This window comes from Cryobacterium sp. N21 (assembly GCF_002929575.1).
GTDB lineage: Bacteria > Actinomycetota > Actinomycetes > Actinomycetales > Microbacteriaceae > Cryobacterium > Cryobacterium flavum.
Map to the genome: position 1 here is coordinate 172,191 of NZ_PJJQ01000031.1, position 115,343 is coordinate 287,533.

A 115,343-nucleotide genomic window follows, 5' to 3' on the forward strand; every position below is an offset into this window, starting at 1 on the left:
GGCGCCGGCACGCTGCGCGACATCTCGCTCGCGCTGCTCATCGGAATTCTGGTCGGAACCTACTCGACCATCTTCATCGCATCACCGCTGTACGCCCAGCTGCGCAACAACGAGGACGCTATTCGCAAGCACGACAAGAAGGCCCTCGCTGCGCGCGCCAAGGCCTCGGCCCCGGCCGCGGCCAGCGTCACCGCCTAGTCAGCTCAGTTGGCACGACCGGAACGGCCAGTCCCTGCGGACTGGCCGTTTCTGCAGATGACTGGGTAGGCCCCGCACAGAGCGTTATGCCGGAGGCGTACGGACTGCGCCCGCAGAACCGGCATAATTGATGGAACGCAACCCCGCGTCTTTCGGCGGGCGTGACGCACGAGGTGAGACTATGACGGACACAACGACCCCCTCCCCGGCCTCGCTGCGCCGTCTGGTTCCTCGCATCTTCTCTCGGGCCCAGCCCGCCGGTGCTGTTGACCGCCTGATCAAGACGGTGCGGTTGAACCACCCGAAGGTCGACCTGTCGATCATCGAACGCGCGTATACCGCCGCCGAGCGAGCGCACGACGGACAGCTGCGTCGCAGCGGCGAGCCGTACATCACCCACCCAGTCGCCGTGGCGCAGATTCTGGCCGACCTGGGCATCGGTACCAAAACCATTGCGGCCGCCCTGCTGCACGACACCGTCGAAGACACCGATTACACCCTCGACGCCCTGCGGGCCGACTTCGGCGATGAAATCGCCATGCTCGTCGATGGTGTCACCAAGCTCGACAAGGTGAAGTACGGCGACTCGACCCAGGCCGAAACCGTGCGCAAGATGATCGTCGCGATGTCCAAGGACATTCGCGTCCTCATTATCAAACTTGCCGACCGGCTACACAACGCCCGCACCTGGGGCTTCGTTCCCAACGAATCCGCCGTGCGCAAGGCCACCGAGACCCTGGAGATCTACGCCCCTCTCGCGCACCGCCTGGGGATCCAGACGATCAAGTGGGAACTCGAGGACCTCTCCTTTGCGGTGCTGTACCCCAAGCTCTACGCCGAAATTGAAAGCCTGGTCAAGCAGCGTACTCCGCAGCGCGAAGAGTTCGTGCAACAGATCATCGACACCATCAACGACGATCTCAAATCGGCGCGCATTCGCGGCAAGGTTGCCGGTCGCCCCAAGCAGTACTACTCGATCTACCAGAAAATGGTCGTGCGCGGCCGCGATTTCGACGAGATCTACGACCTCGTCGGTATTCGCGTGCTTGTGAACTCGGTGCGGGACTGCTACGCGGTGCTGGGATCCATGCATGCCCGCTGGACGCCGCTGCCCGGCCGGTTCAAGGACTATATTGCCACCCCGAAGTTCAACCTGTACCAGTCCCTGCACACCACCGTGCTCGGGCCGAGCGGTCGCGCGGTAGAAATTCAGATTCGCACGACCGAAATGCACCAGCGTGCCGAATTCGGTGTCGCCGCGCACTGGAAGTACAAGGAGCAGGTCAACGGCAAGAGCGCTGGCGGCCCCGGCCCGCAGAGCGATACCGATATGGCTTGGCTCGCCCATATTTCTGACTGGCAGGCCGAAACGGCCGACCCAGGCGAGTTCCTGGACTCCCTGCGGTACGAGATCGGTGCCAAAGAGGTTTACGTCTTCACGCCGAAGGGCCGGGTCATTGGCCTCCCGTCCGGCGCGACCCCGGTCGACTTTGCCTATGCGGTGCACACCGAGGTGGGACACCGCACCATGGGAGCCAAGGTCAACGGCCGGTTGGTGCCGTTGGAGAGCGAGCTGATCACCGGTGACGTGGTCGAGGTGTTCACCTCGAAAAACCCCGACTCCGGCCCGAGCAAAGACTGGCTGAACTTCGTCAAGAGCCCCAGGGCCCGCAACAAGATTCGGCAATGGTTCACAAAGGAACGCCGCGACGAGGCCATCGAGCAGGGCCGGGACGCGATCGCCCGCGCCATGCGCAAGCAGAACCTTCCGCTGCAGAAGCTGATGAACCAGGACTCGTTCGCGGAGGTCGCGGCTCAGCTTAAGTACGAAGATGTGTCGGCGCTTTATGCTGCCGTCGGTGAAGGTCACGTTTCAACCCAGTCAGTGCTCGAGAAGGTCGTCTCTTCGGTACAGAGCATCGAAGACAACGACAGCAACGACTTTCCGGTCGCCGCGCGCGGACGGCCGCAGACCACCCGCAACGGAGATTCCGGAGTGCTGGTGCGCGGTGCACCGGACATTCTGGTCAAACTGGCCCGCTGCTGCACCCCGGTGCCCGGCGACAAAATCGTCGGATTCGTCACGCGCGGCGCAGGCGTCTCTGTGCATCAGGCCGCCTGCCACAATGTGCAGTCGTTGCTCAAAGAACCCGAGCGCATGATCGAGGTCGAGTGGGCGCCAACCTCGAAGAGTCTGTTCCTCGTGCACATCCAAATCGAAGCCCTTGACCGCTCCGGCCTGCTCTCCGACGTCACCCGGGTCTTGTCGGAGCACCACGTGAACATTCTTTCTGCCACCGTCAACACGTCGAGCGATCGCCTCGCGCTCAGCCGCTTCGTTTTTGAGATGGGGGACACCACCCACCTCGACCGCGTACTCAATGCCGTGCGTCGTATCGATGCCGTGTACGACGTGTACCGGGTTAGCGACGGCTAACCTGCGGTCCTGCGCGCGCAGCCCTGCTGGCGCAGCGCAAACAGTGGTGTGCTGACGGCCGTGAAGCGCGCGACAGCGAGAGCGCTGTGAGCGGGGCTGCCTCGCTTGCAGAGGCGGATGGCGGCCGACACGTCGGGGTACTGGCCGTAGTGCAGGAGGCGGGCCAGGAGGGCACTCAGCTCTGACGTGGTCGATGGTGACATCGCCGGCGGTGAAACCGCATAGCGGGCGAGATCGACGGCGGTGCGCAGGGGAGTGGTGACCCGCACCCCCGAGATGGTGCGCACGTCATCGGGCGTTCGCACAATTTCACGCACCGATGCCCGAGCCGACCACACGGTGGTGGCACGCGCGCCGATCAATACACAGAACTGGTGGCGCCGCGGCTCCGGCGTGACGCCGTAGATCCACGCGGCGGTGAGCTGCTCGGCGATGGCGCGGGGCGGGACCAGCTGGCCGGCGGCGATCGCGCGGGTATCGCATCCGTCTATTTCATCGATCACGCACCAGGAGTCCGCGATCTGAAAGACCTGGCCGTCGAGGCGGGCGGCGTAGAGCTCGGCCAGTGGCAGGTCGTTGAGGGTGAGCGGGCGCCCCGGTGGATTCGTCATGCCACCAGAGTGACGCTTAACCAGGTCCAGGCCCCCGAAGGAGCCTGGATCTGTGGAGAAGCTGGTTGCGTGCGCCGAGTGTGGATAACTAAGTGCCTGCGTGCAAGTGCCTGCCGGTTACTGGCCGATCGCCTTGAGCCAGGCCTTACGGGCCTCGAGCGCTTCGGTGGCGTCCTTGATGGCCCGGGCGTTCTGGCCCTCCTGCGCGGTAGCCAGCTCGGCCTCGAGCTTGGCGATCGCGTCGTTCAGCTGCCCGGCCAGACCCTCGGTGCGAGCCTTGGTCTCCGGGTTGTTGCGCTTCCAGTGATCGTCATCGAGCTTGCGCACGACTGCTTCCACCTTGCGCAGGCGATCCTCGATCGGCTTGACCTGATCCCGCGGGACCTTGCCGATGTCATCCCACTTGCGCTGGATCAAGGTGAGCGTGTCGCGAGCGGCGTTGCGGTCGGTGGTAGTGAGCAGGGTCTCGGCCTGCGTGAGCAATTCGAGTTTGACTACCAGGTTCGCCGAGAACTCCTCGTTGTCCTGGGCTTCAACTTCACTCTTAACGGAGTAGAGCACGTCGCCGGCAGCTTTGAACTTGGCCCACATGGCGTCGTCCTGCTTCTTGCCGCTGCGGCCAGCCTTCTTCCACTCATCGAGCAGGTTGCGATACGACGAAACCCCATCGGCACCCTGGGGGGCGAGGGCCTCAGCCTGTTCGATCAGGTGCTGCTTCTTGGTGCGCACGTCTTTGTGGGCGCTGTCGAGCTCGGCGAAGAACGCCTTACGGTTCTGCTCGATCGTGGTGCGTGCGGCCCGGAAGCGCTTCCACAGGTCGTTGGCCTCGCCCTTGGGAATGCGCGGGGCGTCGTGCTGGTGTGCCTGCCACTTGGCGAACAGGGCGTCGAGAGCGGCGCTGGTCTGCTTCCACTGCGTCTTGGCCGGATCTTCGGCGGCGAGACGCTCGGCCTCGGTCACGATCTCGGCCCGCTCAGCGACGGCGGCAGCGGATGCGGCCTTGGTCTCGATGCTCTGCTGCTCGGTGAGCTCACTGACAGCACCGCCGAGAGCGCCGAGGCGCTCGGCCAGGGCGGCGAGGTTTCCGACCGCGTTGGCATTGGCGACGGCAACTTTGAGGTTGGCGACCGACTTGGCGATGTCTGCGGCCGGAGCGCCACCCTTCGCACGTTGCTCGAGCAGGGTGACCTGCCCGTTGAGCTCAACGTACTTACGCTCGAAGTAGGCCAGGGCCTCTTCCGGAGTGGCATCCGGGTACTGACCGACGGCGCGTTCGCCGTCTGCCTCGCGCACGTAAACCGTGCCGGTTTCGTCTACGCGACCCCATGGTTGCTGATCTGTCGTAGTCAAGAGCCTCACCTTTGCTGAGTTGTTGTGTGTGGATCCGCGGGAGTGAAGAGTGCGGAACCTAAGAAATACCCTGATAAGCCTATTGCAATAGCGCAGGGGTGACGATCGATCCTACTGAAGTGTTAAGCCCGTGATCGTCGTTGGCACCGTCGGGGCGCCGTCGCCGGAGCCGTCCGCGGTGCCGGCATCCGTGATCTGGGCCTTGAGCTCGTCCAGTCCGCTCGTGACGTGACCGAGCACGGTGTAGCCGCCGCCCGCGTCGGAGGAGATAGTCGTGTCGTCGTAGACCACGAAGAATTGGCTTCCCATGCTGTATCCGTTGCCGCCCTGGCGAGCCATGGCGAGGGTACCGGCCGGGTAGACGTTATCGGCCGGAGCGTTTTCGACCGGACCATAGCTGTAACCGGGACCGCCGGATCCGTCGCCGGCGGGATCGCCGCACTGCAGTACGAAGAAGCCGCCGTCGGTTAGGCGGTGGCAGCTCACGCCGGTATAGAACCCGCTCTGGGCGAGGCTGACCGTGGACGAGACGCCCTGGGGGGCGCGCGCGCCGTCCAGCTCGATGCCGAGGTTGACATCGTTGAGGCTCAGGGTGCCGGTCCAGGTGCGCCCCTCGGCGATAGTGCTTGCGGGCACGTCGCCGGTGTTGGCACCGGCCGCTGCCGTGGGCGTCGGCGTTGGACTGGACGTTGTAGCTGCCGTCGGCGCCGGGGTACCCGGGCCGCCAGCGAAGTAGAACACCTGGGCGATCACGATCAAGGTCAGCACCACGAGGAGTCCGCCACCGGCGATCAGGTTGTCCCGCACGCGCCGCTTCGTCTGGTGCTCGTGCACCGCCCGTCGGGCCTGGTAGGAACGAACACGTCCGCGCTCTTCACGTGCCGCACGCTCGAGCTTGTAATTCGAAGCCACTTGGAACCCCTCCAGGGCCGTCGGGGTTGGCGACGACCGGACAAAACGTGACCGTACGCCAACGCGGCCGACCTCGTAGAACTCTCTCACAAACTACGCTGGAGGAATGTCGGATGCTCAACAGGGTCTGCGGAGTGGCCAGGCCCCCCTCGCCGTACGAATGCGCCCGAAAACCCTGGACGAGGTGGCCGGCCAGCGTCATCTGCTCACCCCGGGGTCGCCCCTGGTTAGTCTAGCCAGCGACAAGACCGGGGAGCGCGGCAGCGTATCGGTCATTCTCTGGGGACCGCCCGGAACCGGCAAGACCACGCTCGCGCAGGCGATCGCGCACAGTTCCGGACGTCGTTTCGTCGAACTCTCTGCCGTGACGGCCGGCGTGCGCGACGTGCGACAGGTGATGGAAGACGCCCGAACCAACCGCGACCTCTACGGTCTCGCGACGGTGCTGTTTCTCGATGAGATCCACCGCTTCTCCAAGGCCCAGCAAGACACCCTGCTGCCAGGGGTCGAGAACGGCGTCGTCATCCTGGTCGCCGCGACGACCGAAAATCCGTCGTTTTCGATCATTTCGCCCCTGCTGTCTCGTTCTCTGCTGCTCACCCTCGAAGTTCTCAGCGACGACGACCTTGGCATCGTCGTCGATCGTGCCGTCACGGATGCGCGCGGGTTGGCCGACCGGTTCGAACTCGAGTCAGAGGCCCGCGGCGCGATCATTCGCCTGGCCTCCGGGGATGCGCGGCGGGCGCTGACGGCGCTGGAGGCGGCATCCGTTTCGGCGGAATCGACGCTCGAACCCGGCGCGACCGGCAAGCCCGTCATCACGACCGACATCGTCTCGCTCGCCGTTGATCGTGCGCTGCTGCGCTATGACCGCAATGGCGACGAGCACTACGACGTGATCAGCGCGTTCATCAAATCGGTGCGCGGCAGTGACGTCGACGCCGCGCTGCACTATCTGGCGCGCATGATCGAGGCCGGCGAAGACCCGCGCTACATCTGTCGCCGCATCATCGTCCTCGCCTCCGAAGACATCGGCATGGCCGACCCGCAATCGCTCCTCATCGCCGTCGCCGCCGCCGATGCCGTCGCGCTGATCGGCATGCCCGAAGGTCGTATTCCGCTCGCCCAGGCCGTTGTGCACCTCGCGACGGCCCCCAAGTCGAACGCGGCCTACATGGCGCTCGATGCTGCCATAGCGGATGTCCGCGCCGGCAAGATGGGCCGCGTGCCCAAGGGCATGCGCGACGCGCACTACCCGGGCGCCAAACGCCTCGGCCACGGCAAAGGCTACGTCTATCCGCACAACGACCCCCTCGGTGTCGTCGCTCAGCAATACCCGCCGACCGAACTGAAAACCACCCAGTATTACGTGCCGACCGAGCACGGGCACGAGCGCGACATCCACGCTCGTCTCCTGAAAATCCGCCGCATAGTCCGCAACGAATAGATTCGTGACTCAGCTCTGAACTTGCGGCGGCGGGGGATTCTCCGCGGGGTTGCGAGTTTCGCGGAGTGTCCTGCGCACCCGCGATGTTTGAGCGAGGAGCGGATGATCCCTCGACGACGCCCGCCTCGGGAACGCGAGGCGAAGCATCCGCTCTGTGCTAATCTTGACTCTGCCTACAACTGGTTTCGGCATGCGGCTGCGTCCGTTTCCAGTTTGGAGGGGTTTCGTTCTGTAGCCGAACGTCCCATGGCACCCAATCCTCTGATCTCCCATGACGTTTGTGCTGTAGAAACACGCACTCGCCCTGGTATCCCTGTTATTGAGTCCGATTGAAAGGAAACCGTGTCTACCAAGTCACGTACCCGCAGTAAAACTCGCCTCTCGCGCGCCCTGGGCATTGCCCTCACGCCGAAGGCAGCCCGCTTCCTTGAGAAGCGCCCCTATGCACCCGGTGAGCACGGCCGCACCAAGCGCAAGACCGATTCGGACTATGCCGTTCGTCTGCGCGAAAAGCAGCGCTTACGCGCCCAGTACGGCATCCGCGAAGCCCAGCTCAAGATTGCCTTCGAGCAGGCTCGTCGTCGTCAGGGACTGACCGGTGAGAACCTCGTCGAGATCCTCGAGACGCGTCTCGACGCCCTCCTCGTGCGTTCGGCCATCGCCCGCACCACCGCTCAGGCGCGCCAGATGATCGTGCACCGTCACATCCTCGTCGACGGAGAGCTCGTCGACCGGCCCTCCTTCCGCGTGAAGCCGGGCCAGCTCATGCACGTCAAGGCTCGCAGCGAGGGCATGGAGCCCTTCCAGGTTGCAGCAGCCGGCGGCCACGTCGACCTGCTTCCCAAGCTCCCGCCGTACCTCGAGGTAGAGCTCGACAAGCTGCAGGCACGCCTCGTGCGCGCCCCGAAGCGCATCGAGATCCCCGTGACCTGTGAAGTTCAGCTCGTCGTGGAGTACTACGCAGCTCGCTAGTCCAACCGGTACGCTGAAGGGCGGATCACCTCAGGGTGATCCGCCCTTTTTGTATACCCGGGCTCCGCAGGGGCCCCTCGAACTGAGTGGAGTCACCGTGTCAGGTGGAGATATTGCCGGCCTCATCGCTGCCGGCGTGTTCGCGATTCTGGTCGCTGTCATCGCTATTCCCTTGGTCAAACTGGGCCGCGTGTTCGATGAGACCACCGCCGCCATCCATGAACTCAGCGAGGGAATCACCCCGATGCTGACCGAGACGACCGAGACCATCCGTTCTACCAACCAGCAACTGGCCAGGGTCGACACCATCACGAGCAACGTAGCGGATGTCACCGGCAACGTCTCGGCGCTGGTCGCGTTGTTCGCGGCCACGGTCGGCGGGCCGTTGATCAAGCTCGCCGGTTTCTCAGCCGGCGTCCGGGCGGCCTTTCGCGCCGGGCGGCCGCGGCCTCGGCGTAATCGGGGTTGACCGGCTACTCTGGAGACGGCGCTGATATTCTCGCGCCCGACTTATCGATAGCTACGGCTAGACCAGATTCAGGGAGAAGTGCCATGAAGAACGTCATCTGGTTGGTCATCGGCGTGGCCGCGGGCTTCGTGGTGGCCCACGAGGTCAACAAGACCCAGCAGGGCAAGCAGTTCTTCACGGAACTTGATACCAAGGCCCGCGAGTTCGGCGAGGCCATCTCGGAGGGCTACCGCCAGCGCGAGGCCGAGCTGCACGCCGCGCTCGGCGACGTCGCCGCTGATGCCGCGGGTGACGCACCGGCGGCCAGCGCGCCGTAGGCATCCGCTCGACTCAGGCATACCGTTTCACCGCACCACCACATTCATGCACGACAAAAGCTACGGACACCATGCAGACTGCTGACATTCGCGGGCGCTGGCTCGACTTCTTCGCCGATCGTGGACACACCGTTGTGCCGTCCGCGTCACTGGTGAGCGACGACCCCACCCTTCTCTTCACCGTGGCCGGCATGGTGCCGTTTGTGCCGTACCTCACCGGGCTCGTTCCGGCGCCGTACCCGCGCGCCACGAGTGTGCAAAAATGTATCCGTACCAACGACATCGAAGAGGTCGGAAAGACCCCGCGGCACGGCACTTTCTTTCAGATGAACGGCAACTTCAGCTTTGGCGATTACTTCAAGGAAGAAGCCATCGGCTTCGCCTGGGAGCTGCTGACCACGCCGGAGAACCAGGGCGGTTACGGCTTTCGCGAAAGCGACCTGTGGGTCACCATCTACCTCGACGACGACGAGGCCTACCGCTACTGGCGGGCCATTGGCGTGCCGGACAATCGCATCCAGCGCCTCGGTATGGAATCCAACTACTGGTCCACGGGCCAGCCAGGCCCGGCCGGCCCCTGTTCGGAGATCTTCTTCGACCGCGGCCCCGCCTACGGCGCCGACGGCGGCCCGGCCACCGACGACGACCGGTACGTCGAAATCTGGAACCTCGTCTTTATGCAGTACCTGCGCGGCGAAAGCACCGGCAAGAGCGATTTCAAGATTCTCGGCGACCTGCCGAAGAAGAACATCGACACCGGCATGGGCTTGGAGCGCGTTGCGTTCCTCAAACAGGGCGTCGAGAACATGTATGAGATCGACCAGGTTCGCCCGGTGCTCGATCGTGCCGCCGCCCTGTCTGGCCGCCGTTACGGCGCCGACCACGACGACGACGTGCGCATGCGCATCGTCGCCGACCACGTACGCTCCTCCCTCATGCTGATGAGCGACGGCGTCATGCCGTCCAACGAGGGCCGCGGCTATATCCTCCGCCGCCTGCTGCGTCGCAGCGTGCGCGCCATGCGCCTGCTCGGCGTCGACACGGTGAGCCTGCCCGAACTGCTGCCTGCCTCCCGCGACGCGATGAGCGCAGCCTACCCCGAGGTCAAAAGCGACTTCGGGCGCATCAGCCAGGCCGCGTTTGCCGAGGAAGAAACCTTCTTGCGCACCCTCGCGAGCGGTAGCGCCGTGCTCGACCTGGCCGTGGCGAAGACTAAGAAGGCCAACAAGACTGAGCTCGCCGGCCCGACTGCGTTCCTGCTGCACGACACCTACGGGTTCCCGATCGAGATCACCCTCGAGATCGCCGAAGAAGCCGGCCTCAGCGTCAATCGGGACGCCTTCGACGTGCTCATGACCAAGCAGCGCACCATGGCCAAGGCCGACGCGAAGTCCAAGAAGACAACTCTGGCCGACCTGGGTGTTTATAGCGCCTTCCGCGCCCTCGGTGAGACGGTTTTCACCGGGTATGACGACCTGCAGAATGAGTCGAGCGTGCTCGGCCTCATCGTGGACGGTGAGTCCGTCACGAGCGCGGTTGCCGGTGAAACCGCCGAAGTCATCCTCGCCGAGACGGCCCTCTGGGCCGAATCCGGCGGGCAGGAAGCGGATGCCGGCCTCATCGTTGGTCCCGGCTACGAGCTCAAGGTGCTCGACGTGCAAAAGCCGGTCAAGGGTCTGATCAGCCACAAGGTGCTCGTGCAGTCCGGCGAGGTCGGTGTCGGCGACAGCGCCACAAGCGTGGTCGACGAGAGTTGGCGTCGCGGCGCCCGCCAGGCGCACTCCGGTACCCACGTTCTGCATGCCGCCCTGCGCCAGGTTCTCGGCCCGAACGCGCACCAGTCCGGCTCGTACAACAAAGCCGGGTTCTTTCGCCTCGACTTCTCCTGGAACCAGGCGTTGTCACTGGCGACCCGAACCGAGATCGAAGAAATCTCCAACAACGCCATCCGCGACAACCTGCCGGTGACCACGCGAGAATTGCCCCTCGCCGAGGCGAAGGCGCTCGGTGCCATGGCACTGTTCGGCGAAAAGTACGGCGATGTCGTGCGCGTCGTCGACATCGGCGGCCCCTGGTCGCGCGAACTCTGCGCCGGCACCCACGTCTCCAGCAGTGCCGAGATCGGCATGATCAACCTGATCAGCGAGGCCTCGGTCGGTTCGGCGAACCGCCGCGTCGAATCCCTCGTCGGACTCGAAGCGTTCCGTGATCTCGCCGCCGAACGCACCCTCGTGTCGCAGCTCACTTCGAGCCTGAAGACGCCGCGCGACCAGCTGCCCGAGCGCATCAGCGACCTCGTGACGAGCCTCAGGGCGGCCGAGAAGAAGATCGCCGCCTTCGAAGCCCGCGCGCTGACCGACCGAGTGCCCGCACTGTTGGCAACGGCTCGCCGGGTCGGCGCAGTGACCGTTGTCGCCGAAGACCTCGGTGTGCTCGGTTCTCCCGACGACGTTCGGATGCTGGCCCTAGCCACGCGGGAACGTCTCGGTACCGACGCGGTCGTCGTGGCGCTCTCGGCGATCGCCGCCGACAAGCCCGTCGTGATCGTCGCCACCAACCAGGCCGCTCGCGATGCCGGGCACAAGGCCGGTGCCCTCGCCAAGACTGTTGCCGGAATTCTCGGCGGTGGTGGTGGTGGCAAGGACGACCTCGCCCAGGGCGGTGGCCCCAACGGCGACGCCATCCCGGCTGCGCTGCAGGCCGTCGTCGCCGCGATCAGCCGCTAACGATGCGCTCCGGAGTTCGGGTCGGCGTCGACGTCGGGAAGGTGCGGATCGGGCTGGCCCGCAGTGATAACCACGGCATGCTCGCCACACCGGTCGAAACCGTTGCCCGCGACCAGGCCGGTCTGACCGATCTCGCGCGCATTCGCGCCGTAGTGCAGGAGTTTGACGCCGTCGAGGTCATCGTGGGCCTGCCGCTGGCCCTGTCGGGAAACGTGACCGCTTCAACCGACGACGCGATCGATTTCGCCGACCGGCTCGCCCGAACCTTCAAGGTGCCGGTGCGCCTGGTCGACGAGCGACTCTCTACCGTGTCAGCACAGTCGGCGCTACGGGCATCCGGTCGCTCAGCCAAAACACAAAGGCCAGTGATTGATCAGGTGGCCGCGACTATCATTCTGCAACACGCGCTCGACAGTGAGCGTGCCTCGGGGCGGCCGCCAGGGTCGCCCGTCGAACTGACCGAGAGGCCGTAACCGTGCCGAGTTCCACCCCGGAAGAGCCGCTACCGAGCCGCCGTCAGTTGCGCGCGCAACAGGCCGCGGCGGAGCAGGCAGCCGCGCAGCAGCCAGCAACCGAACAGGCGGCCACTGGCGAGATCCAGGCCGTACCGCCCCGTTCCGCCGTCGCCCCGGAGGCACCGCTACTCTCGCGACTTTCCCGCGAAGCAGTTGTGCCCGCGGGCGCCGCCACCGACTTCCTGACGGCGAACGAGAGCAATGATTCCGGCCGCGATCGTGCCAAGCGTCGTTCGCTGCTCGCTGACGAACCGCCGCGAGAAAAGCGCAGCCATAAGGGTGCCTGGGGCTGCCTGATCGTCTTCGTTGTGCTGGCAGCCCTCGTGGTCGGAGCGTACCTCTTTCTCCAGGGGCCCATCTCGCAAATCATCGCGGCCACGCAGGGGCCCGCCGATTTCACCGCCGAGGAAGCCGCCACCGGTAAGGACATTATCGTGATGATCCACGACGGTGACGGCGGCTCGGAGATTACCAATACCCTCGTCGACCAGGGCGTGGTGAAAAGCTTCGACGCGTTCTACGCGATTCTGCTGCAGACCAAACCCGAACCCGTCTTCCAGCCCGGCGCCTACCAGCTGAAAACGAAAATGGTGGCGAGCACGGCCCTCGACGCCCTGCTCGACGACGGCACGAGGCTGAGCGAGACCGTGGTGGTGCCCGAGGGCACCGCAACCGTCGACGTCTTGCAGTCGATCTCCGAGGGAACCGATATTCCCCTCGCCGATCTGCAAGCCGCAGCAGCGAACGTCGCCTCGTTCGGGCTCCCCCCCGAGGCAACCATCCTCGAAGGATTCCTCTTTCCCGCCACGTACACGTTCTCGCCGGGCGACACCGCACAGGTGGCCCTTCAGGCGATGGTGAACCGGCAGTTCGAGGCCCTCGACACAGCTGGGGTCGCGGTCGCAGACCGTTGGTCGACCATCGTGTTCGCCTCACTCATTCAGCGAGAGGCGGGCCTGCGCGACGACTACTACAAGGTGTCGCGGGTCTTCCTCAACCGGCTGGACCCGACCCAGTGGGAAAGCGGCCTGCTGCAGTCCGACGCGACCGTCGCCTACGGCACCGGAAACACCCATCTCGTCACCACGACCAACGCCGAACGCGCGGATGCCGGCAATCTCTACAACACGTACGTGCATCCCGGCATGGTCGTCGGCCCCATCTCGAACCCGGGCGACCTCGCCATTGACGCCGCCCTGCACCCGGTTGACGGTCCCTGGTTGTTCTTCGTGACCGTCAACCTCGATACCGGCGAGACGGTGTTCTCCACCACCGTGGCAGAACACGACGCCGCGGTCGTCGTTTGGCAGAACTGGATGAGGGAGCACCCCGAATATGGATAGCCTCAGCTCGAACCGCCTCGCGGTGCTTGGCTCGCCGATCAAGCATTCCCGTTCGCCGCTGCTGCACCGGGCCGCCTACCGTCAGTTGGGCCTCGATTGGTCTTACGATGCGGTCGAGGTGAAGGCCGGCTCCCTGGCCATGTTCCTGAGCGAAGTCGGGCCGGAATGGCGCGGTCTGTCACTGACTATGCCGCTCAAGCAGGAGGTTCTGCCGTTCATCGACGACTGCGATCGGGTGGCCCAGCTGACCGGATCGGTCAACACCGTGCTGCTGCGCCGGGTCGAGGGACGCGGCACGCTGAGTGGCTACAACACGGACGTTGCGGGGCTGGTGCGTGCCCTTGCCGAGAGTGGAGTCACCCGCGCGGCGCACGTGACCCTGCTCGGAGCCGGCGCGACAGCGGCATCCGCTCTGATGGCGGCAGCCGAACTCGGCGCTGAATTCGTCACGGTCCTCATGCGGGATGCGGTCAAGGCGCAGCCGCTGATCGAGCTCGGCCGGACACTTGGCGTGGTCGTTGACCTGCAGGATTTCGGCGGCGTCACCCGGGTCGACAGCGACGTCGTGATCAGCACCCTGCCCGGGGGGACCGTGCTCCCGACGCCACTGCCGCTCGAACTGCGTGAACGGGCCGTCTTGTTCGACGTCGCCTATTCACCGTGGCCGAGCGGAGTCGCCTCGTCCTGGCAGGCCGCTGGGGGCACGGTGCTGAACGGGCTCGGGATGCTTCTGCACCAGGCCCTCATCCAGGTACGGGTGTTCGTCACCGCCGACCCGTTTGAACCGTTACCCGACGAGCCGGCAGTGCTGGCGGCCATGCGCGGCGCGCTGACCCGCGACCCTGGTCCCAGCGACGCCGGCCCCCACCTTGCTGTGGAAAGATAGGAAGCATGCTTCGTTGGCTCACTGCCGGAGAATCTCACGGCCCCGAACTCATCGCCATTGTCGAGGGTTTGCCCGCTGGAATCCCGGTCACCCTTGATTCGATCCGTCTCGATCTGGCGCGCCGCAAGCTCGGCTACGGCCGCGGCGCCCGCATGAAATTTGAAGAGGACGAGCTCACCCTCTCGGGTGGCGTGCGCCACGGCGTCACCCTCGGCGGACCGGTCGCGCTGCGCATCGGCAACTCGGAATGGCCCAAATGGGTCGATGTGATGAGCGCCGCACCGGTAGATCCGGCCACGCTCGCCCGCGGCCGCGGCGCGCCCCTGACCCGACCCCGGCCCGGACATGCTGACCTGGCCGGCATGCAGAAGTACGGCTTCGATGAAGCCCGCCCGGTGCTGGAGCGCGCGAGCGCCCGCGAGACCGCCGCTCGGGTGGCGCTCGGCGCCGTCGCGCGGTCGTTCTTGAACGAGCTAGGAATCCAGCTGGTCAGCCATACCATCGCCATCGGCCCGGTGCGGGTGCCCGACGGCACGCCGCTGCCGCAGCCGGGCGACGTCGATGCCCTCGACGCCGACCCGCTGCGCTGTTTCGACGCCGCGACATCCGCTTTGATGGTGGCTGAAGTGGATGCCGCGCATCAGGACGGCGACACCCTCGGCGGCGTGGTCGAGGTGCTCGCCTACAACCTTCCCCCCGGCCTCGGCTCCTTCGTGCACTGGGATCGACGCTTGGATTCCCAGCTCGCCGCTGCCCTCATGGGCATTCAGGCGATCAAGGGCGTCGAGGTCGGCGACGGCTTCGAAACCACCCGCCGCCGCGGCTCGGCCGCCCACGACGAACTCGTGCAGGCGGATGGTGCCATTCAGCGCGTTAGCGACAAGGCTGGTGGCACAGAGGGCGGCATGAGCACCGGCACGGTGCTGCGCGTTCGCGCCGGCATGAAGCCGATCGCCACGATTCCCCGGGCACTGCGCACGGTCGACGTCGCCACGGGCGAACCGGCACCGGCTCATCATCAACGCTCCGACGTCTGTGCGGTCCCGGCAGCCGGCGTTGTCGCCGAGGCCATGGTGGCGCTCGTGCTCGCGAACTCGGTTCTGGAGAAGTTCGGCGGTGACTCGATCGGCGAGACCCGGCGCAACCTCGAGTCCTACCTGGCCAACATTCCGGCCAACCTGCGCACGGGCGCGTCGAGCGACGCAACGCTGTGACGACTCTTCGGCTGTTTCGATGCTGACCCAGCGCAACTCGTTGCTGCCGATCGTTTTCATCGGGCCGATGGCCGCCGGAAAAACCAAGATCGGTCGCCGGGTTGCCCGCGGCCTGAACGTACCCTTCATCGACACCGATAAACGCATCGTGGAGAGCTACGGTCCGATTCCGGAGATTTTCGCTCGCGAGGGCGAAGAGTATTTTCGCATCATCGAGCGTGAAGCTGTGGACTGGGCGCTCGGCGAGCCGGCCATCGTGTCGCTCGGCGGGGGAGCAGTGCTGAACGTCGACACCCAGGCGGATCTCGACGACGCGACTGTCGTCTACCTGAGCGTTACCCGTGCTGCCGTGCAGGCACGTCTCGGCGGTAGCAAAAGGCCGCTCCTGACCGGTGGTATCGCCGACTGGGAACGCATCTACAACCTGCGCCGCCCCACCTATGAGGCCCTCGCGACGATTCACCTGGACACCTCCAACCGACCGATCAGCGGCATTGCCGACGAAATCGTGAATTGGGTACAAGAAAGAAATGATGAGTGAGATTTCAATGATGACCGAACAGAGCCGCACCACAGTGATCACCGTAACCGGCGTTGACAGCTATCCGGTCAGTGTGGGGCGTGGCCTCGTCACTACCGTCGCCGATCAGCTGGGCAGCGGCGTCAACAAGGTTCTCATCGTGCACACCTCCACCGTCGGAGCCCGGGCTGTCGCCCTGCGCGACAACCTGCTCGAGACCTATTCCGAAGTGCTGCTCGCTGAGATTCCCGACGCCGAGGCCGCCAAGCGGGTCGAGGTCGCCGCGTTCTGCTGGGGCGTCATGGGCCAATCCGACTTCAGCCGCACCGATGCCGTAATCGGCCTCGGCGGCGGCGCCGTCACTGACCTCGCCGGGTTCGTCGCGGCCACCTGGCTGCGCGGCGTGAAACTCGTTCAGATTCCCACGAGCGTGCTCGGGATGGTCGACGCGGCCGTCGGCGGCAAGAACGGCATCAACACCGCCGAGGGCAAGAACCTCGTCGGCACCTTCTATGCGCCCGCCGCCGTGCTCTGCGACCTCGACCTGCTCGATGCCCTGCCGAAGAATGAGATCCTCGCCGGCTTCGCCGAGATCGTGAAGGCCGGGTTCATTCAGGTTCCCGAGATTCTCGACATCATCGAAGCGGATGTCGACCGCGCCACCGACCCGACCACCCCCGAATTTCGCCGCCTGATCGAACTGTCGATCGCCATGAAGGCACGAATCGTGGGGGAGGACTTCAAGGAGGCCGGCCTGCGCGAGATCCTCAACTACGGGCACACTCTCGGGCACGCGGTCGAGCACGCCGAACGGTACGGCTGGCGCCACGGTGCTGCCGTCGCGGTCGGCATGATGTTCGCGGCCGAGCTCGCCGCTCTGAGTGGCCGTCTCTCGGTCGAGATCGTCGACCGGCACCGCAACATCCTCGAATCTCTGACCCTGCCGACCGTCTACCCGGTGGGCCGCTGGCCCACCCTGCTCGCCACGATGCAGCGCGACAAAAAGACCCGCAGCGGCATGCTGCGCTTTGTCGTGCTCGACGACGTGGGCAAGCCCACCATTCTCGAGGGCCCCGACGCGTCGCTGCTGTTCAGCGCGTACCAGGCCATAGGTCAGTAGATACCGCGTCAGGCGGGACTGCGGGCCGGGGCGAGCGGGACTACGGCATCCGCTTCGACCGTCTCGGCGGAGTCAGCCGGAGCGGCGAATGGGGTCATCGTGGTCATCAGCTTGGAGCGGATGAGAAAGCGCACGCCGCGCGGAGCCTCGGCACTGAACCCGCTGCCACGGCCCGGCACGACGTCGACGGTGAGGAAGGTGTGGCTCCAATAGTTGAACTGCTCGGCCGACATCCAGAAGTCGAGCGGCTGAGCGGGCCCACCGGCCGGGGCCAGGTCGAACTGGCCGAGGCGTACGTCCTGGTCGCTGGTGATGAACTCCCCGGCCATGAACAGCATGGGCGAACTGCCGTCGCAGCATCCGCCGGACTGGTGGAACATGAGCGGACCGTGCTCCTCCCACAGGCTGCGGAGCAGATCGACCGCGACCGGGGTGAGCTCGACGCGGGGGACGGTTTCGCCGGCGATCGTGACCGACGCGGTTATCGTAGGTGTCGACATTGACGGACCTTTCTACAGAAGAAACGATGAAAAAGGGGCTGCCTACGACGTTACGTCGTTGGCAGCCCCCGGGCCAGACCTACAGTGAACTCATCCGCTGGTACCGAGGTGCGGTTTAGAAGAAGCCGAGCTTGTTCTCTGAGTAGGACACCAGCAGATTCTTGGTCTGCTGGTAGTGCCCGAGCGCGAGCTTGTTGTTCTCGCGGCCGATTCCCGAGCTCTTGTAACCGCCGAACGCGGCGCCAGCCGGGTAGGCGTGATAGTTGTTCACCCAGACACGGCCGGCCTGGATGTCGCGACCCGCCCGGTACGCGACGTTGCCGTTGCGCGACCAGACACCGGCGCCGAGACCATAGATGGTGTCGTTGGCGATCGAGATGGCGTCGTCGTAGTCGGTGAAGCTCGTCACGGCAAGCACCGGTCCGAAGATCTCCTCCTGGAACAGACGCATCTTGTTGTGGCCCTCGAAGATGGTCGGCTGCACGTAGTAGCCGTCGGTGAGGTCGCCGCCGAGGTCGGCACGTTCGCCGCCGAGGGCGAGCTTGGCACCCTCCTTGGTGCCGATGTCGATGTAGGAGAGGATCTTCTCGAGCTGGTCGTTGCTGGCCTGCGCGCCCATCTGGGTGTCGGTGTCGAGCGGGTTGCCCTGGATGATCTTCTTGGCCCGGGTGACGGCGTCGCCGAGGAAGCTGTCGTAGATCGGCTTCTGCAACAGCGCGCGGCTCGGGGCCGTGCAGACCTCGCCCTGATTGAAGGCGAAGAGCACGAAGCCTTCCTGCGCCTTGTCGTAGAAGGCGTCCTTCTCCTGGGCTACGTCGCTGAAGAAGATATTCGGGCTCTTGCCGCCCAACTCAACGGTCGAGGGGATGATGTTGGCCGACGCGTACTGCAAAATGAGGCGGCCGGTCGTGGTCTCACCGGTGAAGGCGATCTTGCGGATGCGGTTGCTCGAGGCGAGCGGCTTGCCCGCTTCGAGGCCGAAGCCGTTGACGACGTTGACCACCCCAGGGGGGAGGATATCGCCGATGAGCTCCATCAGCACCAGGATCGAGACCGGGGTCTGCTCGGCGGGCTTCAGCACGATCGCGTTGCCGGCGGCGAGGGCCGGGGCGAGCTTCCAGACGGCCATCAGAATGGGGAAGTTCCACGGGATTATCTGGCCGACGACGCCGAGCGGCTCGTGGAACTGGTACGAGACGGTGTCGCCGTCGAGCTGGGCGTGGTCGCCGTCCTGGGCGCGGATCGCCGAGGCGAAGTAGCGGAAGTGGTCGGCGGCGAGGGGAATATCGGCGTTGATCGTCTCGCGGACGGCCTTGCCGTTGTCCCAGGTCTCCGCGACGGCGAGCATTTCGGTGTTGGCGTCGATCAGGTCGGCGATCTTGTTGAGCACGGCAGCGCGCTCGGTGGGGCTGGTCTTGCCCCAGGCCGGTGCGGCCTTGTGGGCGGCGTCGAGGGCCAGTTCGATGTCTTCAGCGGTGCCGCGAGCGACTTCGGCGAACGGCTTGCCGGTGACGGGGGTGATGTCCTCGAAGTACTGACCCTTGACCGGGGCGACCCATTCGCCGCCGATCCAGTTCTCGTACCGAGACTTGAAAGTAACTTTGGAGCCGGGTGTTCCTGGGACTGAATAGACGGTCATGTCACTCCTATTTCGACGACGATGTCGGTCCGCGTTCTGCGGTGTTTCCAGAGTAGGAGTGCCAACGTTGCAAAAGGTTGCGAGGCTTCGACGGTCGCGGCCACACGCAAACGCGCGATGAAGCGACCAGCGGATGCCCGGCATCCGCTCTAGAAGAAGCCCAGCGCGTTCTCGTAGTACGACACGAGCGATCCAGTTCTCGTAGCGTGGCTTGAAGGTGACGTGGCTTCCGGGTGTTCCGGGCGCTGCGTAAATGGTCATGTGACTCCTTGGGCGATAGATCTGGCGACTGCATCGTCGACTGCTGTGCGACGACCGTGTCAGATGAGGCCGCGTGAACACGTCAGAGTGACGGGCCGCGACTCGTGCCTTCAACGCTAAAAGCGAGCGCGTTGCGTTACCGTTGCGAAGTATTGCGCAGGGCGCCCAGCTCGTCGTCGATGCGCTTCAACCGGGCGACGACCGTGGCGCGTTTGGGGGAGCGGGCCGGCAGCAGCTCCAGGCAGGCACGCCAGACCTCGGAGTCGTAGGTGGTTTCCTCTGACCGGGCATATTCGAGGAGCAGGTCGACCGAGGCATCGGTCAGCATCGCCTCACGCAGGCGGGCGCTGACCTCGGTGCGAATGTCGATGATCCCGGGGGAGAGCGAGTTGGGCAGAACCGGTCCGCGGTAGGCGGCGAGGGCCACCCGGTGGGCGCCGCGTTCCAGGAATGCCAGCACCCGTTGGGCGTCCAGCTCCACCGGGAACTGCATCCGGTAGGGACGAGATCCGATGACGACCGGCGGGCTGACCTGCTCCAAGACCTTGCGTACCCGCACCATCTCGGCGCGCAGGGTATCGACGCTGTTGTTCTGGCCGCTGCCGGTCTGGTCGCTGAGCAGAAAAGCCAGTCGGTCGGCGGAGAGTCCTTCGCGGTGCCAGGCGAGCAGGGTGAGAATTTCGGCGTGCCGCGGGCTGACATCGATGGCCATTCCGCCGCTCTCGAGGTGGCCGTAGTCGCTGCCGAGCACGCCGAACCCCACGGGCACCAGGTTGCGGCCCGGGGCCGGGAGCAGGGCGATGCTGGAGCGGCGGGGCGCGCGCGCATCCGTTCGGTCGGACGCAATCGTGCGGTGGCCGTCGAGGCGCTGGATGCGTAGTTCCGCCTCCATGGCGGCGACGGCCGCCTCGACGAGGGGGAGTGTCTGCGGCGCGACCGCCTGGTCGCCGCCCGTGATGTCGATCACGCCCAGGATCTTGCCGGTGTCCGGGTCGTGAATGGGCACGGCGGTGCAACTCCACGGGTGGGCGAGGGCGTTGAAGTGTTCGGCCCGCCGAATCTGAATGCCCCGGTCGAGGGCGAGGGCGGTGCCGGGGGCGCTGGTTCCGACCCGTTGCTCCGACCAGTCGGCCCCCTCGACGAACAGCATTTCCTCGACCTGGCGGCGCAGCACCCGGTCCCCGTCGATCCAGAGCAGTCGGCCGGACTCATCGCCGATCGCCACCAGCAACTCGGCGTCGAGGGCGTGGCGAATGAGCAGGTTGTGCACGACCGGCAACACCGCGGCAAGCGGATGCTGGTTGCGGAGGTCCCGTAGTTCGACGTCGGTCAGTGCCCGCTCGGGTGCCACGCTGCCGGGGTCGAGGCTGAGCGAGAGCGAACGTTGCCAGGAATCCTGCACGAGCTTGCGAACGCCGGTCTGGAAGACCCGGTCTGTGACGGCAGATTCGTGGGCCCGTTCCAGGGCGACCAGGCTTTCCCGCGCGGGGCCGGAGGGAACCGACGACGTACTCTTCAAGCCGTGTCCCATCAGCGTTCCTTCCGATCAGCATTGGTCGGGCGACGAGGCCGCGGCCACCGTAGGAATTTCAGTCTAGGGGTACCGTCCCGGCGATCGGCCAGAGTGCGGGGCATCCTCTCATCATTCGTAGAGCTTCTGCTGCCCGATGTAGTCACCAAAGTCTCCGTAAAACCGTACAAAAGCCGAACAGTTGCACGAGGAGGCAAAATATTCGCCGAACTTCCGCGGTTAATCGTTCGGTGACCGACCGGAGATACCGCGTCACTAAACTGGCCGCCGAGTTCGACCTGACAACATTCGATTGCGGCGAGCCGGCTTACAACCAGTGGCTGAGCGAGCATGCCCGCACGGCCGTCGAATCAGGTTCCAGCATGGTCTATCTGCTGCTGGAACGGATGCGCGCTGGCATCGGTGAGCGCGTCGTCCGCTACTACGCGATCTGTCCCACCATGGTGGTGCGGTCTGACCTGCCCAGGCCGTTTCAGCGAGGTGTTCTGCGTTGGGCGCCCGCGTGGCTGCTCGCCCAGCAGGCCATGGACCAGTCCCTTCGCGGGGATGTAACCGGTAAGTGGGGAGCCCAGCTTCTGCGCGAGGCGCTCCGGAGCATCATCGACAGCCCACGACGGTGGTGGTCAGATAATCGTGGTCGATGCCGACAACGCGGGTCTGGTCCGTTGGTACTCGCGCCAGGCACGGCCCAGCGGGGTTGGCCGGCCGCCTCCTTGCAAGACACGAAGAAGCTCTGACGCTTGCACTGTGCCTGTGGCCAGGCTTCCCGCGACACGCAGCAGATCATCCCAGTGGGTGGTGATCAGGTCGGTGTTTTTCTGATTTCGGGCAGGGCCATTCAAGGGACCGTAGTTCGCAGTTCGGTCGGTGCGCCAGAAGCGGGCCGAACCGATGTCGGCAAGGAGCGGGCTGAATTGGTATCCGAGGAGACGGAAGAGGCCGAACTCTTGGTCGGAGTAGCCGGCAGTGTCGGTCATCAACTCGGTGGGTTGGAGCGTTGTTTGCTGCTCGAGGAGACCGTCGAGGACGTAGAGCCTGTCGCGGGGCGTACCGGGGACGACGATGGCGTGGAAGCCGGCAAATTGTTCGGAGACGAAGTTGAGGAGGTGATTCCTCTGCCGGCGCCGAAATATCGAGGGTTGGACCCGGCGTTGAGGGTTCGGACGGGGACGACAAACCGGAGCCCGTCGGCTGAGGCAACGTCCCCAGTACCCCGAGCCTTGGCAAGCGGTACCCGGCTTTGTGCGTCCACGAACCGGGCGTGCAACATCGTCTCGAGCCCGTTACCCGGCCAAGCGTTGCGGCACTGAACCGCGCCCGATTGTCCTGGGCAGATCAGAACTACATCCGAAGCGACACGTTCACCGCGTTCACCGCGGTCAACGCCTCAGCGAGCAGAACGGCGCAGATGCTCACATCAAGATCATCGGCACGTGCTCGCCTTCAGAGCTGTGGGTAAATTCGGTGAGGAAACTGGATCAGCCGGCGACGTCGAGGAGTAGTTCGGGCAGATCTATGCGAGGCAGACGTTCTTGGATGAGGGTGTGAAGTGTTGTCAGGCTGGGTGGTTCGTCGAGCTTGTCGAGCGCAGTCAAAATGGGGCGGTCTCGCCGCCCGTAGACACCGTCTTTATCGGCTTTGTTGCGAGTCATCCGGGTTGTGAGCGTCGACGAGTTCTTGTGCCATGGTGCTCGCTTCGCGGACGAGAACAGCGTCGCGTCCGACTTTCGCTGCTGTGATGGCGGCGTCGTAGAGCAAGACCAGTCGGGATACTGCTGTGGACGTAGTGTCTGCACCGATGAGGTTGGCCAGGTGTGTGCGAACGACGGCGCGGTAGCGTTTGGCGACTGTGCGTACTGCCGCGCATTCCGGTAGTTCAATCACGGCGTTGGTGAATGGGCAGCCGTGGAACGTGTTCAATTCAACTGAGCGGGCGAGGGCCTCAAATAGTGCTGAGATCCGCTCCCGGCGTGGCGAAAGCGGATTGTCCAGAGCGTGAGCGTTTCCAATCCAGCCGTCTAGTTCCTGTTCCAGGTAGGCCACGACAAGAGCTTCTTTGTTGGCGAAGTTGTTATAGAGACTGGCTTTGGCGACGCCCGCGTTACGCACAACGAGATCGATTCCCGTTGCATTGATGCCGTGTTCGTGGAATAGGTGGCCTGCCGACGCGAGTAGGCGCGCCTTGGCGCTTACTATCGGGGTGATGGTCGACGAATGCATGCCTTGATATTACCAGACTGATCGGTATACTCAGTAGTAGCCAGATCGGTCTAACTAGGAGGTAAATATTTATGTCTGATTCCAAGATCGCCGTCGTCATTTATGAGCCCATCGGCTCCGACAGTTCACGCGTCTATCGCGGTCTCAAGACTGCCCTAGAATTTAAGGACGCCGGTGATGACGTCGTCGTCGTTTTTGACGGGTCGGGCGTTGAATCCCTCGCCGCCATCTCAGACCCCAAGCACAAGATGAATCCCCTCGCCGTCGCCCTGCACGACAACATCCGGGGCGCCTGTGCATTCTGCGTCGCATCCCACGGGGTTACCGACGCTGTCGACGCTGGCGGGTGGCCGCTGTTGGCTGAGTACAAGGGCGAAGCAAGTATCCGTTCTCTCGTGGTCGAGGGCTACCAGATCCTCAACTTCTAAGCACCACGTCCGACCTTTCACTTTTATATGAATTGGAGTTTTCATGGCCCTGACAGTTCTTCTTGACCTTCGCCTGAAATCGGAAGCCGTTCTCGCTGCGCCGGCCATGCTGCGAGACATCCTTACTGGGACCCGAGCATTTAAGGGGTGTCTGGGTGTTGACGTGTTGCTTGATTGCGACGATCCCGCCCACATGATTTTGCTGGAGCGGTGGGCGTCGGCCGACGCTGACGCGGCCTATCGTCAGTGGCGCGGGGGCGCGGGTGCGACCGAACTGGGCTCATTGCTAGCCAGCGCCCCGCAGGTCTCAGTGTTTGAGACTGCCAGCGACATCTGACTGAGCACTACGGCGCGCACCCGAGGTCATGTTCACGTCCTCGGGTGCGCGCTGTGGGTGTGTTCCCGGTTATAGAACCGCGCCGGGTAAGCCGCCTGCACTTGGTGCTATTGCGGGTCAGCCCCACACACAACATGCAGGGAGCAGGCCATGTATCAAGCAGTCTGAAATGAGGTCGCGCTGGCAGAGTTGGATGAAACCATCCTGGTTGATACCACCGTTATATCGGTAGTTCCAACCACCACGTGAACCGCCTTGGGCCAACGTACAGGTATATCCGTTTCGTGAGCTGGTCCCGGGGCCGGCGCCAGGTATTTTAGGCTGCGAGCTTTTTGAGGTACCGTGCCAGGGCTCGTGGAGCCGAACGAGGGGCCTCGGCCTCGACGAGCGCGTTGTAGTTCGTGTTGGTATTCACGTCGTAAGTGAGCACTCGACCGTCTTCGGCCTCGATGAACTCGATACCGCAGACTTCCAACCCGTTCCGCCGCGCAAACTCGAGGTATTTGTCGATGATTGAGTGGTCGAAGTCATCGCGCACACTGAAGAGTTGCTGACCGGCTACGGGTGCGATGGTGGCGCCGGGAGGCATGATCAACTCGCGCGTGATCGGGTCGATGGCGCAGGCATCCGCTGGGCAGAGCTGGAAGCCGCCCCGCGCGGTATCAGCCTTGACCGCGTAGATGAACTCGCCGCCGACGATCTCGACCCGGGTGATGAAGGGTTCCTTGGCCTGGATGTATTCCTGAATGAGTGTGATGCCGTCCTGCGGCTCCTCGAACTCGTCGGAGGCAACATACTCGGCGAGCTCGTCCTGGCTGTCGAACTTGCGCACCCCCAAGCCCTTGCCGCCTTGATTGTGCTTGGTCATGAACGGGGCGGCAAAGCCCTGCGCCGCGGCGAGAATTTGCTCACGGCCCACCGCCGCTACGGTGCGCGGGGTGTCAATTCCGGCGGCCTTGAGCGCGACCAACTGCTCGACCTTACTCATCTCAAGCTCGAGCACGCGCCGGCCATTCACCGTGCGGCGGCCGTGGGCCTCGAGCCAGGCCAGTACGGCGCGCGCGTAGTCTTTCGACATTCCGTGGTCGCGGGTGTGAGCGGATGCGCTGATGCGCGACCAGAAGATTCCCTCCGGCGGCACCGAATCCAGGTCGAGAACCCCGTCGGTGAGCAGCCATTCCTTTACCTCCATACCCTCTGCTTCAAACGCCCGGGCGAACGGTGGAAACCACTCGGGGTTCTCGTGCAGGGCATAGATCGTGGGCAGGCTGGAAGTCATGAAAATCCTTTCGGTTGCACTGGAGATAAGAGGGTGATGTCGCGCACTATTCCGCGCGGCCTAACGGCGACTTCCATTAGGGAATGAGGATCCCGTTGCCGGGACCCATCGGCAGGTCGAAGAAGTAGAACACACTCAGCACCCCCACCCAGGCGAGTCAGAACGTAACCGCGAAGGGCAGCATGCGGGCGATCATAGTGCCGAGCCCCGCCCGCGGCTCGTACTTGCGCAGCATCGTGAGTAGCACGATCATGTACGGGTTGAGCGGTGTCAGCACCTGGGTGGCCGAATCTCCCACCCGGAAGGCGCCCTGGATAAACGCGGGTTCGTAGCCAAGGAGCACGAACAGCGGAACGAAAACGGCGGCCATCAGCGTCCACATCGCCGAGCCTGAAATGATGAAGAGGTTCAGTAGCGAGGCGAGCAGCACGAAGCTGACCACGGCCGGAAATCCGGTGAGACCGATGGACTCAAGGCCGCTGGCCCCCGTCACGGCGAGCCAACTCCCGATTCCGGAAAAATTGAACAGGGCAATGAACTGGCCGAGGATGAACGCGAGCACGAGGAATCCGCTCATGTCCTTGATAGCTTGCCCCATCACGCGGGGCACGTCACTGCCCCTGGCGATGGTACCGGTGATCTTGCCGTATACCAGACCCGGAATCACGAACATGGCGAAGACGATGAACACGATCGAACTCAGCAGGGGCGAGCGCGGCAGAAACTCGCCGTCTTCGTTGCGCCACGGAGATTCCGGCAGGAGCACGCCGACCAGAATCACCGCAGCGACCACGGCACCAGCCACGAACGACCAGAACAGGCCACGGTTCTCGGCGTCCGTGAGCCGGGCGTTCATCGCGGCGGGAACCAACACGGCGTCGTCGTCGTCGTCGACGATCTCCTGGCGCGCAATCCCCTGCCGACCCAGACGCGGTTCCAGGATCTTGTCGATAATGAAGCCGGCGACGGCGATGAGCACGAGCGAGGAAACCACATTGAAGAAATAGTTCGACACCGGGGTAACGGCGGAACCGGCGTTGGGCAGGTTCTGCGTGACAGACGTGGTGATTCCGGCGAACAGCGCGTCGAGGCTCGTCACGAACAGCGAGGTCGAATAGCCGGCGCCCACGGCGGCGAACCCGCCGAGCAGCCCAGCCACCGGGTGCCGCCCGGCTGCCTTGAATACCAGGGCGGCCAGCGGGGGGATGACCACGAAGGCCGCATCAGACATGATCGATCCAACGACCCCCACGAACGCCACGGCATAGGGCAGTGACCAGCGCGGCGCCGATCCGAAGGTCTTGCGGATCAGCGCCGCGAGCAGGCCCGACTTCTCGGCCACACCGACCGCGAGCAGGATGGGCAGCACCGTCGCGAGCGGCGGGAAGCCCAGGTAGTTGACCCCGATATTCTGGGTGAACCAGGTGAGCCCCTCCGCAGTGAAGAAGCCCTTGACCACCGTGACTTCGTCGGTTCCGGGCAGTTGCACCGTGACATTCGCCCACGCCATCGCGGTCGACGCGACCGCCGTGATGCCAAAGAGCAGGAGGAAGAGCATGAACGGGTCTGGCAGTTTGTTGCCGACGCGTTCGATTCCGCCGAGAAAACGATCGATTAGGGCGCTACGCCGGGTTAGGGACGGTTGTGAAGACATGGGGCCTACCTTGCTTCGGGTCGATCGGTGAATGAGGAATCAGTCGAAGAAGTGCGGCACGTCGATCGCGCCGCCCTGCTCCGCGAACTCCTCGGCCACGCTCTGGCGCAGCTCGGCGTCGCAGAGAAAATCGAGGGCGGTGAGCGCGAGCCCGCAGGCTCCGTCAAGGGCACCGACCTCGGCGGTATCCGTTGCTGAGGCCGCCGCGAATTCTCGGGTGTGCAGGGCAACGTCTGGTGCCGCGATCTTGATCAGTGGGTGGATACCGGGGATGCGATGGCTGACATTGCCGAAGTCGGTCGACGCTGCGATGGTTTCCGACACCACGCCGAGCGGCAGCGGCTGGCGGCCGCGGCGCTGTTGGGCGGCGACCCACCGTTCGGTGAGCGCGTCGTTTGTTCGCACCGGCAGGGTGGGGGCGTGTTCGTCCCAGTCGACCTCGACGCTGGTTCCGGTCATCAAGGCCGCGCCTCGGGCGATGCCGTTCAACCGTTCGCTGAGGTCCTTGAGGGTCTCGGCGAATTTAGAGCGGGCGTAGAGCTCGAGCACCGCCCGCTCAGGAATTATGCTCGGCCGAGTTCCCCCCTCGCTGATCACGGCGTGCACGCGGTCCACCGGCGGCAGCTGCTGACGCAGCAGGCCAACGGCCTGATACGCCAGGGTTGCCGCGTCGAGGGCGTTGCGTCCCATAAAAGGTTGAGCGGATGCGTGCGCCGCGACGCCCGTAAACGTCACGGTGAGCACCCGCCGGCCGAGCCACACCTGGTCGGCGAGGTCGTAGCCGTAGGGGTGCACCATGATCGCGGCGTCGAGGCCGTCGAAGGCACCGTGCCTGGCCATGACCTCCTTGCCGGAGAAGCCTTCCTCAGCTGGGGTGCCGAGCAATACCACCCGGCCCGTGAATGCGTCGGGATTCTCAGCGAGTGTGTTCGACAGCGCGAGGAAAGCACCGACTCCGGCCGCGGCGATCACATTGTGGCCGCAGCCGTGCCCGACGTCAGGCAAAGCATCGTACTCGCTGAGAATCGCGATGGCCGGGCCGTCGCCCGACCCGATCTCGGCGCGAATTGCGGTATCAACCCCGTTCACGCCGAGCTGTGCGGCTATCCCGTGGCGACCGAGCAGCTCCACCAAATAGGCGGCGCTTCGATGCTCCTGAAAGGCGGTCTCCGGGTCGGCGTGCAGACTGTGAACGACGTCTCTCAGATCCTCGGCAAGCGCCTCGGCGTGGGCTTCGACGACCCGTACCAGTTCTTCCGGGGCCCCGGCGAACCGCGACGGCACCGCCACAGAGGTCTGCATCCTCCGCGCAGTGTCGGCCTGAAGCTTCTGAAGATACGTGGTCGTCGGCACTATCGAATGACTCATACATCCACACTAGACAGGGTGATTATCTCGTGGCGCCGTCCTGACCAACGCCGTCATCTAGAACGGGTGCTGGGTCAGCATCGCACGTGGTGGAAGCACAGACAGCATGAAGGAATAAGGACGAGCGGCCCAGTCACGACTGGGCCTGGTCTTCTGCATCGGTGGAGACCTCGACGATCCGCTTGATCGCGGCGAGAGTTTTGGGGATGCCATCGAGGGCCTGCTGGGTGCGGTCGGCGATCTGAGCGTTCGCCTCGTCGCCGAACTTCTCCTCGAACATGGCGATCCCGTCCGGCAGGAACTCCCAAGACTCGGTGAGCCTCGTCCCGGTCTCCGCAGCGGCGAAGCTGAAGCCCCAGCGCACGAAGCTGCCGCCCACCACCCAGGCGAACTCGCGACCGCGCTCTGCCGTCACCACCTCGGACCGGGTCTGCCAGGTCCGCTGCGGGAGCTCGTTGCGCCCGGTAAACCAGGCACCAACCCGACCAGCCTCGGCCTCGTCGTCCCACCAGCACGACTTACAGACCGGACTCCACTCGCCGGTGCGGGTGATGTCGGAGAGAAGGTCGTAGAGAAACGTAGCCGATGCGTCGACGAGGATCGATTCTTGGTGGCTGAGGGTGCTTGTCTCACTCATGCGTTTACCCTAACGACGGGGGTCACTTCTGCCGCCGGCTGCCGCCGTGCCAGTCTTCTTGTTTTCCGACTGTGTCTGCGTCGATTCCGAACACGGCTAGCTGTGGCCGTTCGCGTAGGCTCCGTTTAAGTTCGGCAAAACCCGGGAAGCGGGCCAGAGCGACTACGTGGTCCCACAACTCGACCGCCGAGTCCTCGTGTGGCAGTCGGCTGATCACCGGCCCGAAGAAGGCCACACCGGCGGGCGGCTCGAAGTGGATGATGGGCGTGCCCGCGTCTTTTCCCGTCAGCGAGAGTGCCTCGTCCGTCTCCTGCTGAATCTCCCCGTCCCATGATTCGTCGTCGAGAGCGTCCGCCAGCTCGAGTGGCAGGCCCGCCTCGGCGAGGATCGGTTCCGCGAACTCACGCGTCCCGCGGAGCTCACGCAGGTCGACCTCGGCCTGGTGGTTGGCCGGGCTGGGGGCGGTGTCGAAGATGTGGGTCCCGAAGGCGGCGTACAGCGGTGCCATCGCCTCGCGGCCGTGCTCCGCTCGAGCCCGGGCGGCTACCCGCAGGAGCCGGAGTCCGGCGGTGTGGCCAGCTTCGTACTCGGGAGGGAAGTGCGCGTCGTAGTCGACCTTGGCGTTGATCAGGCGCAACGAGATGAACCGCCAGTCCACGGTGTAGTCGCGCTGCGCCTGCACCTGGCGCACCCATTTGCTGGTCATCCAGGCGAAGGGGCAGACCGGGTCGAAGTAGAAGTTAATGTCGGCGTCCATGCGTCCACCCTAGGTCAGTGCCACAAACACGACCGAGATCGACCGGGCGAGGTGGGCTCGACGAGCGCCCTCGCACTGATCAGAGCTTGCGCCGGATCAGGACGGCGGCGAGCTGTTACGGCGTGCCCACGGCGCCCCGCACACCCTTCACAATCCTTAGCGGACGTTTTCGTTCCGTTACTACGCAGACCCCTAGTCCTGTGGCTCGCGCGAAAGACCGATCCTCGCCCGATGCCTTTATCGCCCGATACGGTCGAGCAGATTCAGCGATTGGCCAAGCTTGGCGATGAGGGGCTCCTCTCCGAAGCAGAATACGAAGCAAAAACGCGCCGAACTTCTCGGCCGAATCTGACCGCCGGCACAGGTACGTCCATGTGCGGCGCCTGTCCCTGAGGTGAGAACCTCACGGACACGGTGGTGTGGGCCGCTCACCGGCTCGAGGCGTACTGACCTGCGGCGGGAGTCGAGCCCCTGCTGACACCGTCGCCGGAAGATATTCACAGCCCAGTGAGTTCAGCAATTTTCTGGGGATAACCTTTCGCCCCCGGCAACTGTAATTCATTCTGGACCCATGACACTGTCAATGAAAATTGAAGACTCCCCGCCCGTGTTCACCCTGGAGCAGGCCAGAGCCCGGGTTTTCGATCTGATCGGCCACGCGATCCAGCCGCAGATCTGGCTCATGGTGCTCGACGTCCACGGGCAGCAGCTCTCGCTGCTGATTCCGATCGACGGAATTCCGGTACGTCCGGAACCGGGTTCCGTTCGCCCATTCGCCGTGCGGATCAACGAGATCGTGGCACGGGACGCTCCGGGAGGCAGCCTGATCGTGACGCTGGAACGGCCGGGATCGGCGGCCCTCACCGCCCCCGACCAGGCCTGGGCGATGGAACTGACCGAGTCCTTCGGCAAGCTCATGCGCATCTCCGGCCTGTTCGTGGCACACGATGACGGCATCGCAATTCTTGCTCCCTGAGGGCGGCCCGCTGGCACGGGTACCACGGCCTAGGCTGAGTGAATGAGTACAGTGCTGGTTCTGAACGGTCCGAACCTCGGGCGCCTCGGCAGTCGCGAGCCCGATGTCTACGGGTCGGCGAACCTGGACGACCTGCGCGAGCTGCTCGTCGCATCCGCTCGCGAAGGCGTGAGCATCGATCTGCGGCAGACCGACGACGAGGCCGAACTCATTCACTGGCTGTACGAAGCCGTCGACGAGCGGATGCCGGTGATCCTGAATCCGGCAGCGTTCACGCACTACAGCTATGCGCTGCGGGATGCTGCGTCCCTGGTTACCAAGGCGGGCCTGCTGCTGATCGAGGTGCACATCTCCAACCCGCACGCTCGCGAGACGTTTCGCCACACGAGCGTCGTGAGCGCCATTGCGACCGGTGTCATCGCCGGTCTCGGCTTCGACTCCTACCGGCTGGCACTGGACTTCGTCACCGCACCGTGACGCTCCGGCACCGGATTGCCTTTGGAGCCTGAGGCTAGGGCACGTAGACTCGACAAGGTGCCATTTGCACCCGCGCACCTTATCAATTGAACGGAACACCCCTCCCATGGCTTCTACCGCTGATATCAGAAACGGCGTCGTACTCAACATGGATGGCCAGCTTTGGGCCGTCGTCGAGTTTCAGCACGTCAAGCCGGGCAAGGGTGGCGCCTTCGTTCGCACCAAGATGAAGAACGTCGTCTCCGGTAAAACCGTTGACCGTACCTTCAACGCCGGCGCCAAGATCGAGACCGAAAACGTCGATCGTCGCGACTTTCAGTACCTTTACAACGATGGCGACGCCTACGTTTTCATGGACGTCGCCGACTACGACCAGATCACCGTGTCCGCCGCTGTTGTCGGCGATGCGAGCAACTTCATGCTCGAAAACCAGGCGGTGACCGTGGCGCTGCACAACGGCAACCCGCTGTATGTCGAGCTGCCAGCATCCGTCACCCTGGAAATCACCTACACCGAGCCGGGCCTGCAGGGCGACCGCTCGACCGGCGGCACCAAGCCCGCCACCGTCGAGACCGGCTACCAGATTCAGGTTCCGCTGTTCCTCGAACAGGGCACCAAAGTCAAGGTCGACACCCGCACCGGCGACTACCTTGGTCGCGTCAACGAATGAGCGCACGTACCAAGGCTCGCAAGCGGGCCATCGACATTCTGTACGCGGCCGATGTGCGTCAGATCAGCATTCCGGAGTCGCTGGCAACGGAGGCTGAGCGCGCAGCGAGCGAGCCGGCTCGACTGACCTCGTGGCTCTACGCCCGTGAGCTCGTCGACGGCGTCGTCGACCACCGGGAAGAGATCGACGAACTGATCGAGACCTACTCGCAAGGCTGGTCGCTTGCGCGCATGCCCAACATCGATCGCGCCATTCTGCGCATCGGCATCTGGGAGATTCTCTACAACGATGCCGTACCGCACGCCGTCGCCATCGATGAAGCCGTCGAAGCCGCCAAGATTCTCTCAACGGATGACTCGGCCGGCTTTGTGAACGGACTGCTCGGCAAGATCGCCCAAACCGCACCGTCGGCCTGACGACCCAACAGACTCGGCTCCTGCCGGGTTCGACTTGAAGCCAGCGAAGGACACGCACATGGATAACACCGGAACAGACGCTCCCCGCGATCAGCCGAATCCGACGAATCCGTATCAACCCGTGCCGCCGACGGGCGTGCCAGCCGGGCCGTTCGTGCCCCCGCCGTTCGTGAGTGCACCGAAGACCAACACCCTGGCCATCGTGTCGTTCGTGTCGTCGTTCTTCATCGGCCTTGTGGCCATCATCACGGGACACATTGCGCTCGGGCAGATTCGCGCACGGGGCGAGCTGGGCCGTGGCTTCGCCCTGGCCGGTCTCATCATCGGATACTTCATGGTCGCCGTGACAAGCGTTCTGCTGGTGTTGTTGATCGTCTTTGCCTCCGCTATCGGGGCGTTCCTGGTCGCCATTGACTCCAATTCCAGCTCCTTCGATGGGGGCTCGCCCACGTCGTCGGCGGCTCCCGAGTCGCCCGCGCCGCTGCCGACCGGTCAGCTCGGCGCCGCAAACTTCGACGCTGGCTATCTCGAATTCGGCACCGGCGCGGTCATCATCGACGAGTACGTCGACCCCATGTGCCCGTTCTGTGCCCAGTTCGAGCAGACCAACGGGGAACTTCTCGCTGCTGGAGTGGCGAGCGGCGACATCACGCTTCGAGTGCACTCACTCACCTTTCTCGACTCGCGGTCACAGGGCACGAACTACTCCAGCCGCGCCTCAGCGGCACTGACCTGCCAGGCCACTCTGAACCCCGACGAGACCCTCGCCTTTCTGTCGGCTCTGTTCGCGAACCAGCCCTCCGAACAGACCGCCGGGCTCAGCAATAGCCAACTCGCCGACCTCGCGCCAGGCTCGATCAGCATCGCTGACTGCCTCGAATCCGGGGATTACGAGGGCTGGTCCCAGCAGAACACCGAGGCCGCGCTGACCAAGATCGATGGAGCCGACATTCCGTCGGTTGCCGGCACGCCCACCGTGCTCGTCGACGGCGTGCACTACACCGGCAGCAACACCGACCTGGCCGAATTCCAGGCCTTCGTCGCCGCTGCCTTCTAGCGCGGTGCACCGGAAGTCGTTGGTGCGCCCACAGGGGCGTGCCAACGACTAAGCTGAATCTATTCAGACATCCTTTAATGATCCGTCCTGTGAGACGGGGAAGGAGGTCGGCATTTGGCGCACATTGTGCTCACTCAGGCTGACATCACCCGCGCGTTGACTCGAATTTCCCACGAGATTCTGGAGTCCAATCGGGGCCCGGAAAACCTCATCATCCTCGGTATCCCGACACGCGGGGTCATTCTCGCTCGCCGCATTGCCGAGATCATCCAGAGCATCGAACCCGCGGCAACGGCCGTGCGAGTCGGATCGCTTGATGTCACGCTCTACCGCGACGACCTCGCCCACGGCCGCACCCGCACGCCGTCCCGAACCGAAGTGCCCGGCAGCATCAACGGTGCCACCGTCGTCCTCGTCGACGATGTGCTGTACTCGGGCCGCACCATCCGCAGCGCCCTCGACGCGCTCGGTGATCACGGCCGCCCCACCATCGTGCGTCTGGCGGTTCTCGTCGATCGTGGCCACCGCGAGCTGCCGATTCGGGCCGACTTCGTGGGTCGCAACCTGCCGACGGCCACCGACGAGCGCATCAACGTGCACCTCGAAGAGATCGACGGCGACGAGTTCGTCTCGATCGACGGCGGGAGCAACCGATGAGGCACCTGCTGTCTACCAAGGACCTTTCCCGGGACGAAGCGATCAACCTGCTCGACATTGCCGAAGACATGGCGGATGTCGCTCAGCGGGAGGTCAAGAAACTCCCGACTCTGCGTGGCAAGACCGTCGTCAACCTGTTCTTCGAGGACTCCACCCGCACCCGCATCTCCTTTGAAGCCGCCGCAAAGCGCCTGAGCGCCGACGTGATCAACTTCAGCGCCAAGGGATCGAGCGTGTCGAAGGGTGAAAGCCTGAAGGACACCGCGCAGACCCTCGCCGCGATCGGTGCCGACGGAGTCGTCATCCGCCACCCGGCCTCCGGTGGCCCGGCGGTACTCGCCGCGAGCGGCTGGATCGACGCTGGCATCATCAACGCCGGCGACGGCACCCACGAGCATCCCACCCAGGCCCTGCTCGACGCGTTCACCATTCGCCGCCGCAATCATGGCCCGGCCTCGCGCGGCAAGGGCCTCGACGGCGTGACTGTCACCATCGTCGGCGACGTGCTGCACTCCCGGGTCGCCCGATCCAACCTGTGGCTCCTCACCACCCTCGGCGCCGAGGTCACCTTCGTGGCCCCGCCCACCCTCCTGCCGAGCGACACCTCGCTCTGGCCGGCCCGGTTCAGCTTCGACCTCGACGACGCGATCGATGCCGGCCCCGACGTGGTCATGATGCTGCGCATCCAGACCGAACGGATGAGCGCGGCCTTCTTCCCAAGCAGCCGCGAGTACTCCCGGGTGTGGGGCCTCGACGACGCGCGATTCGGTCGGCTCGGTCCGGCTAGCATTGTTATGCACCCGGGCCCGATGAATCGTGGTTTGGAGATCTCTTCGGCGGCGGCCGACTCCGCTAATTCCACCGTGCTCGAACAGGTCACGAACGGTGTCTCCGTGCGGATGGCCGCACTCTACTTGCTCTTATCCGGTGACCGGAAGGAATCAAAGAATGTCGATTGACGGTTTGCAACAGCGCTGGCTGATTCGCGGGGCGACCCTGCCGGACGGCACGGGCACGGATATCCGTCTTGATGGTGCACGCATCGTCGAGCTGGGGTCCGGCCTCTCCCCGAGCGGCGCGAGCGTGATCGACGCCGACGGGCTCATCGCGCTGCCCGGTCTGGTCGACCTGCACGCCCACCTGCGCGAACCCGGCTACGAGCACAGCGAAACCGTGCTGAGCGGCAGCCGCGCTGCCGCCCGCGGCGGCTTCACGAGCGTGTTCGCCATGGCCAACACCCTGCCGGCACAGGACACCGCTGGGGTGGTCGAGCAGGTGCTCGCCCTCGGCGAAACCGCCGGCTACGTCGACGTGCAGCCGATCGGCGCCGTCACCGTGGGCCTGGCCGGCAAACAACTCGCCGAACTCGGCGCCATGGCCTCCAGTCGCGCCCGCGTGCGGGTGTTCTCCGACGACGGCTTCTGCGTCTCTGACCCGCTGCTCATGCGTCGCGCCCTCGAATACGTGAAGGCGTTCGACGGCGTCATCGCCCAGCACTCGCAGGAACCGCGCCTCACCGAAAAAGCCCAGATGAACGAGGGCGCCCTCTCCGGCGAACTCGGCCTGGTCGGCTGGCCGGCCGTCGCCGAAGAGTCGATCATCGCCCGCGACGTTCTGCTGGCCGAACACGTCGGGTCACGCCTGCACGTCTGCCACGTCTCCACGGCCGGCTCTGTCGACGTGATCCGCTGGGCCAAGGCCCGCGGCATCAACGTGAGCGCCGAGGTCACGCCGCACCACCTGCTGCTCACCGAAGATCTCGTGCGCGGCTACGACGCCCGGTTCAAGGTGAACCCTCCGCTGCGCAGCCGCGAAGACGTCGAAGCCCTGCGCGCCGGACTCGCCGACGGCACCATCGACATCGTCGCCACCGACCACGCCCCGCACCCCGCCGAAAGCAAGGACTGCGAGTGGGACGCCGCCGCCAACGGCATGATCGGGCTGGAATCAGCGCTGTCGGTCGTGCACGCCGCGGTCGTCGCGACCGGGCTGCTCGACTGGGTCGACATCGAACGTGTGCTCTCCCGTGCGCCCGCTCACATCGGGCGTGTCACTGGTCAGGGCAACCCGATCGCGGTCGGGTCGCCGGCCGAACTGACCCTGTACGACGCTGCGGCCACCCGAGTGTTCGGCCGCGCCGACCTCGCCGGCACGAGTACAAACTCCCCGTACCTGTCAATGACCCTGCCGGGCGAGGTGCGCGCAACGTTCCACCGGGGCTACGCCACGGTGCTCGATGGTGCAGTGCGCAGCAGCCTCGAGATAGCCGGTCACGCGAGCGGAGTACTCACTCATGGATAGGTCCATCCCCGCCATCATCACAGCGCTCGTCCTGCTCGGCGTCCTCGTGCTCATGTGGCGCAGCTGGCGAAAGCGCAGCCGGCGAGACGCCGGGCTCAGTGCCGGCTACCCGATGCCAGGCAGCGCCGCAGTCGAGCTGGCCAGGGCCGAGGCCTACTACGTGGCGACCACGCCCCGCGACGCACCGCTCGAGCGCCTCGCCATCCGTGGCCTGGGCTTTCGCGCCCGCGCCGCCCTGACCGTGTCCGAGACCGGCGTGGTGCTGGATCTCGACGGCAACCAGCCGGTGTTCGTCTCGGCCGCAGCCATCGACGCGATCGGCGCCGCCCAGGTCGCCATCGACCGTGCCGTCGAAACCGACGGACTCGTTCGTCTGAGCTGGCGACTGAACTCGGCCGCCAGCACCGACGACCGCCGTGCCGTCGACAGCTTCTTTCGCATCATCGATCCCAATGATCGCGCTCGCCTCGTCGACTCGATCCGAACCATTATCGCCGCGCGCACAGATCCGGCCCATCAAGACGAAAGTGAGGCCTGACGTGCCCGACTCCACCGCACCAGACCAGGCAGATTCCACCGAATCAGCCGAACAGGCAACCCCCGAGCAGTCCGTCTCGGGCGTGGCCGGATCGGGCCAGCCCGCAGCATCCGTTGCGCTGAACGCCACCTTCTCCGTGACGGACAAGCCCGGCCCAGCCGTACTCGTGCTCGAAGACGGTCGCCGCTTCGTAGGCCGCAGCTACGGCAGTGAGGGGCAGACCCTCGGCGAGATCGTCTTCGCCACCGGCATGACCGGCTACCAGGAGACCCTGACCGACCCGTCCTACGCCGGGCAGATCGTGCTCATGACCGCCCCGCACATCGGCAACACCGGCATGAATGATGAGGACATGGAGTCCCGTCAGATCTGGGTGGCCGGCTTCATCGTGCGGGAACCCGCGCGTATCGCCTCCAACTTTCGCGCCACCCGCACCCTCGACGATGATCTCGAAGAGCAGGGCGTGGTCGGGATCAGCGGTATCGACACCCGGGCGATCACCCGTCACATCCGCTCTGCGGGTGCCATGAGGAGCGGTATCTTTTCCGGTGATCTGTTCGGCCTGTCCGAGAGCGAACAGCTCGAACGGGTGCGCTCGGGCGCGGCCATGCGCGGCCGCAACCTGTCGCTCGAGGTCTCGACCGTCGAACCCTTCTCCATCCCCGCCGTCGGAGAACGCATCGGCTCCGTCGCGGTGCTCGATCTCGGTGTGAAGACCAGCACGCTCACCTACCTGGCCGAGCGGGGCTTCGAAGTGCTCGTGCTGCCGCAGTCGGTGACCGCAGAGCACGTTTTGTCGCTGAAGCCCTCAGCCCTGTTCTTCTCGAACGGACCCGGCGACCCGGCCGCCTCCGACGCCCACGTCACCCTGCTGCAGGAGGTGCTGCGCGCGGGCGTCCCATACTTCGGCATCTGCTTCGGCAACCAGCTGCTCGGCCGGGCGCTCGGCTTTCGCACCTACAAGTTGCCGTTCGGCCACCGGGGAATCAACCAGCCGGTGCTCGACAAGACCACCGGGCGGGTCGAGATCACCTCGCAGAACCACGGTTTCGCCGTCGACATGCCCATCGAGGGCATCCACGACTCCCGCGCCGGCTTCGGACGGGTTGAAGTGAGCCACTACAGCCTCAACGACCAGGTCGTCGAAGGCATCCGCTGCCTCGACATCAACGCCTTCTCGGTGCAGTACCACCCGGAGGCCGCCGCCGGCCCGCACGACGCCAACCACCTTTTCGATCGATTCAGAGACGTTGTGCTGGCTTCGCAGAGCGCCAATGCAGGAGAAACCAAATAATGCCCAAGCGCGACGATATCAACAGCGTTCTTGTCATCGGCAGCGGCCCGATCGTCATCGGCCAGGCCTGCGAGTTCGACTACTCCGGCACCCAGGCCTGCCGCGTTCTGCGCGAGGAGGGCGTACGCGTCATCCTGGTCAACTCGAACCCGGCCACCATCATGACCGACCCCGATTTTGCCGATGCCACCTACATCGAACCGATCACCGCCGAGATTCTTGAGACGATCATCGCGAAGGAACGACCGGATGCGATTTTGCCCACCCTGGGTGGGCAGACCGCCCTCAACGCGGCCATCCAGCTGCACGAGCGCGGAATCCTTCAGAAGTACAACGTGGAGCTGATCGGCGCGAGCTTCGACGCCATCAACAAGGGCGAAGACCGCATGATCTTCAAGCAGCTCGTGCTCGACGCTGGCGCCGACGTGGCCCGCTCGTACATTGCCCGCACCGTCGAGGAAGCGATCGGCTACGCCGATGACCTCGGCTACCCGCTCGTTGTACGCCCCTCCTTCACCATGGGCGGCCTCGGAAGCGGCTTCGCTTACACCGAGGTGGAACTGCGCCGCATCGTCACTGACGGCCTGCACCACAGCCCGACCACCGAGGTGCTGCTCGAAGAATCCATCTTGGGCTGGAAAGAGTACGAACTCGAGATGATGCGCGACACGGCCGACAACACGGTCGTCGTTTGTTCCATCGAAAACGTCGACCCGGTCGGCGTGCACACCGGCGACTCGATCACCGTCGCCCCGGCGCTCACCCTGACCGACCGTGAATTCCAGCACCTGCGCGACATCTCGATCGACATCATCCGCGCCGTCGGCGTCGACACCGGCGGCTGCAACATCCAGTTCGCGATCAACCCGGTCGATGGCCGCGTCATCGTGATCGAGATGAACCCGCGGGTGTCGCGTTCCTCCGCCCTGGCCAGTAAGGCGACCGGCTTCCCGATCGCCAAGATCGCCGCCAAACTCGCCATCGGCTACCGCCTGGATGAGATCCCCAACGACATCACCGGAGTCACCCCGGCGAGCTTCGAACCCACGCTCGACTACGTCGTGGTGAAGGTTCCGCGGTTTGCGTTCGAGAAGTTCCCGGCCGCTGACCAGCGGCTGACCACGACCATGAAGTCGGTCGGCGAGGCGATGGCCATCGGTCGCAGCTTCGCCTCCGCCCTGCAGAAGGCACTGCGCTCGCTCGAAAAGCGCGGCTCGAGCTTTCACTGGGGCGCGGAGACCCGCTCTGTCGAGGAACTGCTCGCCGCCGCCGAGATTCCCACCGACGGCCGCATCGTCACCGTGCAGCAGGCCCTGCGCCGCGGCGCGACAATCGACGAGGTCTTTGCTGCGACCAAGATCGACCCGTGGTTCATCGACCAGATCGTGCTGATCAACGAGATCGCCGAGCAGGTCAAAGCCGCCGACCGACTCGACCGCGACGTCATGATCCTCGCCAAGGACCACGGCTTCTCCGACGCGCAGATCGGCGAACTGCGCGGCTTTGGCGAAGCGGATGTGCGCACGGTGCGGCACATTCTCGGTGTGCGCCCCGTGTTCAAAACCGTCGACACCTGCGCGGGGGAGTTCCCGGCCCTCACGCCGTACCACTACTCGAGCTATGACACCGAGACCGAGGTTGTCGCCAGCGACCGCCGCAAGGTCGTTATCCTCGGGTCCGGACCGAACCGCATCGGGCAGGGCGTCGAATTCGACTACTCCTGTGTACACGCCTCCTTCGCCCTGTCGGACGCCGGATATGAGACCATCATGATCAACTGCAACCCGGAGACGGTCTCCACCGACTACGACACCAGCGACCGACTGTACTTCGAACCGCTCACCCTTGAAGACGTGCTCGAGGTCATCTACGCTGAAAGCCAGAGCGGCGAACTCGTCGGCGTGGTCGTGCAGCTCGGCGGCCAGACCGCGCTGAGCCTGGCCCGCGGACTCGAAGCGGCCGGCATCCCCATTCTTGGCACCACGCCCGACGCCATCGACCTGGCTGAAGAGCGCGGCCTGTTCTCGAAGATCCTCGACGACGCCGGCCTGCTCGCCCCCCGCAACGGAACAGCGATCGACTTTGCCGGCGCCGTGGTGGTGGCCGAAGAAATCGGCTACCCGGTGCTCGTTCGCCCGAGCTACGTGCTCGGCGGACGCGGCATGGAGATCGTCTACGATTCCCCATCGCTGGCCGACTACTTTCAGCGCATGGCCGGACAGGGAATCATCGGGGCGGGGCATCCGCTTCTGGTCGACCGTTTTCTCGACGATGCCATCGAGATCGACGTCGACGCCATCTACGACGGCCACGAACTGTACATCGGCGGCGTCATGGAGCACATCGAAGAAGCCGGCATCCACTCCGGCGACTCGAGCTGCACCCTGCCGCCGGTCACCCTCGGGCGCGCCGAAATCGACCGTGTGCGCGAAGCGACTGTCGGCATCGCCCGCGGTATCGGCGTGAAAGGCCTGCTCAACGTGCAGTTCGCCATCGGCGCCGGAGTGCTCTACGTGCTGGAAGCCAACCCGCGCGCCTCGCGCACGGTGCCTTTCGTCGCGAAGGCACTGGGCATCACCCTCGCCAAGGCAGCCGCGCTCATCATGGTCGGCACGACCATCGCCGAGCTGAAGGCGGAGGGCAAGCTGCCGCTCATCGACGGCTCCCGCGTGCCGATCGAAGCGCCGGTCGCCGTGAAGGAAGCCGTACTGCCGTTCAACCGGTTCCGCACCCCCGAGGGCCTCGTGGTCGACTCCATCCTCGGCCCGGAGATGCGTTCCACCGGCGAGGTCATGGGCATCGACCGCGACTTCCCGCGGGCGTTCGCCAAAAGCCAGCTCGCCGCCTACGGCGGAATCCCGCTTTCCGGCACCGTGTTCGTGTCGGTCTCCGACCGCGACAAGCGAGCGATCATCCTGCCGATGCTGCGCCTGCAGCAGCTTGGCTACGAGATCACCGCAACCATCGGCACCGCCGAGGTGTTGCAGCGAAACGGCATCCGCGCCCGCGTCGTGACCAAGTTCAGTGAGAAAACCGACGAGGACGACGTCTCCATCGTCGAGCTCATTCGCCGCGAAGAGATCCAGATCGTCATCAACACCCCCGGCGGCAGCACGGCACGCGCCGACGGCTACGAGATTCGTGCCGCCGCAGTGGCCGGCGACCTGCCGCTGTTCACCACGATCGCCGAACTCAGCGCCGCAGTAGCCTCGATCGACTCGATTCGCGACGGGTTCGAGGTGACCTCGCTTCAGGAATACGCCACGGCCCGAACCGCTCTGCTGTGAACAGCGGCCGTGCTGTGAGCCCGGTTTCCTTTGGTGACCGGCTCGAGCGGATGTTTGCCACTTACGGCCAGCTCTGCGTGGGCATCGACCCGCATTCCTGGTTGCTTGGTGAGTGGAACCTGCCCGACACCGCGGCCGGCGTCGAATCGTTCGGTCGTGCCGTCGTCGCGGCTGCGGCCGGCCGGGTGGGTATCGTCAAACCGCAGGTCGCCTTCTTCGAACGCTTTGGTTCGGCGGGCTTCCTGGCGCTCGAACGCGTGCTGGCCGACGCCCGGTCGGCCGGCCTGCTCGTGATCGGCGACGCCAAACGCGGCGACCTCGGCACGAGCGTCGAAGCCTACGCGCAGGCCTGGTTCACGCCCGGTTCCCCGCTCGAAGTGGATGCCCTCACCCTCGCCGCGTACATGGGTGTCGGTTCGCTCGACTCACCACTCACCCTCGCCGCATCGAACGGCAAGGGTGTGTTTCTGCTGGCCGCGACCTCCAACCCCGAGGCCGCGGACGTTCAGCGGGCCATCGTGGCCGACGGTCCGTTCCAGGGATCGAGCGTCGCCCGGGCCATTCTCGACGACGTGGGAGCGCGGAACGCGCGGGCCGGCCCTAGTGCGGCATCCGCTGGTTTGGCGACCGGTCTCGGGTCGATCGGCGTCGTGCTCGGAGCCACTCTCGACCTGGCCGCCTTCGGCATCGACGTGCTGCGGGCGCCGACCGAATTTCGAACTCCCGTGCTCGCACCCGGTTTTGGTCACCAGGGAGGGAATATTATGGATCTGACCTTGATATATGGTGAATACGCCGGAGGAGTTATCGTGAGTGAATCGCGCAGTGTGCTCTCGGCCGGACCCCACCGGATCGAAGAAGCCATTGAGCGCCGAATAACCGAAGTAGGTGCCGTTCGTGGCTGAAAACCGTCCCACCCCGCCCGAAGTCGACCGGGTGGCTGCGTCGCGCGCCGCCGTCGCTGCCAGGCGAGCCCGCGCCAAGGTCAAAGCCGAGGTTGCTTCGGGCGAACGAACCGCCCTCGAGGTGCTCGCCACCGCGATCAAGGACCCGATCGGGGTCGAGGGGCGGCTGCGAGTGACCGAGCTGCTCGTGAGCATTCCGGCCATCGGTGTGACCAAGATGCAGCGCATCATCCATCGGCTCGAAATCTCGCCGTCTAAGCGGCTCGGCGGCCTGGGCCGGCACCAGCGCGACCGGCTGCGGGACTTTCTCTCCGAACGGCCCACGCTCCGGCACGGCGTAGCCGACTCCAAACTCATCGTTCTCGCCGGCCCCACCGCGGTCGGCAAGGGCACCGTCGCCGGCTATATCCGGGAGAACTACCCCGACGTGCTGCTCTCCGTCTCGGCCACGACGCGCGCACCGCGCCCGGGGGAGACCGAGGGGGTCAGCTACTACTTCGTCTCCGACGACGAATTCGACCGCATGGTCGCGGGCGGCGAACTGCTCGAGTGGGCCAAGGTGCACAACGCCTACCGCTACGGCACCCCCCGCGGCCCGGTTGATACGGCCATCGCAGCCGGCAACAGCGTGCTGCTCGAGATCGACCTGCAGGGGGCTCGCGCCGTGCGCCGTGCCATGCCCGAAGCCCGGCTGGTGTTCCTGCTGCCGCCGAGCTGGGACGAATTGGTGCGCCGCCTGATCGGCCGCGGCACCGAAGATGCCGCCGAACAGGCCCGTCGACTCGAGACCGCCAAGCTGGAATTGGCGGCCCAGGGCGAGTTCGATTACCGCGTGATCAACCACGATGTCGGCGACGCCGCCCGTGAGGTCGTAGACTTGATGGAGATCCGCGCTGCATCCAGCACGTCGTAGCGCCCGTTTCTGCTGAATTCTTGCGTGTCTCCGGGCACGTATACCGCTCATGTTTTCGTTTAACAACAGATTCGCACTGGCCTCAGGCCGTGCTCTATTAGGAGTGTGACACCAATGGCGAACAAGCCCACTGGCATCATTGACCCGCCCATCGACGACCTGCTCTCCAAGGTCGACTCGAAGTATGCCCTCGTGATTTTCGCGTCCAAGCGTGCGCGTCAGATCAACGACTACTACGCCGACCTGCACGAAGGCAGCCTGTTCGACAACGTCGGACCGCTCGTCGACTCGACCGTCGAAGACAAGCCGCTCTCGGTGGCCCTGCGCGAGATCAACGACGACAAGCTCGTTTCCCGCCCGATCGTCGAGGCCTAGAGCACTAACCACTAAGCGCGCAGGATGAAGACACCTCGCACGATTGTCGTCGGTATCACCGGCGGCATCGCAGCGTACAAGGCCGTCAACATTGTGCGCGCTTTTGTGTTGAACGGCGACTCGGTGCACGTGGTCGCCACCCCGGCGGCACTGCGCTTCGTCGGCAAGCCCACCCTCGAGGCCATCTCGCGTAACCCGGTGCACACGGACCTCTATGAGGGCGTCGCCGAGGTACGCCACGTGGCCATCGGCCAGAGCGCCGCCCTCATCGTCGTCGCACCGGCAACGGCCAACAGCATCGCCAAACTCGCCGCCGGCCTCGCCGACGACCTGCTCGGTAACACCATTCTGGCCAGCACCGCACCGCTCGTGATCGCACCGGCTATGCACACCGAGATGTGGAACAACCCCGCTACGGTCGCCAATGTGGCCGTGCTGCGCTCGCGCGGTATAACCATCGTTGGCCCCGGCGTCGGTCGGCTCACCGGCACCGACTCCGGCGCCGGCCGCATGGAAGAGCCGGACACCATCGTCGCGGTGGCGCTGGCCGTGCTCGACCGGGCGATGCCTGCTGGTGAGGCTGCGGCATCCGCTGTGGCGGATCTCGCCGGTCGCCGAGTACTGATCAGCGCCGGCGGCACGCGGGAACCGCTCGACCCGGTGCGGTTCCTCGGCAACCGCTCGAGCGGTAAGCAGGGCGTCGCGCTCGCCCAGGCGGCCCTGGCCCGCGGGGCCTTGGTCACCCTGGTCGCCGCCAACCTCGAGGTGGCCGTTCCGACCAGCATCACGACCGTTCTCGTGGGCAGTGCCCTTGAGATGCACGAGGCCATGACGCGCGCCGCCGGAACGGCCGACGTCATCATCATGGCCGCCGCGGTCGCCGATTATCGGCCCCGGTCCGTGCAGGTCGGCAAGATCAAAAAGGAAGACGTGGGGGACACCCTCACGCTGGAACTGGTCAAGAACCCCGACATTCTGGCCGAGCTCTCTACTGCCAGCCGGCCGGGTCAACTGATCATCGGCTTTGCCGCCGAAACCGAAACGGATGCCGACCGGCTGCTGGCCCTCGGTCGCGACAAAATCACCCGCAAGGGCTGCGACTACCTGGTCGTGAACCGGGTGGGGCAGGACGCCGGTTTCGGCACGGAACGTAACACCGTGACGGTGCTCGATCGCCACGGAGTTATAGTGAATGAGGTCTCCGGCAGCAAGATGTCGGTGGCCAATTGCATACTTGACCTGATCGGTTAGCCTCAGCTGCGACCGGCATTCAACTTCTACAGAGACGGGCCAGATGAGCGATCTTCGCCTCTTCACCTCGGAATCAGTCACCGAGGGTCACCCCGACAAGATCTGCGACCAGATCTCCGACAGTATCCTCGATGCCCTCCTCACGGACGACCCGCACAGCCGCGTCGCTGTTGAGACCCTCGTCACCACCGGCCTCGTGCACGTAGCCGGCGAGGTCAGCACTGAGGCGTACGTCGAGATTCCGTCGATCGTGCGCAAGTGCATCACCGACATCGGCTACGATTCCTCCGACGTCTGGTTTGACGGCCGATCCTGCGGCGTCGAAATCTCCATCGGCGGCCAGTCGCCCGACATCGCTCAGGGCGTCGACAACGCCTTCGAAACGCGTGAGCAGTCCAGCCTCGACGACTTCGACCGGCAGGGCGCGGGCGACCAGGGCATCATGTTCGGGTACGCCACCCGCGAGACGCCCGAACTCATGCCGATCCCGATCTGGATCGCGCACCGCCTGGCCGAGCGCCTCGCCTTCGTGCGCAAGAGCGGCGAACTCGACTATCTACGCCCCGACGGCAAGACCCAGGTCACCATCGGCTACGACGGCATCATTCCCCGCACCGTCGAAACCGTCGTGGTATCGACGCAGCACGCGCCGTCCGTGACCACGGAGCGGCTGCGCGCCGAGGTTGAAGAACTTGTTATTCGCCCGGTGCTCGAGCGCATCGACCTTGACTCCTCCGCGCTGGCAACGCTCATCAACCCCACCGGCCGCTTTGAAATCGGGGGCCCGCAGGGTGACGCCGGCCTCACCGGGCGCAAGATCATCATTGACACCTACGGCGGATCGAGCCGCCACGGCGGCGGTGCGTTCAGCGGCAAGGACCCGTCCAAGGTCGACCGTTCGGCCGCGTACGCCATGCGCTGGGTTGCCAAGAACGCTGTTGCGGCGGGCCTGGCCGAACGCCTCGAGGTGCAGGTCGCGTACGCGATCGGCAAGGCGTCCCCGGTCGGTCTGTACGTGGAGACTTTCGGCACCGGGGTGCTGCCCGACCGGGAGATCACGGCGGCGATCCGGGACGTGTTCGACCTGCGTCCGGCAGCGATCATCCACTCACTCGACCTGCTGCGGCCCATCTACGCGCAGACCGCCACCTACGGTCACTTCGGCCGGGAGCTGCCCGACTTCACCTGGGAGCGGCTCGACAAGGTCGACGACCTGCGAAGCGCCGCCGGCCTCTGAAACCGGCACAGTCATGACGCACACCGGCCTCGTCGCACGGGTGCTGATCGATTCCCCCCTGCCGCAACTGGACCACCTTTTCGACTACGGCATACCCGCCGAACTGGTCGGGCAGGTGGCCGCTGGCGTGCGCGTGAAGGTGCCGTTTCGTTCCGGCGGTCGCGTCGTCGACGCCTACGTGATCGAGGTGTTCGATCCGCGCGCCCCGCGAGGGGTTGTCGATTTTGAAGCGGATGGCGCCTACCGCGGCGCCCTCAGTGAGCTCGACTCGGTCGTGTCCACGGCCGTCGTGCTCACGCCTGACGTCTGGAAACTGGCCCGCCGCCTAGCGGATCGGGCGGCGGGGAACGCGAGCGACATCATCCGTCTCGCTGTTCCGCCCCGCCAGGTGCGAGTCGAAAAGGCCTGGTTGGCCGCGATGTCTGAGCCCGTCGAGACCGCCATTCCGGCACCGTCACCCGTCCTTATCGCCCTGGCCACCCCGGCTTTCGTCGGCTACCCGACCGGCCGCCTCGACACCGCCATCGTGGAGCACCACCGGGTCGCCGTCGCTGCGATCCCCGAACTCACCCAGCTCGAGGACGGCACTTCCATCGGACGCTGGGCGAAAACTCTCGCCGAACTCGCCGTCGCCACCCTTGGCACCGGGCAGAGCGCCATTCTGTGCGTTCCCGACTTTCGCGACCAGGACCAGGTGCAGGCCGCCCTCGCCCAGCTTGCCCCCGACCTTCCGCTGAGCCGGGTCGACGCCCGCCAGCCCAACCCCGACCGGTACCGTGCCTTCCTGGCCTGCCTCGAATCCGCGCCGCGAATCATCCTCGGCAACCGGTCTGCCGTGTATGCCCCGGCGCACGACCTCGGCCTGATCGCTCTCTGGGACGACGGCGACCCGCTCTACACCGAGCAGCTCAGCCCCTACGTCAACACCCGCGACGCCGCCCTCGTGCGCCAGCAGGACGCCGACTGCGCCCTCGTGCTGCTCGGCCACTCCCGCAGTGTCGAGACCCAGCGCCTGGTCGAGCTCGGCTACGTCAGCGAGGTGAGTCCCGCCGTCGACCGGCACCCGCGCATCATTCCGACCGATTTTCAGTCCGAGCCCGATCAGCAGGCTCGTGCGGCCCGCATCCCCTCGGCCGCCTGGCAGGCCGCCCGCGAAGCGCTCCAACACGGCCCCGTGCTGGTGCAGGTCGCCAGCCCCGGATACGCGCCCATGCTCGCGTGCCAGAGCTGCAAGAAGGCCGCCCGCTGCACGCACTGCCAGGGACCGCTCGGCCTCAAATCGGCTTCGTCCGTGCCGTCCTGCCGGTGGTGCGGCGCCCTGGCCGCCGGCTGGACCTGCCTGCACTGCGAGGGCACCAAACTGCGCGTCGTCACGCTCGGCACCGGCCGCACCGCCGAAGAACTCGGCCGCGCCTTCCCGGGGGCGCGAGTGATCGTCGCCGACGGCGAGCACACCGTGCAGACCATCGGCCCGCAGCCGGCCCTCATCATCGCCACCCGCGGCGCCGAACCGCTGCCGACCGGCGGCTACCGGGCCATCCTCATTCTCGACGGCGAACGCATGCTGGCCCGCGAATCCCTTCGCGTCGGTGAAGACTGCCTGCGCTGGTGGGCCAACGCCGCCGCCCTCGCTGCACCCGGCGCGCCCGTACTGCTCACCGGAGTCGGCGGCGCCCTGGCCCGGGCACTCAACTCCTGGCGGCCCGACACGTTCGCCGCGAGCGAGCTGGCCGACCGTCGTCAGCTGCGCTTTCCGCCGGCCGTGCGGGTTGCGTCCGTGACGGGAACCGCCGCTGACGTCGACGCTGCCCTGGCCGATCTGGCTGCGGTCGCCGGCCTCGACGTGCTCGGTCCGGTGGACACCGAGCCGCCCCTGGTGCGTGCGGTCGTGCGGTTCGGTTACGCCCGAGGCGATGAGGTCGCCCACGCGCTCAAGGCGGCGGTCGTGCGCAACGCGGCCAGGCGTCGCAAGCCGAAGTCCGGCTCGTTCCAACCGGCACCTACACTTAAAGTTCGATTCGACGACCCGGAGCTGCTCTAAATGAAACTCGTCTTTGCTGGCACGCCGGAGGTCGCCGTCCCCAGCCTCACTGCCCTGGCCGGGACCGATCATGAGATCGTCTCCGTGATCACCCGAGCGGATGCCCCCCTCGGCCGCAAACGCACCCTTACCCCGTCGCCGGTCGCGCAGGCTGCGACCGAACGAGGCTACCCGGTGCTGAAGACCAACCGGCTCGATGCGGAGGCGACCGATATCATCAGCGCCCTGCAGCCCGACCTCGGCGTCATCGTCGCCTACGGCGGAATCGTGCGCGAGCCGCTGCTCTCCGTTCCCCGCCTCGGCTGGATCAATCTGCACTTCTCAATCCTGCCGCGCTGGCGCGGTGCATCGCCGGTGCAGCGTGCCGTCCTGGCCGGCGATGAACTCACCGGTGCTGCCGTGTTCCAGCTCGTGCCCGAACTCGACGCCGGTGCCGTGTTCGGCAGCTTCTCCCGCCCCGTCGGAGCACATTCCACATCGGGAATACTTCTGGAGGAACTGAGCCATAGCGGAGCGGACCTGCTGCTGCGAGTCGTCGACGAGCTCGCCGCCGGCACCGCCGTTGCCGTCCCGCAGACCGGTGAGGTGACTCTCGCGCCCAAACTGGTGCGGGAGGACGCGCGTATCGATTTCGGCCGGCCGGCAGCGTCCGTCTACAGTCACATTCGTGGCGTGACACCCGAACCGGGCGCGTTCACCACCGTGAACGGCGCCGTTCTGAAACTCCTCGAGGTCGCGCCGAGCGCCCTCGAACCCCATCTGCCTGCCGGAACCATTCTGCAGCTCGATAAAGCAGTGCTCGTGGGCACGCAGACCGAACCGCTGGTTCTGCTGCGCGTGCAACCGGCCGGAAAGACAGCAATGACAGCAAACGACTGGTGGCGCGGAGTGGGAGCAGAATCGGTGACGGCTTCATGAGCGATGATCGCGCGCGTATGGATCGTGCCGGCACGACGCCGGCCCGCTCTCGCCAGGCCCCGGCCGACTACGTGCAGCCGGCCCGCCGCATCGCCTACGAGGTGATCGCCGCCGTTCGCGAGTCCGACGCCTACGCCAACCTGCTACTGCCGACCCGCATTCAGCGCGCCGCCCTGGGCACAGCGGATGCCGCCCTCGCGACCGAGCTCACCTACGGCACCCTGCGCATGCAGGGGTTCTACGATCGCGTCATTGCCCTTGCCGCGAACCGGCCGGTGAGCGCCATCGACCCCGCCATTCTCGATGTACTGCGTCTCGGCGCCCACCAGCTGCTCGCCACCCGCGTCGCGACCCACGCCGCGGTCAACGAATCCGTCTCGCTCGCCAAACAGGTCGGCTCTCGCTCCGCGACCGGCTTCACCAACGGGGTGCTGCGCACCATCGCCCGGTCGAGCGTCGAGGAATGGCGCGAGCGCGTGCTCGAAGGGGCGGTCAACGTCGACGACCGGCTCGCCGCCGAATACTCGCACCCGGCCTGGATCGTGCGCGCCTTCCGCCAGGCGCTCAAAGCTGAAGGCCACGAAGACGAGCTCGCCGACCTGCTCGCTGCCGACAACATGGCCGCCAAGGTCAACATGGTCGCACTGCCCGGCCTCGCCACCGACGCCGACCGTGAACGACTGGGCCTCGCCGACGAATTCTCCCCGGTCGGTTTCGTGCTGGATTCCGGAGACCCGTACCACTTGGTGACCGCCACGGAGGGTCGCGTTCGGGTGCAAGATGAAGGATCGCAGATCGCTGCCTTGGCGCTCAGCCGGGCCAAGCCGATCGTTGCGGGGGAGCGTTGGCTCGACCTGTGCGCCGGCCCCGGTGGTAAGGCCGCCCTGCTCGCCTCCGAGGCGCGCGCCGGGGGAGCCGAACTCGTGGCGAACGAGCTCGTTCCCGCGCGGGCAACGCTCGTGCGCACTGCCCTGCAGGCTCTGCCGGAGACCGTTCCGGTCTGGGAGATCGACGGCACCACCATCGGTCAGACTCATGCCGACACCTTCGATCGCATCCTGCTCGATGCCCCCTGCACCGGCCTCGGTGCACTGCGCCGCCGACCGGAGGCCCGCTGGCGCAAGCAGCCCCAAGACGTCGCCGACTTGGCCGGCCTGCAGTCCGGGCTCCTCGACGCGGCTCTGCTCGCGCTCAAGCCCGGCGGCATCCTGGCCTATGTCACCTGCTCGCCGCACACCGCCGAGACCCGGGCGATCGTTGCCCTCGCCGTGCGCAAGGCCGGCGGCAGCGTGACCGCGCTCGACACCGCGGCCGTCGTGCAGTCCTTCAGCGCCGCCAACCTCGACCTACCCGCCGATACCGGCAGCGTGCAGCTCTGGCCGCATCGCCACGGCACCGACGCGATGTTCATCACCCTGCTGCAGCGCGCCCCCTAGCCCCACGTCTTTTGGGCTCGTTGCGTCCAGCGGATGAGCACCCCCGAAACGGGTGCGCGCTAGGCCCGTTACCGTAGCGGCCACTCAGATCGTGCGCGGTCACGCCCGTGGGTGCGCCCCCAGCCGTCGGGCGCCGCGATTGCCGCACAGTCCTAGCCCGATCGCACACTCGATAAGCTGAGCGGATGGCTACCCGCATCAATCCGAGCATCCTCGCCGCCGACTTCGCCAATTTCGAGAGCGAGCTGGGTCGCATCCGCTCGGCCGATCTGGTGCACGTCGACATCATGGACAACCACTTCGTGCCGAACCTCACCTTCGGACTCGGTATGGTGCAACGGCTGCAGCAGGTCTCGCCGCTGCCGCTCGACATCCACCTGATGATCGACGACCCCGAGCGTTGGGCGCCCGGCTACGCCGAGGCCGGCGCCTACTCGGTCACCTTTCATGCCGAGGCCACGACAGAACCGGTCGCGCTGGCGAGAAAATTGCGCGAGATCGGCGCCCGCGCCGGTCTCGCGCTGAAGCCCGGCACCGATGTGACGCCCTACCTCGACCTTCTCCCCGAATTCGACCAGGTGCTCGTCATGACCGTCGAGCCCGGTTTCGGTGGCCAGAGGTTCATGCACGAAACCATGCCGAAGCTTGCCCAGCTGCGAACAACGGTGCAGAACAGCGGCCTCGACGTCTGGCTGCAGGTCGACGGCGGCATCACCGCGCAGACCATCGAGATCGCAGCCGCGGCCGGCGCCGACACCTTCGTGGCCGGTTCCAGCGTGTTCGGGGCCGAGAATCCGGCCGCCCAGATCGCCCTGCTGCGCCAGAGCGCGGCCAGCCACCGTCACGGTGCGGGTAACCTAGAGTCGTGAAAACATTTGATGACCTTTTCGTAGAACTGAGCGACAAGGCCGCCACCCGTCCAGAGGGCTCCGGTACCGTACGCGAACTCGACGCCGGCGTGCACGCCATTGGCAAGAAAATTGTTGAGGAAGCCGCCGAAGTCTGGATGGCGGCCGAGTTTCAGAGCGACGACGAAACCTCCGCTGAGATCTCCCAGTTGCTGTACCACCTGCAGGTCATGATGATCGCCAAAGGGCTCTCTCCGGCCGACATCTACCGACATCTGTGACCCGCGCCAGCGCACCAGCTGGCTCGAAATCAGTGAATAGTCGCGTGATCCAAAACCGAGAAAGTACCCCCATGCTGAGAATTGCCGTGCCCAACAAGGGCTCGTTGTCTGAAACCGCCGCGCAGATGCTCACCGAAGCCGGCTACACCGGCCGTCGCGACCCGCGCGACCTCGTTACCGCCGACCCCCGCAACGGGGTCGAGTTTTTCTACCTGCGCCCCCGTGACATCGCCACCTACGTGGGATCCGGCGCCCTCGACGTCGGTATCACCGGCCGCGACCTGCTGCTCGACTCGCACTCCAAAGCCGTGGAGATCGCCAGTCTCGACTTCGGCGATTCCACCTTTCGTTTCGCCGGTCCGGCTGGCCGCTTCACCGAGCTGAAGCACCTCCACGGTCTGCGTGTCGCCACGAGCTACCCCGGCCTGGTTGAACGCTTCCTCGCCACCCACTCAGTGACCGTCGACCTCGTGGAACTCGACGGCGCCGTCGAATCGGCCGTTCAGCTCGGCGTAGCGGATGCCGTCGCCGACGTCGTCTCCACCGGCACGACCCTCCGCAAGGCGGGCCTCGAAATCTTCGGACCGGTCATTCTCGAGTCCACCGCTGTCTTGATCAGCTCCACCAACGACAAGGCCGGCATCGATACCCTGTTGCGCCGCCTGCAGGGCGTACTCGTGGCCCGCCAGTATGTGCTGCTGGACTACGACATTCCGGTCGCCCTGCTCGACGCTGCGGCAGCGCTTGCTCCGGGCATCGAATCGCCGACGGTGTCCTCGCTGCACGACCCGGAGTGGGCCGCCGTGCGCGTCATGATCGCCCGCCTCGACATGAACAACGTGATGGATGCCCTCTACGCCCTCGGCGCCCGGGCCATTCTGGTCACCACCATTCACAACGCCCGCCTCTAAGAACCCCGCGAGAGGATAAACAGCATGACCCTGAGTGTGCGCGTCATTCCCTGCCTCGACGTGGCCAACGGTCGTGTCGTCAAGGGTGTTAACTTTCAGAACCTGCGCGATGCCGGCGACCCGGTCGAACTTGCGCGCCGGTACTACGAGCAGGGCGCTGACGAGCTCACCTTCCTCGATGTCACGGCCACGGTCGACAACCGCGCGACCACCTACGACGTGGTGCGAGCCACGGCCGAGCAGGTGTTTATTCCGCTCACCGTCGGCGGCGGTATTCGCAGCGTCGAAGACGTCTCGCGCCTGCAGGCGAGCGGTGCCGATAAGGTCGGCGTCAACAGCGCCGCGATCGCCCGACCGGCCCTGATCAATGAGATCGCCGACCGGTTCGGCGCCCAGGTACTCGTGTTGAGCCTCGATGTGAAGCGCTCCCATCGCACCGAGAGCGGCTTCATCGTCACCACCCACGGCGGTCGCACCGAGACCGACCTGGATGCCGTGGCCTGGGCTCGGCAGGCGATCGAGCTGGGCGCGGGGGAGCTCCTGGTCAACTCGATCGACGCCGACGGCACCAAGGCCGGCTTCGACACCGAACTGATCGCGCTCATGCGGGCCAACAGTCGGGTTCCGGTGATCGCCTCCGGTGGCGCCGGCCGGGTCGAAGACTTTCCCCCCGCTATCCGCGCCGGCGCGGACGCCGTGCTGGCGGCATCCGTTTTTCACAATGCACAACTGACCGTAGGCGACGTGAAGCGCGAGCTGTCCGACGCCGGAATGCTGGTGCGCTGATGAGCGCCGAACTCACTACCCAGCTTGACGCCGCCGTCTTCAACGAATCCGGCCTGCTGCCCGCCGTCATTCAGCAGTGGGACACCCACGAGGTGCTCATGCTCGGCTGGATGAACCGCGAGGCGCTGCGCCGCACCCTCACCGAAGGGCGCGTCACCTTCTGGTCGCGCAGCCGGCAGGAATTCTGGCGAAAGGGCGACACGTCGGGCCACGCCCAGTACGTACACTCGGCCGCCTTCGATTGCGACAATGACACCCTGCTCGTGCAGGTCGACCAGGTTGGGGCGGCCTGCCACACCGGCTCGCGCACCTGTTTCGACGGGCGCGACCTCGGTGCCGGCTCCATGGAAAGGCCCACGGAATGACAGCCACCACCCCGGCCGTAACGGGCGCCCGCACCGCCGGCTCCACAACCCGGGGCCAGTTCGATGCCCTCCGTGACGCGCATCGGGTCATTCCGGTCATTCGGGAGCTCTTCGCCGACGGTGAGACCCCGGTCGGCATATACCGCAAGCTGGCCAACGGTTTGCCGGGCAGTTTTCTGCTCGAGTCCGCCGAACAGGGCGGCATCTGGTCGCGCTTCTCCTTCGTGGGGGTGTCGTCGTTCGGCGTGCTCACCCAGGAGGGCGACAACACCCGGTGGATCGACTACGGTCTCTCCGCCGACCGGGCCTTGGGCTCCGCCGCAGAGCTGGGCCCGCTGGCAGCCCTGGCCTATCTGTTCGACCGCTGGCAGACGCCGCGGTTGCCCGAACACCCGCCGCTGACCGGTGGCCTCGTCGGTTTCATCGGGTGGGAGGCGATCCGTCAGATTGAACGCCTGCCGCATCAGCCGCCGGCCGACTACGACGTACCCGGTCAGTCCTTCAGCTTCGTCGCCGACCTCGTCGTACTCGACCACAAGTACGGCACCGTGCAGCTCATCGCCAACGTCCTGAACGACGGCACCGACACGCCAGACACACTGTGGGCGGATGCGACGGCTCGCCTGGATTCCCTGCAAAAGCGCCTCGCCGCGCCCGGGGAATCCTGGCTAGCCGAGGTCGACCTGCAGGCACCGAGCGCGCCGAGCAATCGCACCACGCGCGAAGACTTTCTCGCCGCCGTCAACATCGGCAAGCAGCACATCGTCGATGGCGATGTTTTTCAGGTCGTCATCTCCCAGCGCTTCGACCAGGTCTGCACCGCGCACCCAATCGACGTCTACCGGGTGCTGCGCAGCCTCAATCCGAGCCCGTACATGTACCTGCTGAGCCTGGAAACACCGAGCGGAGACCCGTACTGGATCGTCGGGTCCTCACCCGAAGCCCTCGTCAAGGTTCAAGACCAACGTGTCTTCACCCATCCGATCGCCGGCTCGAAGCCGCGCGGCACCACACCGGATGCCGACGCCGACTACGCGATCGAACTAGCCGGTGACCCCAAGGAACGTGCAGAGCACCTCATGCTCGTCGACCTGGCCCGCAACGACCTGCTCAAGGTCTGCACGGCCGGATCCGTTGAAGTGACCGAGTTCATGCGCATCGAACGCTTCAGTCACATCATGCACCTGGTCTCCTCGGTCGAGGGCAACCTGGTGCCCGGCAAAACCGCGATCGACGTCTTCCGCGCCACGTTCCCGGCTGGAACCTTGTCGGGCGCTCCGAAACCGCGGGCTCTGGAGATCATCGACGCCCTCGAACCGGCCCAGCGCGGCGTGTATGGGGGAGTGGTCGGCTACTTCGGCTTTGCTGGTGACGCCGACCTCGCCATCGCCATTCGCACCGCGACGATCAAGGACGGCATCGCCCGCGTGCAGGCGGGTGGCGGCGTCGTCACCGATTCCGACCCGGCCTCCGAGTACCAGGAATCCCAGAACAAGGCCGCCGCACCATTGCGTGCGGTCGCCGTGGCCAACGCGATGCGGAGGGTTTTCTAATGGTGCCCGATACCCCGACAGAAACAGCCAAACGGATGTCGCCCCGTCGGCTCAAACTCATTCTCATCCTCACCATTCTGGGTGCGAGCGCACTGGCATTGCTGGCCTGGACCCAGGTCTGGGTCCACGCGGAAGTGGGACTTCCCGACGCTGGCACCCAGGTGCTGCAGATCGACGGAGCCATCGCCGCGCCGGCGCTGACGGCACTCGCGCTCTGCGGTTTCGCCCTGGCGGGTGCCCTCACCATTGCCGGTCGGCTCATTCGCATCGTGCTCGGCGCCCTCGAGGTATTGCTCGGGGTGTCGGTGTTTCTCGCCGCGTTCCTCGCGGTCGACGACCCATCGCGAGCCAGTGCCGCTGCGGTCACCGCAGCGACGGGCATCGCCGGACATGAATCCATTCAGCTGAGCGTGCTCGGCACAGTTGTCACGCCGTGGCCATACGTCGCCATGGCGGCGGCGGTACTCATGGCCGCCACCGGGGTGATGGTGATCCTGACCAGCGCGCGCTGGCCTGGCCCGACCCGCAAGTACCAGGCCGTGCGTTTTGAATCGGTCGCCTCAGCCGACGGTTCCGTGCCGGCTGCGCCCTTCGTCGGCGACTCGCCGCCCGCACCGACCGCCGCGAGCGACTCGGTCGGCGACTGGGACGATCTCAGTCGCGGTGAAGACCCGACCGCTCGCTGAAGGCGGGCCGTCGCTCCGCTAGACTTGACCCGCTGGTCAACGCACGCAGTGTTAACGTATTTACGAGGAGAACCATGAGCATCGATCTGTCAGATCCCGGACACGGCCACTCCCCGGCGGCCTGGACCGCGGTCATCATCATGCTGGCCGCTTTCACCATCGGCACCACAGCCTTCTTCTTCGAGCTGGTCTGGCTCGTCTGGGCGTCCTTCGGACTGCTCATCGCCGGCGTCATCGTCGGCTACGTACTCAGCAAGGTCGGCTACGGCGTCAATGCCACGTCGCCCGGCCACTGACCGGCTGCAAAGAGACCTTGTGCTTCAAGAACTTCTCGCCGGCTCGGTATCCGATGCCGAACAACGCCTCCTGACTCGCCCGCTGGCGACCGTCGAGACGGCGGCGCGCGCCCACGCGCCCGCACTCGACGCGCTGGCGGCCTTGGCCCCGGCTGATCGCGTCAAGATTCTCGCGGAAATCAAGCGGGCCAGCCCCAGCCGCGGTTCCCTGGCGGCCATCACCGACCCGGCAGCACTTGCTGTCTCCTATGAGACCGGCGGGGCGAGCGCTATCAGCGTGCTAACCGAGGGTCGCCGCTTTCACGGCTCACTGACCGACCTCGAACAGGTGCGGGCTGCGGTGGGCATTCCTATCCTCCGCAAGGACTTCATCGGAACCCCGTATCAGGTGTTCGAAGCGCGCGCAGCCGGCGCCGACCTCGTGCTGCTGATCGTGGCCGCGCTCGATCAGGCCACCCTCGTCTCCCTCCACGATCTCATTCGTGAGCTCGGCATGACCGCCCTGGTCGAAACGCACAGCGGCGACGAAGTGAGCCGCGCACTCGACATCGGTGCGAGCCTGGTCGGGGTCAACGCCCGCAACCTGTCCACTTTTGAACTCGACCAGAACCTCTTCGAGACTCTGGCCGACAAAATTCCGTCCGGCGTCATCCGAGTCGCCGAATCCGCCGTCAAGACTGCCGCCGACGTCGCGCACTACCGTGCAGCCGGCGCCGACGTCGTCTTGGTCGGCGAAGCGCTCGTCACGAGCGACCCCATCCGAACCCTCTCCGAGTTTTTGGCGGTTTAAATGTCTTTGCGAAAAGAATCCTTGCGTGCGCAGTCCGGCCCGTATTTCGGCGGCTTCGGCGGCCGGTTCGTGCCCGAATCCCTCGTGGCGGCGCTCGATGAACTCACGGCGGAATACGAACTCGCCAAGAACGATCCCGCCTTCGCCGCGGCCCTGATGGAGTTGAACGTCAACTACGCCGGTCGCCCCTCGATCATCACCGAGGTTCCGCGCTTCGCCGAGTACGCCGGCGGCGCCCGCATCATCCTCAAACGCGAAGATCTCAATCACACCGGCTCGCACAAGATCAACAACGCCCTGGGCCAGGCCCTGCTCACCAAGCGCATCGGCAAGACCCGCGTCATCGCGGAAACCGGAGCCGGCCAGCACGGCGTGGCCACGGCCACCGTCGCCGCCCTCTTCGGGCTGGAGTGCGTCGTCTACATGGGCGAGGTCGACACCGAACGCCAGGCCCTCAACGTGGCCCGGATGCGCCTGCTCGGTGCCGAGGTCGTTCCGGTCAAGACCGGCTCGCGCACCCTGAAGGATGCCATCAACGACGCCATGCGCGACTGGGTCACCAACGTTGAGACCACCAACTATATTTTCGGAACCGTGGCCGGCCCGCATCCGTTCCCCGCCATGGTGCGTGACTTTCAGAAGATCATCGGTGAAGAAGCCCGTCAGCAGGTGCTCGACCTGACCGGCAGCCTGCCGGATGCTGTCACAGCCTGTGTCGGCGGCGGCTCCAACGCCATGGGCATCTTTCATGCCTTCCTCGACGACCCGGATGTCGCCCTGTTCGGCTATGAGGCGGCCGGCGACGGCATTGACACGCCGCGGCACGCTGCCACCATCACCAAGGGGCGTCCCGGAGTACTGCACGGCGCCCGCAGCATGCTGCTGCAGGACGAAGACGGCCAAACCATCGATTCCCACTCCATCTCGGCCGGCCTCGACTATCCGGGGGTCGGACCGGAGCACGCCTGGCTCGCGAGCATCGGCCGGGCCACCTACCTGCCGATCAGCGACGACGAGGCGATGAGCGCCCTGCGCCTGCTCAGCCGCACCGAGGGCATCATCCCCGCGATCGAGTCGTCGCACGCCCTCGCCGGCACCCTCGAACTCGGCCGTGCGCTCGGCCCTGAAGCGACCATCCTGGTCAACCTCAGCGGTCGCGGCGACAAAGACATGGAAACAGCGGGCCGGTACTTCGACCTCCTCGACGAAGGCGCTGACCAGTCATGACCACCCCCGTTTTTCGACATGGAACGACGAGCGGCATGGTGAGCTCGGTCGAACAGACCATTGCCCGCCGCCGGACCGAGGGCGGGGGAGCCCTCATCGGCTACCTGCCGGTTGGTTTCCCCACCCTGAACGAGAGCATCGACGCGGCGGTGGCCCTCGTCGCCAACGGCGTCGACATCATCGAACTCGGCCTGCCCTACTCCGACCCCGTGATGGATGGCCCGGTCATTCAGGCGGCAACCCAGCAGGCACTGGCCAACGGGTTCAAACTCCGCCACGGTTTTGAAGCGATCAGGGCCATCACCGAGCAGGTCGACGCGCCCGTTCTGGTGATGACCTACTGGAACCCGGTCGTTCAGTACGGAGCTGAGCGTTTCGCCGATGACCTCCGGGCCGCCGGGGGCGCGGGTCTGATCACCCCCGACCTCATTCCCGATGAAGCCGCCGACTGGATGGCCGCGAGCGAGCGCACCGGACTCGACCGGGTGTTCCTGGCCGCGCCGTCCTCGTCCGATGCCCGCCTGGTGCAGGCGATCGAAGCCAGCCGCGGATTTGTCTATACCGTCTCAACGATGGGTACCACCGGTGCTCGCGCGGGCGTCGATGCCGCCGCTCGTACCCTGGTGGAACGCCTGCGCGCCGCCGGCTGCACGAGCGCCTGCGTCGGCCTCGGCATCTCCACCCCCGAGCAGGTCCGTGAGATTCTCGGCTACGCCGACGGCGCCATCGTCGGCTCTGCGCTCGTGAAAGCGCTCACCGACGGGGGAGTACCCGCCGTTGCCCGCCTGGCGCTCGAACTTGCCGCCGGCGCGAACGATATTCGCCCGCCGTCGCCGCCCCGGTAAATTGTCACTTCGGTAGATCCAGGCGCGTTCTACGCTAAATTGTTCGAGGCGATCGATTCGCCCCAGGTGGCGTGAGTCACGATGAAAGGTAGTACCCAGGTGTCTTTGAGTCTTCTGAGCACGAGCATCCCGAGCCCCGCGTGGAGCTTCTTTGACCTCGGTCCGTTCCGCATTCACGCCTACGCGCTGTGCATCCTTGCCGGAATCATCCTCGCGACGATCATCACGTCGCGCCGCCTCACCAAGCGCGGCGCCGAGCCGGGAGTCGTACTCGACATCATCCTCTGGGCCGTGCCGCTCGGCATCGTCGGTGCGCGTATCTACCACGTGCTCACCCACCCGGGCGACTACTTCTTCGAGGGAGCCGATCTGCTCCGCACCCTGTATATCTGGGAGGGCGGCAACGCGATCTTCGGCTCCCTGATCGGTGGTGCCGTCGGTGCCTGGATCGGCTGCCGCCTGGCCGGTATCCGCTTTTGGACCTTCGCCGACGCCGTCGCACCCGCGCTGCTCGTCGCCCAGGCGACCGGCCGGCTCGGCAACTGGTTCAACCACGAACTTTTCGGGCTGCCGACGAGCCTGCCGTGGGGCCTGGAAATTGACCCAAGCAACCCGGCATTCCCGGTGGGGCTGCCGGACGGCACGCTGTTCCACCCGACTTTTCTCTACGAAATCATCTGGAACCTGCTTGGTGTTGCCGTCATCCTCTATCTGGAACGCAAGTTTCGCCTGCGTTTCGGGCAAACCCTGGGCGCCTACCTCATCTGGTACGGACTGGGTCGCAGCTTTTTTGAATCGATTCGCATTGACCCGAGCGAGATTTACTTCGGAATCCGCACTAACGTCTGGGCGGCCATGGCGGCCATTGCCGTCGGTCTGATCATTATTCTGGTGCAGCGTCACCGTCACCCCGGCCTCGAGCCCAGCGCCTATGTGCCCGGTCGGGAATGGATTGGTCCGGACGCTGGGGTAGAATTTGAGGACAGCGATTCGGATGATCTTGATCAAAGCTCCGCGGATCAGAGCGATGATGCCGATGAACGCACCGAATCACCCGAGGCTCCAGCCACAAGCACGAGCGCTTCGCGTCTGTAGAGTTCGTTCGCTGACATCCAGCCAACACACACGTAGCGCCGCCCGAATGCGGGCCTGACCCGAACCGGGCAAGCGTTATATTCCGCACACATCTCCTTCGGGCCAGCGTCGTCCCTTACTGCCAGTCATTTCGTGAGGACGGTCTCAATGGCGCAGAAACCTCTCTACTCCCGCTTCAGCAGCATGCCCGAAGCATCCGGTTTGTACGATCCGGCGGCCGAACGCGACGCGTGCGGCCTGGCCATGGTGGCGACCCTGCGAGGAACCGCCGGGCACGACATCATCACGCAGGCCCTCGACGCCCTGCGTAACCTGGAACACCGCGGGGCCGTCGGCTCCGACGCCGGAACCGGTGACGGTGCCGGAATCATCACCCAGATACCGGATGCCTTCCTGCGCGCCGTCACGGATATAGCGCTTCCCCCGGTGGGGCAGTACGCCGTCGGCAACGTTTTTCTGCCAACCGATCCGACCGCTCGCACCGCCATCAAGCGCGCCATCAGCGTGATCGCGGACGAGGAAAGCCTCAGCATCCTCGGGTGGCGTGAGGTTCCGGTACACCCGGAAGACCTCGGCAGCCAGGCCCGCGCGAACATGCCCGCCATCCAACAGCTGTTCGTGCAGAGCACTCGCACCACCGAAGCCGGCGCTCCGTTCTCCGACATCGCGCTGGATCGGCAGACCTTTCGGCTGCGGAAGCGCGCCGAACGCGAGCTCGAGATCTACTTCGTGTCGCTGTCCTGCCGCACCCTGGTCTACAAAGGCATGGTCACGACCCTGCAGCTCGAACCGTTCTACCCCGATCTGTCCGACGAACGTTTCGTCTCAACGCTCGCCCTCGTGCACTCGCGTTACTCCACGAACACGTTCCCGTCCTGGCCGCTCGCCCAGCCGTTCCGCATGATCGCCCACAACGGTGAGATCAACACGGTGCAGGGAAACCGCAACTGGATGCGCGCGCGTCAGTCCCAGCTCGAGTCCGAGCTGCTCGGCGACCTCGCCCCCCTGCTGCCGATTGTCACCCCTGGAGCCAGCGACTCTGCCTCGTTCGATGAGGTCGTCGAACTGCTCAGCCTGTCCGGGCGGTCGCTGCCCCACGCCATCATGATGATGGTGCCGGAGGCCTGGGAAAACCAGACCGACCTCGACGACGAACGTCGCGACTTCTACGAGTACCACTCTATGCTCATGGAACCGTGGGACGGCCCCGCCGCGATCGTCTTCACCGACGGATCCCTCGTCGGAGCAACGCTCGACCGCAACGGCCTGCGCCCCGGCCGCTATCTCATTACCGACGACGGTCTCGTCGTGCTCGCGAGCGAGATCGGCGTGCTCGGCATCGACCCGGCCCGCGTCGTGCGTAAGGGCCGCCTGCGCCCCGGCCAGATGTTCCTGGTGGACACCAAGGCCGGCCGCATCATCGACGACCGTGAGATCAAGGCGGAGCTGTCGGCGAGCGAGCCGTGGGGCCAGTGGCTGCAAAAGGGCCGCATCAACCTCAAGGACCTTCCGGAACGGGAGCACATCGTGCACCCGCCGGCATCCGTTGTGCGTCGCCAGCGCACCTTCGGCTACACCGAAGAAGAAGTGCGCATCCTGCTCGCCCCGATGGCCCGCACCGGCGCCGAACCGCTCGGCGCTATGGGCAGCGACACACCCATCGCCGTGCTCAGCGACCGCCCGCGGCTCATGTTCGACTACTTCACCCAGCAGTTCGCGCAGGTCACCAACCCGCCGCTCGACTCCATCCGTGAAGAAGTCGTCACGAGCCTCAAGCTCGGCCTCGGCCCGGAACGCAACCTGCTGACCGCAGGCCCAGAGCATGCCCGCCAGGTCATTTTGGACTTCCCGGTCATTGACAACGACGAACTGGCCAAGATCCAGCACATCGACCCCGTCGTCGGCAGCCGCACCACCACGACCATTCGCGGCCTGTACCGCTTCGAAGAGGGTCCCGAGGCGCTATCCAAGCGCCTCGCCGCCATCTGCGCCCTGGTCGACGAAGCCATCGAGGCCGGCGCCCTGTTCATCGTGCTGAGCGATCGGGATTCCAACAAGGACCTTGCACCGATCCCGTCGCTGCTCATGATCGCTGCCGTGCACCACCACCTGATCCGCACCGAGAACCGCATGAAGGTCGGCATCGTGGTCGAGGCTGGCGACGTGCGCGAGGTGCACCATGTGGCCCTGCTCATGGGCTATGGCGCCTCCGCCGTCAACCCCTACCTCGCCATGGAAACCTGCGAAGACCTCGTGCGCAGCGGCATCATCACCAACGTCACGCCCGAGAAGGCGGTCCGCAACGTGATCAAGGCGCTCGGCAAGGGCGTGCTCAAGATCATGTCCAAGATGGGCATCTCCACCGTGTCCTCCTACGCCGGCGCCCAGACCTTCGAAGCCGTCGGCCTGGCCCAGTCCTTCGTCGACCAGTACTTCACCGGTACCACGAGCAAGCTCGGCGGCGTCGGCATCGACGTGATCGGTGTCGAAAACCTGTCGCGTCACGCCTCCGCGTACCCAATGGATGCTGCGGTGACCGCACACGAGCGCCTCGCGACCGGCGGCGAATACCAATGGCGCCGCGATGGTGCCCCGCACCTGTTCAACCCGGAGACCATCTTCCGGCTGCAGCACGCCACTCGCACCAAGCGCTACGACATCTTTCGCGAGTACACGAAAATGGTCGACGACCAGGCCGAATCGCTCATGACCCTGCGCGGCATGTTCACGCTCAGCCCGGGCCAGCGCACTCCGGTGCCGCTCGACGAGGTCGAATCGGTGTCGCAGATCGTCAAACGGTTCTCGACCGGCGCGATGAGCTATGGTTCCATTTCGCAGGAGGCGCACGAGACTCTCGCGATCGCCATGAACCGTCTGGGCGGCAAGTCCAATACCGGTGAGGGCGGCGAAGACCTCGATCGGCTGCTCGACCCGGCCCGGCGCAGCGCCGTCAAGCAGGTCGCCTCGGGCCGGTTCGGTGTGACGAGCATGTACCTGACCCACGCCGACGACATCCAGATCAAACTTGCCCAGGGTGCCAAGCCCGGCGAGGGCGGTCAGCTGCCTCCCACCAAGGTGTACCCGTGGATCGCCCGCACCCGGCACGCCACGGCCGGCGTCGGCCTCATCTCGCCGCCGCCGCACCACGACATCTACTCGATCGAAGACTTGAAGCAGCTCATCTTCGACCTGAAACGCGCCAACCCCAAGGCACGCATCCACACCAAACTGGTCAGCCAGTCCGGTATCGGTGCCGTCGCGGCCGGTGTTGCCAAAGCCCTCTCCGACGTGATCTTGATCAGCGGCCACGACGGCGGAACGGGTGCCAGCCCGGTCAACTCGCTCAAGCACGCCGGAACCCCGTGGGAACTCGGCCTCGCCGAAACCCAGCAGACGCTCATGCTCAACGGCATGCGTGACCGCGTGGTGGTGCAGGTGGATGGCCAGCTGAAGACCGGCCGTGACGTACTCATCGGTGCCCTGCTCGGTGCTGAGGAATTCGGCTTCGCCTCCGCTCCGCTTGTTGTGTCGGGCTGCATCATGATGCGCGTCTGCCACCTCGACACCTGCCCGGTCGGCGTTGCCACTCAGAACCCGGAACTGCGCAAACGTTTCGCCGGCCAGGCCGACCACGTCGTGAACTTCTTCGAGTTCATCGCCCAGGAGGTGCGTGAGTACCTCGCCGAGCTCGGCTTCCGCAGCCTCGATGAGGCCATCGGCCACCGCGAGGTGCTGAACGTGAACCGTGCACTCACTCACTGGAAGGCGCAGGGGCTTGACCTCTCTCCCATCCTGAGCGGCCCGGACTTCTCGGAGGCAGAACCGCGCAAGTGGGCGCGCGCTCAGGAGCACGAACTTGACAAGCACTTCGACAACGAACTGATTCGGCGCAGCCAGAGCGTGCTCGAACACGGCGGGACGATCAGGATCGACCTGCCGATTCGCAACACCGAACGCGCCGTTGGTACCATGCTCGGCAACCAGGTTACCCTGCGCCACGGCGAGAATGGTCTGCCGGCCGGCTCGATCGAGGTCACTCTAACCGGCTCAGCCGGACAGTCCTTCGGGGCATTCCTGCCGAGCGGAATCACCCTGCGCCTCGAGGGCGAATCCAACGACTACGTCGGCAAGGGCCTGTCGGGCGGGCAGATCATCGTGCGCCCCGACCGGGCCAGCCAGTTCCCGGCCGAAGACAACGTCATCGCCGGAAACGTCATCGGCTACGGCGCCACGCAGGGCAGCATGTTCATTCGCGGCATTGTCGGCGAACGATTCCTCGTGCGCAACTCCGGAGCGATCGCCGTCGTCGAGGGCGTGGGTGACCACGCGCTCGAATACATGACCGGCGGCCTCGCCCTCATCCTCGGCGAGACCGGACGCAACCTCGGCGCCGGCATGAGTGGCGGCACGGCTTACGTCTACGGGTTGACCGCCGAACGGGTCAACCGTGACGCGCTGACCTCGGGGGAGCTCAGGTTGCTCGCCCTCGAGAGCGTCGACCGCGAGATCGTGCGCGACCTGCTCGAACAACACCGGGACCAGACCGATTCAGCACTCGCCAAGCGCATGCTGTCGAAGTTGGAAGAAACCATGAACGCATTTGTCAAGGTACTGCCGCGCGACTACGCGGCCGTACTGGAGACCAGGCAGACGGCCGTCGACGAGGGACTCGATCCCGACGGACTCGTTGTCTGGAATCGAATTCTGGAGGTAACCAATGGCTGATCCGAAGGGATTCCTGAAGACCACCGACCGCGAGCTGCCTGCCCGCCGTCCGGTGGCAATCCGTTTGATGGACTGGAAAGAGGTCTACGAGCAGGGTGACGCCGCTGTACTCAAACGTCAGGCCGGCCGCTGCATGGACTGCGGAGTGCCGTTCTGTCACCAGGGCTGCCCGCTCGGCAACCTCATTCCGGAGTGGAACGACCTGGTCTGGCGCGATGAGGGCCGTGCGGCCATCGAGCGCCTGCACGCCACGAACAACTTTCCCGAGTTCACTGGTCGGCTCTGCCCGGCCCCGTGTGAGTCGTCGTGCGTGCTCGGCATCAACCAGCCCGCCGTCACCATCAAGCAGGTCGAGGTGTCGATCATCGACCAGGCCTTCGCCAAGGGCTGGGTGCAACCGCAGCCGCCCGGACGCCTGACCGGCAAGACCGTCGCCGTCGTCGGATCCGGTCCTGCCGGACTGGCCGCAGCCCAGCAGCTGACCCGCGCCGGCCACACCGTTGCCGTGTTCGAACGCGACGACCGCATCGGCGGCCTGCTCCGCTACGGCATCCCCGACTTCAAGATGGAGAAGAAGCACCTCGAACTGCGTCTGGCGCAGATGACGGCGGAGGGAACCCGGTTCCGCGCCAACGTCAACATCGGCGTGGACATCACCTGGGATGACCTGCGCGCCCGCTACGACGCCGTCGTGGTGGCGACCGGTGCCATGGTTCCCCGCGACCTGCCCATTCCGGGGCGCGACCTGCCCGGCGTGCACTTCGCCATGGAATACCTGGTGCAGCAGAACAAGATCGGCGCCGGCGGAGCCATCGAAGCGCAGATCACCGCCGAGGGTAAGCACGTCGTCGTGCTCGGTGGTGGTGACACCGGGGCCGACTGCATCGGGACCGCACACCGTCAGCTGGCAGCATCCGTCACCAACTTGGCGATCGGCAAGCAGCCGGGCACCACTCGGCCGGAAAACCAGCCGTGGCCGATGTCCCCGACCCTGTTCGAGGTCTCCAGCGCCCACGAAGAGGGTGGCACCCGCCAGTACCTCGCGTCGACGGTTGAATTTCTGGCCAACGAATTCGGTGAGGTACGTGCCATTCGCATCGCCGAGACCGAATACCTCGACGGACGCCGCGTTCCCAAGGCCGGCACCGAGATGGAGATTCCGGCCGATCTCGTGCTGCTCGCGATGGGCTTCACTGGCCCGGAGCCGGACGACCTCAGCCACCAGCTAAAGCTTCCGTTCGACGGTCGCGGCAACGTCGAACGCGACGGCAACTACCAGACCAGCCACGAGGGCGTCTTCGTCGCCGGCGATGCCGGTCGCGGCCAGTCACTCATCGTCTGGGCTATCGCCGAAGGACGCGCTGCGGCCGCTGCGGTCGACCAGTTCTTGGAAGGCCAGACCCAACTGCCATCTCCCGTTAAGCCCACGGACCGCTCCTTCGCCCTCTAAACCCTTACTCTTCCTGCACCACGTCGTAATGCGCTCACAAAGCGCGGAAATCGGAGATTCACCAGAATGAGACGCGCAAAAATTGTCGCCACCCTCGGGCCGGCGGCTGCCAGCTACGAGCAGATCAGAGCGCTCATCGACGCGGGCGTTGACGTCTGCCGCATGAACCTGAGCCACGGCAACTACCAGGTGCACGAGAGCGTCTACGCCAACGTGCGTAAGGCTGCCAACGACTCCGGGCGTGCCGTCGCCGTCATGGTCGACCTGCAGGGCCCCAAGATTCGCCTCGGCAAGTTCGAGGGCGGCCCGTACGAGCTCGCCGTCGGTGACATTTTCAAGATCACCACCGAAGACGTGCTCGGCACCAAAGAGCTCTCCGGCACCACCTTCAAGGGTCTGCCGCACGACGTGCACCCCGGCGACTTTCTGCTCATCGACGATGGCAAGGTGAAGGTGCAGGTCGTCGAAACGGATGGCGTCGTCGTCACCACCCGCGTGATCGTCGCCGGCCCGGTCTCCAACAACAAGGGCATCAACCTGCCCGGCGTAGCAGTGAACGTGCCGGCCCTGTCGGAGAAGGACGAAGCCGACCTGCGCTGGGGCCTCCGTCTCGGAGCCGACCTCATCGCCCTTTCTTTTGTGCGCAGCGCCGATGACATCACCCGCGTGCACGAGATCATGGCCGAAGAGGGCCGCCGCGTTCCGGTGATCGCCAAGATCGAGAAGCCGCAGGCCGTCGACAACCTCGAAGAGATCGTCGACGCCTTCGACGCGATCATGGTCGCCCGCGGCGACCTCGGCGTCGAGCTTCCGCTCGAGGCCGTGCCGATCGTGCAGAAGCAGGCCGTGGAGATCGCTCGCCGCATGGCCAAGCCGGTCATCGTCGCCACGCAGATGCTCGAATCCATGATCCTGAGCCCGGTGCCCACCCGCGCCGAGACCAGCGACGTCGCCAACGCCGTGCTCGACGGTGCTGATGCCGTCATGCTCAGCGGTGAGACCAGCGTCGGAGAATACCCCGTTGTCACGGTGCAGACCATGGCCCGCATCGTGGAATCCACCGAGGTGCACGGCCTCGAGCGCATCGGCAAGCTGACCAACCGTCCGCGCACCCAGGGCGGTGCGATCACCCTCGCCGCCATCGAGGTGGCCGAGTTCGTCGATGCCAAGTTCCTCTGCATCTTCACCGAGTCCGGCGACTCGGCCCGCCGCATGTCCCGCCTGCGGTCGAAGATCCCGATGCTGGCCTTCACGCCGGAGCCGGGCATCCGTCGGCGTCTGGCCCTCACCTGGGGCGTTCAGACGTACCTGGTGGAGCCGGTGACCCACACCGACGCGATGTTCGGTCAGGTCGATGATATTCTCATCGGTCAGGGTCTCGCCGAAATCGGTGACAAGGTCGTCGTCATCTCCGGTTCCCCTCCCGGAATCGTCGGCTCGACGAACGACATTCGCGTGCACCGCGTGGGCGACGCCCACAACGAGGTCGCACCGGCGTACGTCAAGAAGTAGCGGTTAACACGAGAAGCCCCGCCCGTACGTTTCGGGCGGGGCTTCTTGTGTCTAGACAAACTGGCCGGTGTCATCTGCCCGCGCATCGACCTAATTCTGCACGAACGTGCAGGGCACGCTTCAACACAGCAAAAAACCCCCGCTGATCGGGCATTTTGCTGTGAGAATTTGGTACCGGTGGTGGGACTCGAACCCACACGTCCTTGCGAACAAAGCATTTTGAGTGCTCCGCGTCTGCCATTCCGCCACACCGGCTTACAACTACTCGTTCAGAATACCGTAGGCTTTTGGTCGTGACCGACCAAGACAGCACCCCCACCCCTCCGCGCCGCGTTGTCGTCGCTGAGGATGAATCCCTCATCCGCCTCGACATCGTCGAGATTCTGCGCGACAACGGCTTTGAAGTCGTCGGCGAAGCCGGTGACGGAGAAACAGCGGTCGCCTTGGCACGGGAGCTTCGCCCCGACCTGGTCATCATGGACGTCAAGATGCCCCAGCTCGACGGCATCAGCGCTGCTGAACGCTTGTCCAAAGAGCACATCGCACCGGTCGTGCTGCTGACCGCGTTCAGCCAGAAGGAACTGGTCGAGCGTGCCACCGAAGCCGGCGCACTGGCCTACGTCGTCAAGCCGTTCACCCCGAACGACCTGCTTCCCGCGATCGAGATCGCCCTCTCGCGCTACAGCCAGATCATCACCCTCGAAGCCGAGGTCGCCGACCTGGTCGAACGGTTCGAAACCCGCAAGCTCGTCGACCGGGCCAAGGGCCTGCTCAACGAGAAGATGGGCCTGACCGAGCCCGAAGCCTTCCGTTGGATCCAGAAGGCCTCGATGGATCGTCGACTCACCATGCACGACGTGTCGCAGGCGATTATCGAGCAGCTCAGCGTCAAGAAGTAGAAACGTCTCAGAGAACGGCGCGGCAGAACCTGCCGGGCCGTTTTTTGTACCCGGGCATCTGATCGGCTGGCGTGTCGGAGGTGTCCGATACGCTCGAACAGACGGAGGACGGGCGCATGTTCCTATTGGACGGCAGCGTGGTGACGAGCGCGAGTGACCTGAGCGCGGCATCCGTCTGCGAGTTTGCGTTTCTGCGCCGCATCGACGCGAAGCTCGGCCGCATCGACGCTGTGGTCGACCCGGTCGACGCGATGTTGGACCGCACCTCGCGGCTGGGCGACGAGCATGAGCACCGGGTGCTCGAGCGGTACCGGCTGGGCCAGTCTGTGGTCGAAATTTGCCGTCCAGAGCGGATGGCTCGCCCCGCTCTGGAGATTGCCGCCGACCAAACGCGGCTGGCTTTCGGCACGACCGCCGAGGTCATCTTTCAGGCCACGTTCTTCGATCCACACTTCGGCTCACCTACCGCAGACATCGCCTTTCTCGGACTCGCTGACTTCATCGTGCGCCAGGATGACGGCACCTGGCTGCTACAAGACACCAAACTGGCCCGGCACGCCCGAGTGACCGCGCTGCTGCAGCTCGCCGCCTACGCCGACCAGCTCGACCGCATTGGCGTACCAACGGCCGACTCTGTCGAACTGTTGCTCGGTGACGGGTCCGTGAGCGGGCATCCGCTCGCTGATATTCGCCCGGTGTACCGTAAACGCAGGCAGCGCCTGCTGCAGATCATCACGGAACGACTCGCCGACACCCAGCCGGTAGCGTGGGGAGACCCGCGATACACGGTCTGCGGACGCTGCACCACCTGTGAGGCCGAGGTGCAGGCGCACCGCGATCCCTTGCTGGTCGCCGGGCTGCGCCTGTCGCAGCGGGCGCGGCTTGCGGCCGGCGGCATTGGCACAATCGACGATCTCGCGGCGTTTACCCAAGACATCGACGGCGTGTCGGACTCGACGCTCACCGCCCTGCGTACACAGGCGCGGCTACAGCTTCAGGCGGTCCCCGGTACAGCTCCGCCGGTCGATCTGTACAACCCAGGGGCGCTGTCAGTGCTGCCCGAACCGAACCCGGGCGACATCTTCTTCGACTTCGAGGGCGACCCGCTCTATTCAGAGGGAAACGCGACCGAAGGCGACGACGCCCCTGACGGCTCGACCACGCAGTGGGGCCTGGACTACCTGTTCGGCCTGGTGCAGACCGACGAATCCTTTCACGCTTTCTGGGCGCACACCTGGGCCGAGGAGAAGGTCGCGCTCACCGACTTTCTGGCCTACCTCGGGAGGCGTCGAGCCCAGTTTCCTGGCCTCCACGTGTACCACTACGCCGCCTACGAGCGCACCCACCTGCTCAGCCTCGCCGCCCGGCACAGCGTCGGCGAAGACCAGATCGACCGGCTGCTGCGCGAGAATGTGCTCGTCGATCTGTACCCGCTCGTGCGCAAAACCATGCGCGTCGGGTCGCGCTCGTACTCGATCAAAAAGCTCGAACCGCTCTACATGGGCGCGGAACTGCGCGGCGGCGAGGTCACCAACGCGGCGGACTCCATCACTGAATACGCCGCAGCCCGCGACCTGCACGCTCACGGCGACCAGGTCGAGGCGCAACGCATGCTCGCCTCCATCGCCGACTACAACCGCTACGACTGCGTCTCAACGCTGCGCTTGCGCGACTGGTTGCTCACGCTGGCGCGCGGAGCGGGCATCCGCTCGGCCGGTGGCACGGCCGAAGCGGATGCCGTCCCGCTGGAGCCGTCACCGGTGCGCGACGCCCTGCTCGCCCGCGCTGCGCCAACGACACCGCACACCCCGCGCAGCATCGACCAGACCGCGGCCGCCTTTGCCGCCGCCGCAATGGACTACCACCGGCGAGAGCAGAAGAGCTTCTGGTGGGCGCACTATTTTCGGCTCGAGTACCCGATCGATGAATGGCAGGACACCCGCGACGTCCTCGTCGTCGAAGGCGTCGACGTAGAGCGCGACTGGTTCCGAGAAGGTATGCAGCGCGTCGACCGTCGCCACCTCTGGTTGCGCGGTCGCCTGGCACCGGGCAGCAGCATTAAACCGGGCGACCAGGCTGGCCCGTACCTGCTCTACGAATACCCCGGACCGTTCGTCAACCCCGACAGTTCGGACGGCGCACGCGCCCACCGCACCGTCAAAGTGCTGGACGTCAGCGATGACGGCATCCTGATTGAAGAGACACTGCTCAAGGACACGGCTCGCTATAGCGACCGGCCGAGTGCCCTGGCACCGGCCGCACCGCCACGGCCCCTGCAGCAGAAACCCGCTATCGACGAGTGGGCCAAAGCTATCGTCGATGCCCAGCCCGGCTGGCCGCGCGACTCGATGGTCGATATTCTGCGTCGCACCCCGCCGCGCACCGAAAGCGGGCACCTGGCACTCGCCCGGGCCGGCGGCAGCACCATCGATGCCGTCATCGCGACCCTGCTCGACCTGGATCACTCCTACCTAGCGATCCAGGGGCCACCCGGCACCGGCAAGACCTACCTCGGCGCACACGTCATCACCGCACTTGTGCAGCGGCACGGCTGGAAGATCGGCGTTGTCGCCCAGTCCCACGCGGTGGTGGAGAACCTGCTCGACGCCGTCGTCAGTGCCGGGCTCGAGCCGGCTCTCGTCGGCAAAGTCGCCAAGACCGGCGCCGATGCGGCGGAACCCGCCTACACCGTGCTGCCGAAAGACGGGCAACTTCTGTTCGCACTGGATCACACCGCGACGGGATTCGTCGTCGGCGGCACCGCGTGGGACTTCAGCAATCCGGCCCGCGTGCCACGACACAGCCTTGATCTACTCGTCGTCGACGAGGCCGGCCAATTCTCGCTCGCCTCCACCATCGCGGCCAGTGTCGGCGCCCGCAGTCTGTTGCTGCTCGGCGACCCGCAGCAATTGCCGCAGGTCAGCCAAGGCCTGCATCCCGAGCCGATCGACCAGTCTGCCCTGGGCTGGGTCGCCGCCGGCCACGACGTGCTTCCCGCCGACCGGGGCTACTTTCTCGCCGAGAGCCGCCGCATGCACCCGGCGGTCACCGAGCCCGTCTCCCGACTGTCCTACGGCGGCCTGCTGCACGCCGATCCGACTACGTCGACCCGCTTTCTTGTAGGCATTCGGCCCGGTGTGCACGCCGTGCCGGTCGTGCACACCGGCAATTCCATTTCATCAGCCGAAGAAGTGGAGGCCGTCGTGGCACTCGTGCGCGGCGTACTCGGCCGGCTGTGGACAGACCCGACCATGGATCGGGTCGATGACCCCCTGACCGAAACCGACGTGATCGTCGTGACGCCGTACAACGCCCAGTTGGCTCTCGTACGTGAGGCACTGGCGGCTGCCGGCTACTCCACGGTGAGGGTGGGAACGGTCGACAAGTTCCAGGGTCAGGAGGCCGTCATTGCGATTGTCACTCTCGCGGCCAGTTCGGCCGATGACGTACCGCGCGGCCTGGGATTTCTCATTTTGAAGAACCGGCTGAACGTTGCCATTTCGCGCGCGAAATGGGCCGCCTACCTGGTCTATTCGCCGGCGCTCACCGACTACCTGCCCGTAACACCAACCGGCGTCGCCGAGCTCAGCGCGTTCATCAGTCTGGTCGAGCCCGACGCGGGCTAACCCTGCGGCGGAAGGTCCTTGATGATGTTCGTGATGCGAATCGTCGAGCAGCGCCGGCCGGCATCGTCGGTGACGACGATTTCGTGGGTGGTGAGGGTGCGGCCCAGATGAATCGGGGTGCACACCCCGGTGACGTACCCTGACGTCGCTGAACGGTTGTGTGAGGCGTTGATCTCAATTCCCACGGCGAGCTTTCCCGGTCCGGCGTGCAGATTTGCTGCCATCGACCCGAGGGACTCGCCGAGCACGACGTAGGCGCCGCCGTGCATAAGCATGGCCGGCTGCGTGTTTCCGGCCACCGGCATCCGCGCCACGGCCCGGTCTATGGTGAACTCGGTGAACTCCAGCCCCATCTTGTCGGCCAGATCTCCGCCGCCGCGCTGCTGAACCCAGGCGAGTGCATCGTCAGTTGTATTGAACATGATCACCTTTGGTCGGGGGAGCCCGCGCGGGAAGACGCTTGTAGGCTAGGGGAGTGTTGGACTCCGAAAAGCCTACCCTGATGATCATCGACGGCCATTCCCTGGCATTCCGGGCGTTCTTCGCCCTGCCGGTGGATAGCTTCCAGACCCACGCCGGTCAGCATACGAACGCCATCCACGGCTTTCTGTCGATGCTGCTCAGCCTGCTGCGCAACGAGAAGCCGACCCACCTCGCGGTCGCGTTCGACATCTCCCGCGCCTCCTTTCGTACCAGGGAATACCCCGAGTACAAGGGCACGCGCAATGCGACCCCGCCGGAATTCCTTGGGCAGATCCCGCTGTTGCAGGAAGCCCTCGCCGCGATGAACATCACCACCATCACCAAGGAAGACTTCGAGGCCGACGATATTCTCGCCACCCTCTCGGTCGAAGGCACCGCCGCCGGCTACAACGTGCTCGTCGTCTCCGGCGACCGGGATGCCATTCAGCTGGTCAACGAGACCGTCACCCTCCTCTATCCAGCCAGCCAAGGCGTGTCAGCCCTCACGCGCTACGACCCGGCTCGGGTGCGCGAACGCTATGGCATCGAACCCGAGCAATACCCCGATGTGGCCGCTCTCGTCGGCGAAACCAGCGACAATCTGATCGGCATCAGTAAGGTCGGCGAGAAAACCGCGGTGAAGTGGCTTGGCCTGTACGGCAGCCTCGACGGCATCCTGGAACACGCCGAGGAGATCAAGGGCGTCGTCGGCAACAACCTGCGTGAGCAGAAAGAGAACGCGATTCGCAACCGCCGACTCAACCGCCTGGTCACCGACCTGGACCTTCCGATGGCCGTTGCCGCGCTGGAACGCGGCGCCATGGACACCGACGCGGTGCGGGACATCTTCACCCGCCTCGAATTCAAGTCCCTCCTCGACCGGGTACTCAAGCTCGCCGGGGAAGACCCGGCCGTTGAAGCAACCGTTGCTGTCGTCGACGAGGTGCCCGCCGTTCAGGCCCCCATCGCGCAGGACCTCCTCGACGAAGAGCTGCAGTCGTGGCTCGACCGTGCCACCGTGGCCCACCCGGCGGGCCTCGGTCTCACCGTTGAGGTGCAGGACGGTAAGGCCATCGGCTTCGGCCTTGCCAGCCCGACCGAGACCGTCAACCTGCCGTGGCAGCCGGGCCGCAAGGATTATGCCCCTCTCGAAGCGTGGCTTGCCAGTGCGGCTCCGAAGGTCATGAACGACGCCAAACACCAGATGAAGGCGCTGCGCCGCAGCGGTCTGCCCTTCAACGGTCTGGCCTTCGACACCCTGGTCGGCGCCTGGCTCATTCGCCCAGGCGGCCCCGATAAGACCCTGGCCGACCTCGTGTCGCGCTACCTCGACGAAACGTTGCCCGTCGCCGACCCCAATCAGCTCGTTCCCGACGAGGCCCAACAGGCCGGTGCCCCTGCCCAGGCGTGGTTTACCCTCCGTGTCTTCGCCGCCGTCGAGAAGGCCCTCGACCCCGGTTCGCTGAAACTGCTGATCGATATCGAACTGCCCACCCTGCTCGCCCTCGCCGACATGGAGCTCGCCGGCGTCAGCGTCTCGCATGAGCAACTCGCCGAGCTGTCTGCAGAGTTGGGTGCCAGCACGGCGAGCCTCGCCGCCGCCGCCTACGCCGAGATCGGCCGGGAGGTCAACCTCGGGTCGCCCAAGCAGCTGCAGGACGTGCTGTTCGAGCAGCTGGAGATGCCCAAGACACGCGCGAACAAGACCGGGTATTCAACGGATGCCGGCGCCCTCGCGGATCTGCAGGCCAGCAACCCGCATCCGTTCCTCGATCTGCTGCTCAAGCACCGCGACGCCACCAAACTGCGCCAGATCGTGGAAACCCTCGACAAAGCCATCGACACGACCGGCCGCATCCACACGACCTACGTGCAGATCGGCACCACCACCGGCCGGATCTCGTCGAACGACCCGAACCTGCAGAACATTCCGGTGCGCACCGAAGAGGGTCGACGCATCCGTGCCGCCTTCCAGGCCGGCCAAGGCAGCGAGAGCCTGCTGACCGCCGACTACTCGCAAATCGAAATGCGCATCATGGCGCATCTCTCCGAAGATGCCGGGCTGATCGAAGCCTTCGACGCTGGCGAAGACCTGCACCGGTTCGTGGGTTCCCGAATCTTCGGCGTGGACCCCGCCGACGTGTCCGCCGAAATGCGCAGCAAGGTCAAGGCCATGAGCTACGGGCTTGCCTACGGGCTCAGCGCCTTCGGCCTGTCCAAGCAGCTTCGCATCGACACCAAAGAGGCCAAGCAGCTCATGACCGACTACTTCGAGCGGTTCGGCGCGGTGCGCGATTACCTTCGCAACGTGGTCGAGCAGGCCAAGGTCGACGGTTACACCGAGACCATCTTCGGGCGTCGCCGCCCGTTCCCCGACCTGGCCAGCCCCAAACGGGTGCTGCGCGACAACGCTGAACGAGCGGCGCTCAACGCTCCGATCCAGGGTTCCGCGGCCGACATCATGAAGATCGCCATGAACGGTATCGCCGCTGACCTGACGGATGCGTCAATGGACTCCCGGATGCTGTTGCAGGTTCACGACGAGTTGATCTTCGACGTCGCCCCGGGCGAATGGGATTCCCTGAGCCAGGTGGTCACCCACAACATGGAATCTGCCGCAGATCTGCTCGTTCCGCTGACGGTTCAGGTCGGCCGTGGACCCAACTGGGACGCCGCCGCCCACTAAATCACTGCGGTGTGACCGGCCAGTTTCCCCAATTGGGGGGTTCGCGCCGAGCAGTCGTGTTCTAGGCTCGACGCATGACACATGACACTCTGCGCACTCCCACGGCCATCGACCAGATCGCTGAAGAGTGGGTGGACACCCTCGTCGACCTTGAGCCAACGGTGGGTACCTACATCGGCCGTACCGAGGGTGATGGCCGCTACGGCGATTACTCCCCGGCGGGCCATGAACGCTTCGTCGCCGAGGCAAAGAAGACAATCGCCCAACTGGATGCCGCCCGCCCGGTTGACAGCATCGACGAGGTCACCAAGACCGACCTGCGGAGCGAGTTGTCGCTGGGCGTCGAGAGTTCAGACGCGCAGCTGCAACTGCGCGACCTTAACGTGATCGCCTCGCCGGCCCAGGAGATTCGCGACATCTTCGACCTCATGCCCACCAAGACCGTCGACGACTGGGCCAATATCTCAAGCAGGTTGGGCAACCTTCCGGCCGCCATCGACGGGTACATCGAGACGCTCCGGCTCGGCATCGAGCGTGGGGTGACCCCGGCACGCCGCCAGGTACGGGAGGTGCTCGCCCAAGCCCAGCGCCATGCCGCCAATGACGGTTTCTTCGCCGAATTCTCAGCGAACGCGTCGCTCGATAGCGGCACCCTGCCCGCTTCCCTCGCCAAAGACCTCGGCCTCGGCGCTCGCCGCTCGGCCACCGCCTACGACAAACTTGCAACCTTCTTCCGCGACGAACTCGACGGCAAGGCCACCGACGACGACGCGATCGGCCGCGAGCTGTACACCCTCGCCTCCCGCCGTTTTCTCGGCGCCACGATCGACCTCGACGAAACCTACGAGTGGGGCATCGAAGAACTCGCCCGCATGGTCGACGAGCAAGAGAAGGTCGCCGGTCAGATCAAACCCGGCGCGAGCGTACTCGAAGCCATCGCCTACCTCGACACCGACCCGAGCCGCAAACTGCACGGCACCCAGGCCCTGCAAGAGTGGATGCAGCGCACCAGCGACAAGGCCGTCGCGGACCTCGCCGAGACCCAGTTCGACATCCCCGACGAAATCAAGACCATCGAGTGCATGATCGCCCCCACCCAGGAAGGCGGCATCTACTACACCGGACCCACCGACGACTTCTCCCGGCCCGGACGAATGTGGTGGTCGGTGCCCGTCGGTGTGACGGAATTCGACACCTGGCGCGAGCTCACCACGGTGTACCACGAGGGTGTCCCCGGTCACCACCTGCAGATCGGCCAGGCCGTCTATAACCGGGCCAAGCTCAACACCTGGCGTCGGCAGCTCGCCGGCACCAGCGGCCACGCCGAGGGCTGGGCCCTCTACGCGGAACGCCTCATGGAACAGCTCGGTTACCTCGACGACCCGGCCGACCGTCTCGGCATGCTCGACGGCCAGCGGATGCGCGCCGCTCGCGTCGTGCTCGACATCGGTGTGCACCTGGGCAAGACCCGGCCCGACGGTTCCGGCCCGTGGACCGCGGACTACGCCTTCGAATTTCTGGGTCAGAACGTCAATATGAACGAGAGCTTCGTCAAATTCGAGGTCAACCGCTACCTCGGCTGGCCGGGCCAGGCGCCGTCCTACAAAGTCGGACAGCGCATCTGGGAGCAACTCCGCGATGCCGCGAAAGCGCGCCAAGGTGATGCCTTCTCGATCAAGGAATTCCACCGCACTGCCCTGGATTTGGGCGGCGTGGGTCTCGACACCCTGCGGTCGGCCTTGCTGAAGTAGGGCATCCGCTGGAGTAGTCAGGCGAGAAGTCTGGTCAAGTTGCCTGCGGGGGAGTCTGGTAGCTAGGATAAAGTGTCACATTTGTGGCGCCCTATCCGCTGCCATGCGCGGAGCGTTCCCCGGGTTTTTGTACCGCGGAACAACTAAAACACCTGAACGAATTTTTGCGTGTGGCCCGATTATGTCCATCCTGGAGCAACTACTACATGACAATCGCAACGACCGAACGGGCACCCAAGCAGGTCGCCATCAACGACATTGGATCTGCTGAGGACTTTCTTGCCGCGGTCGAAAAGACTCTGAAATTCTTCAACGACGGAGACCTCATCGAGGGCACCGTCGTGAAGATCGACCGCGACGAGGTTCTCCTCGACGTTGGGTACAAGACCGAGGGTGTCATTCCCTCCCGCGAACTTTCCATCAAGCACGACGTTGACCCCTCCGAGGTCGTCAAGGTCGGCGACCTGGTCGAGGCCCTCGTTCTTCAGAAGGAAGACAAAGAAGGCCGCCTCATCCTGTCCAAGAAGCGCGCTCAGTACGAGCGTGCATGGGGCGACGTTGAGAAGATCAAGGAGTCCGACGGTGTTGTCACCGGTTCGGTCATCGAGGTCGTCAAGGGTGGACTCATCGTCGACATCGGCCTGCGCGGCTTCCTTCCGGCATCGCTCATCGAACTTCGTCGCGTTCGCGACCTGACCCCGTACCTGGGCCAGGAAATCGAAGCGAAGATCCTCGAGCTCGACAAGAACCGCAACAACGTTGTGCTGTCGCGTCGCGCCCTGCTCGAGCAGACGCAAAGCGAAAGTCGCACCACGTTCCTCAACAACCTCCAGAAGGGACAGGTCCGCAAGGGCGTTGTCTCCTCAATCGTCAACTTCGGTGCGTTCGTCGACCTCGGCGGCGTTGATGGTCTGGTCCACGTTTCCGAGCTCAGCTGGAAGCACATTGAGCACGCCAGCGAGGTCGTCGAAGTTGGCCAGGAAGTCACCGTCGAGATCCTCGAAGTTGACCTCGACCGCGAGCGTGTCTCCCTGTCGCTCAAGGCAACGCAGGAAGACCCGTGGCAGGTATTCGCCCGCACCCACGCCATCGGCCAGGTTGCACCGGGTAAGGTCACCAAGCTCGTTCCGTTCGGCGCGTTCGTTCGCGTTGCCGAGGGCATCGAGGGACTCGTGCACATCAGCGAGCTGTCCGGCAAGCACGTTGAGCTCGCCGAGCAGGTTGTCTCGGTCGGCGACGAGGTCTTCGTCAAGGTCATCGACATCGACCTCGAGCGTCGCCGCATCTCGCTCAGCCTCAAGCAGGCCAACGATGGCGTCGACCCCGACGGCACCGAGTTCGACCCGGCGCTCTACGGAATGCTCACCGAGTACGACGATAAGGGCCAGTACAAGTACCCCGAAGGCTTCGACTCCGAGACCAACGAGTGGCGCGAAGGCTTTGACGAGCAGCGCGAAAAGTGGGAGCAGGACTACGCTGCAGCCCAGGCTCGCTGGGAAGCCCACAAGAAGCAGGTTTCGACCGCGAACGACGAAATCGCTGCCCCCAGCGACGTCGCACCGGCCGGCTCTGCCTTCTCGAGCGAGTCGGCTGGCGCCGGCACGCTCGCCGACGACGAAGCACTCGCGGCCCTCCGCGAGAAGCTCTCCGGCGGCAACTAGCAGCACAGCTTCACAGTTGCGCAGTAAGCGGCGCAGGGCGGGCCGCATCCTTCGGGGTGCGGTCCGTTTTTTCGTACGACGTTCGCAAGCGGATGGCGGTCTCGCGACCGCGCGCAATATCCGATGGTAATTGGTCAGGATCACGACTCACGGAACTCTTCGTGCTATACCTGATAGTGAGGAAACGTCCTCTTTTTTGTCGGCATCACGACAGTAACAAAATTGTCGAACGGATGTGGATTTCCCTAGTTACAACCTGTTTCTGGTGGGAACGTGCACGACAGCTTCACAGTCCCATCGGAGAGCCCCATGAACACCTTTCACCCTGCAGACAGCGCTGACAACAGGGGCGAAGACGATTTTCAAACCCCTGTGGCACCGTCGGGAAGTCAGAGCTTCACCGACGGTTCTGGTGCATCGTTGTCGGTTGAAGTGCTCAACGAAAGGTTACGTGACCAGCAGTTTTACACTCGATCGCTGATCGAATCAAACATTGATGCGCTCATGACCACCGATACCAAGGGCGTCATCACCGACGTCAATCACCAGATGGTGGCCCTGACCGGGCGCACCCGGGACGAACTCATCGGTGCTCCGTGCCGCAACTTCTTCACCAATCCGACGCGCGCCGACACCGCCATCGCCCGAGTGTTGAAGGAGGACCGGATCACTGATTACGAGCTGACGGTGCGATCCTTTGACGGCACGGAAACCGTCGTCTCGTACAACGCGGCCACTCTGCGGGATCGTGAGCGCAGAGTCCAGGGCGTTTTCGCGGCAGCCAGAGACGTGACCGAGAGCAAAAAGTTCGAGCGCGCCCTCCTCGAGAAGAATTTCGCCATGGAGCAGGCGAATGTTGCTCGGGCCGAGTATCTGACTCGCGCCAAGGTCGAGGTGCTGACACCGCTGCAGGCGATCGTTTCTTCGGCCAAGGCGCTGAGCAGTGGGGTTGACGGTACGTTGAACGAGGTGCAGCAACGCAGAGTCGACGGCATCTGCGCTGACACCGCCCACCTGCTGTCCTTGCTCAAAGAACTCATCAGCATGTCCACGGTTGAAACCGGCAACGTCGACTTCTACTATGAATTCGTCGCCGTGCACGGCCTGCTGGTCGCCAGCGCCGCGTTGGTCGATCAGAGCGGAGACCCCGCAGTTTCGGTCGCTGTCAACGGTACTGAGCAGGTGGGGGACTTTCCGCTCGACACCGACACCACCGGACAGATTCTGGCGGTCCTGCTGGGCAATGCCGTTATTGCCAGCAAGGGCGAGGACGTATCCGTGCAGGCGCGGATTGTGCCGCGCAGTTCCGTCGGCTTCCTCGACGGACATCGCCCACACTGGTCGTCACCTTTACCAGAGTTCGGTTTTGCGGAGTTTCTGGAAATTCGAGTGACGGACTCCGGGGTCGGAATCTCCGAGGCGGATCTGCCTGCCTTGTTCCTTCCCCTGCGACACGGGGAATTCGACGCCGCGTGGAAGTCAAGCGGCAACGGTGTAGGCCTGGCCATGGTGAAATTGCTGGCCGAGCTGCAAGAGGGCAGGGTCGGTGTGGAGGGATCTCTGAACGAAGGCGCAACCTTCGGCGTCTGGTTGCCGCGCCATGATCTGTCCGCAGCGACGGCCCAACCGTCACTGACCGCGGAAAGCAATACTGAGCGAGCAGAGATCCGCGCGGAGAACTCCGATGCATCATTCGAACCAGAACGGGCAGAGTCCGACGCCGGCCGCGAGCCCGAGAACGACAATGGCGACGCGCTGCTTCAACACGCCACGCAGGATCTGATCGCGGCGGCCAATGCTGACTCGAATGTCGACCGTCAGGGTTTCTCGCAGACAGTCGCGGGTTCGACTGTCCCGAGCGGAAGCCCGACGGCTTTGGTGGTTGAGGACGACGCCAAATCCGCCAAGCTCGTTCGGTTGCTCCTGGAAGCAGAAGGCTTCCAGGTGATTGCAGCGGCAAGCGGCGAGGAAGCGCTCGATCTCGCACAGGGAGTGCCGCTAAGCCTGATCACCCTCGACGTGCAGCTGCCGGGAATGGACGGCTGGAAGTTTCTACTGAAGCTCCACGATTCTCCGGAACTGGCCTCCATCCCCGTCGTGGTCATTGCCGGATTGGCCGACATGAGTATGGCATTAAGTCGCGGTGCCGCGGCTGTGCTCGAAAAGCCGCTGCAGCGGGTCGAATTGCAGAACTCGCTCACCCTGCTTGGGTTACGCCCTGACCGGGCACATACACGGTGCATCCTCATTGTCGATGAAGACCGCCAAACCGTCGACCAGGTCACTTCGTATTTGGAAGAGCCGGCCTACCGCGTCGCATCCTCGTCGTCGGGCGAGGCCGCCATCTCTGATGCGCTCAAGTTGACGCCCGACCTGATTCTGATCAATCTCATGATGGAGCACCTCGGCGGGTTCAAGATTGTGCGGGCGCTGCAGGACCATGCCAGTACTCAGTACATTCCGGTGCTGGTCCTGTCGGCGGGAAAGATCACCGACGATGAACAGGACACGATCGACAGCGACCCGGCCCAGCCCGTCGTGACAATGAACAAACCCGACTTCAATCGGGACGCGCTCCTGGCAGAGATCAAACGGGCTCTCGACTGAGTGGATGATCCCTGTGCCGTCCGCGGGCGAAACAGATAGTCTGACGGGATGTATCTGATTGGGCTGACCGGTGGAATCGCCTCGGGCAAGAGCACCGTAGCACAGCGTCTCAGTGAGCTGGGCGCCGTCGGGATCGACGCCGACCGTCTCGCCCGCGAAGTTGTTGAACGCGGCACCCCGGCACTGGCGGCGATTGCTGAAGAGTTCGGCTCCGACCTGTTGCTGCCCGACGGCAGCCTGAACCGGCGGGCGCTTGGCGCCATCATCTTTACCGACCCGGTGCGGCGAGAACGGCTGAATGCCATCACGCATCCGGCGGTGCGACAGCTCACCCGCGACCGGGTGGCCGAAGCCGCTGCGGCTGACCCGCACGCCATCGTCGTCTACGACGTTCCGCTGCTGGCCGAAGCCAAGGCCGGCGGCCTGGTCACGTTTGACGTGATCGTCGTCGTGCACGCGGATGCTGCCACCAGAATCCAGCGCATGGTGGACCTGCGCGGCCTGACCCGCGAGGACGCGACCCATCGCATCTCGGCGCAGGCCAGTGACGCAGAACGTCTGGCCCTGGCCGACGTCGTGATCGACAACACGGGTGGCCTCGACGCGACACTGATTCAGGTTGACGCGCTCTGGGAGGGCGTGCTCACTGCCGAGGCCGACAAGAGTGCGGCGAGCGCCGGCATTCGCTCGCAGGGGTCGAGCGCGCAAAGCTGAGTGTCAGACCCCCTTTGTAGAATGGAAGCATGGAACCCACGCGCTCTGTGAATCCGTTTGAAGTGGTCAGTGAGTACACGCCGAGCGGCGACCAGCCGGCGGCGATCGCCGACCTGGCTGCCCGAATCAATGCCGGCGAAACCGACATCGTGCTGCTTGGTGCTACCGGTACCGGTAAGTCCGCCACGACGGCCTGGCTGATCGAGCAGGTGCAACGCCCGACGCTCGTTCTGGCCCACAACAAGACCCTCGCGGCGCAGCTGGTCAATGAGTTCCGCGACCTCATGCCCAACAACGCGGTCGAGTACTTCGTCTCGTATTACGACTACTATCAGCCCGAGGCCTACGTTCCGCAGACCGACACTTTTATCGAGAAGGACTCTTCGATCAACGAGGAAGTCGAACGATTGCGGCATTCCACCACCAACTCGTTGCTGAGCCGCCGGGACGTGATCGTGGTGTCGACGGTGTCGTGCATCTACGGTCTCGGTACGCCGCAGGGCTATCTCGATGCCATGATCGCCCTGCAGGTCGGTCAGAAGGTCAGCCGCGACTGGTTGGTGCGCAAATTTGTGGCCATGCAGTACAAGCGCAACGATGTCGATTTCTCGCGGGGCAATTTCCGGGTGCGCGGCGACACCATCGAGATCATCCCGATGTACGAAGAGCTCGCTATTCGCATCGAGATGTTCGGCGACGAGATCGAAGGCCTGTACAGCCTGCATCCGCTCACCGGCGATATCGTCAAGAAGCTCGACTCGGTCTCGGTGTTTCCTGGCTCGCACTACGTTGCGAGCGATGACGTTATGCGTCGGGCGATCGGTACCATCGAGATCGAACTGGCCGAACGCCTCGAAGTGCTCGAACGTGAAGGCAAGCTGCTCGAAGCCCAGCGACTGCGTATGCGCACCACCTTCGACCTCGAGATGATGGAGCAGATCGGATTCTGCTCCGGCATTGAGAACTACTCCCGCCACATCGATGCGCGCGAACCGGGGGAGGCCCCGCACTGCCTGCTGGACTATTTTCCCGACGACTTTCTCATGGTCATCGACGAGTCGCACGTGACCGTGCCGCAGATCGGTGCCATGTATGAGGGCGACTCCTCGCGCAAGCGCACCCTGGTCGACCACGGCTTTCGCCTGCCGAGCGCGCTCGATAACCGTCCGCTCAAGTTCAACGAGTTCAAGAATCGGGTCGGCCAGACGGTGTACCTGTCGGCGACGCCCGGCAAGTACGAGATGGGCATTGCGGATGGCATTGTCGAGCAGATCATCCGCCCGACCGGCCTGATCGACCCGCAGATCATCGTGAAGCCGAGCAAGGGCCAGATCGACGACCTGCTCGAAGAGATCAAGAAGCGCACCGAACGCAACGAGCGCGTGCTGGTCACAACGCTCACCAAGAAGATGGCCGAGAACCTTACCGATTTTCTCACTGAGGCCGGCGTGCGGGTACGTTACCTGCACTCCGATGTCGACACCTTGCGCCGGGTCGAGTTGCTCACCGAACTGCGCGCCGGCATTTACGACGTACTCGTCGGCATCAACCTGCTGCGTGAGGGCCTCGACCTGCCCGAGGTGTCGCTCGTCGCCATTCTCGACGCCGACAAGGAGGGTTTCCTGCGCTCGGCGACGTCCCTTATTCAGACGATCGGGCGTGCCGCCCGTAACGTGTCCGGCGAGGTGCACATGTACGCCGACCGGCTCACCGCCTCGATGGAGAAGGCGATCGACGAGACCGACCGTCGGCGAGAGAAGCAGGTTGCGTACAACACCCTGCACGGCATCGACCCGACCCCGCTGCGCAAACGCATTGGCGACATCACCGAAGCGCTCGCTCGCGAGGAGGCCGACACCGCCGAGCTCCTGGCCGGCCGCGATGCCCGGCGCAAGACGTCGACGCCCAACCGTCGGGTCGGCCTAGCCGCCAACGGTGCCAACGATCTGGAGTCGATCATCGCCGACCTTAACGGACAGATGCTCGAGGCCGCCGGAGAGCTCAAGTTCGAGCTCGCCGCCCGTCTGCGCGATGAGCTCTCTGAACTCAAGCGCGAACTCCGCCAGATGGAGAAGGCCGGCCACCTGCAGTAGCCGCCGGTCGCACACCCCTCGTGGCACGTGTTTGGGAAGCTGGCACTGGTTCAAACACGTGCCAACGTCTCAAGCGAGTGCCACGAGAGCGGATGCCGCCGGCCGGGTCAGTCGAACGCGGCCCGGTTGCTGAAGCGGGTGCGGTTACTGCCGGCCGTGAGTGCACCGCCGACCGCCACGAGCGCCGGGAGCGCCACCACGATCAGGGCAAGTTGCAGCCACGGGGGAGTGAACGGCAGCAGCGAGAGCCCCGCCGTGTCCCGGGTCAGCGACAGCGCGAGTGACGGCACCAAACCGAGCAGCACCCCAATGACGCTGCCGAGGCCCACGATCACCACGGCCTGCCAGAACCCGAAGGCCTGGCGCACCCGCGGTGATGCCCCAAGGGAGGTGAGCACGGCATTGTCTCGGTGCCCATCGGCGCGGGCGAGTCCGATGGTGATCGACGCCGTGACCAGGGCGATGATCGCCGTCAAGGCGAGCAGGGCCCAGGTCCAGGTCGCTCCATACGCCTCCGGGCCCGTCTCCGTTTGCAGGTTGAACCCCGGCGAAATGGCGGCGAGTGCACCTTGGGCATGGTCATATTCTGCCTGGGTCGGGCTCGCGCCGATGCTGCTGACGACCATTGACGGCCGGTAGTTCAGGTTTGACGCGTCGGCCGTGGACGTCAGCATGAAAACGGCGTAAGGCAGCGGATTCTCGGGCTCCTGCACGCTCCCGGCCAGTGACACGCTGCGAGCTGGCTCCAGAACGGAGTTGAGCTCCGTGACCCAGTCGATACGGATTTCTCCGTCAACGACGTACTGCTCATAGGTAGCGACACCTCCACCAGCGGTGAGCGTTGCTCGGGACTCCGCCGACACGGGTCCGCCAAGAATCGCGGCGAAGTCCGCCAGATCGCCCACCCAGATGTGGTCGTTGATACTCGAGTTCATCATCGTGTCGAGAAAGTACGGAGTAGGGCAGCGGATGTCGGTAGGCGTGTCCTCATGACTGACATCCATTCGAGTTGCATCACTCGGGCACACCGTGTCGGCGTCGATCCGTGGGTAGGCGAAGGTGGACGCATCCGCGGTTGTCCCGTCGGCAGCCGCGTCGCCGAAGCCCATCGGCGGGTCCTCTGCACTTCTTAGCAGTCTGGCCTGAGCGCTCGGAAAACTGCTCTCAACGGCGGCAACGACGTCGGGCCCCGTGGTTTGCAACACTCGGCCGTCGGGCGGCTCATTCTGTGTAGTCATGAGACTCACCGATGCTGTGTCCAGCGGGGCGCTGTAGGTGTAGCCACTGGTCGAATTCACCTGCATCGTTGAAATGAGACTCATCGCAAAGGTCGCCACGAAGACGCAGCTCATGATGGCCGCGAGTGCCGGTACGCTCCGCCCGGGGTTTCGCGCCACATCGCGGGTCGCAAGCCGTGCGCCTGGTCCGAACCGGGATGCCACGCGGGCAGCCCACCGCAGAATCAGGGGAGCGATGAAGACCGCCCCGATCTGCATGATCACAGGGCCGGCGACAATGAGGGCGATCCCGAAGTTGGCCAGTGCTATCTGGTAAACGGGTGCGTAGGCGGCGAGCTCGACCACTCCGCCGGTGACGGCGATGACCGCACCGAGGGCCAGTAGAACGAGTCCAGCAACCGGGCGGCGGCGCGTGACCCGCGGCGGGCGCTGGGCACCACGCAGGGCGGCCAAAACGTCGATCCGGCCGGCAGCCCGGGCCGGAACCGCGGCAGCGCACCAGCCGGCGAGCACAGCGAAGACCGCGATGACGAGCAGCGACACCAGATCGAGGTGAAACCCCGGATACCGGGCCGCGCTGCCGTTCGCCGAAATCTGCATGAAGATCCAGGCGCCGGCGAGGCCGAATACGGTTCCCAGTGCCGCTCCGAGGGCGCCGAGGATGACGCCGCCGAAGGACATGACGCGAAACAGCATCCGCTTGTCGCCGCCGACGCTCGCGAGGGTCGCGAGAGTGCGCTGCTGGGTGCGGGCGCCGACGGTAAAGGCGGCGCCCGCGAGCAGGGCCACCTCGAACAGGGCGAATCCGCCGAGCAGGGCGATGAACAAGTTCATGGAGGTGTTCGAGGTATCGCCATAGCTATAGCTGTAGCTGCCCACCGGCGGCGGGTCGAGCAGAACGGTGCGCGACAGCACGGTGGCACCGCGCGGGTTGAGCTCGCCGATCTGGCTCCAGGTGAGCGGGGTGTCGGGCAAGTACCACTCAGTTAGCAGGTCGTCATCGTCGGGCATTACGCCGTCGAAGACTGCGGGCATGCCGTAGAACGATACCGCAGCGTCGTCGAGACTCGCGGTGTGAATCGTGCCAACAATGGTGAATGATTCGGCGATAGGCGCCGTGATCACGGCCTTCGACCCGATCTTTGCTCCGAGCCGTTCGAGGGCGGCAGCGGTCACCATGATCTCGTCGTCAGCGGTCGGTCGTGTTCCCGCCGTCACATCCCATTTTCCGACGAAGGACGGGTCCCACGGCTGTCCCTGCACGGCCGGAAACGACCCGAGCCCGTCTTTCGTCTCCACCACGACGGCGGTCGATCGAATGGAGAGCAAACGGGTGTCGGCGGTAAACAGCGAAGCAACCGTGACGGGCTGCGGCTCGATGGACTGCGCGGCATCGGCACGCGCCGCCTCGTCGCGGTAGCCCCAGTGCCCGTCGTTCAGCGGGTCTTGGGTGAATTTCGCGCCCGGCGCTGCGACGATTCTGACCCGCGCCTCGGTCGACCCGAGCTCGAGCTTGACACGTTCGGCGGGGGTCGCGACATTGCTCGCGGTTACCGTGGTGATTCCGACCATCCCGAGCACCGGAATCGCGACGAGCAGAGCGATCAACGCGCTGCGACCGCGTGATTGCCCGGCCATACGGCGAGCAATCCGAAACGCAATGAGCGTTCCGCCCGAGCGTTTGCCCGCAAGCGACCCCCCGTCACCACTCATGCCTGTAGTCCGGTCAACAGGCTCGATACAGCGGATGCCCGCGACTCGTCCACGATGCGCCCGTCGCGTAGAAAGACGATCCGGTCCGCCCACGCCGCGTGGCGGGCATCGTGGGTGACCAGAATGCCGCCGGCACCGGCGTCGACTCGGGAGCGCAGCATCCGCAAGACGAGTTCACCGGTCGTGCTGTCGAGGGCGCCGGTGGGCTCATCGGCGAGAATCAACGACCGACCGCCGACGACCGCGCGGGCAATGGCGACGCGCTGCTGCTGGCCACCGGACAGGTCAGAGGGAAAATGCCCGGCCCGGTCACCGAGCTCGACGATAGTGAGGGCGTCGAGGGCCGGGCGGTGCGCCTTCTTCGAAGTCCAGCCGTCGAGTTCGAGCGGCAGGCTCACGTTTTCGAGCGCGGTCAACGAGGGAATCAGGTTGAAGTCCTGAAAGACGAAGCCGAGGCTGCGGCGACGCAGCGTCGCGAGCTCGCGGGCCGAGAGCTGGCTGAGCCAGTGCCCTTCCACGACGACCTCGCCCGACGTCGGAGGGGTGAGTCCGCCGGCCACGGTGAGCAGCGTCGACTTTCCCGAACCGGATGCCCCCATCACCGCCACAAGCTCGCCGCGGCTCACCGACAGGTCGACGCCAGCCAGGGCCGTGATCGCGGTCTCGCCCCGGCCGTACTGCATCGAGACACCGTCGAGCTGCAGCAGAATGTCGCTGTCAGCGGCGTGGCCGGTCATGCGTTGGCCTGCACCGTCTTGGCCGGTCGTCCGCGCTTGGGAACGTCTGTGTTGAGCGGCAGGGGATCGGCGAGACCGGCGGCTCGCGCCCGGGTGAGCCGGCTTTCGGAGTGATCGAGCCAGCGCACCTCGGCCTCGGCCGCGAAGATGAGAGAATCGATCACGAGCAGCCAGGCCAGCTGCTCCGACGATTCCGGGTCAGCGGTAGCGTTCTTGGTGCGCGTCAGTTCCTGCAGGGTGCGCATTGTCGCGGTGCGCTGCACCTGAATCACCTGGGCAATATCCACGCCGGGCAGCGTGACCGCAATCGCAAGCTTGATCGCGAGCTCGTCGCGGGTCGCCATGGTGCGCACCACGGGGGAGCCGAGCCACTCGGCGACCTCCGCGCGGCCGGCATCCGTTATCTCAACGTAGTTCTGACCATCGGCGTCAATGTCGGCCTTCTGCACCAGGCCGTCCCGCTCGAGCCGGTCGAGGGTGTTGTAGATCTGGCCGACGTTCAGCGGCCAGGTCGACCCGGTCCGACGGTCGAACTCGGCCCGCAACTGGTAGCCGTAGCACGGCCCCTGGTTCAGGATGGCGAGAAGACTCTGGCGAACGGACATACGACCTCCGATAATTCGACGCTGCTAATAAATACCGAGTATATACATACCCGGCAATCCGACGTAAGAAATCGTTGCGGGTGTCGCCGAAGTCACGACTCTGTGCAACGGCCTCGCGGCGGCACAACACATGCCATGAGCGCAATCCGCAGGTGAAAGGCGTCGCCGGTACAAGACTGTCAGCGGCGTTGCATAGACTCGATGTGTGTCGATTACCAAGGTAGAAACAGGTCCGAAACTCAGTGTGCGCGGAGCCCGCGTGCACAATCTCCACAACGTGGATCTGGAGATTCCACGCGACTCGCTCGTGGTCTTCACCGGACTGTCGGGGTCGGGAAAGTCGTCGCTCGCCTTCGACACCATCTTCGCCGAGGGCCAGCGCCGCTACGTCGAGTCACTCTCGGCCTACGCCCGGCAGTTCCTCGGCCAGGTCGACCGGCCCGACGTCGACTTCATCGAGGGCCTGAGCCCGGCCGTGTCGATCGACCAGAAATCCACCAACCGTAACCCGCGGTCCACGGTCGGTACCATCACCGAAATCTATGATTACATGCGCCTGCTCTGGGCCCGCATTGGCGTGCCCCACTGCGCCATCTGCGGCGAGATCATCCAGTCTCAGACCGTGCAGCAGATCGCCGACCAGCTCATGGAACTGAAGGCTGGCATTCGCTACCAGGTGGTCAGCCCGGTCGTCTCGCAGAAGAAGGGCGAGTTCGTCGACCTGTTCCAGGAACTGGCTGGCGGCGGCTACTCCCGCGCGATTGTCGATGGCACTCAGATTCAGCTGAGCGAACCGCCGATTCTCAAGAAGCAACAGAAGCACGATATCGCGGTCATCGTCGACCGGCTCGTCGCCGGCCCTGAGCTGCTTTCCCGCCTCACCGACTCGCTTGAAACAGCCCTCAAACTCACCGACGGGCTCGTGCAGATCAATTTTCTCGACGAAGAGGGCGACAAGGCCTGGCAGAACTACTCCGAGAAGCTGTCCTGCCCGAATAACCACCCGGTTCAGCTCACCGAAATTGAACCGCGCACCTTCTCCTTCAACGCGCCGTTCGGCGCCTGCCCGGAGTGTTCAGGGCTCGGAACCCGCATGTCCGTCGATGAAGACCTGTTGCTCGGTGACCCCGATCTGAGCATCGCCGAGGGTGTCGTGCTGCCCTGGACCACCCAGGGCAAGGGCCTGTTCCAGTACTACGAGAAGCTGCTCGACGGCCTCGCCCGCGACCTCGACTTCTCGCTGGACACGCCCTGGGGTGAGCTCACCACCGAGGTACAGAACGCCGTCATGCGCGGCGACAACTTTGAGGTGCGGGTCAAGTGGAAAAACCGCTACGGCCGGGAGATGAGCTACACCTCCGGGTTCGAGGGTGTTGTGCCCTACATTGAACGCCAGTACCTGCAGGCCGACAGCGACACCCAGCGTCAGCGCTGGTCCGAATACCTGCGTGAGGTCGACTGCCACGTCTGCAACGGCACCAGGCTCAAGCCCGAGGTGCTCGCCGTGCTCGTTCACGAAGCGAGCATCGCGGATGTCTGTGCACTCAGTTTGGCCGACGCTCGCGCGTTCATGGACAAGCTCACCCTCACCGACCGGGAGGCCGCCATCGCCGCCCAGGTGCTGCGCGAGATTCGGGCACGCCTCGACTTTCTGATTCGGGTGGGCCTGAACTACCTCAACCTGTCCCGGGCCGCGGCGACCCTCTCGGGCGGTGAGGCGCAGCGCATCCGCTTGGCGACGCAGATCGGCTCAGGGCTCACCGGCGTGCTCTACGTGCTCGATGAACCCAGCATCGGCCTGCACCAGCGCGACAACCGGCGCCTGATCGAGACCCTCGTGACCCTGCGCGACCTCGGCAACACGCTCATCGTGGTCGAGCACGACGAAGACACCATTAAGACCGCCGACTGGATCGTTGACATCGGCCCTGGCGCCGGCGTTAATGGCGGGCACGTCGTGCACTCCGGCTCCTACGAAGGCCTGCTCGCCAACACCAAGTCCCTTACCGGCGACTACCTGGCCGGGCGCAAGTCCATCGCCATCCCGAAAACCCGACGCCCGATCGACCCTGAGCGCCTGATCGGCGTCACCGGCGCCGAGGCCAACAATCTGCAGAAAGTGTCGGTGACCTTCCCGCTCGGCACCTTCACCGCGGTCACCGGGGTGAGTGGCTCCGGCAAATCTTCGCTCGTCAATGACATCCTCTACCGGGTGCTCGCCAACCGGCTCAACGGCGCCCGCAAGCTGCCGGGCAAGCACACCAGGGTCACAGGCCTCGAGCAGCTCGACAAGGTCATCCACGTCGACCAGGCGCCCATCGGCCGCACGCCACGCTCCAACCCAGCCACCTACACCGGTGTGTTCGACAAGATCCGCACCCTGTTCTCGGAAACCATCGAATCGAAGACCCGCGGTTACCTCCCCGGCCGGTTCAGCTTCAACGTCAAGGGCGGGCGCTGCGAAGCCTGCTCGGGGGACGGCACCATCAAGATCGAGATGAACTTTCTGCCCGACGTTTACGTCGCGTGCGAGGTGTGCGGGGGAGACCGTTACAACCGCGACACCCTCACCGTGCACTACAAGGGCAAGAACATCGCGGAGGTACTCGATATGCCGATCAGCGAGGCGGCCGACTTCTTCGAACCGATCTCGTCGATCCATCGCTTCCTCAAGACCCTGGTGGAGGTCGGACTCGGCTACGTACGCCTCGGTCAGAGCGCCACCACCCTGTCGGGCGGCGAAGCTCAGCGGGTGAAGCTCGCGACCGAGCTGCAGCGGCGTTCCAACGGCCGCAGCGTCTACGTGCTCGATGAGCCCACCACCGGGCTGCACTTCGAAGACGTGCGCAAACTGCTGCTCGTGCTCAACAGCCTCGTCGACAAGGGCAACACCGTCATTGTCATCGAACACAACCTCGACGTCATCAAGTCTGCCGACTGGGTCATCGACCTCGGCCCGGAGGGCGGTTCCGGCGGCGGTAAGGTACTCGCCATCGGTACGCCGGAGCACCTCGCCACGGTCAAGACGAGCTTCACCGGTTCCTTCCTGAAGGAGGTCCTGGCTGCCGGCTAGGCGGCCTCACGGCCATGTCTGATGCCCTGAGCTATCGCCCGAAAACGGGCGAGATTCCCACGACCCCCGGGGTCTACCGTTTTCGCGACGCGACCGGGCGTATCCTTTATGTCGGTAAGGCCAAGAACCTGCGGGCTCGGCTGAGCAACTATTTCGCCCCCCTCCACAGCCTGCACGAACGCACCCGCCGCATGGTCACCACGGCCACCGGCGTCGAGTGGACTGTCGTCGGCACCGAGGTCGAGGCCCTGCAACTCGAATGGATGTGGATCAACGAGTTCGATCCGCCGTTTAACGTGCAGTTCAAGGACGACAAGTCCTACCCGTACCTCGCGGTCACCCTCGCCGACGAGGCGCCGCGGGCCTTGGTCACCCGCACCGAGGGCATCAAGGGTGCCCGCTATTTCGGGCCGTACCCCAAGGTCTGGGCCGTTCACGAGACCATCGAGCTCATGCTCAAGGCCTTCCCCATCCGTACCTGCAACAACGCCAATTACAAGCGGGCCATGCAGAGCGGCAAGCCGTGCTTCGCCGGCCAGATCGGGCGGTGCTTTGGCCCCTGCTCCGGACTGGTATCGATCGAGGACCACCGCACGATCGTCAACGAGTTCGTCAGCTTCATGGGCAGCCACGACAAGAAGCTCATCAACGAACTCACCCAGCAGATGAAGGACGCCGCCTTGGCGCAGAAGTATGAGATCGCTGCGAAACGACGCGACCAGGTGCGAGCGCTCAACGCCGTGCTCGAGAAGAGCGCCGTCGTGCTGCGCGACAACGTCGACATCGACCTGTTCGCGGTCGAGCAGGACGAACTCGCAGCCGCCGTGCAGCTGTTCATCGTGCGCGGCGGGCGCATCCGTGGTGTGCGCGGCTGGATGGTCGACAAAGAACTCGACGTCACCAGGAGCGAACTCATCGATTCCATGATGCAGACCGCCTACAACCACGACGCCCTGCCGCCGCGCGAAATCGTACTCCCCGAACTGCCCGACGATGCCGAAGCCCTCGAAACCTGGCTGGCCGACCTCGCCGGTCGCAAGGTGCGCCTCGTGGCAGCGCAGCGCGGGGAGAAGGCTGCCCTGCTGGTCACAGCCGGCAACAACGCCAAGCAGGCGCTCATGCTCTACAAAACCCGTCGCAGCTCGGACTTCGTGGCACGCTCCAAAGCGCTCGAAGACATCCAGGACGCTCTCGAAATGCCAGCCGCCCCGCTGCGAATGGAATGCTACGACGTATCGCACCTCAGCGGCACCAACATCGTCGCGTCCATGGTCGTCTTCGAAGACGGGCTTCCCCGCAAAGACGAATACCGCCGCTTCAACATTCCCGAATCAACCGACGACACCGACTCGATCTACCAGATCCTCACCAGAAGACTGGCCTACCTGAAGCCCGAAACATTAGCAGCGGATGCCGTGGTCGTTGACGCCACTACGACCGACATCATTCAGGTCGAACAGAAGCGTGCCAAATTCAAATACCAGCCAAACCTGCTCATCGTCGACGGAGGCCAGCCGCAGGTTGCCGCCGCCAAGCGGGCCCTCGCCGAATCGGGCGTCACCGGAATTCAACTGTGCGGAATCGCCAAACGGCTTGAAGAAATCTGGCTCCCCGATTCCGACTACCCGGTAATCCTGCCGCGCAACAGCGACGCGCTGTTTCTGATTCAGCGCATTCGTGATGAAGCCCACCGGTTCGCAATCACCCACCAGCGCATTCGGCGCAAGAAAGACATCAGCTCGATTCTCGGCGAAATCGCGGGGCTCGGGCCGGCCCGGGTGAAAGTTCTGTTGCAACATTTCGGCTCGGTGGCGCGCCTCAAGGTCGCTTCGGCGGCCGAAATAGCGGATGTCCGCGGCATCGGCCGCGTGCTGGCCGAGTCCATCCACGCGCACCTGCGCTCCTAAACACCTGAACGCCTGAACGCAACCGAAACCGTCCGGCGCTGGGTAGGCTTGACTATCCACCAACTTCTCATTAAGGCGATTTCCACGAATGACTACGGACCCCGACAAGCAGGAAGTGCTGATCGTCACGGGAATGTCCGGGGCGGGACGCTCCACCGTAGCCAACGCGTTGGAAGACCTGGACTGGTACGTCGTCGACAATCTTCCGCCGCAAATGCTGCGGCCCCTGGTTGATCTGGTCGAACGGGCTGGTACGAATCTGCCCAAAATCGCCGCAGTCGTCGACATCCGCGGCCGCGATTTGTTCGGCGATTTCCTCGAAACCGTGCAACAACTCCGCAGCAACACCCAGGTCCAGGTCATCTTTCTGGAAGCCAGGGACGACGCGCTGGTGCGCCGGTTTGAATCCGTGCGCCGCCCGCATCCGCTGCAGGGCGATGGCACCCTGCTCGACGGCATTGCTGCCGAGCGCTCCCGGCTGCTCGCCGTTCGGGAGTCGAGTGACCTCGTCATTGACACCTCCGATCTCAACGTGCACCAGCTCGCGACGACGATCACCGAACGGTTTGCGGCCGAGGGGCGAGCGGGTGTGCAGCTGACCATTTTGAGCTTCGGTTTCAAGTACGGGCTGCCGACCGACGTCGATCTGGTGGCGGATGCCCGATTCCTGCCGAACCCCTTCTGGATCCCCGAGTTGCGCGCGCACACCGGCATTGACCCGGAGGTGAGAGACTTTGTACTTGCCCAAATTGGTGCCCTCGATTTCATCGACCACTACGCCGCCGCCATGGCGCCGGTGCTGGCGGGATACCAGCGGGAAAATAAACGTCACGCCACTATCGGCATCGGCTGCACAGGGGGCAAGCACCGCTCCGTTGCGATGGCTAGAGAACTGGCTTCTCGACTCGAACAACTTCCCGGAGTCGCGGTCAATATCAAGCACCGCGACCTCGGACGCGAATAAGCGAGCCCGGGCGCAGCATCCGGCTCCCCGGGCTTTTATCACTCAGATGTAACGCAACTGATCAACAGAATGGAAAAGCGATTGGCACTCACCGCCGACGTTAAAGAAGAACTTTCGCGCGTGGAGGTCTCCAAGACCACCGTGCGCGCGGCCGAATTGGCCACGATTCTCCGATTCTCCGGCGGATTGCACATGATCAGCAGCCGCATCGCGATCGAGTCCGAACTCGATACCGCCATTCTGGCTCGCCGGGTTCGCAAAGATCTTGCCGAGTTGTACGGGGTGCGCAGCGCCCTGCAGGTCATTGCCGCCACCGGCATCCGTCAGTCCAGCCACTACCTCGTGCAGGTGATCGAGGGCGGGGAGACGCTCGCACGCCAGACCGGCCTGCTGGATGCCCGTCGCCGACCGATTCGCGGTCTGCCAAACCGGCTGACCACGGGCTCGCGAGAAGAGATCGCAGCCGTCTGGCGCGGAGCCTTTCTCGCCCACGGCACCTTGACCGACCCGGGGCGCTCTGCGGCCCTCGAGGTGATCTGCCCTGGCAACGAGGCGGCCATGGCACTGGTTGGAGCGGCCGGCCGGCTGGGTGTCGCGGCCAAGGCACGCGAAGTGCGCGGAGTGCACCGCGTCGTGATCCGCGACGGTGACGCCATTGGCGCCATGCTCGTGCACATGGGCGCCACCAACACGGTACTCAACTGGGAAACCCTGCGTCAGCGTCGCGAAGTGCGCGCCACCGCCAACCGCCTGGTCAACTTCGACGACGCCAACCTGCGTCGTTCCGCCGAGGCGGCCGTCGCCGCCTGCGCTCGGGTGCAGCGTGCCATGGACATTCTCGGCGAAGATATTCCCAAGCACCTGCGCTACGCCGGAGACCTGCGCCTCAACTTTCGCGACTCCAGCCTCGACGAGCTCGGCCATCACGCCGACCCGCCCATGACCAAAGATGCCGTCGCCGGTCGAATTCGTCGCCTGCTGGCCATGGCCGACAAGAAAGCGGTCGAGCTCGGCGTCGAAGGAACCGACGTTGACTACCCGGTTCACCCCGATGACGTTTCGCCCCGGTAAATCGTGCGATCCCGACGCGCGAGGTGACGAATTCTGTGCCGCGCAGGCCTCGCGGGTAGACTGAATCGTCGCTTACAACGCTGCCGCACCCGGTGCGGTGGCACAACTCACAAGGAGATAAGTAATGGCCGAATACACCCTGCCCACCCTTGACTATGACTATGCGGCTCTCGAGCCCAGCATCAGCGGCACCATCATGGAACTTCACCACGGCAAGCACCACCAGGCGTATGTCACCGGCGCAAACACCGCGCTGACCCAGCTCGCCGAGGCCCGCGACAGCGGCAGCCTCGCCAACGTGAACAAGCTGGAGAAGGACCTCGCCTTCAACCTCGGCGGCCACGTCAACCACTCCATCTTCTGGACCAACCTCTCCCCGAACGGCGGAGACAAGCCGGTTGGCGAGCTCGCCGCAGCTATCGATGACAACTTCGGTTCCTTCGACAAGTTCCAGGCGCACTTCACCGCTGCCGCCCTGGGCGTGCAGGGTTCCGGCTGGGCAGTTCTGGCCTGGGACTCCATCGGCCAGCGCCTCATCATCCAGCAGTTCTTCGACCAGCAGTCCAACTTCGCTGCTGGTACCGTTCCGGTACTCATGCTCGATGTCTGGGAGCACGCCTACTACCTCGACTACCGCAATGTGCGGGCGGACTACGTCAAGGCATTCTGGAACATCGCCAACTGGGCGAACGTTCAGGAGCGTTTCACCGTGGCACGCGAGAAGACCAACGGCCTGCTGCTACTCTCATAGCCTGCCGGTGCCCCACCCCCGCATTTCGGTGCGCGGGCGGGGCACTGCTGTTTTCCTCCAGTACTATTTTTCATCGCGCCACTCGGCGCCCTTTTCTAACAGGAGTTATTTGTGTCCGTAAAGATCGGCATCAACGGATTCGGCCGTATTGGCCGTAATTACTTCCGCGCAGCCCTCGCCAAGGGCAGCGACATCGAAATCGTCGCCGTCAACGACCTCAGCGACCCCGCGTCGCTCGCTCACCTGCTTAAGTACGACTCCGTCGCCGGCCGCTTGAACGCGACTGTCGAGGTCGACGGTGACAACATCGTCGTCAACGGCAAGCCCATCAAGGTTCTCGCCGAGCGCGACCCGGCCAACCTGCCTTGGGCCGCCCTGGGCGTGGAGATCGTCATCGAGTCCACCGGACGCTTCACCAAGGCCGTCGATGCCCAGAAGCACATCGAGGCCGGCGCCAAGAAGGTCATCGTGTCCGCCCCGGCGACCGGTGCCGACGTTGCAACGCTCGTGCTCGGTGTGAACGAAAACACCTACGACGCCGCGATCCACAACATCATCTCGAACGCGTCCTGCACGACGAACTGCCTCGCGCCGCTCGTCAAGGTCTTCCTCGACAACTTTGGCATCGAGCGTGGCCTCATGACCACGATCCACGCCTATACCGCGGACCAGAACCTGCAGGATGGCCCGCACAGCGACCTCCGCCGTGCCCGTGCAGCTGCGCTGAACATCATCCCGACCTCGACCGGTGCCGCCAAGGCCCTCGGCCTGGTCATCCCAGAGAGTATCGGCAAGCTTGACGGTTACGCGCTGCGCGTTCCGGTTCCGACCGGCTCGATCACCGACCTCACGCTCACCGCATCACGCCCGGTCACGGTCGAAGAAGTGAACGCTGCCTACAAGGCTGCAGCAGAGGGCCCCCTCAAGGGCATCCTCAGCTACACCGAGGACCCGATCGTGTCGAGCGACATCGTCGGCGACCCACACTCCTCGATCTTCGACGCCGGCCTCACCAAGGTGATCGGCGACCAGGTCAAGGTCGCTTCCTGGTACGACAACGAGTGGGGTTACTCCAACCGCCTCGTCGACCTCACCGAGTTCGTCGCCGAGCGACTCTAACGGCCGCGCGGTGACGTTACGCACGATTGACTCGCTAGGTTCGCTTACCGGCAAGCGGGTTATTGTCCGCTTCGACCTGAATGTCCCGCTAAAAAGCGGGCAGATCACCGACGACGGACGAGTGCGGGCGTCACTGCCCACCCTCAACGCCCTCGTCGCTCAGGGCGCCCGCGTGGTGATTGTCTCTCACCTCGGGCGCCCCGACGGGGCCGTTGATCCTCAGTACAGCCTCGGGCCGGTGGCCTCCCGGCTGAGCGAACTGGTCAACCTCCCGGTTGCCTTCGCCACCGACACCGTTGGCGCCTCAGCCACCGCGGCTGTCGCAGCACTGGAAAACGGCGAAATCGTCGTGCTGGAAAACCTGCGCTTCAACGCCGGTGAAACCAGCAAAGTGGATGCCGACCGCGTCGCGTTCGCCCAGCAGCTCGCGCTGCTCGGTGACGCCCTTGTTTCGGATGGCTTCGGCGTAGTCCACCGCAAGCAGGCCAGCGTCTTCGATCTGGCCTCGCTGCTGCCGAGCGCGGCTGGCCTCCTCATTGCGGCCGAGCTCGACGTGCTTGATCGTCTCACCGAGAAGCCGGAAGCGCCGTACACCGTCATCCTCGGCGGTTCCAAGGTCAGCGACAAGCTCGGCGTCATCGGACACCTGCTTCCGCGCGTGAATTCTCTGCTGGTCGGCGGCGGCATGCTTTTCACCTTCCTCGCCGCCCAGGGCCACAAGGTTGGCGCAAGCCTGCTGGAAAGCGATCAGATCGAGACGGTGCGCGGATATCTGGCCGAGGCCGATCGCCTCGGCGTCAAGATCGTGCTCCCCACGGACGTCGTCGTGGCCTCGAAGTTCGATGCAGATGCCGAACACGTGATCACCCCGGCCGACGGCATCGAGAACACCCCGTTCGGTGCTTCCGGTCTCGGCCTGGATATCGGGCCAGACACGGCGGCGGCTTTTGCTGAAATCATTCGTGCGTCCCACACCGTGTTCTGGAACGGCCCAATGGGCGTATTTGAACTCGCACCGTTCGCGGAGGGCACCCGCACGGTAGCCGCCGCTCTCACCGAGGTCACCGGCCTCAGCGTGGTTGGTGGCGGCGACTCGGCTGCTGCCGTGCGTATCCTCGGTTTCAACGACGACCAATTCGGTCATATTTCTACCGGCGGTGGCGCGAGCCTCGAGTTCCTCGAGGGCAAGCGTCTACCAGGACTGGAGGTCCTCGGATGGCAGTGAACATTAACCCTCGGCGTACTCCGCTGATTGCGGGCAACTGGAAGATGAATCTGGACCACCTTCAGGCCATCGCTTTCGTGCAGAAACTCGCCTGGAACCTCAAAGACGCCAACCACGACTTTGCCGCGGTCGAGGTGGCAGTTTTTCCCCCGTTCACCGATCTGCGCAGCGTGCAGACTCTGGTATCGGCCGACAAACTTCCGCTGGCCTTTGGCGCGCAGGACGTGTCCGCCCGGGATTCCGGTGCGTATACCGGCGAGATCTCGGGTGCTTTCCTGGCCCAGCTGGAATGCCAGTACGTCATCATCGGGCATTCCGAACGCCGTACCCTGCACAATGAGACCGATGAGCAGGTCGCCGCAAAGGTGACCGCCGCGCTCAAGCACAACCTTGTGCCGCTGATCTGCGTTGGCGAGAGTGCCGAAGACCTCGCGACGCACGGTCCGAGCGCCGTTCCGGTCGCCCAGCTGCGGGCCGCCCTCGCGGGTGTCACCAACGCGGCGGACATCGTCGTCGCGTATGAGCCGGTGTGGGCCATCGGGTCTGGGCAGGCCGCCACGCCGGAGCAGGCCGAACAGGTCGCCGCGGCGCTGCGTGGCGTTCTCACCGAGACTCTCGGCCAGGACGTAGCCGACAAGACCCGCATCCTCTATGGCGGTTCGGTCAAGAGCGGTAACATTGCCGCGTTCATGCGGGAACCCAACGTGGACGGTGCCCTGGTGGGCGGTGCCAGTTTGGATATTCCGGAGTTCTCCAGCATCATTCGGTATCACAAGCACGTCGGCGTCTAAACCGACGCGTTCCTGACATCGCCGGAGCGAGGTGGTTGCCGCTGGCAACCGCCTCGCTCCGGCGTGAAGGTATAATTACGTTGTCTAGGCGCCAGAGTTGCGCCCACCGTGTTTTGAAAGGTTTCGTGTGGAGATTCTCCAGGTCGTCATGCAGGTGCTCGTCGGTATAACGAGCCTCCTGCTCACCATGCTCATTTTGCTGCACAAGGGGCGGGGCGGTGGGTTGTCGGACATGTTCGGTGGCGGCGTAACCTCCAACCTCGGCGCATCGGGAGTCGCCGAGCGCAACCTCAACCGCATCACTGTCATTCTGGGACTGCTGTGGATCTCCTGCATTGTCGTTCTTGGATTGATCACCAAGTTTGATACAGGGGCTTAACTTTTCGCCCAATGCGGAGTTACCCTGAAGCGAAGCCACCCAGAATTCTGGGCACAGTTATTCACCAGCACATCTCAGCACCAGCAGCAGCAATAAGAGCTCGACTGCAGCACACAACTGCACGGATATACGGAGGAACAAGATGGCATCAGGCGGAAGCGCAATTCGTGGCTCGCGTGTCGGCGCAGGCCCCATGGGCGAGCAGGACCGCGGTTTTCACGCGGATCGCATCAAGGTTTCCTATTGGGACGCACTCGGCAATGAGACCGTACGGTACTTTGCCGCGAGCCTTCCCGACGAGGAAATCCCGGTCACCATCGATTGCCCATCGTCCGGGCTTCCCGCCGGCCGCGATAAGGAGAATCCTCCGTCCGTGGTGAAGCTTGAGCCCTACAAGACGCACCTGGCCTATGTCAAGGAACGTCGAACCGAGGAGGAAGCAGAGTCGCTCCTCGAAGAGGCCCTCAACCAGCTGCGCGTTCGTCGTGGCAAGTTGTCACCCACGAACTGACGTGTAACACAGCAAAGACCGGCCCTCGAGAGATCGAGGGCCGGTCCTTTTTCGTCGGGTCGCCTAGTACGTGGGCGCGATGAGGTTTTCAGGAACCTGGGCGGCAGCGTCACTGTCGACGAAGAACATCGTTCGGTACCGACCCTTGATGCCGGCAGCGGGGACCTCGTCACGGCTCGCGCCCGCCAGCGCCAGCCCGAGCGCTGAGGCTTTGTCTGAGCCGGCCAGAACAAGCCAAACCCGGTCAGAGGAGTTGAGTACCGGTCTCGTGAGCGACAAGCGGTCAGCGGGCGGCTTGGGGGAGTCGTGCACGGTGATGACACTCGCCTCACGCTCCCGAATACCTGAGCGGTGGGGGAACAGCGACGCAATGTGGCCATCCGGGCCAACCCCGAGAAACGTCACGTCGAAACGCGGATACTGGGCACCCTCCGGTGCGTGGGAGAGTAATTCTGCCGTGTACCGGGCCGCCGCTGCTTCCAGGGCGTCGTTACCGGCACCGACATCGATCGGGTCGTCCGAAGCACCGAACGCGTGGATGTTTTCCTTCGGAACGTCGATATGGTCAAGGAGAGCATCCCGGGCCTGCAATTCGTTACGCTCGGGATCGGCGCGGGGCACCCACCGTTCATCTCCCCACCAAAAATTAACCCGGGACCAGTCAATGGTGTCGCGTGCGGCCGACTCATTGATGGCGGCCAACACGGCAATACCAACGGAACCACCGGTCAGAACAACATTGGCCTCGTCCTGCTCCTGCAGAACATCGACCATGTTCGTCAGGAAACGTGCAGCGACCGACCCGGCCAGCGCCTGCTTGTTCTGGTGCACCAGCACGCGTCGATCATTTGTCACGGTCACACTCCGGTTCCTTGGGACACCACGTCATCGAGTTGCGGCAGTCCGCGCGTGATGACCTCACCATACAGGTCGTCGGGATCCAGCCGGCGCAGTTCGTCGGCCAGACAGTCGCGCAGGCTGCGACGCTTGAGCGTCAGATCCTGCACCGGTTGCCCCGGCTGGCTGAGCGTGGCGATGTCGGGCACTTCACGCTCGAGCGAGATCGTTCCCGATGCGCGGGTGAGATGAACCCCGTGCACACCATGGGCGAGAGGTCCGGTGGTCAGCTCGCAGTCCACGGGCACCTGGAGCTGCATCTGCAGCCAGGCAGCCAACAGCGTGGTCGACGGCGAAGCGGCAGCACCGGCGACCCGAATCCCGACGATCGGTTCAAAGGGGGGCTGGTCCAGCACGGCCGCCAGCTGGGCGCGCCAAAGGGTCAGACGGGTCCAGGCGAAGTCGGTGTCGCCGGGGCGGTAGCTTCCGCACAGGTGATGCAGGGCTGCCTGCGGATCCGGCTGCGCCGACGCATCCGTTATTCTGCGGTAGGCGATGCGTCCGAGCGGTGAGTCGCCGGGAACGGCCGGAGCGGTACCCGGCCACCAGGCGACGACGGGAGCATCGGAGAGCAGCAGGCCGGTGACCAGGCTCTCCGGGTCGTTGGCAGCATCGCCGTACACACGCAGAACGATGACCTCGCTCGCACCGGCATCACCGCCCACGCGAATTTCTGCGTCCACGCGTGCGTCGGGTGTGGCCGCGGTGGAGCCGGGCTCCTGGGTCGACACGACGATGACGCGCATCGGATGCTCGCGGGAGGCATCGTTGGCGGCCTCGATGGCCTCCTCCTCGTGCCCGAGAGTCGAGGCAATGATCAGGGTGAGCACACGGCCGAGGGCGACAGCGCCACCCTCTTCCCGAATACGCACGAGCGCCTTCGAGATCTTCGCGGTCGTGGTGTTGGGCAGATCGACGATCATGGACGCCTCCAGGTGCGGCCATCGCGGGCCAGTAGATCATCAGCGGATGTGGGGCCCCACGTTCCAGGGCGGTATTGCTCCGGCTGCCCCTGCGTGGCCCAGTACTCCTCGATCGGGTCGAGAATCTTCCAGGACAGTTCGACTTCTTCGTGACGGGGGAACAGCGGCGGGTCGCCGAGCAGCACGTCGAGGATGAGCCGCTCATATGCCTCAGGGCTGGCCTCGGTGAATGCGTGGCCGTAACCGAAGTCCATGGTCACATCCCGTACTTGCATAACCACGCCGGGCACTTTCGATCCGAACCGGATCGTAACACCCTCGTCGGGCTGCACCCGAATCACCAGGGCATTGTGGCCCAGTTCGGCCGTCTGGCCGGGGGCAAAGAGGTACTGCGGGGCGCGTTTGAACACCACGGCGATTTCGGTGACGCGACGGCCGAGACGCTTGCCGGCGCGCAGGTAGAACGGTACGCCCGCCCAGCGGCGCGTGTCGATGGTCAGGCGCATCGCGGCGTAGGTCTCGGTGACCGATTCCGGGTTCATGCCGTCTTCTTCGAGAAAACCGGCAACCTTTTCACCGCCCTGCCAACCGCCGGCGTACTGGCCGCGCGCGGTTCCCAGACCGAGGTCGGCGGGCAGCCGAACCGAAGCGAGCACCTTTTCCTTCTCGGCGCGCAGGTCGGCGGCGTCGAACGAGATCGGTTCTTCCATTGCCGTCAGGGCTAGAAGCTGCAGAAGGTGGTTCTGAATAACGTCGCGCGCGGCACCGATGCCGTCGTAGTAGCCGGCGCGGCCGCCAACACCGATGTCCTCGGCCATGGTGATCTGCACGTGCTCGACGTGGTTGGCGTTCCACAGCGGTTCGAACATTTCGTTGGCGAAGCGCAGCGCCAGAATATTCTGCACCGTCTCTTTGCCGAGGTAGTGGTCGATCCGAAAGACGGAGTCGGGCGGAAAGACCGACTCGACGACGTCGTTAAGCTGCCGCGCTGTCTTCAGGTCGCTGCCGAACGGCTTCTCGATGACCACGCGACGCCATTGACCGTTTTTTTGCTCGGCCAAGCCGGATCGGCGCAGCTGCTCGGTGACCTGCGGGAAGGCCTTCGGCGGAATCGCCAGGTAGAACGCATGGTTGCCCATCGTTCCGCGTTCCCGGTCAAGCTCGTCGATCGTCTGGGTGAGGCGGGTGAACGCCTCATCGTCGTCAAAGGTGCCCGACACGAAGCGGATGCCCTCAGCCAGCTGCGCCCAAACGTCCTCGTTGAACTCGGTGCGGGCGTGTTCCTTGACGGCGTCATGCACAACCTGCATGAAGTCCTCGTTGTCCCAGTCTCGGCGAGCGAAGCCGACGAGGGCGAAACCGGGGGGCAGCAGCCCTCGGTTAGCGAGGTCGTAAACCGCGGGCATGAGTTTCTTGCGCGCCAGGTCACCGGTGACGCCGAAGATCACGAGGCTGGACGGCCCGGCGATTCGATTCAGACGATAATCGGACGGCGACCTGAGCGGATTAAACTCCGGGGTAATTTCCACCGGGGACATGCAGCTCCTTTGACGGGACAGTGCAGAAAATTGAGGACACGAAAAACGCAGGTGGTGCAGAAGCGGGTGGGGTTCCTCGCGGCCGGTGGCCGAGAGGAACCCCGGTTGGTTAGCCTAGGGCGTCGAACAGCGTGCTGATGTTCTGCTTGGGCTGGGTCAGGGTCAACGCCAGCACCGGACGCCCGTGCTCGGCGAGCACGCTCGCGTCGCCACTGGCCTGCGCCTGGATGAGTTCGCCGAAGGTGAACGGGCGCTCGGGAATGTCGAGATCCTCGGCCGGCGTGGCCAGAATTTGCAGGTAGACGGCCGTTGCCGGTCCGCCCTTGTGGAACTGCCCGGTGGAGTGCAGAAAGCGCGGTCCCCAACCGAAGGTGACCGGACGCTTCGACAGGGTGGCGAGCTTGGTGCGAATCTCGGCCAGTTCCGGCAGCGCGAGACGGTCGACGTAAGCCTGGACGGCGACGTAGCCGTCGGGGCCGAGCTCTTCGAGCAGGGCGTCTATCGCCGAGGCGAGGTCGCTTGCCGCTCCGATGACGTGCGGCGTGCCGCGCACTTCGATGCCGTCCGCGATGAACGCGGCCGGCTCCGGTGCGGGGCGAGCGTCGAGCAGACCACGCGTGGCGATCTTCGCCGACTCCACGTCGGGCTGGTCGAACGGGTTGATCCCCAGCAGACGGCCGGCAACGACCGTGGCGTATTCCCAGACCAGAAATTGCGCGCCGAGGGTTCCGCTGACGCGAATCTCGTCGCCCGTTTCGCTAAACAGCTCGGTGCCGGCGTCAGCCACAACCCGCACGAGCTGCAGGTCGGGCAGCGCTTCGGTCAGTTCCGGAGCACCCAGCTCCAGCACCACCGGCAGGATGCCGGTGCCGAGCTTGCCGGTGGATTCCGCGATCAGCTGTTCGACCCAGTCAGCGAAGCCCACAATGTGCGTGCCGTCCGAGACGATCGCGAGCTTGTCGCGGCGCGGAATGGTGGCGGCGATCGCCGCCCCGAGCACGAGTCCCGGGTTCTCCGGCGAGTCAACGGCCAGAGCCAGCGCGACGGACTCGGCCTCGTCGAGAAGCGCACCGACGTCAACACCGGCCAGGCCCGATGGCACCAGGCCGAAGGCGGTCAGCGCGGAGTAACGTCCGCCGACGGTGGGGTCGGCGTTGAAGACGCGGTAGCCGGCTTCACGAGCGGATGCCTCGAGCGGCGACCCCGGATCGGTCACCACGATGATGCGTTCAGCCGGGTCGATGCCGATGGCGCGGAACGCACGCTCGAACACGCGGCGCTGGCTGTCGGTCTCGACGGTCGAACCACTCTTGGACGAGACGACCAGGGCCGTTTCGGCCAGGTTGTCGTTCAGCGCGGACAACACCTGACCGGGGTCAGTCGCGTCGAGCACGGTGAGGTTCACGCCGGCCGTGCGGGTGATGACCTCGGGCGCGAGCGACGAGCCCCCCATGCCGGCGAGGGCAATCTGGGTGACGCCGCGAGCCTGCAGAGTTGCCCGCAGCTCCACGATCTCGGCCACGAGGGGGCGGGACACCGCGACGGACTCCGTCCAGCCGAGACGCAACGCGGCCTCAGCTTCGGCTTCCGGTCCCCAGAGGGCGGGGTCGAGTGCGGTGATGCCGGAGGCAACCAGGTCTGTGACCAGGGTGGGCACGGTGACGCGAACGGCGTCAGCTGCAGCGCCACTCACCGAGATGCGAAAGCTCATTAGACTGCCGAGCTGGTCGGGACCGCGGCGGTGAGGGCGGTCTGCACGGTGTCCAGCAGTTCGTTCCAGGACACCTCGAACTTGGACAGGCCTTCTTCTTCGAGCAGACGGGTGACGTCGTCGTAGGAGACGCCCTGGGCCGCCAGCGCGTCGAGGACGGCGTTCGCGGCGGCGTAGGAGCCGGTGACCGAGTCGGCCGGGATGACGCCGTGGTCGGCGGCGGCCTGCATGGTCTTCTCCGGCATGGTGTTGACAACCTCGGGGGCGACCAGCTCGGTCACGTAGAGGGTGTCGGGCAGGCTGGCATCCTTGACGCCGGTCGACGCCCAGAGCGGGCGCTGCTTGGTGGCGCCGGTCTTGATCAGGCCCAGCGCACGCTCGCTGCTGAATGCCTGCTCGTAGACCTGGTAGGCGAGCTGGGCGTTGGCGACGCCGGCCTTGCTCTTCAGGGCGAGGGCTTCGGGGGTGCCGATCGCCTCCAGGCGGGCGTTGATCTCGGAGTCGACGCGCGACACGAAGAACGACGCAACCGAGTGAATCGTGGAGAGGTCGATGCCGGCCGCCTTGGCCTGCTCGAGTCCGGCCAGATAGGCGTTGATGACCTGGCGGTGACGCTCCAGGCTGAAGATCAGGGTGACGTTGACGCTGATGCCGAGAGCGATGGTCGCCGTGATGGCTTCCAGTCCTTCAACCGTCGCGGGGATCTTGATCATCGCGTTGGGGCGGTTGACCTTCTTCCAAAGCTGCTGGGCTTCAGCAACCGTGCCGGTAGCGTCCCGGGCGAGGCTCGGCTCGACCTCGATCGAGACGCGGCCATCCTGGCCGTTGGTCGAGTCGTAGACCGGGCGGAAGATGTCGCACGCGGCGGCAACGTCGTCCGTGGTGATGGCGAAGACCGCGTCGGTCACGTTCGTCCCGGCAGCGGCCAGGGTCGCAACCTGCTCCGTGTACGCCTCACACTTGGCGAGGGCGCCGGCAAAGATAGTCGGGTTCGTGGTGACACCGACGACGTTGCTGTTCTTGATCAGGTCCTGCAGCCCGCCGGAGTTGATGCGCTCACGGGAGAGGTCGTCGAGCCAGATGCTGACGCCGGCGGCGGACAACTGGGCGAGGGGGGAGGGGTTAGTCATTGTCAAATTCTCCTAATACTGCTGCTTTTAGGCAGCGATGCTGTAGCGGTTTAGTGGAGACGTAAGGGGCAACATCAGGCCGCGCTGATTGATTCCTTGGCGGCGGCGACGACGGCTTCGGTAGTGATGCCGAATTCGCGGAACAGCGTCTGGTAGTCAGCGGATGCCCCAAAGTGCTCGATCGAGATGCTGCGACCGGCGTCGCCGACATAGCCACGCCAGGTCAGCGCGAGGCCGGCTTCGACCGACACGCGGGCGGTGATCGCGGCGGGCAGTACCGATTCGCGGTATTCGCTGCTCTGCTCTTCGAACCATTCCAGGCACGGGGCGCTGACGACGCGGGCGTTGATGCCCTCGGCGGCGAGCTGGGCCCGGGCGTCCACCGCGAGCTGCACCTCGGACCCGGTACCGATCAGGATCACGTCGGGGCTGCCGCCGGCCGCTTCGGCCAGCACGTACGCGCCCCGGGCGACGTTCTTCGCGGAGGCGAAGATTTCAGCGGATGCATCGCCCTCACCACGCTCGTAGACGGGAATGTTCTGGCGGGTCAGGGCGATGCCGGCCGGGCCGCCCCGGCGTTCCAGGATGGTCTTCCAAGCCCAGGCGGTCTCGTTGGCGTCGCCGGGGCGCACCACGTCGAGTCCCGGAATAGCACGCAGGGTCGCGAGCTGTTCGATCGGCTGGTGGGTGGGGCCGTCCTCGCCGAGCGCGACGGAGTCGTGGGTCCAGACGAAGATCGACGGCGCCTTCATGAGAGCGGCCAGACGAACGGCCGGGCGCATGTAGTCGCTGAAGATGAGGAACGTGCCGCCGAACGGGCGGGTGTTTCCGTGCAGCACGATGCCGTTGAGAATCGCGGCCATGGCGTGCTCGCGAATGCCGAAGTGCAGCACCCGACCGTAGGAGTTTCCGGTCCATTCACCGGTGGAGTGCTCGCTCGGAATGAACGAGGCTGCGCCGCCGATGGTGGTGTTGTTCGATTCGGCGAGGTCGGCCGAGCCGCCCCACAGCTCGGGGATGACGCCGCCGAGGGCGGTGAGCACCTTGCCCGACGCCGCGCGGGTGGAGACCGCGGTGCCACCGGGGAAGACCGGGAGGGCGTCGTCGACGCCATCGGGCAGGTCGCCGGAGAGTACTCGGTCGAGCAGAACCTTGCGCTCCGGGTTGGCGGCGGCCCAGGCGTCGAACTGCACGGTCCACTCCGCGTGTGCAGCAATACCGCGCTCCAGGGCCAGGCGAGTGTGGGCGATGACCTCGGGGGCCACGTCGAAGGTCTTTTCCGGGTCGAAGCCGAGAACGGCCTTGACGCCGGCGAGTTCTTCGGCGCCGAGGGCTGAACCGTGGATCTTGCCGGTGTTCTGCTTCTTCGGGCTCGGCCAGCCGATGATGGTCTTGAGGATAATCAGGCTGGGCTTGCCCGTTTCGTTCTGGGCGGCTTCAATGGCCGCATTCAACTCGGCAACGTCTTCGACGTAGGAGCCGGTCTTCTTCCAGTCCACCGTCTGCACGTGCCAGTCGTAGGCGGCGTAACGAGCGGCGACATCCTCGGTGAAAGCGATGTTCGTGTCGTCCTCGATCGAGATCTGGTTGCTGTCGTAGATGGCAATCAGGTTGCCGAGCTGCTGGTGGCCGGCGAGAGAGGATGCCTCGCTCGTGATTCCTTCCTGCAGGTCGCCATCACCGGCGATGACGTAGACGAAGTGGTCGAACGGGCTGGCGCCGGTGGCGGCATCCGGGTCGAACAGACCGCGTTCGAATCGCGACGCGTAGGCGAAACCGACAGCGGATGCCAGCCCCTGGCCGAGCGGGCCGGTCGTGATCTCGACACCGTCGGTGTGGCCGTATTCCGGGTGGCCGGGGGTTTTTGAACCCCAGGTGCGCAGGGCTTTGAGGTCCTCCAACTCGAGGCCGTAGCCGCCGAGGTATAACTGCACGTACTGCGTCAGCGAGCTGTGGCCGACCGAGAGAATGAACCGGTCACGACCGATCCACTCGTTGTCGGCCGGGTCGCGGCGCATGATCTTCTGAAACAAAAGGTAGGCAGCGGGAGCGAGACTCATCGCGGTGCCCGGATGCCCATTCCCAACCTTCTCCACGGCGTCGGCCGCCAGAATGCGTGCGGTGTTAACCGCCTGATCGTCAACGGAATCCCATTGGAAAGCTGCCACGTCACGTAACCCTTCATTGAAGCGAAGGCGGGTTGAGCTCAACCCATCCTTTGATAGTTGTGCAAGTGTCGGCAGTCGTGTCACCGGCCGGTCGCGCCATCTGAAGCGGACTGCAGGCGAAACATCACCCCCAGCGAGTTGGCCTACTGGTGCAGCCATCTCCCACCCGGGGGCTCGCCGAACTACTGATTCACTGTGGGGAGCACTACAAGTATACGGACGAATGTCAGGGGACGCTCGAAATGACGTGACATGACGACACATTCCGGATTGGTCCTCGGTGGAGCGTTGCTCAGGGCGTGTCCTAGAATAAGAGGACTTGCCTAGCGTTAGAGGATTAATGGACGTCGCCCTGAAGACCCCGGTCCGGAGCGGACCGCGCACACTGAATCGCACCCTCAAGGCCTACATCTCTCTCACCAAACCGCGAGTGGTCGAGTTGCTTCTGGTGGTGACGGCGCCCACGATGCTGCTCGCCGAGCGCGGTATCCCCAGTCTCTGGCTGATTCTCGCGACGCTCGTCGGTGGGTCGCTCAGCGCTGGGTCCGCTGGTGCCTTCAACTGTTACCTCGATCGCGATATCGACCGTCTCATGAAGCGCACCAAGAATCGCCCCCTGGTTACTGGAGAACTCAGCGACCGCGAGGCGTTGATCTTTGCGTGGGCGTTGGGCGCGGCATCCATTTTGTGGCTGGGTCTGCTGACCAACTGGATGGCCGCTGCGCTGTCGTTCGGCGCGATTCTGCTCTATGTCGTGTTCTACACGATCATTCTCAAGCGTCGTACCCCGCAGAACATCGTCTGGGGCGGTGTGGCCGGTTGTATGCCCGTGCTCATCGGCTGGGCGGCGGTGACCGGCGAACTGTCCTGGCCCCCGGTCATTCTGTTCATGATCATCTTCCTGTGGACACCGCCGCACTACTGGCCACTATCTATGAAATACCGAGCCGACTACCAGGCCGCTGGCGTTCCGATGCTCTCCGTCGTGCGTGGTCGGGCTCAGGTGGGCCTGCAGGTCATCCTGTACGCGTGGGCCACGGTCGCCTGCTCGCTTCTGCTGATTCCGATCGGCGACATGGGCCTGCTCTACAGCTTTACGGCCCTGGTCACGGGTGGCTGGTTCATCTACGAGACGCATCGCCTGTACAGCCTCGCGATTCGGCACGAGCATGTGTCACCGATGCGTGTCTTCCACGGATCCATCGCCTACCTGACGCTGCTGTTCGTGGCCGTCGGAGTGGATCCGCTGCTTCCGTTCTAGGTGGCGCTAGACCCTGCGGGTGAGTCGGGTATCGATCTTGCCGACGTCGGCCGAATGGATCACAACCGTGACCACCCGTCCGGTCAGGGCCATCGCCGTTGCCGTGAAGTCGAAGGTCGTCACGGTGATAGCTGCCAGCGCCGTGTCGTCGATGACCAGGTTCGACCGGTGTGCCAGCGCGAGTTCAATCTCCGACTGCTGATGCGTGTGCCGTTCGGCCCACAACTGCGACCCGAAGTCGTACGGGTTCTTGGCGTAGTTCATCACAATGTACTGCAGGTGCTGGTTGAGTGCGTCTCGGATGGGGTCGCCGCCGCGATTGGTGGAGCCCGGCACATCGGTGAAGACGAAGCCGCGCAGTTCGGCGATGCCAACCGGACCGGCCGGGGAATCCTCGAACCAGAAATTGCCAGAGGGGTCAGCGAGCCAGTAGTGTGCCTGCGCTTCGAGGGTGCGGCCGTGGTTGCCGTACCAGCTCCAGCCGCGTTCCTGCAGGCGCGGCTGACGCACAAAACCGAATACCGGAGGGCCGTACAGGGCAAGGTGCGCCGCGTCGTCTGGCGGCTTCGATTTGGCTCCCGGTGCGACATGCATGTCTGGAGAGTACACCGGCGGCCCTCGTCCGGGGAGTGCCGCGCGGCAATTGCTAATTGGAGGTCTAGGCCCTACGAGTTGCCACCTTCGGCCCCATCAGCCGCGCGAGACGACACGCTCGGCCCCATCAAAGCAGTTGAAGGGGCCGAAGCTGTCTTCTCACCCCTGCAGAGTCATATTCATGGGGCTGAAGTTGTCGTTTCGGGGTCATGATCTGTTAGCTACGAACCTGCTCGTGTGCCGTTTCCGGAACCTCGGCCGTGACTTCTCTGGGAGCCTTGAGGTTCAGCACAACCAGGGTCATGGCGGCCGCGAGCACGCAGGCCAGAACCATGTGCAGGCCGACCAACAGCGGCGGTAGTCCCAGGTTGGCCTGCAGGAGCCCGACCACAATCTGCACGAGCTCGATCATCAGGAGCGTGACGACGAATGAGCGCACCGGCAGCTTGCCGCGAACGGACGCCACGAGCAGCACGACCGTCAAAACCAGCGTCGCGTAGCCCGGCCAGGCGTGCAGGTGTTCAAGCAACTCGGCGTTGAAGCCGGTACGTCCGGCGTCCGCATCGCCGGAATGCGGTCCGGAGGCTGTGGTCAGTACCCCCATCAGCACGGTGAGTGCGACGACGAAACTCGTAGCGTGGGCGAGCCTGGCAAAACCAGCGGGAACAACACGGGCACGCGGCCCCGGAGCAAGGTAGACCCGGTGCACGAGAACGGTGGCAATACACACCATGATCAGCGACACCGTGAAGTGGAAACCGACGATGAACGGGTTCAGCCCGGTCAGCACGGTGACCCCGCCGACGAGTGCCTGGGCGAGAACGCCGGCGGCGAGAATCACTGCGAGAGCGAACAGATCCTTGCGCTGGGTGCGCAAGCGCCAGAGCAGAATAACGGCCGCGATGGCGATAATGCCGATCAGACCGGTCATCAAGCGGTTAGCGAACTCGATGACCCCGTATATCCCCATTTCCTCTGTCGGCACGATCGAGCCGGCTACGCAGGTCGGCCAGGTGGGGCAGCCGAGCCCGGAGCCGGTGAGACGAACGGCCCCGCCGGTTCCCACAATCAAAATCTCCGTCACGAGCGACAGCCAGGCGACCACCCGAATCCGTCCGTCGATAACACTGGGTAGCCGTAGGTACTTCGGATTCACCGGTTCTGCTCTCTCTGTCAAACTTATGAACGCGCACCCTCTGATCGTGCCCTGTACAAATGTGAATCGACCGCAAGAACTCGTATGTTGCTGATCAACCTGTAGAATTGGGAACTCCATGGAGATCCATCTTTAGTTCCATGAATATTCTAGGTACGCAACGTAGCTGTCCACACAACCCGTTCCTCGTGGTCTCCACTGAATTCAGCTCCATCGAGTTGATCAGTACGGCGGCCGTGCGGGAATGACCGGACTAATATCCGGGTTGTGATGGGTAGAGAAGAGGTAATAATGTCGGATGTCCTGCTAGACCGTCCCGACCTTGAGGGGATTGGCACCTACGAATTCGGGTGGGCCGATTCAGACAAGGCCGGAGCATCCGCTCGCCGTGGTATTTCCCCCGAGGTTGTCACTGACATCTCGAACCTGAAATCCGAGCCGGACTGGATGCTGCAGCGACGGCTCAAGGCTCTGCAGCTGTTCGAACGCAAGCCCATGCCCACCTGGGGCGCCGATCTTTCCGAGATCGATTTCGACAACATCAAGTACTTCGTGCGCTCAACGGAGAAGCAGGCCCAGACCTGGGAAGACCTGCCCGACGACATCAAGAACACCTACGAGAAGCTCGGAATTCCAGAAGCTGAGCGTCAGCGCCTCGTCTCCGGCGTTGCAGCCCAGTACGAGTCTGAAGTGGTCTACCACCAGATCAACGAGGAGCTCGAAGCCCAGGGCGTCATCTTCATGGACACCGACACGGCGCTCAAGGAGCACCCGGAGTTCTTCGAAGAGTATTTCGGCACCATCATCCCCTCCGGCGACAACAAGTTCGCCGCGCTCAACACGGCCGTCTGGTCAGGGGGATCGTTCGTCTACGTGCCTCCCGGCGTGCACGTCGAGATTCCGCTGCAGGCCTACTTCCGCATCAACACGGAGAACATGGGTCAGTTCGAGCGCACGCTCATCATTGCCGACGAGGGCAGTTACGTGCACTACATCGAGGGCTGCACCGCCCCGATCTACAAGTCTGACTCGCTGCACTCCGCCGTGGTCGAGATCGTCGTGAAGAAGAACGCTCGCGTTCGCTACACGACCATCCAGAACTGGTCGAACAACGTCTACAACCTCGTCACCAAGCGGGCCACGGCCGGCGAAGGCGCCACGATGGAATGGATCGACGGCAACATCGGTTCCAAGGTCACCATGAAGTACCCGTCCATCTACCTGATGGGCGAGCACGCCAAGGGCGAGACGCTCTCGGTGGCCTTCGCCGGTCCCGGCCAGCACCAGGATGCCGGCGCGAAGATGATCCACATGGCTCCGTACACGCAGTCGTCGATCGTCTCCAAGTCCATCGCCCGTGGCGGCGGGCGCAGCGGGTACCGCGGTGAGGTTCGAGTGGATGCCTCCGCGCACCACTCCGCCAACACCGTGCGCTGCGACGCTCTCTTGGTCGACACCCAGTCGCGTTCCGACACCTACCCGTCCATCGACATCCGTGTAGATGACGTGCAGCTCGGCCACGAGGCCACCGTCTCCCGCGTCAGCGAAGAGCAGCTGTTCTACCTGATGAGCCGTGGTATGCCCGAAGACGAGGCCATGGCCATGATCGTTCGCGGATTTATCGAACCGATCGCCCGGGAGCTCCCGATGGAGTACGCCCTCGAACTCAACAAGCTCATTGAAATGGGCATGGAAGGATCCGTCGGCTAAATGTCCGCCGCTTCAGCGCTTTCGAAGAGCGCTTCAAAAACTGTGCCCGAACCATCCACACCCGCTACAAGCGCGTCGACTCTGACGCCCGGCCAGCACGGAATCAAAGAACACTCCGACGGACGTTTCGGCTACGTGCCGGTGCAAACCCGTTCCGACCGTTTCAAAAGCGTCAACGTTGCCGATTTCCAGGCCGTCACCGGCCGCGAAGCCGTCTGGAAGCACTCGCCCGTCGCCAAATTCACCGACCTCACCGCCGGCGATCTCGACGGCTCGCGTTACCTCATCGAGTCAACCCCGTCGGCCGATATCTCGGTTGAGTGGGTGCCCAGAACGGATGCCCGCATCGGGACTGCCGGTCTGCCGGAAGAACGCGCCGCAGCCAACGCCTGGGGCGTCTTCGACGACGCCCTCGCCATCACGGTCAGCGGCGAGGAAGCCAAGGAGATCACGGTCACCCGATCGGCCCTCGGTAACACTGCCCGCGGCGCCCACACGATCATCGAGGCCAAGCCGTTCAGCCAGGCCACGGTCATCCTGGCGAACACGGGTGACGCCCGGCTCAGCGAAAACGTTGAGATCATCCTCGGCGAGTCCGCGAACCTCACGGTCGTTTCCCTGCAGGAATGGGACGACTCGGCGGTGCACCTGGCTAACCATTTCGCATCCATCGGTCGTGACGCGCGGCTCAAGCACGTCGTCGTCTCGCTCGGCGGCAGTATCGTGCGGGTCAACCCGTCGGTACGTCTCGCCGGACCCGGCTCGGACACGTTGCTCCTCGGCCTGTACTTCGCGGATGCCGGCCAGCACCTGGAACAGCAGGTGTACGTCTTCCACGACGCACCGAAGAGCCGCAGCCGGGTCAACTACAAGGGCGCGTTGCAGGGCCAGGACGCCCGCACAGTCTGGATCGGCGATGTGCTGATCGGCAACAAAGCTGCCGGCACCGACAGCTACGAGCAGAACCGCAACCTCGTACTCAGCGAGGGCACCCGCGCCGATTCCATCCCCAACCTGGAGATTGAAACCGGCGACATCGTCGGAGCCGGTCACGCCAGTGCCACCGGACGTTTCGACGACGAGCAGTTGTTCTACCTTCAGTCTCGCGGTATCACCGAGAAAGAAGCGCGGCGCCTGGTCGTGCGCGGATTCCTCACCGAGGTCGTGCAGCAGATTGGTTCCCCCGAACTTGAAGCTCGGTTGCAGCTCGCAATCGAAGCCGAACTTATTGGAACGGACGACAAGTAAGCATGGCCGCAACGAAGATCTGCGCTCTCGATGAGCTCGAAGTAAACCAGGCTGTCAAGGTCGAAATCGACGGGGTGGCTATCGCCCTCGTGCGTGACGCCGCCGGCGACGTGTTCGCCATCGGTGATACCTGCACGCACGGTGACATCTCCCTGTCCGAGGGATTCGTGGAAGGCCAGACGCTCGAATGCTGGGCCCACGGCTCGATGTTCTCCCTGACCACGGGCAAGCCGCTGTCCCTGCCGGCGTATGATCCGGTCCCGGTTTACAACGTTGAACTCATCGACGGGTTCGTCTTCGTCGATCCGTCCGTCACCGTCGCGGTATAGGCCTGCTCAGGCAGTACCGCCCCCACCAACTTAAAGAATTTAGAAAGGGATTAGACATTCATGTCTGTTCTTGAAATCAAAGACCTGCACGTCACCGTCGAGACCGACCAGGGCACCAAGCAGATTCTGCGCGGCGTCAACCTCACCATCAACGAGGGCGAAATCCACGCCATCATGGGCCCGAACGGCTCCGGCAAGTCCACCCTCGCCTACACGATCGCCGGCCACCCCAAGTATCACGTCGAGAGCGGCTCCATCCTGCTCGACGGCGCCGAAGTACTCAAAATGACAGTGGATGCCCGCGCCCGTGCCGGTCTCTTCCTCGCCA

The 115,343-nt window shown here is 64.8% G+C and carries 97 protein-coding genes, 1 tRNA gene and 2 pseudogenes (2 of these 100 cut by a window edge); 73 read left to right on the forward strand and 27 right to left on the reverse strand.

Annotated elements, in window-relative coordinates; translation table 11 throughout:
- Positions 1-198, forward strand: partial view of a protein translocase subunit SecF gene (gene secF, locus CXY77_RS08180; RefSeq protein ID WP_092340032.1) — the 3' portion only. Its footprint begins 816 nt before the window's first position; only the last 198 of its 1,014 coding nucleotides appear in the window; its start codon lies beyond the left edge, outside the window; its stop codon occupies positions 196-198.
- A gap of 181 nt (positions 199-379) precedes the next feature.
- Positions 380-2,635, forward strand: a complete 2,256-nt coding sequence (locus CXY77_RS08185; RefSeq protein ID WP_092340033.1) for a bifunctional (p)ppGpp synthetase/guanosine-3',5'-bis(diphosphate) 3'-pyrophosphohydrolase — start codon at positions 380-382, stop codon at positions 2,633-2,635.
- Here CXY77_RS08185 and CXY77_RS08190 read toward each other — a convergent pair.
- The 3 genes from CXY77_RS08190 to CXY77_RS08200 form a co-directional block, all read right to left on the reverse strand.
- A complete protein-coding gene (locus tag CXY77_RS08190) occupies positions 2,632-3,246 on the reverse strand; it encodes a type IV toxin-antitoxin system AbiEi family antitoxin (protein ID WP_092340034.1) in 615 nt (204 codons plus the stop codon). The two genes, CXY77_RS08185 and CXY77_RS08190, sit on opposite strands and share 4 nt — an antisense overlap.
- A gap of 117 nt (positions 3,247-3,363) precedes the next feature.
- Positions 3,364-4,596 (reverse strand): DUF349 domain-containing protein, encoded by a 1,233-nt coding sequence (locus tag CXY77_RS08195; RefSeq protein ID WP_092340035.1) that lies wholly within the window; start codon positions 4,594-4,596, stop codon positions 3,364-3,366.
- A gap of 111 nt (positions 4,597-4,707) precedes the next feature.
- Entirely contained in the window at positions 4,708-5,508 is an 801-nt protein-coding gene (locus CXY77_RS08200; protein WP_092340036.1) for a peptidylprolyl isomerase, read from the reverse strand.
- Positions 5,509-5,614: 106 nt separating this feature from the next.
- Here CXY77_RS08200 and CXY77_RS08205 point away from each other — a divergent pair, with 106 nt between their 5' ends.
- From CXY77_RS08205 to aroB, 11 genes are all read left to right on the forward strand, one after another.
- Positions 5,615-6,955 (forward strand): replication-associated recombination protein A, encoded by a 1,341-nt coding sequence (locus CXY77_RS08205; RefSeq protein ID WP_092340037.1) that lies wholly within the window; start codon positions 5,615-5,617, stop codon positions 6,953-6,955.
- A 342-nt stretch (positions 6,956-7,297) separates the two neighbouring features.
- Complete coding sequence (gene rpsD, locus CXY77_RS08210; RefSeq protein WP_092107727.1) at positions 7,298-7,927, forward strand: 30S ribosomal protein S4; 630 nt, start codon at positions 7,298-7,300, stop codon at positions 7,925-7,927.
- A gap of 97 nt (positions 7,928-8,024) precedes the next feature.
- Positions 8,025-8,396 carry a DUF948 domain-containing protein gene (locus tag CXY77_RS08215; RefSeq protein WP_104090539.1) on the forward strand — a complete coding sequence of 124 codons (372 nt, stop codon included), beginning with the start codon at positions 8,025-8,027 and terminating at the stop codon, positions 8,394-8,396.
- Positions 8,397-8,479: 83 nt separating this feature from the next.
- Positions 8,480-8,713 (forward strand): hypothetical protein, encoded by a 234-nt coding sequence (locus CXY77_RS08220; protein WP_092340039.1) that lies wholly within the window; start codon positions 8,480-8,482, stop codon positions 8,711-8,713.
- Between the two features lie 71 nt (positions 8,714-8,784).
- Entirely contained in the window at positions 8,785-11,439 is a 2,655-nt protein-coding gene (gene alaS, locus CXY77_RS08225; RefSeq protein ID WP_092340040.1) for an alanine--tRNA ligase, read from the forward strand.
- Between the two features lie 2 nt (positions 11,440-11,441).
- Entirely contained in the window at positions 11,442-11,912 is a 471-nt protein-coding gene (gene ruvX / locus CXY77_RS08230; protein ID WP_104090403.1) for a Holliday junction resolvase RuvX, read from the forward strand.
- 2 nt (positions 11,913-11,914) lie between these two features.
- Positions 11,915-13,297, forward strand: a complete 1,383-nt coding sequence (gene mltG / locus CXY77_RS08235; protein ID WP_233197313.1) for an endolytic transglycosylase MltG — start codon at positions 11,915-11,917, stop codon at positions 13,295-13,297.
- Positions 13,290-14,183 (forward strand): shikimate dehydrogenase, encoded by an 894-nt coding sequence (locus CXY77_RS08240; RefSeq protein WP_104090401.1) that lies wholly within the window; start codon positions 13,290-13,292, stop codon positions 14,181-14,183. Before mltG ends, CXY77_RS08240 begins: the two co-directional genes overlap by 8 nt.
- A gap of 5 nt (positions 14,184-14,188) precedes the next feature.
- Entirely contained in the window at positions 14,189-15,397 is a 1,209-nt protein-coding gene (gene aroC / locus CXY77_RS08245) for a chorismate synthase (RefSeq protein WP_104090399.1), read from the forward strand.
- 19 nt (positions 15,398-15,416) lie between these two features.
- Positions 15,417-15,938, forward strand: a complete 522-nt coding sequence (locus CXY77_RS08250; RefSeq protein WP_174777067.1) for a shikimate kinase — start codon at positions 15,417-15,419, stop codon at positions 15,936-15,938.
- A complete protein-coding gene (gene aroB, locus CXY77_RS08255) occupies positions 15,931-17,037 on the forward strand; it encodes a 3-dehydroquinate synthase (RefSeq protein WP_369827337.1) in 1,107 nt (368 codons plus the stop codon). Before CXY77_RS08250 ends, aroB begins: the two co-directional genes overlap by 8 nt.
- A gap of 104 nt (positions 17,038-17,141) precedes the next feature.
- Here aroB and CXY77_RS08260 read toward each other — a convergent pair.
- From CXY77_RS08260 to CXY77_RS08270, 3 genes and pseudogenes are all read right to left on the reverse strand, one after another.
- A pseudogene (locus CXY77_RS08260) lies at positions 17,142-17,537 on the reverse strand (DUF779 domain-containing protein); the annotation flags it as partial.
- A gap of 115 nt (positions 17,538-17,652) precedes the next feature.
- Positions 17,653-19,176 (reverse strand): aldehyde dehydrogenase family protein, encoded by a 1,524-nt coding sequence (locus CXY77_RS08265; protein WP_092340045.1) that lies wholly within the window; start codon positions 19,174-19,176, stop codon positions 17,653-17,655.
- 397 nt (positions 19,177-19,573) lie between these two features.
- Positions 19,574-20,968 (reverse strand): GAF domain-containing protein, encoded by a 1,395-nt coding sequence (locus tag CXY77_RS08270; RefSeq protein WP_104090396.1) that lies wholly within the window; start codon positions 20,966-20,968, stop codon positions 19,574-19,576.
- 230 nt (positions 20,969-21,198) lie between these two features.
- On the opposite strand from CXY77_RS08270, the gene CXY77_RS19910 reads away from it, so the two are divergent.
- Positions 21,199-21,705, forward strand: a complete 507-nt coding sequence (locus tag CXY77_RS19910; RefSeq protein ID WP_134505309.1) for a hypothetical protein — start codon at positions 21,199-21,201, stop codon at positions 21,703-21,705.
- On the opposite strand, the pseudogene CXY77_RS21085 reads toward CXY77_RS19910, so the two are convergent.
- From CXY77_RS21085 to CXY77_RS08285, 3 genes and pseudogenes are all read right to left on the reverse strand, one after another.
- Positions 21,592-22,238 (reverse strand): annotated as a pseudogene (locus tag CXY77_RS21085) (Tn3 family transposase). The gene CXY77_RS19910 and the pseudogene CXY77_RS21085 sit on opposite strands and share 114 nt — an antisense overlap.
- A gap of 208 nt (positions 22,239-22,446) precedes the next feature.
- On the reverse strand, positions 22,447-22,620 hold the full coding sequence (locus CXY77_RS20120; RefSeq protein ID WP_158252799.1) for a hypothetical protein: 174 nt from the start codon (positions 22,618-22,620) through the stop codon (positions 22,447-22,449).
- Entirely contained in the window at positions 22,598-23,188 is a 591-nt protein-coding gene (locus CXY77_RS08285) for a TetR/AcrR family transcriptional regulator (RefSeq protein WP_104090393.1), read from the reverse strand. Before CXY77_RS08285 ends, CXY77_RS20120 begins: the two co-directional genes overlap by 23 nt.
- Before the next feature lie 71 nt (positions 23,189-23,259).
- On the opposite strand from CXY77_RS08285, the gene CXY77_RS08290 reads away from it, so the two are divergent.
- Together CXY77_RS08290 and CXY77_RS08295 are read left to right on the forward strand one after the other, a co-directional pair.
- On the forward strand, positions 23,260-23,616 hold the full coding sequence (locus CXY77_RS08290) for a DsrE family protein (protein WP_092340050.1): 357 nt from the start codon (positions 23,260-23,262) through the stop codon (positions 23,614-23,616).
- A 43-nt stretch (positions 23,617-23,659) separates the two neighbouring features.
- Complete coding sequence (locus CXY77_RS08295) at positions 23,660-23,953, forward strand: putative quinol monooxygenase (protein WP_092340051.1); 294 nt, start codon at positions 23,660-23,662, stop codon at positions 23,951-23,953.
- A 316-nt stretch (positions 23,954-24,269) separates the two neighbouring features.
- Here CXY77_RS08295 and CXY77_RS08300 read toward each other — a convergent pair whose 3' ends face one another.
- The 5 genes from CXY77_RS08300 to CXY77_RS08320 all read right to left on the reverse strand — a co-directional run bounded on the left by CXY77_RS08300 (position 24,270) and on the right by CXY77_RS08320 (position 29,648).
- Positions 24,270-25,232 (reverse strand): RimK family alpha-L-glutamate ligase, encoded by a 963-nt coding sequence (locus CXY77_RS08300; RefSeq protein ID WP_092340052.1) that lies wholly within the window; start codon positions 25,230-25,232, stop codon positions 24,270-24,272.
- A 157-nt stretch (positions 25,233-25,389) separates the two neighbouring features.
- A complete protein-coding gene (locus CXY77_RS08305) occupies positions 25,390-26,886 on the reverse strand; it encodes an AbgT family transporter (RefSeq protein WP_369831296.1) in 1,497 nt (498 codons plus the stop codon).
- Between the two features lie 39 nt (positions 26,887-26,925).
- Entirely contained in the window at positions 26,926-28,188 is a 1,263-nt protein-coding gene (locus CXY77_RS08310; protein WP_233197314.1) for a M20 family metallopeptidase, read from the reverse strand.
- 199 nt (positions 28,189-28,387) lie between these two features.
- Positions 28,388-28,891 (reverse strand): SRPBCC family protein, encoded by a 504-nt coding sequence (locus CXY77_RS08315; RefSeq protein WP_092340055.1) that lies wholly within the window; start codon positions 28,889-28,891, stop codon positions 28,388-28,390.
- Between the two features lie 22 nt (positions 28,892-28,913).
- Complete coding sequence (locus CXY77_RS08320) at positions 28,914-29,648, reverse strand: hypothetical protein (RefSeq protein ID WP_092340056.1); 735 nt, start codon at positions 29,646-29,648, stop codon at positions 28,914-28,916.
- Positions 29,649-30,219: 571 nt separating this feature from the next.
- On the opposite strand from CXY77_RS08320, the gene CXY77_RS08325 reads away from it, so the two are divergent.
- From CXY77_RS08325 to pyk, 34 genes are all read left to right on the forward strand, one after another.
- Entirely contained in the window at positions 30,220-30,624 is a 405-nt protein-coding gene (locus tag CXY77_RS08325) for a hypothetical protein (RefSeq protein WP_092340057.1), read from the forward strand.
- Between the two features lie 42 nt (positions 30,625-30,666).
- On the forward strand, positions 30,667-31,101 hold the full coding sequence (locus CXY77_RS08330; protein WP_092340058.1) for a type II 3-dehydroquinate dehydratase: 435 nt from the start codon (positions 30,667-30,669) through the stop codon (positions 31,099-31,101).
- Between the two features lie 106 nt (positions 31,102-31,207).
- Positions 31,208-31,771, forward strand: a complete 564-nt coding sequence (gene efp / locus CXY77_RS08335; protein ID WP_092107753.1) for an elongation factor P — start codon at positions 31,208-31,210, stop codon at positions 31,769-31,771.
- A complete protein-coding gene (nusB, locus tag CXY77_RS08340; protein WP_092340059.1) occupies positions 31,768-32,187 on the forward strand; it encodes a transcription antitermination factor NusB in 420 nt (139 codons plus the stop codon). The genes efp and nusB overlap by 4 nt, the downstream gene beginning before the upstream one ends.
- 58 nt (positions 32,188-32,245) lie before the next feature.
- A complete protein-coding gene (locus CXY77_RS08345; protein WP_092340060.1) occupies positions 32,246-33,244 on the forward strand; it encodes a thioredoxin domain-containing protein in 999 nt (332 codons plus the stop codon).
- A gap of 114 nt (positions 33,245-33,358) precedes the next feature.
- Positions 33,359-33,901, forward strand: a complete 543-nt coding sequence (gene pyrR, locus CXY77_RS08350) for a bifunctional pyr operon transcriptional regulator/uracil phosphoribosyltransferase PyrR (RefSeq protein ID WP_104129929.1) — start codon at positions 33,359-33,361, stop codon at positions 33,899-33,901.
- Positions 33,898-34,860, forward strand: coding sequence for an aspartate carbamoyltransferase catalytic subunit (locus CXY77_RS08355; protein WP_092340062.1), 963 nt, complete (start codon positions 33,898-33,900; stop codon positions 34,858-34,860). Before pyrR ends, CXY77_RS08355 begins: the two co-directional genes overlap by 4 nt.
- Positions 34,850-36,202: a dihydroorotase gene (locus CXY77_RS08360; RefSeq protein ID WP_092340063.1), complete on the forward strand. Its 1,353-nt coding sequence runs from the start codon at positions 34,850-34,852 to the stop codon at positions 36,200-36,202. The genes CXY77_RS08355 and CXY77_RS08360 overlap by 11 nt, the downstream gene beginning before the upstream one ends.
- On the forward strand, positions 36,195-36,740 hold the full coding sequence (locus tag CXY77_RS08365) for a hypothetical protein (protein WP_092340064.1): 546 nt from the start codon (positions 36,195-36,197) through the stop codon (positions 36,738-36,740). The genes CXY77_RS08360 and CXY77_RS08365 overlap by 8 nt, the downstream gene beginning before the upstream one ends.
- A 136-nt stretch (positions 36,741-36,876) precedes the next feature.
- Positions 36,877-38,034, forward strand: coding sequence for a glutamine-hydrolyzing carbamoyl-phosphate synthase small subunit (gene carA, locus CXY77_RS08370; protein ID WP_104090532.1), 1,158 nt, complete (start codon positions 36,877-36,879; stop codon positions 38,032-38,034).
- On the forward strand, positions 38,034-41,321 hold the full coding sequence (gene carB, locus CXY77_RS08375) for a carbamoyl-phosphate synthase large subunit (protein WP_104129930.1): 3,288 nt from the start codon (positions 38,034-38,036) through the stop codon (positions 41,319-41,321). The genes carA and carB overlap by 1 nt, the downstream gene beginning before the upstream one ends.
- A gap of 14 nt (positions 41,322-41,335) precedes the next feature.
- The gene (gene pyrF, locus CXY77_RS08380; RefSeq protein WP_255410001.1) at positions 41,336-42,226 is read left to right on the forward strand and encodes an orotidine-5'-phosphate decarboxylase; all 891 of its coding nucleotides are present in this window, start codon (positions 41,336-41,338) and stop codon (positions 42,224-42,226) included.
- Positions 42,219-43,139: a guanylate kinase gene (gene gmk / locus CXY77_RS08385; RefSeq protein WP_104090529.1), complete on the forward strand. Its 921-nt coding sequence runs from the start codon at positions 42,219-42,221 to the stop codon at positions 43,137-43,139. Before pyrF ends, gmk begins: the two co-directional genes overlap by 8 nt.
- 114 nt (positions 43,140-43,253) lie before the next feature.
- Complete coding sequence (rpoZ, locus tag CXY77_RS08390) at positions 43,254-43,514, forward strand: DNA-directed RNA polymerase subunit omega (RefSeq protein WP_092107764.1); 261 nt, start codon at positions 43,254-43,256, stop codon at positions 43,512-43,514.
- A gap of 24 nt (positions 43,515-43,538) precedes the next feature.
- Positions 43,539-44,765, forward strand: a complete 1,227-nt coding sequence (coaBC, locus tag CXY77_RS08395) for a bifunctional phosphopantothenoylcysteine decarboxylase/phosphopantothenate--cysteine ligase CoaBC (RefSeq protein WP_092340067.1) — start codon at positions 43,539-43,541, stop codon at positions 44,763-44,765.
- A 43-nt stretch (positions 44,766-44,808) separates the two neighbouring features.
- Entirely contained in the window at positions 44,809-46,002 is a 1,194-nt protein-coding gene (gene metK / locus CXY77_RS08400) for a methionine adenosyltransferase (protein ID WP_092340068.1), read from the forward strand.
- Positions 46,003-46,015: 13 nt separating this feature from the next.
- Positions 46,016-48,043: a hypothetical protein gene (locus CXY77_RS08405; protein ID WP_104090385.1), complete on the forward strand. Its 2,028-nt coding sequence runs from the start codon at positions 46,016-46,018 to the stop codon at positions 48,041-48,043.
- Positions 48,044-48,961 carry a methionyl-tRNA formyltransferase gene (fmt, locus tag CXY77_RS08410; RefSeq protein ID WP_104090384.1) on the forward strand — a complete coding sequence of 306 codons (918 nt, stop codon included), beginning with the start codon at positions 48,044-48,046 and terminating at the stop codon, positions 48,959-48,961. It begins immediately after the preceding gene.
- Positions 48,958-50,397, forward strand: a complete 1,440-nt coding sequence (locus CXY77_RS08415) for a transcription antitermination factor NusB (RefSeq protein WP_104090382.1) — start codon at positions 48,958-48,960, stop codon at positions 50,395-50,397. The genes fmt and CXY77_RS08415 overlap by 4 nt, the downstream gene beginning before the upstream one ends.
- A 185-nt stretch (positions 50,398-50,582) precedes the next feature.
- A complete protein-coding gene (gene rpe / locus CXY77_RS08420) occupies positions 50,583-51,266 on the forward strand; it encodes a ribulose-phosphate 3-epimerase (RefSeq protein WP_092340072.1) in 684 nt (227 codons plus the stop codon).
- Positions 51,263-51,526, forward strand: coding sequence for a phosphoribosyl-ATP diphosphatase (locus tag CXY77_RS08425; RefSeq protein WP_092340073.1), 264 nt, complete (start codon positions 51,263-51,265; stop codon positions 51,524-51,526). Before rpe ends, CXY77_RS08425 begins: the two co-directional genes overlap by 4 nt.
- A gap of 71 nt (positions 51,527-51,597) precedes the next feature.
- A complete protein-coding gene (hisG, locus tag CXY77_RS08430; RefSeq protein WP_092340074.1) occupies positions 51,598-52,437 on the forward strand; it encodes an ATP phosphoribosyltransferase in 840 nt (279 codons plus the stop codon).
- 24 nt (positions 52,438-52,461) lie between these two features.
- Entirely contained in the window at positions 52,462-53,223 is a 762-nt protein-coding gene (gene hisF, locus CXY77_RS08435; protein WP_104090381.1) for an imidazole glycerol phosphate synthase subunit HisF, read from the forward strand.
- Positions 53,223-53,588, forward strand: coding sequence for a phosphoribosyl-AMP cyclohydrolase (gene hisI, locus CXY77_RS08440; protein WP_092340076.1), 366 nt, complete (start codon positions 53,223-53,225; stop codon positions 53,586-53,588). Before hisF ends, hisI begins: the two co-directional genes overlap by 1 nt.
- On the forward strand, positions 53,585-55,141 hold the full coding sequence (locus tag CXY77_RS08445; RefSeq protein ID WP_092340077.1) for an anthranilate synthase component I: 1,557 nt from the start codon (positions 53,585-53,587) through the stop codon (positions 55,139-55,141). Before hisI ends, CXY77_RS08445 begins: the two co-directional genes overlap by 4 nt.
- Entirely contained in the window at positions 55,141-55,827 is a 687-nt protein-coding gene (locus CXY77_RS08450) for a Trp biosynthesis-associated membrane protein (RefSeq protein ID WP_092340078.1), read from the forward strand. Before CXY77_RS08445 ends, CXY77_RS08450 begins: the two co-directional genes overlap by 1 nt.
- 74 nt (positions 55,828-55,901) lie before the next feature.
- On the forward strand, positions 55,902-56,123 hold the full coding sequence (locus tag CXY77_RS08455; RefSeq protein WP_092340079.1) for a DUF6704 family protein: 222 nt from the start codon (positions 55,902-55,904) through the stop codon (positions 56,121-56,123).
- A 19-nt stretch (positions 56,124-56,142) separates the two neighbouring features.
- Positions 56,143-56,913: an indole-3-glycerol phosphate synthase TrpC gene (gene trpC, locus CXY77_RS08460; RefSeq protein ID WP_092340080.1), complete on the forward strand. Its 771-nt coding sequence runs from the start codon at positions 56,143-56,145 to the stop codon at positions 56,911-56,913.
- Positions 56,914-58,140 carry a tryptophan synthase subunit beta gene (gene trpB, locus CXY77_RS08465; RefSeq protein WP_104090378.1) on the forward strand — a complete coding sequence of 409 codons (1,227 nt, stop codon included), beginning with the start codon at positions 56,914-56,916 and terminating at the stop codon, positions 58,138-58,140.
- 35 nt (positions 58,141-58,175) lie between these two features.
- Complete coding sequence (gene trpA, locus CXY77_RS08470; protein WP_199181904.1) at positions 58,176-58,985, forward strand: tryptophan synthase subunit alpha; 810 nt, start codon at positions 58,176-58,178, stop codon at positions 58,983-58,985.
- Between the two features lie 105 nt (positions 58,986-59,090).
- Complete coding sequence (gene lgt, locus CXY77_RS08475) at positions 59,091-60,080, forward strand: prolipoprotein diacylglyceryl transferase (protein ID WP_233197321.1); 990 nt, start codon at positions 59,091-59,093, stop codon at positions 60,078-60,080.
- A gap of 147 nt (positions 60,081-60,227) precedes the next feature.
- On the forward strand, positions 60,228-64,805 hold the full coding sequence (gene gltB / locus CXY77_RS08480) for a glutamate synthase large subunit (protein ID WP_092340084.1): 4,578 nt from the start codon (positions 60,228-60,230) through the stop codon (positions 64,803-64,805).
- A complete protein-coding gene (locus tag CXY77_RS08485) occupies positions 64,798-66,255 on the forward strand; it encodes a glutamate synthase subunit beta (protein WP_104129932.1) in 1,458 nt (485 codons plus the stop codon). Before gltB ends, CXY77_RS08485 begins: the two co-directional genes overlap by 8 nt.
- Before the next feature lie 66 nt (positions 66,256-66,321).
- Positions 66,322-67,767 (forward strand): pyruvate kinase, encoded by a 1,446-nt coding sequence (gene pyk / locus CXY77_RS08490; RefSeq protein WP_092340086.1) that lies wholly within the window; start codon positions 66,322-66,324, stop codon positions 67,765-67,767.
- Between the two features lie 169 nt (positions 67,768-67,936).
- On the opposite strand, the gene CXY77_RS08495 is transcribed toward pyk, so the two are convergent.
- Positions 67,937-68,022, reverse strand: a tRNA-Leu gene (locus CXY77_RS08495).
- Positions 68,023-68,060: 38 nt separating this feature from the next.
- Here CXY77_RS08495 and CXY77_RS08500 point away from each other — a divergent pair.
- Together CXY77_RS08500 and CXY77_RS08505 are read left to right on the forward strand one after the other, a co-directional pair.
- Complete coding sequence (locus CXY77_RS08500) at positions 68,061-68,666, forward strand: ANTAR domain-containing response regulator (RefSeq protein ID WP_092340209.1); 606 nt, start codon at positions 68,061-68,063, stop codon at positions 68,664-68,666.
- A 116-nt stretch (positions 68,667-68,782) separates the two neighbouring features.
- On the forward strand, positions 68,783-72,292 hold the full coding sequence (locus CXY77_RS08505) for a bifunctional RecB family nuclease/DEAD/DEAH box helicase (RefSeq protein WP_104129946.1): 3,510 nt from the start codon (positions 68,783-68,785) through the stop codon (positions 72,290-72,292).
- On the opposite strand, the gene CXY77_RS08510 is transcribed toward CXY77_RS08505, so the two are convergent.
- Positions 72,289-72,714: a hotdog fold thioesterase gene (locus tag CXY77_RS08510; RefSeq protein ID WP_092340210.1), complete on the reverse strand. Its 426-nt coding sequence runs from the start codon at positions 72,712-72,714 to the stop codon at positions 72,289-72,291. The two genes, CXY77_RS08505 and CXY77_RS08510, sit on opposite strands and share 4 nt — an antisense overlap.
- A gap of 53 nt (positions 72,715-72,767) precedes the next feature.
- Between CXY77_RS08510 and polA the strand changes: the two genes are divergently transcribed.
- The 6 genes from polA (at position 72,768) to uvrB (ending at position 84,266) form a co-directional block, all read left to right on the forward strand.
- Positions 72,768-75,440 carry a DNA polymerase I gene (polA, locus tag CXY77_RS08515; RefSeq protein WP_104090376.1) on the forward strand — a complete coding sequence of 891 codons (2,673 nt, stop codon included), beginning with the start codon at positions 72,768-72,770 and terminating at the stop codon, positions 75,438-75,440.
- Positions 75,441-75,514: 74 nt separating this feature from the next.
- Positions 75,515-77,191: a DUF885 domain-containing protein gene (locus tag CXY77_RS08520; RefSeq protein ID WP_104090375.1), complete on the forward strand. Its 1,677-nt coding sequence runs from the start codon at positions 75,515-75,517 to the stop codon at positions 77,189-77,191.
- Positions 77,192-77,397: 206 nt separating this feature from the next.
- A complete protein-coding gene (gene rpsA, locus CXY77_RS08525) occupies positions 77,398-78,852 on the forward strand; it encodes a 30S ribosomal protein S1 (protein WP_092107815.1) in 1,455 nt (484 codons plus the stop codon).
- A gap of 309 nt (positions 78,853-79,161) precedes the next feature.
- Positions 79,162-81,459 (forward strand): response regulator, encoded by a 2,298-nt coding sequence (locus tag CXY77_RS08530; RefSeq protein ID WP_104129933.1) that lies wholly within the window; start codon positions 79,162-79,164, stop codon positions 81,457-81,459.
- Between the two features lie 48 nt (positions 81,460-81,507).
- The gene (coaE, locus tag CXY77_RS08535; RefSeq protein WP_092340091.1) at positions 81,508-82,173 is read left to right on the forward strand and encodes a dephospho-CoA kinase; all 666 of its coding nucleotides are present in this window, start codon (positions 81,508-81,510) and stop codon (positions 82,171-82,173) included.
- A 29-nt stretch (positions 82,174-82,202) separates the two neighbouring features.
- Positions 82,203-84,266: an excinuclease ABC subunit UvrB gene (uvrB, locus tag CXY77_RS08540; protein WP_104129934.1), complete on the forward strand. Its 2,064-nt coding sequence runs from the start codon at positions 82,203-82,205 to the stop codon at positions 84,264-84,266.
- Positions 84,267-84,373: 107 nt separating this feature from the next.
- Here the strand turns inward: uvrB and CXY77_RS08545 are convergent, their stop codons facing one another.
- Genes CXY77_RS08545 through CXY77_RS08555 form a run of 3 tightly spaced genes read right to left on the reverse strand, consistent with a single transcriptional unit; the run spans position 84,374 to position 88,559 of the window.
- Positions 84,374-87,217, reverse strand: a complete 2,844-nt coding sequence (locus CXY77_RS08545; protein WP_104129935.1) for an FtsX-like permease family protein — start codon at positions 87,215-87,217, stop codon at positions 84,374-84,376.
- Entirely contained in the window at positions 87,214-87,954 is a 741-nt protein-coding gene (locus CXY77_RS08550; protein ID WP_104090369.1) for an ABC transporter ATP-binding protein, read from the reverse strand. The genes CXY77_RS08545 and CXY77_RS08550 overlap by 4 nt, the downstream gene beginning before the upstream one ends.
- The gene (locus CXY77_RS08555) at positions 87,951-88,559 is read right to left on the reverse strand and encodes a PadR family transcriptional regulator (protein ID WP_092340095.1); all 609 of its coding nucleotides are present in this window, start codon (positions 88,557-88,559) and stop codon (positions 87,951-87,953) included. Before CXY77_RS08555 ends, CXY77_RS08550 begins: the two co-directional genes overlap by 4 nt.
- A 205-nt stretch (positions 88,560-88,764) precedes the next feature.
- Here CXY77_RS08555 and uvrA point away from each other — a divergent pair, with 205 nt between their 5' ends.
- The 10 genes from uvrA (at position 88,765) to CXY77_RS08605 (ending at position 100,350) form a co-directional block, all read left to right on the forward strand.
- Positions 88,765-91,632, forward strand: a complete 2,868-nt coding sequence (gene uvrA, locus CXY77_RS08560; protein ID WP_092340096.1) for an excinuclease ABC subunit UvrA — start codon at positions 88,765-88,767, stop codon at positions 91,630-91,632.
- Between the two features lie 14 nt (positions 91,633-91,646).
- Complete coding sequence (gene uvrC / locus CXY77_RS08565) at positions 91,647-93,539, forward strand: excinuclease ABC subunit UvrC (RefSeq protein WP_092340097.1); 1,893 nt, start codon at positions 91,647-91,649, stop codon at positions 93,537-93,539.
- An 88-nt stretch (positions 93,540-93,627) separates the two neighbouring features.
- Positions 93,628-94,503, forward strand: coding sequence for an RNase adapter RapZ (rapZ, locus tag CXY77_RS08570; RefSeq protein WP_092340098.1), 876 nt, complete (start codon positions 93,628-93,630; stop codon positions 94,501-94,503).
- 81 nt (positions 94,504-94,584) lie between these two features.
- Positions 94,585-95,574 carry a DNA-binding protein WhiA gene (gene whiA / locus CXY77_RS08575; RefSeq protein WP_104090362.1) on the forward strand — a complete coding sequence of 330 codons (990 nt, stop codon included), beginning with the start codon at positions 94,585-94,587 and terminating at the stop codon, positions 95,572-95,574.
- Positions 95,575-95,698: 124 nt separating this feature from the next.
- Positions 95,699-96,325, forward strand: coding sequence for a superoxide dismutase (locus tag CXY77_RS08580; protein WP_104090360.1), 627 nt, complete (start codon positions 95,699-95,701; stop codon positions 96,323-96,325).
- 111 nt (positions 96,326-96,436) lie between these two features.
- Entirely contained in the window at positions 96,437-97,444 is a 1,008-nt protein-coding gene (gene gap, locus CXY77_RS08585) for a type I glyceraldehyde-3-phosphate dehydrogenase (RefSeq protein WP_092340100.1), read from the forward strand.
- Positions 97,445-97,454: 10 nt separating this feature from the next.
- Positions 97,455-98,669, forward strand: a complete 1,215-nt coding sequence (pgk, locus tag CXY77_RS08590; protein ID WP_104129936.1) for a phosphoglycerate kinase — start codon at positions 97,455-97,457, stop codon at positions 98,667-98,669.
- The gene (gene tpiA / locus CXY77_RS08595; protein ID WP_199181902.1) at positions 98,660-99,460 is read left to right on the forward strand and encodes a triose-phosphate isomerase; all 801 of its coding nucleotides are present in this window, start codon (positions 98,660-98,662) and stop codon (positions 99,458-99,460) included. Before pgk ends, tpiA begins: the two co-directional genes overlap by 10 nt.
- Before the next feature lie 127 nt (positions 99,461-99,587).
- Positions 99,588-99,839: a preprotein translocase subunit SecG gene (secG, locus tag CXY77_RS08600; protein ID WP_092340102.1), complete on the forward strand. Its 252-nt coding sequence runs from the start codon at positions 99,588-99,590 to the stop codon at positions 99,837-99,839.
- A 142-nt stretch (positions 99,840-99,981) separates the two neighbouring features.
- Positions 99,982-100,350 carry an RNA polymerase-binding protein RbpA gene (locus tag CXY77_RS08605; RefSeq protein WP_092107849.1) on the forward strand — a complete coding sequence of 123 codons (369 nt, stop codon included), beginning with the start codon at positions 99,982-99,984 and terminating at the stop codon, positions 100,348-100,350.
- Positions 100,351-100,413: 63 nt separating this feature from the next.
- Here the strand turns inward: CXY77_RS08605 and pgl are convergent, their stop codons facing one another.
- From pgl to tkt, 6 genes are all read right to left on the reverse strand, one after another.
- Positions 100,414-101,205, reverse strand: coding sequence for a 6-phosphogluconolactonase (gene pgl, locus CXY77_RS08610; protein ID WP_104090524.1), 792 nt, complete (start codon positions 101,203-101,205; stop codon positions 100,414-100,416).
- Between the two features lie 2 nt (positions 101,206-101,207).
- Entirely contained in the window at positions 101,208-102,170 is a 963-nt protein-coding gene (locus tag CXY77_RS08615) for a glucose-6-phosphate dehydrogenase assembly protein OpcA (RefSeq protein WP_104090356.1), read from the reverse strand.
- The gene (gene zwf, locus CXY77_RS08620) at positions 102,167-103,708 is read right to left on the reverse strand and encodes a glucose-6-phosphate dehydrogenase (RefSeq protein WP_092340104.1); all 1,542 of its coding nucleotides are present in this window, start codon (positions 103,706-103,708) and stop codon (positions 102,167-102,169) included. The genes CXY77_RS08615 and zwf overlap by 4 nt, the downstream gene beginning before the upstream one ends.
- A gap of 109 nt (positions 103,709-103,817) precedes the next feature.
- The gene (locus CXY77_RS08625; RefSeq protein ID WP_104090353.1) at positions 103,818-105,419 is read right to left on the reverse strand and encodes a glucose-6-phosphate isomerase; all 1,602 of its coding nucleotides are present in this window, start codon (positions 105,417-105,419) and stop codon (positions 103,818-103,820) included.
- A complete protein-coding gene (gene tal / locus CXY77_RS08630) occupies positions 105,419-106,549 on the reverse strand; it encodes a transaldolase (protein WP_104129937.1) in 1,131 nt (376 codons plus the stop codon). Before tal ends, CXY77_RS08625 begins: the two co-directional genes overlap by 1 nt.
- A 74-nt stretch (positions 106,550-106,623) precedes the next feature.
- Positions 106,624-108,717, reverse strand: a complete 2,094-nt coding sequence (gene tkt, locus CXY77_RS08635) for a transketolase (protein WP_092340107.1) — start codon at positions 108,715-108,717, stop codon at positions 106,624-106,626.
- Positions 108,718-109,057: 340 nt separating this feature from the next.
- On the opposite strand from tkt, the gene CXY77_RS08640 reads away from it, so the two are divergent.
- Positions 109,058-109,978, forward strand: a complete 921-nt coding sequence (locus tag CXY77_RS08640; protein WP_104129938.1) for a heme o synthase — start codon at positions 109,058-109,060, stop codon at positions 109,976-109,978.
- 6 nt (positions 109,979-109,984) lie between these two features.
- On the opposite strand, the gene CXY77_RS08645 is transcribed toward CXY77_RS08640, so the two are convergent.
- Positions 109,985-110,572 (reverse strand): hypothetical protein, encoded by a 588-nt coding sequence (locus CXY77_RS08645; RefSeq protein ID WP_104090346.1) that lies wholly within the window; start codon positions 110,570-110,572, stop codon positions 109,985-109,987.
- 217 nt (positions 110,573-110,789) lie between these two features.
- Complete coding sequence (locus tag CXY77_RS08650; RefSeq protein WP_233197315.1) at positions 110,790-111,728, reverse strand: heme A synthase; 939 nt, start codon at positions 111,726-111,728, stop codon at positions 110,790-110,792.
- A 291-nt stretch (positions 111,729-112,019) separates the two neighbouring features.
- On the opposite strand from CXY77_RS08650, the gene sufB reads away from it, so the two are divergent.
- The 4 genes in view from sufB to sufC are tightly spaced (at most 60 nt apart) and all read left to right on the forward strand, a layout consistent with a single transcriptional unit that may run on beyond the window.
- Positions 112,020-113,438 carry a Fe-S cluster assembly protein SufB gene (sufB, locus tag CXY77_RS08655; RefSeq protein ID WP_092340111.1) on the forward strand — a complete coding sequence of 473 codons (1,419 nt, stop codon included), beginning with the start codon at positions 112,020-112,022 and terminating at the stop codon, positions 113,436-113,438.
- Positions 113,439-114,686 carry a Fe-S cluster assembly protein SufD gene (gene sufD / locus CXY77_RS08660; protein WP_104129940.1) on the forward strand — a complete coding sequence of 416 codons (1,248 nt, stop codon included), beginning with the start codon at positions 113,439-113,441 and terminating at the stop codon, positions 114,684-114,686.
- Between the two features lie 2 nt (positions 114,687-114,688).
- A complete protein-coding gene (locus CXY77_RS08665; protein WP_092340113.1) occupies positions 114,689-115,015 on the forward strand; it encodes a non-heme iron oxygenase ferredoxin subunit in 327 nt (108 codons plus the stop codon).
- A gap of 60 nt (positions 115,016-115,075) precedes the next feature.
- Positions 115,076-115,343 carry the beginning of a Fe-S cluster assembly ATPase SufC gene (sufC, locus tag CXY77_RS08670; protein ID WP_104090342.1) on the forward strand. The gene runs 497 nt beyond the window's last position, so the window shows 268 of its 765 coding nt (coding positions 1-268); its start codon is at positions 115,076-115,078; the stop codon falls past the right edge of the window.

Excerpts from the sequence above, each read along its gene's own strand:
- ruvX (WP_104090403.1), top strand. The coding sequence starts at position 11,442 with ATGCGCTCCGGAGTTCGGGTCGGCGTCGACGTCGGGAAGGTGCGGATC.
- nusB (WP_092340059.1), top strand. The coding sequence starts at position 31,768 with ATGAGCGCACGTACCAAGGCTCGCAAGCGGGCCATCGACATTCTGTAC.
- sufD (WP_104129940.1), top strand. The coding sequence starts at position 113,439 with ATGTCCGCCGCTTCAGCGCTTTCGAAGAGCGCTTCAAAAACTGTGCCC.
- metK (WP_092340068.1), top strand. The coding sequence starts at position 44,809 with ATGAGCGATCTTCGCCTCTTCACCTCGGAATCAGTCACCGAGGGTCAC.
- trpA (WP_199181904.1), top strand. The coding sequence starts at position 58,176 with ATGGTGAGCTCGGTCGAACAGACCATTGCCCGCCGCCGGACCGAGGGC.
- CXY77_RS08550 (WP_104090369.1), bottom strand. The coding sequence starts at position 87,954 with ATGACCGGCCACGCCGCTGACAGCGACATTCTGCTGCAGCTCGACGGT.
- CXY77_RS08305 (WP_369831296.1), bottom strand. The coding sequence starts at position 26,886 with ATGTCTTCACAACCGTCCCTAACCCGGCGTAGCGCCCTAATCGATCGT.
- CXY77_RS08310 (WP_233197314.1), bottom strand. The coding sequence starts at position 28,188 with ATGCAGACCTCTGTGGCGGTGCCGTCGCGGTTCGCCGGGGCCCCGGAA.
- CXY77_RS08285 (WP_104090393.1), bottom strand. The coding sequence starts at position 23,188 with ATGCATTCGTCGACCATCACCCCGATAGTAAGCGCCAAGGCGCGCCTA.
- CXY77_RS08345 (WP_092340060.1), top strand. The coding sequence starts at position 32,246 with ATGGATAACACCGGAACAGACGCTCCCCGCGATCAGCCGAATCCGACG.
- CXY77_RS08615 (WP_104090356.1), bottom strand. The coding sequence starts at position 102,170 with ATGATCGTCGATCTGCCCAACACCACGACCGCGAAGATCTCGAAGGCG.
- tpiA (WP_199181902.1), top strand. The coding sequence starts at position 98,660 with ATGGCAGTGAACATTAACCCTCGGCGTACTCCGCTGATTGCGGGCAAC.
- trpB (WP_104090378.1), top strand. The coding sequence starts at position 56,914 with ATGTCTTTGCGAAAAGAATCCTTGCGTGCGCAGTCCGGCCCGTATTTC.
- CXY77_RS08240 (WP_104090401.1), top strand. The coding sequence starts at position 13,290 with ATGGATAGCCTCAGCTCGAACCGCCTCGCGGTGCTTGGCTCGCCGATC.
- CXY77_RS08510 (WP_092340210.1), bottom strand. The coding sequence starts at position 72,714 with ATGTTCAATACAACTGACGATGCACTCGCCTGGGTTCAGCAGCGCGGC.
- CXY77_RS08625 (WP_104090353.1), bottom strand. The coding sequence starts at position 105,419 with ATGAGCTTTCGCATCTCGGTGAGTGGCGCTGCAGCTGACGCCGTTCGC.
- uvrC (WP_092340097.1), top strand. The coding sequence starts at position 91,647 with ATGTCTGATGCCCTGAGCTATCGCCCGAAAACGGGCGAGATTCCCACG.
- CXY77_RS08290 (WP_092340050.1), top strand. The coding sequence starts at position 23,260 with ATGTCTGATTCCAAGATCGCCGTCGTCATTTATGAGCCCATCGGCTCC.
- efp (WP_092107753.1), top strand. The coding sequence starts at position 31,208 with ATGGCTTCTACCGCTGATATCAGAAACGGCGTCGTACTCAACATGGAT.
- rapZ (WP_092340098.1), top strand. The coding sequence starts at position 93,628 with ATGACTACGGACCCCGACAAGCAGGAAGTGCTGATCGTCACGGGAATG.
- CXY77_RS08315 (WP_092340055.1), bottom strand. The coding sequence starts at position 28,891 with ATGAGTGAGACAAGCACCCTCAGCCACCAAGAATCGATCCTCGTCGAC.
- CXY77_RS08605 (WP_092107849.1), top strand. The coding sequence starts at position 99,982 with ATGGCATCAGGCGGAAGCGCAATTCGTGGCTCGCGTGTCGGCGCAGGC.
- CXY77_RS08505 (WP_104129946.1), top strand. The coding sequence starts at position 68,783 with ATGTTCCTATTGGACGGCAGCGTGGTGACGAGCGCGAGTGACCTGAGC.
- coaBC (WP_092340067.1), top strand. The coding sequence starts at position 43,539 with ATGAAGACACCTCGCACGATTGTCGTCGGTATCACCGGCGGCATCGCA.
- CXY77_RS08185 (WP_092340033.1), top strand. The coding sequence starts at position 380 with ATGACGGACACAACGACCCCCTCCCCGGCCTCGCTGCGCCGTCTGGTT.
- CXY77_RS08330 (WP_092340058.1), top strand. The coding sequence starts at position 30,667 with ATGAGTACAGTGCTGGTTCTGAACGGTCCGAACCTCGGGCGCCTCGGC.
- CXY77_RS08190 (WP_092340034.1), bottom strand. The coding sequence starts at position 3,246 with ATGACGAATCCACCGGGGCGCCCGCTCACCCTCAACGACCTGCCACTG.
- rpoZ (WP_092107764.1), top strand. The coding sequence starts at position 43,254 with ATGGCGAACAAGCCCACTGGCATCATTGACCCGCCCATCGACGACCTG.
- hisG (WP_092340074.1), top strand. The coding sequence starts at position 51,598 with ATGCTGAGAATTGCCGTGCCCAACAAGGGCTCGTTGTCTGAAACCGCC.
- CXY77_RS08450 (WP_092340078.1), top strand. The coding sequence starts at position 55,141 with ATGGTGCCCGATACCCCGACAGAAACAGCCAAACGGATGTCGCCCCGT.
- CXY77_RS08205 (WP_092340037.1), top strand. The coding sequence starts at position 5,615 with ATGTCGGATGCTCAACAGGGTCTGCGGAGTGGCCAGGCCCCCCTCGCC.
- hisI (WP_092340076.1), top strand. The coding sequence starts at position 53,223 with ATGAGCGCCGAACTCACTACCCAGCTTGACGCCGCCGTCTTCAACGAA.
- fmt (WP_104090384.1), top strand. The coding sequence starts at position 48,044 with ATGAAACTCGTCTTTGCTGGCACGCCGGAGGTCGCCGTCCCCAGCCTC.
- aroC (WP_104090399.1), top strand. The coding sequence starts at position 14,189 with ATGCTTCGTTGGCTCACTGCCGGAGAATCTCACGGCCCCGAACTCATC.
- rpsA (WP_092107815.1), top strand. The coding sequence starts at position 77,398 with ATGACAATCGCAACGACCGAACGGGCACCCAAGCAGGTCGCCATCAAC.
- CXY77_RS08580 (WP_104090360.1), top strand. The coding sequence starts at position 95,699 with ATGGCCGAATACACCCTGCCCACCCTTGACTATGACTATGCGGCTCTC.
- CXY77_RS08555 (WP_092340095.1), bottom strand. The coding sequence starts at position 88,559 with ATGTCCGTTCGCCAGAGTCTTCTCGCCATCCTGAACCAGGGGCCGTGC.
- rpe (WP_092340072.1), top strand. The coding sequence starts at position 50,583 with ATGGCTACCCGCATCAATCCGAGCATCCTCGCCGCCGACTTCGCCAAT.
- alaS (WP_092340040.1), top strand. The coding sequence starts at position 8,785 with ATGCAGACTGCTGACATTCGCGGGCGCTGGCTCGACTTCTTCGCCGAT.
- CXY77_RS08415 (WP_104090382.1), top strand. The coding sequence starts at position 48,958 with ATGAGCGATGATCGCGCGCGTATGGATCGTGCCGGCACGACGCCGGCC.
- CXY77_RS20120 (WP_158252799.1), bottom strand. The coding sequence starts at position 22,620 with ATGACTCGCAACAAAGCCGATAAAGACGGTGTCTACGGGCGGCGAGAC.
- zwf (WP_092340104.1), bottom strand. The coding sequence starts at position 103,708 with ATGTCCCCGGTGGAAATTACCCCGGAGTTTAATCCGCTCAGGTCGCCG.
- sufB (WP_092340111.1), top strand. The coding sequence starts at position 112,020 with ATGTCGGATGTCCTGCTAGACCGTCCCGACCTTGAGGGGATTGGCACC.
- carB (WP_104129930.1), top strand. The coding sequence starts at position 38,034 with ATGCCCAAGCGCGACGATATCAACAGCGTTCTTGTCATCGGCAGCGGC.
- CXY77_RS08485 (WP_104129932.1), top strand. The coding sequence starts at position 64,798 with ATGGCTGATCCGAAGGGATTCCTGAAGACCACCGACCGCGAGCTGCCT.
- gltB (WP_092340084.1), top strand. The coding sequence starts at position 60,228 with ATGGCGCAGAAACCTCTCTACTCCCGCTTCAGCAGCATGCCCGAAGCA.
- CXY77_RS08365 (WP_092340064.1), top strand. The coding sequence starts at position 36,195 with ATGGATAGGTCCATCCCCGCCATCATCACAGCGCTCGTCCTGCTCGGC.
- CXY77_RS08645 (WP_104090346.1), bottom strand. The coding sequence starts at position 110,572 with ATGCATGTCGCACCGGGAGCCAAATCGAAGCCGCCAGACGACGCGGCG.
- CXY77_RS08355 (WP_092340062.1), top strand. The coding sequence starts at position 33,898 with ATGAGGCACCTGCTGTCTACCAAGGACCTTTCCCGGGACGAAGCGATC.
- CXY77_RS08300 (WP_092340052.1), bottom strand. The coding sequence starts at position 25,232 with ATGACTTCCAGCCTGCCCACGATCTATGCCCTGCACGAGAACCCCGAG.
- CXY77_RS08265 (WP_092340045.1), bottom strand. The coding sequence starts at position 19,176 with ATGACCGTCTATTCAGTCCCAGGAACACCCGGCTCCAAAGTTACTTTC.
- CXY77_RS08270 (WP_104090396.1), bottom strand. The coding sequence starts at position 20,968 with ATGGGACACGGCTTGAAGAGTACGTCGTCGGTTCCCTCCGGCCCCGCG.
- CXY77_RS08250 (WP_174777067.1), top strand. The coding sequence starts at position 15,417 with ATGCTGACCCAGCGCAACTCGTTGCTGCCGATCGTTTTCATCGGGCCG.
- CXY77_RS08530 (WP_104129933.1), top strand. The coding sequence starts at position 79,162 with ATGAACACCTTTCACCCTGCAGACAGCGCTGACAACAGGGGCGAAGAC.
- CXY77_RS08455 (WP_092340079.1), top strand. The coding sequence starts at position 55,902 with ATGAGCATCGATCTGTCAGATCCCGGACACGGCCACTCCCCGGCGGCC.
- tal (WP_104129937.1), bottom strand. The coding sequence starts at position 106,549 with ATGACTAACCCCTCCCCCCTCGCCCAGTTGTCCGCCGCCGGCGTCAGC.
- CXY77_RS08320 (WP_092340056.1), bottom strand. The coding sequence starts at position 29,648 with ATGGACGCCGACATTAACTTCTACTTCGACCCGGTCTGCCCCTTCGCC.
- CXY77_RS08520 (WP_104090375.1), top strand. The coding sequence starts at position 75,515 with ATGACACATGACACTCTGCGCACTCCCACGGCCATCGACCAGATCGCT.
- CXY77_RS08295 (WP_092340051.1), top strand. The coding sequence starts at position 23,660 with ATGGCCCTGACAGTTCTTCTTGACCTTCGCCTGAAATCGGAAGCCGTT.
- uvrB (WP_104129934.1), top strand. The coding sequence starts at position 82,203 with ATGGAACCCACGCGCTCTGTGAATCCGTTTGAAGTGGTCAGTGAGTAC.
- coaE (WP_092340091.1), top strand. The coding sequence starts at position 81,508 with ATGTATCTGATTGGGCTGACCGGTGGAATCGCCTCGGGCAAGAGCACC.
- CXY77_RS08405 (WP_104090385.1), top strand. The coding sequence starts at position 46,016 with ATGACGCACACCGGCCTCGTCGCACGGGTGCTGATCGATTCCCCCCTG.
- CXY77_RS08445 (WP_092340077.1), top strand. The coding sequence starts at position 53,585 with ATGACAGCCACCACCCCGGCCGTAACGGGCGCCCGCACCGCCGGCTCC.
- CXY77_RS08665 (WP_092340113.1), top strand. The coding sequence starts at position 114,689 with ATGGCCGCAACGAAGATCTGCGCTCTCGATGAGCTCGAAGTAAACCAG.
- hisF (WP_104090381.1), top strand. The coding sequence starts at position 52,462 with ATGACCCTGAGTGTGCGCGTCATTCCCTGCCTCGACGTGGCCAACGGT.
- CXY77_RS08545 (WP_104129935.1), bottom strand. The coding sequence starts at position 87,217 with ATGAGTGGTGACGGGGGGTCGCTTGCGGGCAAACGCTCGGGCGGAACG.
- aroB (WP_369827337.1), top strand. The coding sequence starts at position 15,931 with ATGAGTGAGATTTCAATGATGACCGAACAGAGCCGCACCACAGTGATC.
- pyk (WP_092340086.1), top strand. The coding sequence starts at position 66,322 with ATGAGACGCGCAAAAATTGTCGCCACCCTCGGGCCGGCGGCTGCCAGC.
- CXY77_RS08360 (WP_092340063.1), top strand. The coding sequence starts at position 34,850 with ATGTCGATTGACGGTTTGCAACAGCGCTGGCTGATTCGCGGGGCGACC.
- CXY77_RS08325 (WP_092340057.1), top strand. The coding sequence starts at position 30,220 with ATGACACTGTCAATGAAAATTGAAGACTCCCCGCCCGTGTTCACCCTG.
- CXY77_RS08220 (WP_092340039.1), top strand. The coding sequence starts at position 8,480 with ATGAAGAACGTCATCTGGTTGGTCATCGGCGTGGCCGCGGGCTTCGTG.
- CXY77_RS08640 (WP_104129938.1), top strand. The coding sequence starts at position 109,058 with ATGGACGTCGCCCTGAAGACCCCGGTCCGGAGCGGACCGCGCACACTG.